Below are 113,795 nucleotides of genomic sequence, written 5' to 3' on the forward strand. Positions count from 1 at the left end.
CCACCACCACGGAGAGGCCGACGACGACCGGGATCGCCACGGGCGTCGGGTCGTATCCGTTCCCCTCGGACATGGTGACCAGACCGATCCCGGAGATCCCGAGGAGGACGAAGGCCCAGAAGCCGTCGACCCATGTCGGGTGTCTGCGGAAGAAGTCATAGAGGCGCTGCACGTAACCCAGCGTAGGCAGCCCCGCGAGCCCCTCGGGTCAACCGGAGGTCCGATCCCTGTCGGGCACATGTACTCCCCAAGGTGGAGGCCCGCTTAGCCTGCGGGCTGTGACGAACGACAACACCGAAGCGGGCACCCGCGCCCCGCGCGGCTGGCGGGAGGCGACGGAGGCCGCCCTGTACGGGCCCGACGGCTTCTACCGCCGCCCCGAAGGGCCCGCCGCCCACTTCCGTACCTCCGTGCACGCCTCGCCCCTGTACGCGGCCGCCGTGGCGCGTCTGCTGTGCCGTCTGGACGCGGCGCTCGGTCACCCGGACGAGCTGGCCTTCGTCGACATGGGGGCGGGCCGCGGCGAGCTGACCTCGGGCGTACTCGCCGCGCTCCCCGCCGAGACGGCGGCACGCGTACGCGCGTACGCGGTGGAGCGCGCCGAGCGTCCGGCCGGCCTCGACCCGCGCATCGAGTGGCGGGCGGCGCCTCCCGTGGGCGTCGCGGGGCTGCTCTTCGCCAACGAGTGGCTGGACAACGTGCCCGTGGACGTCGTCGAGGTGGCGCCCGACGGAACGCCCCACCTGGTGCTCGTGGACGACGCCGGCCAGGAGTCGCCGGGCGGCCGCGTCGAGGGGCCGGACGCCGACTGGCTGGCGCGCTGGTGGCCGCAGGACCCCGAGCCCGGTCTGCGCGCTGAGATCGGCCGCTCCCGGGACGAGGCGTGGGCGGGGGCCGTGAGGGCCCTGGAGCGCGGTCTGGCGGTCGCGGCCGACTACGCCCATGCCCGGGACGCCCGGCCGCCGTTCGGGACGCTGACGGGCTTCAGGGCGGGCCGCGAGACGGCGCCCGTGCCCGACGGCAGCTGTGACATCACCGCCCATGTGGCGTTGGACGCCTGCGCGGGCGACGGCGCGGCGCTGCTCGCCCAGCGGTCGGCCCTCGGCGCCCTCGGCGTGAACGGCGGACGCCCGCCGCTGGCCCTCGCCTCCAGCGACCCGGCGGGCTACGTACGGGCCCTCGCGCGCGCGGGCGAAGCCGCGGAACTCACCGCGCCCGGCGGCCTCGGCGACTTCGGCTGGCTGCTGCAGCCGGTGGGCGTAGCCCTGGAGGCGGTGTTTCCGGAAGCGGCGGACCTACTTGTCGATGTCCCCGACCACGAAGAAGAGTGACCCGAGGATCGCCACCATGTCCGCGACCAGCTGCCCCGGGAGCAGCTCGGCCAGCGCCTGGATGTTGTTGTACGAGGCGGAGCGCAGCTTCAGGCGGTACGGGGTCTTCTCGCCCTTGCTGACGAGGTAGTAGCCGTTGATGCCGAGGGGGTTCTCGGTCCACGCGTAGGTGTGGCCCTCCGGGGCCTTGAGGACCTTGGGCAGGCGCTGGTTGATGGGACCCTGCGGGAGCTCCGCGAGCCGGTCCAGGCAGGCGTCCGCGAGGTCGAGGGCGTTGTGCGTCTGCTCCAGGAGGCACTCGAAACGGGCCAGGCAGTCGCCCTCCTGGCGCGTGACGACCTTCAGGGTGTCCTGCAGCTCCCCGTAGGCGAGGTACGGCTCGTCACGGCGCAGGTCGAAGTCGACTCCGGAGGCGCGGGCGATGGGACCGCTCACTCCGTAGGCGTGCACCGCATCGGCCGTGAGGACGCCGACGCCGCGCGTACGGCCGCGGAAGATCTCGTTGCCGAGCACCAGACGGTCGTACACGTCCATCCGCGAACGCACCGACGCGACCGCCGCACGCGCGCGTGCGGGCCAGCCGGCGGGCAGGTCCTCCTTGAGGCCGCCGACGCGGTTGAACATGTAGTGCATGCGGCCGCCGGAGATCTCCTCCATCACGTTCTGGAGCTCCTCGCGCTCGCGGAACGCGTGGAACACCGGGGTGATGCCGCCCAGTTCGAGCGGGTACGACCCGAGGAACATCAGATGGTTGAGCACACGGTTCAGCTCGGCGAGCAGGGTGCGCATCCAGACGGCCCGCTCGGGCACCTCCATGCCGAGCATCCGCTCCACCCCGAGGACGACGCCCAGCTCGTTCGAGAACGCCGACAGCCAGTCGTGGCGGTTGGCCAGCATCACGATCTGCCGGTAGTCCCGGGCCTCGAAGAGCTTCTCCGCGCCGCGGTGCATGTAGCCGATGACCGGCTCCGCGTGCTGGATGCGCTCGCCGTCCAGGACCAGGCGCAGGCGAAGCACGCCGTGCGTGGACGGGTGCTGGGGGCCGATGTTGAGCACCATGTCGGTGCTCTCGGCCGCCCCGCCGATGCCGAGCGTGGTCTCCGTGGGGGTGTGCGGCGTGGTCTCCGTCGTGGGACTCATGGCGACAGTCTCTCGTACGGGCGGCCGGGCGGAATGGCGTGGGCGCCCGGCTGTCACAGGGCGTACGTACGCTGGGGGCATGGAAACGGGGACGGCGGGGCCCGCAGGACCGGTCGACGACGCGCGGGCGGAGCCGGTGTGGACCGGGCTGCCGCGCGGGCTGCTGCGGTTGCGGCGGCTCCTCCTGGTGGTCTGGCTGGTGCCGCTGGCGGCCGCCGTCGGTGTGCTGCTCGGCCTCTTCGCGGGCCCGGCCTGGGCCGCCTTCGCGCTGGTGCCGCTCGCCGCGGTGCTCTGGGGCTGGCCACTCCTCGGCCGGAACTGGCGCTCGTGGCGGTACGCCGAGCGCGCCGACGACCTGCTCATCAGCCGGGGCGTGCTCTGGCACGAGGAGACGGTGGTGCCCTACGGCCGGATGCAGCTCGTCGAGGTCACGTCGGGCCCGGTGGAGCGGCGCTTCGGCCTGGCCAGCGTCCAGTTGCACACGGCCGCGGCGGCCACCGACGCGTGCATCCCCGGCCTCCTCCCCGAGGAGGCCGAACGCCTCCGCGACCGCCTGACGGAGCTCGGCGAGGCCCGATCGGCGGGGCTGTGAGCGGGGTACGGCAGAACGGTGAGGCCGGGGACCGGGGGGCGGTCGGCGGCGGCGAGGCGGGTGCGGGTGGTACCGCCGAGGCGGACGCGGGCGGCACCGGCACGAGCTCGGGCGGCCCTGCCGAGGCGGGTGCGGGCGGCACCGAGGCTGCCGTGGACGGCACCGGAAGCGGGCCCGGAGGGGAGCGGCGGCTGCACCCCGTCACGCCGCTGCGCCGCGCCTGGGCGCCCTTCGCCATCGTGGTCGGCTGGGCGGTCCACGATCCGAACGGCGCGCAGCAGCGCCTCTCCCAACTGACCGCCACCACCCTGCTCCTGGCCAGCGCCGCCGTCATCGTCGGCGGCGCCCTCTACGGCTTCCTGAGCTGGTGGTTCACCCACTTCTCCGTCACCGACACCGAACTGCGCATCCGCACCGGCCTGTTCTTCCGGCGCACCGCCCACATCCGGCTCGACCGGCTCCAGGCCGTCGACGTGACGCGGCCGCTGCTCGCCCGTATCGCGGGCGTCGCCAAGCTCAAGCTGGACGTCGTCGGCGCGGAGAAGAAGGACGAGCTGGCCTACCTGGGTGAGCGCGAGGCGGCCGAGCTGCGGGCCGAACTCCTCGCGCGGGCGGCCGGTTTCGCCCCCGAGCAGGCGCGCGAGGTCGGCGAGGCGCCCGTACGGGACCTGCTGCACGTGCAGCCGCGCATGCTCGCGGTCTCACTGCTTCTGACCGGCGGCCCGTGGGTGCTGCTGATCGCGGCGCTGGCGGTGCCCACGCTCCTCTGGCTCGCCACGCACAACGTATGGACGGTCCTCGCGACCGCCGTCCCCATGCTGGGCGGCGCGTTCGCGAGCAGCGGCGGCCGCTTCATCAAGGAGTACGACTGGACGGTGGGCGAGTCCCCGGACGGCCTCCGCATCGACTACGGACTGCTCGACAAGGCCCACGAGACGGTGCCGCCGGGCCGCGTGCAGACCGTGCACATCGTGCAGCCGCTGCTGTGGCGGCGGCTCGGCTGGGTGCGGGTCGAGCTGGACGTGGCGGGGTCGGCCAACGGCGTCCTGGTGCCGGTGGCGCCGCGCGCGCAGGCGGCGGCGGTGATCGGCCGGGTGCTGCCGGGCGTGCGGGTGCCGGACGCGGACGAGCTCGTACGGCCGCCCGCGCGCGCGGCGTGGTGCGTGCCGCTCTGGTGGAAGGGGTACGGGCTCGCGATCACCGAAGAGGTCTTCGCGGCACGCCACGGCCTGCTCAAGCGCCGCCTCTCGCTCGTACCGCACGCGAAGGTGCAGAGCGTGCGGCTCTCCCAGGGCCCGTGGGAGCGGTACAAGGACGTGGCGGACGTACGGGTGGACACGGGCGCCAACAAGACGGTGACGGCCCGTCTGCGCCCCACGGAGGAGGCGAGGTCCCTCCTCGACGCCCAGGCGGACCGCTCCCGCACAGGCCGCAAACAGGCCCGCCCGGACCGCTGGATGTCCTGACACCGGCCACTGGCTCAGGGGCGCGGGGAACTGCGCAAACAGAACCGCAGGCTCCCCGCGGAACCGGCCGACAGCGAGCCGGCTGACCTAGGGGCGCGGGGAACTGCGCAAAAAGACCCCAGCCGCCCCGAACCCGCAGCCGACAAAAGACACCAGCCCCCCAGAGACCCGAAGAACCGCCAAACCCAGCGGAGCGCTCACGCTCGGAGAGCCGTCCTCAGCCCCGCCACATCGATCTGTTCCGTCTCGTCATGGGCCGTCAGGTCGATGACCTGACCGATGCCCCGCGCCGCGTCGTCCTCGGGCGCGTTCTTGAACTCGCCCTCAGACTCCGCCTTGTGGACCGCGAGGGCCTCCTCGCCCACCACGTCGGCGAGGTCCGCGTTCTGCACGGACTCCAGCGCCGCCGGCGCCACGTTCTTCGTGCCGAAGAAGTCGAAACCGCCCTGAGGAGCCGGGCGCCGTACCTGCGCGGGCGGCGCGACGGCGACCGCGCGCTCGTGCCCGCCCTGCCCGTCGGCCGCCCCGGGCTTCCCCCGCGACTCGCCCTCCGCCTCGGGCGGTGTCTCGGCCTCCGGCCGGGGGGTCATCCGGTCGAGCGCCGCGTTGGCCCGCAGGAACAGCGAGGGAGTGGGACTCGTACCGGGCCTGTCCGAACGACCGCCGGAAGCGGAAGCCGAAACCGAAGCGGAAGCGGAACGCCCCGCACGCCCCGGTGCCTCACCCTGAACCGGCACCGAACCCTGCACCGGCACCTCCCCCGGCACAGGCTCCCGCACCGGCACCTCACCCCGCGAAGGCGCCCCGCCAGGAACCGCGGGCACCAAGTCCTCGGCACCACTGCCGGAACCGCCCGCAGCCGGCCCCGAGCCCGCCGCAGGCAACGCGGGCGCCGGCGAAGACGCCTCGATGGCGAGCAGCCGCCGCCCCTCCAGGGCGCTGGCCCGCTCCGTCTCGGCGGTGGCGTACCGCCGCAGCAGCGCGGCGTGTTCATTGCGCAGCGCCGCCAGCTCGGACCGCTTGGCGCGCAGCTTCGTCTCCAGGCGAGCCCGCAGCTCGCGGGACTCCTCGAGGTCGGACTCGGCCTCGGCTATCCGTTCCTCGTAACGCCACTCGTCGCTCGCGCGGGCCCGGCCGAGCTCGGCGACGCGCTTGCCGGCCGCCTGGTCCCAACGCCGCATGACGACCGAGCCGACGACGGCAGCGGCGGCCGCGGCCGCGACGAGTCCGCGGAGCACGACCGGTTCCGCGAACATCCAGGCGCTGCCCGCGCTGAGAACAGAGACGCCGGCGATCGTCGACGGAGGAAGCAGCCTGTGCAGGGGTGGGGAATGGCGGTGACGTCCACGTGGCATGGCCAGAAACTTACCGCGCGTAGGCGAAGTCTGGTGCCCCGCCCGGCAAAAAGCAGGCGTCTCATCCATATCTCGCCACAACTCCCCACCCCTCGGCCGCATTGCTTCAGCGGTCAACGTCCGCATCGACCATGCGACTTCTCCGGCATTTCCTTGATCAACTTCGCTTCGGCCCCGCGCACGCACCGGAGAACGGGGCCGAGAACGACTCCAGGAACCCCGGTCCTAGATCAGCCCCTTCGACTTCAGATACTCGTTCGCGACATCCGCTTCCTTCTGCCGCTCCTCGTCGACCTTCCGGTTGAGTTCGATGAGGTCGTCCGTCGTGAGCGTCTTCGTCAGCTTCCCCAGCGCGTCGGCTATCTCCTTGCCGCCCGCCTCCTTCGCGTTCACCACGGGAAGGATGTTGTCCGCGTTCTGCAGCTTCTTGTCGTCCTCGAGGATGACGAGGTCGTAGTTCTTCAGCGTCGCGTCCGTCGTCGTGGTCAGCACCAACTGGTCCGTGCCGTTCTTGACGGCCTGCTTGGACTGCGTGGTGCCGACGCCCTTGGGGTCGATTCCGTCGACGTCGATGCCGTACTTCGACTTCAGGCCCGGCGCGCAGAACGGCCGGGTCTCGCATTCGTCGCCCGCCGCGATCTTGACCTTCTCGCCCGACCTGCCGAGATCCGAGAGGGTCTTGAGCTTGTGCTCCTTCGCGTATTCCGCGGAGACCGCGAACGCGTTCTGGTCGACCGCCTTGCCGGCCGGAAGCACCTTCAGGCCCTGCGGCTTCGCGAGCTTCTCCAGTGCGCTCACCGTGCTGTCCAGATCGCTGGAGGCCACGGTCTTCGCCTTCGGGCCGTTCTTCTCCAGGTTGAGGAATTCCGCGAGCGTCGCCGCGTATTCGGGCGCGACGTCGATGGAGCCCTTCTTCAGTTCGGGCTTGTAGATCTCGCGGTTCTGCACGGTCTTGACCTGCGCGTCATAACCGGCGTGCGACAGGACGCCCGCATAGAGCTCGGCCAGCACCTTCTGCTCGGTGAACCGCGCGGAGCCCACCACGATCGAGCCCTTGCCGCCGTCGCCCGCCTTGTCCGACCCCTTGGCCTCCAGGTCCTCCCCGCCGCACGCGGCGAGTCCCGCGGTCAGCGTCACGACGGCCGCGGCCGCCCCTGCCATCCGTCGCGCGCGACGCGTTGTGCTGTTCATCGGTGAACCACCATTTCGAAAGGGAAGGAAACAAAACTCGCCGTGCCGGCCCGCGTCCTAGCGCCGCACCGCACCGCACCGCGTCCTAGCGCCGCATCGGGTCGAAGAGGCGCCCCGCCGCCACCAGGACACCCTCGACCAGCAGCGCGAGCAGCGCCACGAGGACGGCGCCCGCCACCACTTGGGGCGTGTTCTGCAGGTTGAAGCCGGCCGTGATGATCCGGCCGAGGCCGCCCTCGCCCGCCATCGCGGCGAGCGTGGCCGTGGCGACGACCTGCACGCCGGCGGACCGGACGCCGGTCATGATCAGCGGGTACGCGAGCGGCAGCTCGACCCGCGCGAACAACTGGCCGCCGCTCATGCCCATGCCGCGCGCCGCCTCCACCACCGACCGGTCCACCTCACGCATCCCGAGGTAGGCGTTGGTCAGCAAAGGCGGGACGGCGAACAGCACCAGCGCGATCAGCGTCGGCGCGTCCCCGTGCTCGCCGAGCGGGGTGAGGGTGAGCAGGATCAGCAGCGCCAGCGTGGGCACCGCGCGGCCGACGTTGGAGATGTTGACCGCGAGGGCGCCGCCCCGGCCGATGTGACCGAGGTAGAGCGCGAGCGGCAGCGCGATGGCGCAGGCGACCGCGAGGCAGACCCCGCTGAAGTACAGGTGCTCGGCGAGGCGGTGCCACACCCCCTTCTCGCCCTGCCAGTTGGCGCCCGTGGTCAGCCAGTCGTACGCCCCGGTGATCGCGTTCATGCAGGCTCCGCCACCTTGGCCGTGGCCGCCTTCCGCGCGGCACGGCTCGTCCGTATTCGATGGGGTCTCGTCCAGGGCGTCAGCCACCGCTGGAGCCCGAGGAGCAGCAGGTCGGCGACGACGGCGAGCAGCACGCAGAGCACCGACGCCGTGAGCACCTGGGCCTTGAAGGTCGTGTCGAGGCCGTCCAGGATGAGGGTGCCGAGGCCGCCGTAGTCCACGATGGCGCCGACGGTGGTGAGGGCGACCGTGGAGACCGTGGTGATGCGGATGCCGGCCAGCAGGGCGGGCAGCGCGAGGGGCAGCTCCACCTCCCACAGCAGCCGCAGCGGTCCGTACCCCATCCCCTTGGCGGCGTCCCGGGCCTCGTCCGGGACGGCCTGGAGGCCGGCCAGGATGTTCCGCACGAGGACCGTCAGGGAGTACAGCACGAGGCCCGTGACGACCAGCGAGGCCGAGAGCCCGAAGAAGGGCAGCAGCAGCGAGAACATCGCCAGCGAGGGGATCGAGTACAGCACGGTCGTCACGCCGAGGATCGGTCCCGCGAGGAACCGCAGGCGGCGCGCGAGCAGCGCGAGGGGCAGGGCCACCGCGACGCCGATGGCCACCGACACGACCGTGATCCCCACGTGTTGCAGGGTCGCGTCGATCAACTCCTGGCTGCGGGAGCGGACGTACTCCCCGCAGATCCAGTCGTTCGTCACCAGACAGTTCCGCTCGGCCACGCGCCCCACCTCCCCCGAATCCCCGGACGTATGCCGTACACACGTCCCCCCGTGTCCTGGCGACCCTAACGCGCGGCACCGACAATCGCCGAGACTCCTCGTACGGCCGCTCAGACTCGTTGTACTGCCGCAACATGGCCTTAACGCACAGCCCGCCACCGCCCTCCACAATGGGGAACCATGATCCGGTTCGAGCACGTCACCAAGCGCTACGACGACGGCACCACGGCCGTCGACGACTTGTCCTTCGAGGTCGCCGAGGGCGAACTGGTCACGCTCGTCGGCCCGTCGGGCTGCGGCAAGACGACGACCATGAAGATGGTGAACCGGCTCATCGAGCCGAGCGCCGGACGGATATACGTCGACGGCGACGACATATCCGCGATCGACCCCGTGCAACTCCGACGCCGTATCGGCTATGTGATCCAGCAGGTGGGCCTCTTCCCGCACAAGACGGTGCTGGACAACACGGCGACTGTCCCGCATCTGCTCGGCGTGAAGCGCGGCAAGGCCCGTGAGCGTGCGGCCGAACTCCTCGACCTGGTCGGCCTCGACCCGTCGGTCTTCGGCGACCGCTATCCCGAGCAGCTCTCCGGCGGTCAGCGCCAACGCGTCGGCGTGGCCCGCGCCCTGGCGGCCGACCCGCCGGTGCTCCTGATGGACGAGCCCTTCGGAGCGGTCGACCCGGTGGTGCGCGAGCACCTGCAGAACGAGTTCCTGAGGCTCCAGCAGTCCGTGCGCAAGACGGTCCTCTTCGTCACGCACGACATCGAGGAGGCGGTCCGGCTGGGCGATCGCATCGCCGTCTACGGCGAGGGGCGCATCGAGCAGTTCGACACCCCGTCGACGGTCCTGGGCGCCCCCGCCAACGCGTACGTGGCCGACTTCGTCGGCGCGGACCGGGGCCTGAAGCGGCTCTCCGTAACGCCCATCGAGGAGGGCGACCTGGAGCAGCCCCCCGTGGTGCACCTGGACGACCCGCTGCCCAAGGAGCTCGACGCCCGCTGGGCCGTCGTCCTGGACGGCGAGAACAACCTGCACGGCTGGATCTCCGCCGAGCACGCGCGCGTGGGCAGCGGTTCGGTGCGCGCGCACGCCCGCCGCATGGAGGCCTGGCTTCCGGTCGGCGCGAGCCTGAAGCAGGCGTTCGCGACGATGCTGCAGCACGACGCGGGGTGGATCGCGGTCATCGACAAGGCCAGCGAGGGCCGCTTCCTGGGCGTGCTCACCCCGGCCCGGCTGCACGAGGCGCTGCGCCGCTCGACGGCGGCGGAGGCGCGCGCCATCGCGCGCGCGGAGGTCGAGCTGGAGTCGGTGACGGCCATCGGCACGGACTGAGCCGTCGACCCGGCGCCCCCTCGGCCCGCCGGCGGCCCGGCGGCGTGGGCCGGGCCGTCAGTCGGCGCTGAGCCGGCTGCTCATCCACTCCAGGCTCGCGGGGATCTCCCTGCGCCAGGTGTTGAAGTTGTGCCCGCCGCTGTCGAGCGTGATCGACGACACGCGCGTGGGCGCCTTCACCTTGCCGATGAACCTCTGGGTGTCCTGGTAGTTGTCCTCGCCCTTCTTGCTGCTGGTCACCAGGAGCGACGTCTTGGGCGGCGGCATGTGGTCGAGGTACCACATGAGGTCGGCGCGCTTCTGCAGGTCCTTGTCGCCGTGGAAGAGATCGCCGGTGGTGACGTCGATGGGCGCCTTGTAGTACGCGGAAAGGCCCACCCCCGCGGCGTACGTGCCCGGGTGGTGTATCGCGAGCTTCAGGGCGCAGTAGCCGCCCGTGGAGTCGCCGATGATGCCCCAGTTCTCCGGCTTGATGCCCACCCTGTAGTGGTCGGACACGGCGCGCGGCAGGTCGTCGGCGAAGAACGTCTCGGTCTGCGGGCCGCCGGGGATGTCCACGCACTCGGTGTCGCGCGGCGGCGCCACGGTCGGCCGCATCATGATGACGATCATCGGCTGCATCTTGCCGTCGGCCGCCTGTTTGTGGGCGGTCTGCGGGTAGTGCAGTCCCTTGTAGAGCGCCTCCGCGGTGCCCGGGTAGCCGGTGAGCGCGACGGCCGCGGGGAACTTCCGGTTCTTGTACTGCGGCTGGAAGTACTCGGGCGGCAGGTAGACGTAGGCCGGGCTGGCGATCTTCGACTGGGCGCCGCTGATCTCGATCTTCTGGATCTGGCCCCCGGTGACGGGCCGGCTGCCGCCCGGCACGTTCACGGTCTGGGTGTCGACGACCTTGACGGGGCCGGCTCCTTTGGCCGGATCGTGGTCGACCACCAGACCGGGCGCCGTCTCCTGGCCGAACAGGTCGGCCCACGTGGCGTAGAAGCCGAAGGCCTGGTTGGCGGCCAGGCCCACCGAGGCGAATATCGCGAGCTGGGTGGCGATGAGCAGCCCGACGCGGCCGGTGATCGCCTTCCAGCTGCGGCGGGCGAGCCGTGGCCAGAGCCAGATGGTGCCGACGAAGAGCAGTACGGCCAGCAAGACCGCAAGGCCGAGGATCTTGTTGCTCGTGAGACCCATGGGGTGTTCCTGCCTGCGCTTTCTACCTGTGCCGGGCGCTTGCCCCGGCGTGACCGGACCCGGGCCCGAACCGTGCCGGCGCCTGCCGGGGGGCTTGCCAGAGCTTTTCCATCGGTTTCCGGTCGGGAATGAACCCGGCTCCCGGAAGGACCGTCCTAGAGGGCGCAATGTTGCCGGATGCCGATTTGGCGCCGGAAATCAAGGTCTCTCGCAGAACTACGGGATGCGATGTCTGTCAGGATAGATGGGGAAATGTCGGGCGGGGTTCCGGGCAGTGAGGTGCGCCACCACGACAGCCGACTCCGCCGGCTGCTGCGTGGCCCGCGGCCGGAGGCGGTGCCGGCCCTCGTCGCCAGAGCCTGCGCCCTCGTCGGCCTGCTGAACGTCGCGGCAGGTGTCTTCCCCCGCTTCCGGCACAGCCGCATGCACGCCATCGCCGAGGTGCTGCCCGGCGCGCTCGGCCCGTTCGCGGCCGCCCTCGCGCTCAGCTCCGGCATCCTGCTGCTCCTCCTCGCGCACGGTCTGCGGCGGCACAAGCGGCGGGCCTGGCGGGCCGCCGTGGTGCTGCTGCCCGCGGGTGCCGCGGCGCAGTTCGCGTACCGCCACTCGATCATCGGCGTGGTGATCTCGCTCGCGCTGTTCGCGCTCGTGCTGCGCCATCGGAGTGAGTTCACGGCGCTGCCCGATCCGCGCAGCCGCTGGCGGGCGCTGGCCAACTTCGTCCTCCTCGGAGCCGGTTCGATCCTGCTGGGCCTGGTGATCGTCAGCGTTCACCCGGGCAAGGTCATCGGCGACCCGAGCATCACGGAGCGCCTGGAGCACGTCCTGTACGGCCTCTTCGGCTTCGAGGGGCCGGTCGACTACTACGGACGCACGTCCTGGACCGTCGGTTTCTCCCTCGGCGCCCTCGGCATGCTGACCGCCCTCACCACCATCTACCTGGCCTTCCGCCCCGAGCACCCGGCGGCGCGCCTCACCGAGGACGACGAGAGCAGGCTGCGCGCCCTCCTGGAGCGGCACGGCGGCCGGGACTCGCTCGGCCACTTCGCGCTCCGCCGCGACAAGGGCGTCGTCTTCTCCCCCAGCGGCAAGGCCGCCGTCACCTACCGCGTGGTCTCCGGGGTGATGCTGGCCAGCGGCGACCCGATCGGCGACGTCGAGGCCTGGCCGGGCGCCATCGAGCGCTTCATGGACGAGGCAAAGGCGCACTCCTGGACGCCCGCCGTCATGGGCTGCTCCGAGACCGGCGGCGAGGTCTGGACCCGCGAGACGGGTCTGGACGCCCTGGAGCTCGGCGACGAGGCGGTGGTGGACGTCGCGGATTTCTCCCTTTCCGGGCGTGCGATGCGCAACGTGCGCCAGATGGTCAAGCGAATCGAGCGCAATGGCTACGAGACGCGCGTACGGCGCATCCGTGACCTCGGCGAGCAGGAACTCGCCAGGATCCAGCGCGCGGCCGACGACTGGCGCGGCACCGACACCGAGCGCGGCTTCTCCATGGCCCTCGGCCGGATCGGCGACCCGGGCGACGGCGACTGTCTGATCGCCACCGCCCACAAGGCCGACGAGCAGCCCGGCCCCTACGGCGACCTCAAGGCCGTCCTGCACTTCGTCCCGTGGGGCAAGGACGGCGTCTCCCTGGACCTCATGCGCCGCGACCGCGCGGCCGACCCGGGCATGAACGAGCTGCTCATCGTCGCCGCGCTGCAGGCGGCCCCGAAGCTCGGCATCGCGCGCGTCTCGCTCAACTTCGCGATGTTCCGCGCGGCCCTCGCCCGCGGCGAGAAGATCGGCGCGGGCCCGGTCCTGCGGGCCTGGCGCGGCCTCCTCGTCTTCCTCTCGCGCTGGTTCCAGATCGAGTCCCTGTACAAGTTCAACGCGAAGTTCCGCCCCCGCTGGGAGCCCCGCTTCGTCGTCTACCGCTCCAGCAAGGACCTGCCCCGCATCGGCTTCGCCGCCATGCAGGCCGAGGGCTTCGTGACGCTCGCACTCCCCCGCTTCCTGCGCCGCCGACCCCCGCAGCAGCGCCCCTGCCCGCACCGGGCAACGGAACGGGAGGTCCAGGCGGCCTAGCTCCCGCCTCCACGGGCCTAGGCTGGAGTCATGAGTACGTTGCGCGGGCGGGGATCGGTCCAGGGGCTGCCGGAGTGGGACCGCTGTGCGGTCATGGGCGTGGTGAACGTGACGCCGGACTCCTTCTCCGACGGTGGGCGCTGGTTCGACACGACGGCCGCCGTCAAGCACGGCATCGACCTGGTCGCGCAGGGCGCCGACCTCGTCGACGTCGGCGGCGAGTCCACCCGCCCCGGCGCCACCCGCGTGGACGAGGACGAGGAGCTCAAGCGGGTCGTCCCCGTCGTGCGGGACCTGGCCGCGGAGGGCGTCACGGTCTCCGTGGACACGATGCGCGCCACCGTCGCCGAGCAGGCGCTCGCGGCGGGCGCCGTCCTCGTCAACGACGTCAGCGGCGGCCTCGCCGACCCGCACATGGTGCCCGCGGTCGCCGCCGCGGGCGCCCCCTTCGTCGTCATGCACTGGCGCGGCTTCCTCACCGACCTGCACGCCCGGCCGCACTACGAGGACGTCGTCTCCGAAGTCGTCGACGAGCTGCACGCGCGCGTGGCGGCCGCCATCGAGGGCGGCATCGCCCCCGAGCGCGTCGTCGTCGACCCGGGCCTCGGCTTCTCCAAGGAGGCCGAGCACGACCTGGCGCTCCTCGCCCGCCTCGACCGGCTGCACGACCTGGGCCACCCGATCCTGGTGGCCGCCTCCCGCAAGCGCTTCCTCGGCCGGGTCCTCGCGGGCCCCGAGGGCGCCCCGCCGCCCGCCCGGGAGCGCGACGCCGCCACCGCCGCGGTCTCCGCCATCGCCGCCCACCAGGGCGCCTGGGCGGTCCGCGTGCACGAGGTGCGGGCGACGGCCGACGCGGTCCGTGTCGCCCGCGCCGTGACGGGCGCGGCGGGCGGCGACCGGTGACCGCCGCCAAGACCGACGTCGAGCAGGTCGAGCTCGCCAACACCGCCTTCTACGAAGCGCTGGAGCGCGGCGACTTCGACGCGGTCTCCGACCTGTGGCTCGACTCCGACGCGGAGACCGACGGGACCGCCTCGACCTCCGAGACCGCGGATGAAAACGTCCTCGCCGACTCGGTGGACGGCGGCACGGCGGAGACGACGTCCGGGGACACCGTCTCCTGCGTCCACCCCGGCTGGCCCGTCCTCAGGGGCCGCGGCGAGGTCCTCAGGTCGTACGCGCTGATCATGGCGAACACCGAGTACATCCAGTTCTTCCTCACCGACCTGAAGGTCGGCGTGGCCGGCGACACCGCCCTGGTGACGTGCACCGAGAACATCCTCAGCGGCGGCCCGCCGCCGGAGGCCGGCGGTGAGCTCGGCCCGCTCGTGGGCCAGCTCGTGGTCGCCACCAATCTGTTCCGGCGCACCCCCGACGGCTGGAAACTGTGGTCGCACCACGCGTCACCCGTCCTGGCCGAAACTGACGACGAAGAGGACGACGAGACACCCTCCTGAGTGGGTAGGCGACGAGAAGTGGTTGGGATCACAGGCCGCCGGGTATGGGCGGCTACCAGCCATGAGCCGCGGCCGGAACGCGGCTCGGCCGGCCTGCGCCAGGGCGGTCCGCGGGCCCCGCGGGCAATCGCTGTCGGTGCTCGCAGGTAGATTCGATCGAGGCTGGTGTGCCGACCGCACTCGGTGCAGGCCTGCCGATACCGACGATTGCAGGAGTGATTCGCGTGGATCGTGTCGCGCTGCGCGGCCTCAAGGCCCGCGGGCACCACGGTGTCTATCCGCGGGAGCGCGAAGAGGGCCAGACCTTCATCGTGGACCTGGTGCTTGGTCTGGACACGCGAGCGGCCGCGGCCGACGACGACCTGGCGAAGACCGTGCACTACGGGGTCGTGGCCGAGGAGGTCGTGGCCGTCGTCGAGGGCGAGCCCGTCGACCTCATCGAGACGCTCTCCGAGCGCATCGCCCAGGCGTGTCTCAAGCACGACGGCGTCCTGGAGGTCGAGGTGTGCGTCCACAAGCCGGACGCCCCGATCACCGTGCCGTTCGACGACGTGACCGTCACCATCACCCGGAGCCGAGTATGACTGCGCCCTTCAAAGCGGGTCAGAGCGACCCCACCGTCCAGCCGGTGCCCACCTCCGTGGTCGCGCAGGTGGACGCGGCCGACAGCACCCTGTCCAACCCCCAGCGCGCCGTGATCGCACTCGGCAGCAATCTCGGCAACCGCCTGGAGACGCTGCAGGGCGCCGTCGACGCCCTGGAGGACACCCCCGGCCTGCGGGTCAAGGCGGTCTCCCCGGTCTACGAGACCGCGCCGTGGGGCGTCGACCCCGAGAGCCAGCCCGCATACTTCAACGCGGTCGTCGTGGTGAAGACCACCCTTCCCCCGGCCTCGCTCCTGGAGCGCGCGCACGCGGTCGAGGAGGCCTTCCACCGGGTGCGGGACGAGCGCTGGGGCCCGCGCACGATCGACGTGGACATCGTGGCGTACGCGGACGTCGTCTCCGACGACCCGGTGCTCACGCTGCCCCACCCGCGGGCGCACGAGCGTGCCTTCGTCCTCGCCCCCTGGCACGACGTCGAGCCCGAGGCGCAGCTGCCCGGCCGCGGCCCGGTGGCACAGCTCCTGGAGTCGGTCACCCGCGAGGGCGTCGCCGCCCGCGCCGACCTGGAACTCCGGCTGCCGGAGTAGACGTTGGAGAAGTCGGTCGAGGTAAGCAAGCCGATGAAGGGTCACCCGTGAAGCAACTGCGCATCAGGACGCTGGTCGGCCTCTTCCTCGCGGCCGGCGTGCTGTCCTGGTCGGGCGCCCGGCTGTGGGACTCCGTCGGCACGCTGCCGCGCGTGCCGCTGGCCGCGCCCATCGTGCTCGCGGTCATCGCCGTCGTCCTGCTCGCGACGGCGCTGTCGCTCCGTACCCGCCTGCGCGCCCAGCGGGAGCGCCGCCCCGGCGCGAAGGGCGTGGAGCCGATGATGGCCGCGCGGGCCGTCGTGCTCGCCCAGGCGAGCGCTCTCGTCGCGGCGCCCGTCGCCGGGATGTACGGGGGGACGGGCGCGTTCCTGCTGGAGTTCCTCGACATGCCGGGCCGCCGCGACCAGGCGGTGTACGCCGGGCTCTCGGTCCTGATGGGCATCGCGGTGATAGCGGTCGCCTTCTTCATGGAGCGGGTCTGCCGGCTCCCCGAGGACGACGACGAGGACGGCGGGACGGCGGCCCCGGCGGCGTAGCCACGCCACGCCCCAGGACCCGCCCGTCCGCCCCGGTCCGCGCTCCCGCGCCCGGGTCGCGGTCCCGCACCCGGTCCGCGCCGTCCGCCCCGCAGCGGCCGCTACAGCAGCGTGCCGCCCTCCACCTGTGTCTCGCCCAGGATCCGGTCCAGGCGCGCGAGGACGTCGGCGTCGAGCTTCACGTGCGCCGCCGCGAGGTTCTCCTCGATGTGCTGGGGCGTACGGCTGCCGGGGATCGGCACCACGTTCGGGTCCTGGTGCAGCAGCCAGGCCAGCGCCAGCTGGGCCGGCGTGATGTCCAGCTCCTCGGCGACGCCCCGCACGGGCGCGAAGCGGTCGTTGTTCGCCTTCAGGTTCGCCGCGTCGAAGCGCGGCGCGTTCTGCCGGAAGTCGCCCTCCGCCACCTGTCCGACCGTGCCGGTCAGGAAGCCGGCGCCCAGCGGCGACCACGGCACGAGCCCGACGCCCAACTCGCGCGCCGCCGCGAGCATCTCCGGGTCGGCCGGCTTCCACATCGACCACTCGATCTGGACGGCCGCCACGGGGTGCACGGCGTGCGCGGCGCGCAGCTGGTCGGCCGTCACGTTGGAGAGCCCCAGATGCCGCACGAGGCCCGCCTCGATCAGCTCGGCGACCGCGCCGACGGTCTCCTCGAAGGGCACCTGCGGGTCCGGGAAATGCGGGTAGTAGAGGTCGATGTAATCGGTCTGCAGGCCGCGCAGGCTCGCCTCGGCGTAGCCGCGTACGTGCCGGGGGTCGCCGTTGACCGCCAGCTCCCCGAAGGCGTATCCGATCGGGAAGGGGTGCGGCTCGACGCCCTCCGGCAGCCGGAAGCCGAACTTGGTGGCGATCGCGACCTGGTCGCGGCGCCCCTTCAGGGCCTTGCCGATGAGCTGTTCGTTGTGGCCGTCCGCGCCGTACCCGTCGGAGGTGTCGATGATTCTGGCGCCCGCGTCGACCGCCGCGAGCAGGGCGCGCTCGCCGCGCTCGTCGTCGACCTCGCCGTACACCCCCGGAGAGAGCACCATCGCGCCGTAGCCGAGGGCGGAGACCTCCAGGCCGCCGAGGTTGCGGGTGGGGAGGGAGTGACTGCGTGTATTCGTCATGCACGCAGTCTTTCGGCCATCTCCGGTGTGCGTCCATCGCTTTCCGCCACCAACTCCGGCCCGCCGGAGGCCAGTTGGTGCCAAAACGACCGGAACTGATCCTTCCGCGGTGCGGTCAGCGGGCCATGATCAGACTCATCGCCTCGTTGCGCGTCGCGGGGTCCCGCAGCTGTCCGCGCACGGCGGAGGTGATGGTCTTCGCGCCGGGCTTGCGGATGCCGCGCATCGACATGCACATGTGCTCGCACTCGACGACGACGATGACGCCGCGCGGCTCCAGTATCTCCATGAGCGAGTCCGCGATCTGGGTCGTCATGCGCTCCTGCACCTGCGGGCGGCGCGCGAAGACGTCCACGAGCCGGGCCAGCTTCGACAGGCCGGTGATCTTGCCGGAGGTGGCCGGGATGTAGCCGACGTGCGCCACGCCCCGGAACGGCACCAGGTGGTGCTCGCAGCACGAGGTGACCTCGATGTCCTTCACCAGGACCATCTCGTCGTGCCCGATGTCGAACGTCGTCGTCAGCACGTCCTCCGGCTGCTGCCACAGCCCGGCGAATATCTCCCGGTACGCGCGCGCCACCCGCCCCGGGGTCTCGCGCAGCCCCTCGCGGTCGGGGTCCTCCCCCACCGCGATCAGCAGCTCACGCACGGCATTCTCGGCCCGCTTCTCGTCGAACTCACCGATCGAGCCCTCGCCGTCGAGCGTCACGGGGTCGGTCATCTGTGCCTCGTTCCTGTGCGTTCCCGTGCCTGCCTGCGCGGGTGTGAGCGTGCCGGGTGCGGGCGTACGAAACAAGCCGCGCCCCCCAGGCTAGAACCAGGGGGGCGCGGCATCCATTCCGGGCCTGCTGAGGCAGGCGGGTCAGCTCTCGGGGCGGTCCTCCGGGGCCACCTCGATGGGCTGCTCCGTACCCGCGGTGACCGCGGGGGTGGCGCCGTTCGCACCGTTCGTCAGCGACAGCTCCTTGGGGGAGAGCACCGGCGGGCGGGTCGAGGGCGTGCGCCGCGAGGAACCGGTCCACGCCGGGCGGGCCGGGCGCTTCACGATCGGCGCGAAGACCTCGGCGATCTGCTCCTTGCCGAGGGTCTCCTTCTCGAGAAGCTGCAGGACCAGGTTGTCGAGGACGTCCCGGTTCTCCACGAGGATTTCCCACGCCTCGTTGTGCGCGGTCTCGATGAGCTTCTTGACTTCCTCGTCGACCAGGGCCGCGACCTCTTCCGAGTAGTCCCGCTGGTGCGCCATCTCGCGCCCGAGGAACGGCTCGGTGTTGTCGCCGCCGAACTTGATCGCGCCGAGACGCTCGGTCATGCCGTACTGCGTGACCATCGCGCGAGCGGTGGCCGTGGCCTTCTCGATGTCGTTCGCCGCGCCCGTCGTCGGGTCGTGGAAGACGAGCTCCTCCGCCGCGCGCCCGCCCAGCATGTACGCGAGCTGGTCGAGCATTTCGTTGCGCGTGGTGGAGTACTTGTCCTCTTCGGGCAGGACCATGGTGTAACCCAGGGCCCGGCCGCGGGACAGGATCGTGATCTTGTGGACCGGGTCCGAGTTCGGCGAGGCCGCCGCGACCAGGGCGTGTCCGCCCTCGTGGTACGCGGTGATCTTCTTCTCCTTGTCGGACATGATCCGGGTCCGCTTCTGCGGGCCCGCCACGACGCGGTCGATCGCCTCGTCCAGCATGGAGTTGTCGATCAGCTTCTTGTCGCTGCGCGCGGTGAGCAGGGCGGCCTCGTTGAGGACGTTGCTCAGGTCGGCGCCGGTGAAGCCCGGCGTGCGCCGCGCGACCGCGGAGAGGTCGACGTCCGGGGCGACCGGCTTGCCCTTCTGGTGGACCTTGAGGATCTCCAGACGGCCCTGCATGTCCGGGCGGTCGACGGCGATCTGCCGGTCGAAGCGGCCGGGGCGCAGCAGCGCCGGGTCGAGGATGTCGGGCCGGTTCGTGGCGGCGATCAGGATGACGCCGCCCTTCACGTCGAAGCCGTCCATCTCGACGAGCAGCTGGTTGAGCGTCTGCTCGCGCTCGTCGTGACCGCCGCCGAGGCCGGCGCCGCGGTGGCGGCCGACCGCGTCGATCTCGTCGACGAAGACGATCGCCGGGGCGTTCGCCTTGGCCTGCTCGAAGAGGTCACGCACACGGGAGGCACCGACACCGACGAACATCTCGACGAAGTCGGAACCGGAGATCGAGTAGAACGGGACCCCGGCCTCACCGGCGACGGCGCGCGCGAGGAGCGTCTTGCCGGTACCGGGCGGGCCGTAGAGGAGCACGCCCTTGGGGATCTTGGCGCCGACGGCCTGGAACTTCGCCGGCTCCTGCAGGAACTCCTTGATCTCGTGGAGCTCCTCGACGGCCTCGTCGGACCCCGCCACATCGGAGAAGGTCGTCTTCGGGGTGTCCTTGGTGATGAGCTTGGCCTTGGACTTCCCGAAGTTCATGACCCGGGAGCCGCCGCCCTGCATCTGGTTCATCAGGAACAGGAAGATGACGACGATGAGGACGAAGGGGAGCAGGGAGAGCAGGATGCCGACGAAGGGGTTCTGCTTCGACGGCGAGACGGTGTAACCGTCCTTGATCTTCTTGTCCTCGAACTTGGCCTGCAAGGTCTTGGCGAGGTCGACGCCCTGGTCGCCGATGTAGCTCGCCTGGATCTTGCTGCTGCCCTTGACCTTCTGGCCATCGACGAGCTCGACCTTGATGATCTGGTCGTCACCGGTGGTGAGCTTTGCGGACTCGACCTTGTTGTCGTTGATCGCCTGGACGACCTGGCCGGTGTCCACCGTCTTGTAGCCGCCGGACGAGCCGACGACCTGCATCAACACGACCACGGCAAGGACGGCCAGCACGATCCACATGACTGGCCCACGGAAGTATCGCTTCACGTCCATCCATACGGAGCGATGACGCCCCGTCCCTCCTGCCATAGTGAGTTTGATAAAGACTGTTCTTCGGACGGTACCCCAGCATTGTGACCCGAAGTCGCTCGGGACTGCTGGCAATACCGCCTTCGCATGCTTCAACGGAGGGAAACGGGTGAGGGTTCCCCGGAGTACCGCCCGTGGTGTTACGGGACGTCAGCCGCCGTAGACGTGCGGGGCGAGCGTCCCGACGAACGGGAGGTTGCGGTACTTCTCCGCGAAGTCGAGGCCGTACCCCACGACGAACTCGTTCGGGATGTCGAAGCCGATCCACTTCACGTCGATCGCGACCTTCGCCGCCTCGGGCTTGCGCAGCAGCGTGCACACCTCCAGGGAGGCGGGCTCGCGCGAGCCGAGGTTCGACAGGAGCCAGGACAGCGTCAGACCGGAGTCGATGATGTCCTCGACGATCAGGACGTGCTTGCCCTTGATGTCGGTGTCCAGGTCCTTGAGGATCCGCACGACGCCGGACGACTGGGTGCCCGCGCCGTACGACGACACGGCCATCCAGTCCATCGTGACGGGGGTGGACAGCGCACGCGCCAGGTCCGCCATGACCATCACCGCGCCCTTGAGGACGCCGACGATCAGCAGGTCCTTGCCCGCGTACTCCGCGTCGACCTTCGCTGCCAGCTCGGCCAGCTTCGCGTCGATCTCTTCCTTGGTGATGAGCACCGACTGAAGGTCGCTGCCCATGTCTTTCGCGTCCACCCGCATCACTTTCGGTCGTCCCACCGGCGACGGGGCCCGCAACGCACACGGGCCTCTCGTCAGCCTTGCCGGATCACCAGTCTGCCACCCTGGCGCTGAGCCACGACTTTGCCCGGGAGATTGATGGCTCCCTGGCCGCGCCAGCCGGTGATCAGGCGGTCGACCTCTTCGATGTGTCGGGCGAACAGCGAACCCGCGGGCGCCCCTGCCTCGATGGCCGCGCGGCGCACGATGCGGCGGCGCACGGCGGGGGGCAGGGCGTAGAGCTTGGCGCACTCCAGGAGGCCGGTCGCGTCGCGCACGCTGGTCTCGGCCTGGGCGGCCCACGCGTCGAGGGCGTCCGCGTCGTCCCGGGAGAGCTGGGCCGTGCGGGCGAGCGCCTCGACGACGCCCTTGCCGAGCGCCTTCTCCAGGGCGGGCAGGCCCTCGTGGCGCAGCCGGGAGCGGGTGTACGCCGGGTCGGCGTTGTGCGGGTCGTCCCAGACGGGCAGCGACTGGACCATGCACGCCTTGCGGGCGGTCTGCCGGTCGATGTGCAGGAAGGGGCGGCGGTAACGGCCGGCGACCCCCGAGGTCTCGGCCATCCCCGAAAGGGAGCGGATCCCGGAGCCGCGGGCGAGGCCGAGCAGCACGGTCTCCGCCTGGTCGTCGCGGGTGTGCCCGAGCAGCACGGCGGCGGCCGCGTGCCGTTCGGCGGCGGCGTCCAGGGCCGCGTAGCGCGCGTCGCGGGCGGCTGCCTCGGGGCCGCCGTCGCGGCCGACGCGCACGGCGACGGACTCGACCGGGGCGAGCCCGAGCGCGGTGAGGCGCACGACGACCTCGGCGGCGCGCAGGTCGGAACCGGGCTGCAGGCCGTGGTCCACCGTGACGCCGCCGGCGCGGATGCCGAGCTTGGGGGCCTCGAAGGCGAGCGCGGAGGCGAGCGCCATGGAGTCGGCGCCGCCGGAGCATGCGACGAGCACGAGCGGCGTCGGGGTCTGCTCGTGCGCGGGGGGTGCGGGGTCGTTCTCGGTGCTGCGCTGTACGTCTGTCAGTACGTCGTGGAGTACGCGGCGGACCGCCAGGCGTATCGCCGCGACCGCAGGATGGGGACCCATGTCCGGTTCCCTTCATGAAGTTCGGGGGTGAGCCTCGGACCAGTCACTCAGGACGCACTCGGGGTGTCCGGGCCCGCTGGGGTCCTTCTCGCCCTCGAGTCCGGTCACTCAGAGTGTGTCGATGGTGACAGAGCCGAGCCGTTCCCCGAGCATTGCACGCCTACCCATCGCCCACGGTCCCTCGGACGGGTGATTACGGAGGCGTTCTCCTGCCATCGGCCGCATCCGGCCTCTCAGTCTCCCTTACGGTGCACCCGCGCGACCCAGTCCGCCGGTTTGGCGATCTCGGCCTTCGTGGGCAGCGTGTTCGGCGAGGTCCACACGCGGTTGAAGCCGTCCATGCCGACCTCGTCGACGACCGCGCGCACGAAGCGCTCGCCGTCGCGGTACTGGCGCAGCTTGGCGTCGAGGCCGAGGAGCTTGCGCAGCGCCTGGTCGAGGCGGCTCGCGCCGCGGGCCCGCCGCTCCTTGAACTTCTCGCGGATCTCGCCGACGGAGGGCACCACGGAGGGGCCGACGCCGTCCATCACGTAGTCCGCGTGGCCCTCCAGGAGGGACATCACGGCGGTCAGCCGGGCGAGGATCTCCCGCTGGGCGGGGGTCTGGACGAGCTCCACGAGGGAGCGGCCGCCGTCGTCGGACTCGGCGTCGTCCTGCTCGCCGCGGCCGCTGCCGAACGACTGGGCGGCCTCCCTGATGCGCTCCAGGAACGTCATCGGGTCGACCTCGGTCTCGCCGAGGAACGACTGGATCTCGCCCTCCAGGTGGTCGCGCAGCCAGGGGACGGCGGTGAACTGGGTGCGGTGCGTCTCCTCGTGGAGGCAGACCCAGAGGCGGAAGTCGTGCGGGTCGACGTCCAGCTCCCGCTCGACGTGCACGATGTTCGGCGCGACCAGGAGGAGTCTGCCGCCGCCGTTCGCCGCGGCGGGGAGGTCGCGGGTGGGCGGGGCGAAGGTCTCGTACTGGCCGAGGACGCGGGAGGCGAGGAAGGACAGGAGCATGCCCAGCTCCACGCCGGTGACCTTGCCGCCGACCGCGCCGAGGACGGCGCCGCCCGCGCCGCTGCCCCGCTTGTCCTGCATCTTGTCGAGGAGGGGCTTGAGGATCTCCCGGAAACCGGCGACGTTCGCCCGGATCCAGCCGGCCCGGTCGACCACCAGGACCGGAGTGTCGTGGGTGTCCTCCGACCCCATCCGCGTGAAGGAACGGACGTGTTCCTCCGAGGACTTGGCGTGCCGACGGAGCTCGGCGACGACGGCACGCGCCTCGTCCCGGCTCACCTCTGGGCCCGGCCGCACGAGTCGGGTCGCGGTCGCCACCGCGAGGTTCCAGTCGACCATCTCCGCACCACCGATGCTCGTCATGCGTCAACGGTACGTGCTTGCTCCCTCTCTTGGAGGGGCTTGCACCCCTGGAATGGCCCGGGGCGGGCCCCTAGGGGGTGGGGGCCGTCGGTTTTTTGGGTGCGGGTGCCTCGTGGCTTGTTGCGCAGTTCCCCGCGCCCCTTGATCGTGGTTGCGGCTCGGGTTTCGGGTGCGGGTGTCTCGTGGCTTGGCGCGCAGTTCCTCGCGCCCCTGGGGCACCTCCGCCGCTGTCGTCGTTACTCGTGCCCCTGGGGGCACCTTCGCCCCCGTCGTCGTTAGCGGCAGCCGCAGTTCGCCACTGTTGAGGCCATCTGGTCCAGGGCTTTTTGGGCCGACAGGGGGTCCGTCGTGCCCGTTGTCATGAAGGCGAAGACCAAGAGGCGGCCGTCCGCGTCGACCACCGTGCCCGCCAGGCTGTTCACGCCCGTCAGCGTGCCCGTCTTGGCGCGGACGACGCCGGTGCCCGGTGAGTCCTGGGGGTAGCGGTCGACGAGCGTGCCGGTGAAGCCCGCCACGGGCAGGCCCGTCACCACGGAGCGCAGGTCCGGGTGGGCCGGGTCGGCCGCGCGGTCCAGGAGCGTGGCCAGCAGTTCCGCGGGGATCCGGTCGGCGCGGTCCAGGCCGCTGCCGTCGGCGAACTTCGTGCCGGAGAGGGGGAGGTCCAGCTTCGCCAGGCGGGCGTGGATCGCGCGGCCCGCGCCGTCGAAGCTCGCCGGTTCCTTCTCCGCGATCGCGGCCTGGCGGGCCAGCGCCTCGGCGATGTCGTTGTCGCTGTGCGTCAGCATCCGCTCGACCAGGGCGGAGAGCGGCGGCGACTCGACCTTGCCGAGGGACGTCGCGCGGTCCGAGGCCTTCGAGGCGCCGGGATCCTTGGCGATCTTGATGCCGCGGTCCTTCAGGAAGCCCGCGAACTTCTTCGCCGCGTCGCCCGCCGGGTCACCCGCGCGCGGGGCGGGCCCGCTGGAGGAGTCGTCGAGCCGGCCCTCGTCCGCCATCAGGGCGCTGACCAGGGTGAGGTTCTCGTTGGGGCCGATGGGGTGCTGTTCGGGCCCGAAGTACAGGGAGGTGTCGTACGAGAGCTTGATCTCGTCGATGTGGCGGCTCTTCAGGGAGCGTGCCGTGTCCTCGGCGAGGGTGCGCAGGCTCGCCGCGGTGTCGGTGTAGCGGCCGTCCTTGCGGGCGGTCAGGGTGGGGTCGCCGCCGCCGACCAGGAGGACGTCGGGCGTCTTGGCGGAGCCGGGTTCGAGCACCGTCTTCGTGGTGATGCGGTGGTCGGGGCCCGCCGCGGACAGCGCCGCGACCGCCGTGGCGATCTTCGTGGTCGACGCGGGCGTCAGCGCGTCGCCCGCGCCCTTGCCGTAGACCCGCTTGCCCGAGGCCGCGTCCAGCACGACGGCCGACCGCTGCGGGCCGAGCGCCGGGTCCTTCAGGAGCGGTTCGAGGACGTCCGCGAGGGCGCGGTCGGTCGGCGCGGGCGCCACCCCCGCGGGCGCGCCGAGCCCGGCGAGCACGGAGGGGGCGCTCGGGGCGGTCTCGGGGACGCCGCCGGGGCCGCGACCGGCGTGATCTGTGCCACCCCCGGCCTCCCGGGAAGCGGCCCTGACCCGCTCCGCCGTACGCTGACCCGAGGAGTCCCAGGGGCCGGCCACGGCCACCGCCCCGGCCGCGATGATCAGGCCGAAGGCGGCGGAACCCGCCGTGAGCTGCAGTGTCGTGAGTTTCCCGGGGAACCCGGCGAGCTTGGCGGCGGCCGGCTCGGACAGCTGTCTCAGAATCTGTCGAGGCCGCTGCCATGGCTTGAGCTCCGGCACGACGACCAGCCCCTTTCGCGATCACACATCTGCGTGAGGGACACTTAATCACCCGAAGTATGTGCTGATCATGGAGGAGCCACCCGTGGAGTTCGACGTCACCATCGAGATTCCGAAGGGTTCGCGGAACAAGTACGAGGTGGACCACGAGACCGGCCGGATCCGTCTGGACCGTCGCCTCTTCACGTCGACCAGCTACCCCGCGGACTACGGCTTCGTCGAGAACACCCTCGGCGAGGACGGTGACCCGCTGGACGCCCTGGTCATCCTGGACGAGCCGACCTTCCCGGGCTGCCTCATCAAGTGCCGCGCGATCGGCATGTTCCGCATGACCGACGAGGCGGGCGGCGACGACAAGCTGCTCTGCGTCCCGGCCTCGGACCCCCGCGTGGAGCACCTGCGGGACATCCACCACGTCTCCGAGTTCGACCGCCTGGAGATCCAGCACTTCTTCGAGGTCTACAAGGACCTGGAGCCCGGCAAGTCCGTCGAGGGCGCCGACTGGGTCGGCCGTACGGACGCCGAGGCCGAGATCGAGCGTTCCTACAAGCGCTTCAAGGACGAGGGCGGCCACTGAGCCACCCCGCCCCGAACGGGCCGTGTGACCCCCGGGGGTCACACGGCCCGTTCGTGTATCTGTGCCCATACTGGCCATACGGAGGGTGCGTACGTGACTTATGAGAAGTGAGGGCATCAGTGGCCGAGCAGGAGGCCGAGGACCGCAAGCCTCAGTCGGACGAGGCCCGCAGTGCCTTCGTGCAGCCCAGCGGTGTGGCGGCGCAGGCGCCGGTGGTCGAGGACGAGTCCCAGACCACGTCCGAGTTCGCCCTTCCCGACGGTCTCGCCACCCCGTCCACCACGACTCAGGAGACCGAGAAGTCGGCGTTCACCACGCCGCACACGTACAGCGCCCGTAACGCCCCGCCGGCCTTCACGCCCGCGCAGGGCATACCTCTGGTGAAGCTCACCAAGGAGGTGCCCTGGCAGGACCAGATGCGCACCATGCTGCGGATGCCGGTCACCGAGCGGCCCGCTCCCGAGGCGGCGCAGAAGCAGGAGGACGACACCGGGCCCGCCGTGCCGCGCGTGCTCGACCTGACGCTGCGTATCGGTGAGCTGCTGCTGGCGGGCGGCGAGGGCGCCGAGGACGTGGAGGCGGCGATGTTCGCCGTCTGCCGCAGTTACGGCCTGGACCGCTGCGAGCCGAACGTGACGTTCACGCTCCTGTCGATCTCGCACCAGCCGTCCCTGGTGGACGACCCCGTCACGGCCTCCAGGACGGTGCGCCGGCGCGGCACCGACTACACCCGGCTCGCGGCCGTCTTCCATCTGGTGGACGACATCAGCGACCCGGACATCGAGGTCTCCCTGGAGGAGGCCTACCGCCGTCTGGCGGGCATCCGGCGTAATCGTCACCCCTATCCCGGGTGGGCGCTCACGGCGGCCAGCGGGCTGCTCGCGGGCTCCGCCTCCGTGCTGGTCGGCGGTGGCGCGCTGGTCTTCCTGGTGGCCGCGGTCGGCGCGATGCTCGGCGACCGGCTCGCGTGGCTGTGTGCCGGGCGCGGGCTGCCGGAGTTCTACCAGTTCGTCGGCGCCGCGATGCCGCCGGCCGGGATGGGCGTGGCGCTCAGCTTCGTGCACACCGAGGCGTCGATGGCCTCGGCGGTCATCACCGGTGGGCTCTTCGCGCTGATCCCGGGGCGGGCCCTGGTGGCGGGCGTGCAGGACGGTCTGACCGGCTACTACATCACCGCGGCGGCGCGGCTCCTTGAGGTCATGTACCTGATCGTGGGCATCGTCTGCGGCGTGCTGATGGTGCTCTCGCTCGGCGTGATGCTCGACGCGACGAACCTGACGCCGGAGACGAAGTTCGGCGTGACCTCGTCGCGCCCGATCATCCAGATCCTGGCGTCCATGGCGCTGAGTCTGGCCTTCGCGATACTGCTGCAGCAGGAACGCAACACCGTGCTGATCGTGACCCTCAACGGCGGCATCGCCTGGGTGATGTTCGGCGCCCTCGCGCAGACCCCGCTGGCGCTCTCGCCGGTCGCCGCGACGGCCGTGGCGGCCGGTCTGGTGGGCCTGTTCGGGCAGCTCTTCTCGCGCTATCGGTTCGCGTCGTCACTGCCGTACGTGACGGCGGCGATCGGGCCGCTGCTGCCCGGTAGCGCGACGTACTTCGGGCTGCTCGCGCTGGCGCAGAACGACCTGAACACCGGCATCAACTCGCTCACCAGGGCCGTCGCGACGGCCCTGGCCATCGCGATCGGCGTGAACCTGGGAAGCGAGGTCTCCCGGCTGATCCTGAAGGTGCCGGGGGCCGCGACGGCGGCGAACCGCCGTGCGGCGAAGCGGACCAGGGGCTTCTAGGGCGTCAGCGCTCGGCCTGGCGCTGCGCCTGGCGTGGCGTCAGCGCTTGGCGTGGCGGCCGCGCTGGGCCGGGGGCGTGCCCGGCGCGTCCTGCCGCGTCGCCGCCTCCTTCTTGGCCTTGCCGCGCGCCCGCAGGAACTCGATGGCGATCGGCACCACCGAGACGAGGACGATCAGGATCAGGATCGCCTCGATGTTCTTGTGGACGAACTCGATGTTGCCGAGCCAGGAGCCGAGCAGGGTGACGCCGGCGCCCCACAGCACGCCGCCGATGATGTTGAACGTGATGAACGAGCGGTACCGCATGCCGGAGACGCCGGCGATGATCGGCGTGAAGGTGCGCACGATCGGCACGAAGCGGGCCAGGACCAGCGACTTCGGCCCGTACTTCTCGAAGAACTCGTGGGCCTTGACCACGTTCTCCTGCTTGAACAGCTTGGAGTCCGGGCGGTTGAAGAGCGACGGGCCGACCTTCTTGCCGAAGAGGTAGCCCGCCTGGTCGCCCAAAACCGCGGCCACGCAGATCAGCAGCACCGCGAGCCAGAGCGGGAAGTCCAGCTTGTTGGTGGTGATCAGCAGGCCGGTGGTGAAGAGCAGCGAGTCGCCCGGCAGGAAGAAGCCGATGAGCAGCCCCGACTCCGCGAAGACGATGAGCAGCAGGCCCCAGATGCCGAACTGGTTCAGCAGATGATCCGGATCCAGCCAGCTTGGTCCGAGCGCAAGCGTCGTCACGGTTCCGGGCTCCTGAGGGTGAGGGGGCGGTGCGGCGGCGGGTGCAGCCGCCCAAAGTTATCAACGCCGGGCGGTGCAACCGGGTTCCACGGTCCCTCTCAGGGTGCATCGTGCGACAACTGGGACAAAGTCCCGTGCGTCAGCCGTTGCGCGCGGCGTTCGCCAGGATCGCATCCCGCAGATAGACGGCGAGACCGGGCCTGATGGCGTCGTAGAAGGCCGTGAAGCGCTCGTCCGACACGTACATCTCGCCGAGGCAGGTGTGCAGCTCGTGCGCGCACGTGTAGTGGTTCGCCGAGATGAAGCGACGATGCTCCTCCGCCGCGTCCATGGCCTCGTCGGAGTCCGCGGGGACGCCGCGCTCCAGCAGCTCCCCCACGCGCGCGTGCACCGCGTTCATCTCGTCGTTGATCCGCTTCCAGTCGTCCTTGGTGTACGTGGCCGACCTGCGCTGCGACTCCCGGTAGGCCTCGGTGTCGCCCCAGCGCTGCTCGACCTCCTCCGCGTACTGCTCGGGGTCGTGGTCCCCGAAGACCTCGAACTTCTCCTCGGGGGTGAGGTTGATGCCCATCTTCTTCGCCTCCATGGCGGTCTCCACGGCGGCGGCCATCTCCTGGAGCTTGTGGATCCGCGCGGTCAGCAGGTCGTGCTGGCGGCGCAGGTGGACCCGGGGATCGGTGTCCGGGTCGTCCAGGAGGGACGCCACCTCGTCGAGGGGGAAGCCGAGCTCCCGGTAGAACAGGATCTGCTGCAGCCGGTCGAGGTCCGTGTCGCTGTAGCGCCGGTGCCCCGCGTGGCTGCGCCCGCCGGGCACCAGCAGGCCGATCTCGTCGTAGTGGTGCAGCGTGCGCACCGTCACTCCGGCGAAACCGGCGACCTGTCCCACGGAGTAGCTCATGGCTTGCCCTTCTTCTTCCGGTACGCGGTTCAGCCTGCGTCCTCACGCCGCGTGAGGTGCAAGCCCGCGTCCGCGGAGACCGCCGTCGGTACGGCGGCGTCCGTACCGCGGGCGGCGTCCGCACCGCGGCGCCGGCTCCGCCCTCTCAGCGGTGGTCGCCCGCGTGCGGCTCGCCCGTCGCGTACGGGTTCTCCTCGTCGTCGGCGAGCACGGCCACGAACCGCTCGCCCTCGCCCGCGAAGGTGTAGGCGCCGCCCTCGATCCGCCCGATCAGCCCGCGCGCCCACTCCAGGCCGCCGTCGGCCATGTGCACCCAGTGGTTCATGATCTCGCCGATGTGGCCCAGCTGCCCGGGGCCGCCCTCAGGCGTGTAGTACTCCGTGACGGACGTGCGCCACGCCTCGATGGCGCGCACCCGCTCGGCGAGCAGCGCGAGCGCCTCCTCGCGCGGCAGGTCGACGATGAAGCCCAGGGCGGCCGTGAGCATGTCCGGGCGCTGGTCGTACGTGGAGAGGGCGCCGCGGAGCAGGGTGAGGTACTCCTCGGTGCCCTGGTCCGTCATCTCGTACTCGGTGCGCGGCGGGCCGCCCGCGGTGGACGGCGCGATCTCGTGCGCGTACAGGAATCCCTGCTTCGCCAGCTGCTTCAGGGCGTGGTAGATCGAACCCGGCTTGGCGTTGGACCACTCGTGGGCGCCCCAGTACTCCAGGTCGTTGCGGACCTGGTAGCCGTGGGCGCGGCCGTGCTGGCGCACGGCTCCGAGAACGAGCAGCCGGATCGCTGACATGTACCGCGCCTTCCCCTCGGGGCGCTCCCCACCGGGCGCCTCAGTCATCAACTTTGACTAGGGTACGGGCCCTCCAGGTCGACGAGCTCGAAGGCGGTCCTGCCGTCCAGGGACTCGCGGACGATGTCGGCGTGGCCCGCGTGGCGGCCGATCTCCTCGACGAGGTGCAGCATCAGCCAGCGCATCGACACCGCGCCGTCCTGCGGGAACCACGGCGCCTCGGGCAGCGGGAAGGTGTCGTCGAGGCTCGGCACGTCGCGGATGAACGCCTCGGTCTCGCGGGCGACCTCCGCCCAGAAGTCGAGGATCTGGGCGAGCGTCTCGCCCTCCACGAGGCGGAAGCTGTCGCCCCAGGTCTCCTGGGTGCGGGCCCGCTCGTTCGGCTTCTGCTGGGCCATGCGCAGCCAGTTCAGCTCGGTCTCCGCGACGTGCTTGACGAGTCCGCCCAGGGTGAGCTCGCTGGCGCTGGGGCGGGCGTTCGCCTGTTCGTCGGTGAGGCCGATGACCGAGCGGCGGATGCCGCCCCGCTGGGCCGCCACGAAGGCGATCAGGGCGCCGCGCTCGTCGCCCCTGGCTTCCGCGCTGACGTGGGTGACCATGGTGTCCGCCTCTCTCCGGCCCGCCGTGCGGGCGCTCCGGCCGGCGTTTCACCGCCGGCCTTTCGACACCACAGACGCTACGGAGCCTTGCGGTCAGGTGCTGTCCGCAAGGCTCCGGGAGGCGCGTTCGCTTGGAACTCCGCAGAATTGACTCAGAACGGGAAACGCGACCTTCCGTGCTGCACGGAGATCCACTTCATGGTGGTGAAGGCGTCCACCGTGGAGTCGCCGTTCAGCCGGCCGACGCCCGAGTGCTTCTCGCCGCCGAACGGGACGATCGGCTCGTCGTGCACGGTTCCGTCGTTGATGTGGATCATGCCGGTGTCGATGCGCTTGGCGAGCCGTACGCCGCGCTCGATGTCGCCGGTGTGCAGGGCGCCGCTCAGGCCGTACCGGGAGGAGTTGGCGATGCGTACCGCCTCGTCCTCGCCGTCGAAGGGCACGACGAGCGCGACCGGGCCGAAGATCTCCTGGTCGAGCACCGGGGAGTCGGCGGGCAGGTCCGTCAGGACGGAGGGGGCGACCAGGTTCCCCTCGGTGCGCCCGTGGAGCAGTGCCGTCGCGCCCGCGGTGACCGTCTGCTCGACGAGCGTCGAAACGGCCTCCGCCTGCGTGGAGTTGATGAGCGGGCCGATGTGCGTCGCCGGGTCGGACGGGTCGCCCACCTTCAGCGTGGCGACCTTCGCGACGAACTTCTCGGTGAACTCGGCCTGTACGGAACGGTCCACGAGGATGCGGTTGGCGGCCATGCAGACCTGGCCCTGGTGCACGAAGCGGCTGAAGACCGCGGCGTCGACGGCGTAGTCGATGTCGGCGTCGTCCAGGACGATCAGGGCGCTGTTGCCGCCCAGTTCGAGGACGGAGCGCTTGAAGTGCGCGGCGCAGACCGTGGCGACGTGCCGACCGACCGCGTCCGAGCCGGTGAAGGAGATGACGCGCGGCACCGGGTGCTCGATGAGCGCGTCGCCTATCTCGGCTATGTCGGTGATGACGACGTTGAGCAGCCCGGCCGGGAGTCCGGCGTCCTCGAAGACCTTGGCCACCAGGCTGCCGCCGAGGACGGGGGCGTTCTGGTGCGGCTTGAGGACGACGCCGTTGCCCAGGGCGAGCGCCGGGGCGACCGACTTGATCGACAGCAGGAAGGGGAAGTTGAAGGGGCTGATGACGCCGACCACGCCCACCGGGACGCGGTACAGGCGGTTCTCCTTGCCGTCGTCCGGCGAGGGCAGGATGCGCCCCTCGGCGCTCAGCGCGAGGTGCACGGCCTCGCGGAGGAACTCCTTGGTGAGGTGGATCTCGAAGGCCGCCTTGAGCCGGGTGCCGCCCAGCTCGGCGATGATCGCCTCGGTGATCTCTTCCTCGCGGTCCTCGACGATCCGCAGGGCCCGCTCGAACACGGCGCGCCGGGCGTAGGGGTTGGTCGCCGCCCAGTCCTTCTGCGCGCGCTCGGCGGCGCGGTAGGCCTGGTCGATCTCGTCCGCCGTGGCGACCGTGATGGAGGCCAGCTTCTCCCCGTCGTACGGATTGAAGTCGATGATGTCCCAGGAACCCGACCCGGCCTTCCACTCCCCGTCGATGTACTGATGAGCCAGGTCAGTGAAGAAGGACATGAGACGGACCCCTTGCCGCGGCAGCAGACGGACGCAAACGGAAGCGAATACCTGATCTCACGTCATAGTACTTATGTTTCAGGTGAGTTGAAGCAGCCCACGGAGAAGATCTCGGCTGCCCACCGGGTCGGGGCTGTCCTGGTGCAGCTGGGCCACCACCCGCTCGTACTGGGCGACTTCCTCGGCCTTGTCGAGGTAGAGGGCGCCGGTGAGCTGCTCCACGTACACGACGTCGGAGAGGTCGGACTCCGGGAAGCTCAGCATGGTGAAGGCGCCGCTCTCGCCGGCGTGCCCGCCGAAGCTGAAAGGCATCACCTGGAGGGTGACGTTGGGGCGCTCGGAGATCTCGATGAGGTGCTGGAGCTGCCCGCGCATCACTTCCCGGTCGCCGTACGGGCGGCGCAGCGCGGCCTCGTCCAGGACGCAGTGGAAGCGGGGGGCGTGCTCGGAGATGAGGAGCTTCTGCCGCTCCAGGCGCAGCGCCACGCGCCGCTCGATCTCCGCCTTGCTCGCGCCCTTCATGCCGCGCGCGACGACCGCGTGCGCGTACGCCTCGGTCTGCAACAGGCCGTTGACGAACTGGACTTCATAGACACGAATGAGCGAGGCGGCGCCCTCCAGACCGATGTACGTCTGGAACCAGCCGGGCAGGACGTCGGAGTAACTGTGCCACCAGCCGGTGAGGTTGGCCTCTTTGGCGAGGGAGAGGAGCGCGCCGCGCTCGGCCTCGTCGGTGACGCCGTAGAGCGTCAGCAGGTCCTCGACATCCCTGGACTTGAAGCTCACCCGTCCCAACTCCATGCGGCTGATCTTCGATTCGGAGGCACGGATCGAGTACCCGGCCGCTTCACGGGTGATGCCGCGCGACTCCCTGAGCCGCCTCAGCTGTGAGCCCAGCAGGATGCGCCGTACCACCGAGCCACTCGACTCCCCTGCGGTCACTTCGCTCAATCCTCCCCATCGACTGGAAGCCAGCAGTCTGCCATTAAACGCTCCGGGCCGTACACGTCCGGTTACAGAAAGGAAAAGCCTCCGAAAGGCCTCCACAAGAAGTCGTGGGAAGAAATGGGCGGGAACTGGCACGGTAGCGACCAAGTCCGGCGCGTGCACGTGCATCTGCCCTTGCATCTGCTGTACGCATTCGGAACCATGGTCCGCGCGCCACCGTTGTACCGACCGCACCATCGGCGACCGACCGCGCCAACGCACCACCGCTCCATCGCTACGTACCGCGAAACCGGGGAGTGCCTCGCATGGGGACGAATGGATCGACCATGCTCGAGCCGTTACGGCAGGGGCTACCTCCGATCGACCCATCGGCCGTCTCCGACGCGGCTTCCGTCGCCCTCCCGGCCCGCTACGAAGCGGTGGGCAGCGCACGGCAGTTCACCCGTACGACGCTCGGCCAGTGGGACCTCGACGAGAGGTTCGACGACATCGCGCTCGTGGTCTCCGAACTCGTCACCAACGCGCTGCGCCACGCGCTGCCGGCGGACACCCCGCGCGATCACCGGGAGCCGCCCGTGCGGCTGCACCTGATGCACTGGGCGTCGCGTCTGGTGTGCGCGGTGCGCGATCCCAGCGACGACAGCCCGGTGACGCGCGACGTCGAGGACGACGACGACTGCTCGGCGGAGTCGGGCCGGGGCCTGTTCCTGGTGGACTCCTTCAGCGACAGCTGGGGCTGGCACCCGCTCGCGGGCGCGCTGCGCGGCAAGGTGGTCTGGGCGCTGTTCCGGCTGAGGTGAAGTCGGGGGCGGCTCACGCCAGTTGCCCCGCTCGTGCCCGTCGCCCCCGGGGGTTCAGCCGGTTCAGCCACCTATCAGGTGGTCGAACTCCCCGTCCTTCATGCCCAGCAGCATGGCCTCGATCTCGGCGCGCGTATAGACGAGCGCCGGGCCGTCGGGGAACCGCGAGTTGCGCACGGCGACATCGCCGCCCGGCAGTTTCGCGAACTCCACGCACGATCCCTGCGAGTTGCTGTGCCTGCTCTTCTGCCAGACGACCCCGTGAAGCTCCGTGGCCGCCATGCCGTTCATCGCGTGGTGCACAGGTCGCTCCCCGGTGGTGCAGTGCCGTCGGTGGCTGTAGATGCAGTGGTCAACTGTTCCGGATCATAGCTGTGTTCATGTGCCGATGCATGGGCAGATGCACGTGCACGCGGGGTGTCCCCTTGGTTACAGGCCTCTCAGCGCCCGCACCGAATCCCTCCCGAATCCCCCACGCCATGCGAACGCCGGTCACCACCCATGAAGTTCCGTACCGTCGATAACGCCGGATAGCCCGGATCGAACCCTTCGCGCACCAAGAAGAGACGCAGCCGGGGCCCTTTCTGTTCCAGAATTCAAACAACTGACGGCGGGCCAAGGTTGGCCGGATCGACTTCCGCACGGCGGATGGTTAGCTTGGCGCGCGATCCGGCCGGTGCCATGAGGGGGACTTCAAGTGCGTACGTACGTCCGTAGTGTCCGTGTGGGTGCCGCGGTGGCCGGGCTGGCCGCCGCGCTCGTCCTGACGGGGTGCAGCAGTGACGGGGGCGGGGGCGGCAAGAAGGACGGTGGTGCGGCCGAGTCGAGCGGTTCCGGGGGCTCCGGGGGCTCCGCGGATTCCGGGAGTGCGGACGAGGACTCGTCCGGTGTCTCCGGCGGCTCGGGCGGCAGCCTGGAGGGGACGTGGATCGCCACGGCCGGCGGCAAGCCGCTCGCCCTCGCCGTCACCGGGAAGTCGGCGACGCTGCTCGGCGAGGACGTGCTGTGCAGCGGCACGGCGGGCGAGAAGGGGGGCTCGCGGGTGATCGACCTGAAGTGCCCCACGGGGAACTCCGACCGCACGACGGGCCGGATCGAGTCCGTGGACGACAAGGCGATGAAGGTCTCCTGGGAGGGGGCCGGCCAGGACGAGTTCCTGAGGACGAAGGGCGGCAAGCTGCCCGCGGGGCTCCCGTCGGGGGGCATGCCGCAGCCCTGAGGGGCCAGACGGGCCTGACGGGCCAGACGGGCCTGACGGGCCGCGCCCTGCGCGTCCGAGCCGTCAACTAGGCCTGTTTCCGTCGGAGTTCGGCGGTTCGGCGCCGTCCGGTGCCGGTGGTTGCCCCTTGGTGGCCGAGCCGTCCACCAGCATGGGCGGGGGTGCGGTGTCCAGGGCGTCGGACAGTTCGTCGAGGGTCTGGAGGAGCAGGCCCGCGCCCCTGCGGACCACGCGGTCGGGGACGCCCTCGCCGTCCCACTCCGCCAGAGCCGTACGGACCGCGTCCCACCGCGGTACGCGGCGTTCGCGCACCGCCTTCGCGCCCTGTTCCGTCGCCTTGCGCAGCGCGTCGGCGAGGCGGGCCGCGGCGGGCACGGGGGTGTCGCCCCGCTCCGGCAGGTGCGCCTCCATCAGCATGGCGACGCGGCCCATCTGGGCGAGTGCCTCCTCCGCGTCGGCGGCCACGGCGCGGGAGAGGCCGCGGTGGCGGACCGGTTCGTTCTTGGCCCGGTTCCCCGCCTCCTGCCAGGCGATGCGGGCGTCACGGGCGGCGAGCAGGGCCTCCCGTACGTCGGGGCACGCCTTGCCGGCCGGGTGGGCGTAGTGGTCGACGACCGCGGCGGCGTAACGCCCGTACGCGATCAGCCAGTCGGCGAGGCGGGTGCGGAGTCTCGGGGTTTCCCAGGCGGGGTAGACCGCGTACGCGATCATCGCGAGGATGCCGCCCATCAGGGTCAGGACGACCCGCTCCGGCACGGTCTGCGTCCACTGCTGGCCGCCCATGCCGAGCAGGAACACGACGTACGCGGTGACGCAGGCCTGCGCGGCGACCTGGCCGGTGCGCATCAGCAGGTACATCATCCCGGCGCAGAACACGGCGAGCGCTGCGGACAACCCCGTGCCGGGGTGGGCCAGTTGGACGAGCCCGGTGGCGAGGGCGACCCCGATGAGGGTGCCGCCGAAGCGGGCGACGGCGCGGGAGTACGTCTGCGAGAAGTCCGGCCGCATCACCATGACCGAGGCCATGGGCGCCCAGTACCCGTGCCCGAACGGCAGCCAGGTGCCGAGCAGATACCCCGCGGCGGCGACGGCGGTGACCCGGATCGCGTGCCGGGTGACGGGCGAGTCATGCCGGAAGTCGGCCCGAACGGCCCGCACGGCGGCGGGCAACAACGCGAAGAGGCTGGGACGGAGGAGGGGGGCGGGCGGCGGCTGGGTCTCCGGGGGCGGCGGGGCGGCGGGTGGCTTCGAAGGCGTCGGGACGGCGGTCGGCTTCGGAGGCGTCGGGACGGCGGTCGGCTTCGGAGGCGTCGGGACGGCGGTCGGCTTCGGAGGCGTCGGGGCCTTGGCGGGGGGCGTGTGGGGGTGCGTGTCGGGGTGCGTGTCGGGGTGCGCGGTCGTGGGGGACGTCGGGTCGGGGGGTGGTGGTGTCGGGCGCGGCGGCGTGGGGGGCGCCGGGTCGGGGGGCGGCGTGGGCGCCGGGTCGGGGGGCGGCGTGGGCGCCGGGTCGGGGCGTGGTGGGGGGTTCTGCGTGTTGCCCGCTGTCTCCAGTACGTCCCGTAGGAGCGCGCCCAGGCGGGTCGCCGCGCGGTAGGCCGGGCCCGTGAGGATCGCCCCCGTGTCCGGGGTCTTCAGCGCGGCCATCGCCGCCGGCGGGACCCTGACGGGGTCGCCGTGGCGAATCGCGCGGGCCGCGGCGTCCAGGACCGAACCCGCCGCGGCGAGGAGTTCGCGGACCCGGTCCCGCTCCCTGCCCTCCTCCGGAACGCCGACCGCCGGGTCCGCGAGGGAGGCCAGGACCGGGCGGATGCGTTCGGCGAGGCCCCGCGCGCCGTGCAGTTCCGCGGGGCGGGTGCGGGCCTGGCGCGGGGTGATCGTCGCCGCGTCGCGCGCCGCCATCAGGGGTTCGGGGTCGAACGGGGCCACCGGATCGTGCCGGAGCCGGCGCGCGTAGTCCGCCTCGGCCGCCAACGCGTCGGCCAGGGCGTCGCGGTGGGCGCCCCATCTGCGGACCGGAAAGAGGATCACCAGGGCCGCCTGCACACAGCCCCCGACGATCATCATCGCCGCGTGTCCCGCGGCCGCCGCGACCGAGGTCGGCAGGGTGACCGTCACCAGCATGATCGCGACGTTGGACGACGCGATGATGCCGACCGTCGGGCCCGCCGCCCAGCTCAGGCCCGCGAGGAAGGTCCAGAGGCAGAGGAGGGCGAGGAAGAGGAGCAGGTGGGAGCCGGTGAGGTAGCCGAGGAAGGTGGAGACGGCGAGGCTCGTGCCGGAGGCGAGGGCGAGCTCCGGACGCGGGCGCCAGCTGCGTTGGAACGTGGCGATCGCCGCCTGGAAGGCCCCGAACGCCGAGCTCGCGGCGACCGCCGGGCCGAACAGGGTGAGGCTGACGCCGATGATGATCGCGAGGCCGGCCGCGCCCCGCAGGGCGACCAGGGGTTCCAGGCGTTTGCGCTCGACGGTCAGACCCGAGCGAGCTGTCTCTTTCAGCGCGCGAAGCCAGGTCACCCTGTGATGATACGGGGCATATCGGGCAGAGGGCGGCGACGGCCGGCCTCCTGGCGCCGTGGGGGGCGCGCCCCAGGGGACGGCCTCGTGAGGGTCGCGGCCCAGGGCCCGGCCCGTGGGGGTCGCGCCGCAGGGGACGGCCTCGCGGGGGTCGCGCCCCAGGGGACGGCCCGTGGGGGTCGCGCCCCAGGGGACGGCCTCGCGGGGGTCGCACCCCAGGGCCCCGCCCCGTGAGGGTCGCACCCCAGGGGACGGCCCGTGAGGGTCACACCCCAGGGCCCCGCCCCGTGGGGGTCGCACCCCAGAGCCACCCGAGCCCCCGGCGCCCCCGGGCGGGCCGCCCCGCCCCCGGAACCCCGTCCCCGACATCGGCTCAGGGCAGCGCCCGGCCCCGCTGCCCGCGTCCCCGTCCGACCTCCGCTTGGTCCGCCGCCGCCGTGCCGTGGGCCCAGCCCTCGCCGTCCGTCACGCCCCGCACCCGGGTCGTGGTCGTCTCCGGGAACATCCGCTCGGCGCGGTCGGTGACGGCGACGTCGCGGGCTGCAAGGACCGGGAGCAGGTCGGGCGGCGGGCCGGCCGCGCCCCGCGCATCTTGCGCCGCCTCCCGCGCAGCCTCCGTCACCGCGTGCTCGCCGGCCTCGGCGAGGCGGGCGCCGATGCGGTGCGCGTACGCCACCAGGAAGGACTGCCGGAACGTCTTCGTGCGCTTGCGGCCAGCCGCGCGCTGCCCCGCCTCCGCCTTGGTCATCGCCGTCGTGCCCTGCACCAGGAGGGAGGTGTGGAGCAGTTCGACCGCCTCCAGGTCGGACTCGAAACCGACGACGGCCGAGAAGCCGAACGCCTCGTTCCACACCGCGCGGCAGTGGTTCGCGGCGGCGACGGCGTCCAGGAGCATCGCCTTCGCCGTCTCGTACGGGGCGTCCACACCGATCCGGCACGCCCCGGGGACGTCCTTGGCGTGCGTACGGGCGGCGAGCAGCGCCTCGTCGAGGGAGTGCCGGGCCATCAGTTCCTGGGCCTTGGCGGTGAGCGCCTCGGCCTCCTCCGGATAACCGGTGGCCTCGGCCTTGGCGAGGAGGGCGCGGATACGGGTGAGGGTGCGGGACTCGCCCTCGACGGGGCCGGGGACGGATTCGCCCGGGGGCGGCCCCACCGGTTCGAGCGGGGGCAGGCGCAGGAGCAGGCGGTAGAGCTGGAGGTGGGTGGTGGCCCGGGTGAAACGGTCGGGCCGGGCCGCGGGGTGCGCGGTGGGGGCCATCTCGGTCAGCTGGGCGGCCCAGCGGGGCGGCAGGTGGGCGTACCGGGCGGTCTCCGCGTGGATCAGGGTCGCGGCCAGCCGGACGTGCGGGTCGTCCAGGTCGCGGCGGACCATGCGGAGCACGTCGGCGGGCTGCCAGCCGTGCCGCCAGGCGCGGGTCAGGTACTCCTCGCCGCGGCGCCGCAGCTCGTCGTCCGACGCGGGGGACGCGGCGAGCAGGGAGGCGCCGGTGTCCAGCCCCTCGTCGCCGTCGCCGTACAGCGCCGCCGCGAACGCCCTGTCGATCACCGAATCCATGAGGTCAAGGGTAGGCACGGTGCGGCACCCCGAATTCGCCTAGGTTCCCTAGGCCCCGTGGGGGACGTGGGGGGACGTGGGGGGGGACGTGGGGGACGTAGGGACACCCATGGGAGCCGTAGGTGCCTAGGGGCCGTAGGGGCCGTAGGGAACTCTGGGAGCCGTAGGGGCCGTAGGGAACCTCTGGTACCGGGGGGACGTGTGGGTCGTAAGGGGCCCCGGATCCCTTAAGGCCCGTACGGAACCCCAGGCCCCCTAGGGCCCGCACGACCCGTAGGGACCCCTAGGGCCCGTACGACCCGTAGGGACCCCTAGGGCCCGTACGGACCCCCAGGACCCGTAGGACCCGTAGGACCCGTACGACCCGTACGACCCGTACGACCCGTACGACCCGTACGACCCGTAGGGACCCCCAACCCCCGTACGGACCCCCAGGCCCCGTACGGACCCCCGGGCCCCGTAGACCCCGTAGACACCCCGAGCCCCCGCAGGGGTATGGCAGGCCCTACCCCCCACACACCCCCCAGTGGTCGTGTGCCGGGCGGCGGCGGGCGGTTGGCTCGACGCATGAGTGAAGACGTCGTACGCAACGAGGGGGGCCGCCGCCTCCGCCGGGCCGAGCGGATCGCGGGCGTGGAGGTGACGGGGCGATGAAGCGGGTTCTTTTTGCCTCCCTGCGCCGGCGGTGGAGCAGTCTGCTCGGGGCCTTCGTGGCCGTCGTCCTCGGCGTGGGGCTCGTCGCCGCCATGGGGCTCGGGCTCGACGCGAGCCTGACGGCGCCGGACCGGGCGCCCGTGCGGTTCGCCGGGTCGCCGGTCGTGGTCATGGGGCAGGACCGGGTCACGGTGCGGGTCGAGCGCGGGCCGGCGACCGGCCTCGTATCGAAGCCGCTCGCTCATCCACAGCCTGTGGACATCGAACTTCTGCGCGAGCTGCGGCGGCTCGGCCCCGTACGGCTCGACGGGGCCGCGCGGGACGCCGTCGGCGTCGACGCCCCCGCACGGGAGGTGCGCGAGGTCGTCGGCGGCCGTGCCCTCGTCCTCACCGGCGGCGAGCGGCGCCGCGCCGACCCCGGCACCGCGCGGGACGCCGCGGCGCTGGTGGCCGTCAACTCGTTCCTCGGGACGGCGGGCGGGGTGGCCGCGTTCGTGTCGGTGTTCGTCACGGCGTCGACGTTCGGGTTCGTGGTGGCGTTGCGGCGGCGGGAGTTCGGGCTGCTGCGGATGGCCGGGGCGACGCCCGGCCAGGTGCGCGGGCTGCTCCTCGGCGAGGCGCTCGCGGTGGGCGTCCTGGCGTCCGCGGCGGGGTGCGTGCTCGGGGCGTGGGGCGGGCCGTTGCTCGCGCGGCAGTTGGTGGAGGCGGGGATCGCGCCGTCCTGGTTCCGGGTGCCGGCGCAGCTGCCGGGTGCGCTGCCGGGTACGGCCTGGCTGACCCAGCCCCTCGGCCTCTCCTCCGCCTCGTCCGCCCCCACGGCCTCCTCCGCCTTCTCAGCCTTCTCAGCCTCCTCCGTCTCCCCCGCCTCCTCCGCCTTGTCCGTCTCGTCCGGCGGCTCGCCCTCGTGGCCGTTCCACCTCGCCTTCTGGACCGGGCTCGTGGTGGCCGTCTCGGGTGCGTGGGTCGCCGCGCGGCGGGCCGGGCGCATCGCGCCGGCCGAGGCGATGCGCGACGCGTCCGTGGACACCGGCGTGCTGCCGCTCGGCCGGCGGATCGCCGGCGCGGTGCTCCTCGCCTGCGGGATCGGACTCCTCGTACGGGCCCTGGGCACGGACCCCTCCGCGCTCCTGAAGCGGAAGACGTACACGACCCAACCCATGATCCTGATCACCGCGGCAGCCGCGCTCGCGCCGCTGCTCGTGCCGCCCGTCGCCCGCGCCTTCCGGCTGCCCGGCGCCGTCGGCCGTCTCGTCCGCGCCAACTCCGCCGCCGCCGTGCGCCGCACCGCCGCCGTCGCGGCGCCGGTCCTCGTGACCGTCGCCCTCGCGGGCAGCCTGCTCGGCTCGGCGCAGACGGTGGGGGGCGCGAAGGCGGCGGAGGCCAGGGAGCAGCTCCGGGCCGACCTCGTCGTCACGGGCGAGAAGCTGCGGCACGTGGGGGTCCGGGACGTGCCGGGGGCCGCGGCGGTCTCGCCGTCCGCGTCCACCGCCGTGTTCGTACGGGAGGGGGGCAGCGCCCTCGTCCGCTCCGAGGCCCGCGCGGTGAGCGATCCCGCGGCGCTGGCGGCGACGACCCGGCTCCCGGTCGTCGCGGGGGACGTCCGGGACCTGGACGACCGGTCCATCGTCGTCAACGAGGAGTGGGAGCGGCACGAGGTCGGCGAGCGCGTCGCCGTCCGGCTCGGCGGCGGGCGGCCCGCCGAACTGCGGATCGCGGCGGTGCTGGCGCGCGGGACGGGGGACAACGGCGCGTACGTGACGGCGTCGAACGCGCAGGGGGCGACGGTGGACCGTATCGACGTACGCCTGAAGCGGAGTCCGGCCGCCGAGGGCGCCCAGCCCTCCACGGCGACGGGCGCGCGCGGCGCGACCGCAGCGACGGGCACGCGCGGCGCGTCCGCGGCGACCGGCGCGCACGGTGTGACTGCCGCGTCCACCGTCCCCTCCGCGCCCGGCGCGACTGCCTCGCCCACCGCCCCCGCCAAGCCCGCCCTGTCCACCGCCCCCGCCGAGCCCACCGCCTCCACCCTGTCCACCGCCTCCGCCGCGCTCGCCGCCCGGAGCGGGGGCGAGGTGCGCACGGCCGACGCATGGCTGGCCGCGACGCACCCGCGGATCAAGCCCCAGACGCGCCTCGGCCTGCTGATGATCCTCGGCATCTGCCTTGTCTACGCGGGCATTTCGCTCGCGAGCACCTTGCTGATGGCCACCCCGGTGCGCCGCACCGAACTGCGCTCCCTGCGCCTCGCGGGCGCCACGCGCGGGCAGGTACGGCTGGTGGTGGCCGGCGAGGCCCTGGCCGCCGTGGCGGTGGGCACGCTGCTCGGCCTCGCCGTCACGGCGCTCAACCTGGGCGGTCTCTCCGCCGGCCTGTCCCGCCTCTCGGCCCCGGTGGCGGTGACGGTCCCGTGGGACGCGCTCGGGGTGAGCGTGGGCGTGTGCGCGCTGGTGGCCGTGGCGGCGGCGGTGGCGGGGACGGCCGGGCTCCTGCGGGTGGCGGGAGGGGGGCGGCAGGACTGAACGGACCTCCCCCACCCCGCCCCCCGTCAACCAGCGCTCTCGCAGGGCTAGTTGGGGAACGTGACGGTCTGCAGCCAGGCGGTCCTGTGACCGTTGTTCGACTCGTAGCCGCGCAGCTTGATCTGGCGGTTCTCCTTCAGGTTGAAGTAGCAGGTCTTGTAGCGGTCGCCGGCGCCGTTGCTGTCCTTGCAGTAGCGGTACGTGCCGCTGCCGTCGGAGATCCGGACGCCCAGCGAACGCCCGTCGAGGTCGATGTCGTTGACGATGACCTTGTCCTTGGAGTCGCAGAAGGTCACCTTGCCGACGATGTAGGTCTGGCCGTTCTCCTTCTGCGTGAACTGCGTCCCGTGGCAGTCGGCCTTCGCCTGGACGGACTGAGCCGCCAGGGCGGACGGGGCGGCCACGGCGGGCGACGCGGCCGCCGCGGCGAAGGCGGCGCCGGTGGCGGCGAGGGCGACGGCGGCCATGCGGATCGTGTGCTTCATGGGGTGCGGCATCCTTCGTCGGGCGTCATCGGTACGGGTGGGTGCTGCGTCGGGACGGCGTTCGAACTGCCCGCTGTCCGCGACCTGAACGACGCTAGGGGCGCCTGCCAACAGAGCCCCAACATCCCGCTGCCGTGGGCGTACCGGCACTCCCCTGACCCCCTGGGTCAGCTGTCGCCGCCCTCGTCGATCAGCCGGCGCACCTCGCGCTCGACCAGGCCCAGGCGGGCCTCCGCCACCAGAGGCACCGCGCGGCGCGCGCGGCGGGCCTCGTGGACGTCGATGTCGACGGTCACCAGGCCCGGCTCCCACTTCGGTGCCTGCGCGACGACCGTGCCGCGCGGGTCGACGACGCGGGAGCCGCCCCAGAACGAGGCGCCGTTCTCGTTCCCGACCCGGTTCACGAAGACGACCCAGCACTGCAGCATGCGGGCGGTGTTGGAGAGCAGCGTGTCCCAGTACAGGCCGGTGTCCATCGCCTCGGGATCCAGGCTCGCCGCGCTGTTCGTCGGCACGACGATGACCTCGGCGCCGTCCTGCACGGCGAGCCACGGCAGCACCGGCTGCCAGGCGTCGTTGCAGATGAGGGTGGCGGCGCGGCCGTGCCCGCCGGGCAGGTCGTACGCGCGCAGGTGCTGGCCGGGGCTGACGTGCTTGCGCTCCTCCCAGGCCAGGTAGTTCGGCAGGTACAGCTTGCGGTGGACGTGCAGGGGGCGGCCGCCCGAGAAGTACGCGGAGGTGTTGTACGCGCGCAGCGCGGTGTGCTCGTGGAGGCCGACCAGGACGTCCGGGCCGCCGGGTTCCGTCAGGGCGAGCAGGCGCGGGTCGTCGACGGTGATCGACGTGTCCTTCGCCAGGCCGCCCAGGTGGTAGCCGTGCAGACTCAACTCCGGGAAGACGACCAGGTCCGCGCCCTGTGTCGCCGCCAGGGCGAGCTGCTCCCGCGCGGTCCGCAGGTTCTCTTCGACCTCGCCCAGGGCGCAGTCGGTCTGTGCCAGCGCCACTCGCATGGGGCGAGCCTCGCAGCGCGGGGCGGGAGGTGCACGCGGGGACGGCCGTACGTGGCACGCGCGGTGAGCCGCGCGCGGGACGGCCGTACGGGGGCGACCGTAAGGGGACGGCCGTAGGGGGCGGGTCCCGGGCGGGGCGGGCCCGTGTGCGGTCGCGATGTCAGTGGTGGGTGCGAGACTCCGGCGTATGGAGCACGAACGGTGGGTCATCGCCTCCGGTGCGGGACGTGGCGCGGAGCTCGTCCCCGTCGGCGCCGACGGGCTGCCCGTCGGCGACGTGGTCCGCGTACCCGACCTCGTCGAGGCCGTCCGCGCCCGCCCGGGTGCCGGCCGGTGGATCTGGCGGTCGACGGCCGGTGTCTACCCGCGCCTGCTCGCCGCCGGCGTCCGCGTGGAGCGGTGCTACGACATCGAGGCCGCCGAGCTCCTCCTCCTCGGTCACGAGGGCCGCCTCGGCGAGCCCCGATCCGCGGCCGCCGCCCTCGCCCGCCTCCGCGGCGCCCCCGTACCGCCCGATCCGCCGCCGCGCGCCGCCGAGCGCGGGGCCCGCGCGCAGGACTCGCTCTTCGAGCCCGGCCCCGTGGGCGTCGAGCTGTCCCTCGCGGACCTCGTGCGGGTCCACGCCGAGCAGCAGCGGCGGCACGACGCCACCGCCCACCCGGGCCGCATGCGCCTGCTCACCGCATCCGAGTCCGCGGGCATGCTGGTGGCCGCGGAGATGAACGCCGCGGGGCTGCCCTGGCGCGCCGACGTCCACCGCGAGCTCCTGCACGAACTGCTCGGCGAGCGGTACGCGGGAGGCGGCGAGCCCCGCCGCCTCGCCGAGCTGGCCGACGAGGTGTCGACGGCGTTCGGCCGCCGCGTCCGGCCGGACCTGGCCGCCGACGTCGTCAAGGCGTTCGCGCAGGCCGGCATCAGGGTGAAGTCGACGCGGCGCTGGGAGCTCGAAGAGATCGACCACCCCGCGGTGCAGCCCCTCATCGAGTACAAGAAGCTGTACCGGATCTGGACGGCGCACGGCTGGAGCTGGCTGCAGGACTGGGTGCACGAGGGCCGTTTCCGCCCCGAGTACACCCCGGGCGGCTCGGTCAGCGGCCGCTGGACGACCAACGGCGGCGGCGCGCTGCAGATCCCCAAGGTGATCCGCAGGGCCGTCGTCGCCGACCCCGGCTGGCGGCTCGTCGTCGCCGACGCCGACCAGATGGAGCCGCGGGTGCTCGCCGCGATCTCCCGCGACCGGGGCCTGATGGAGGTGGCGGGCAGCGAGGAGGACCTCTACACCCGCCTTTCGGACCGCGTGTTCTCCGGCGACCGCGACCACGCGAAGATCGCGCTGCTCGGCGCGGTGTACGGCCAGACGTCGGGCGACGGCCTGAAGAACCTGGCCGCGCTGCGGCGCCGCTTCCCGCTGGCGGTCGCGTACGTGGACGACGCGGCGAAGGCGGGCGAGGAGGGCCGGCTCGTACGGACCTGGCTGGGCCGTACGAGTCCGCCTGCGGCGGGGGCCGGGGAGCACGAGGAGGCGGGCATCCCGCAGGAGCCGCCCATCGGCGCCGAACTCCCCGTTGCCGAAGGGGAGTTCACGCCCGGGTACGCCTCGTCCAACACCCGCGCGCGAGGCCGCTTCACGCGCAACTTCGTCGTGCAGGGCAGCGCGGCGGACTGGGCGCTGCTGATGCTGGCCGCCCTGCGGCGGACGATCGCGGAGGGTGGGCTCCGCGCCGAGCTCGTGTTCTTCCAGCACGACGAGGTCATCGTGCACTGCCCCGCCGCCGAGGCCGAGACGGTGGCGCTCGCCATCCGCGACGCGGGAAACCTCGCGGGCCACATCGCCTTCGGCGAGACCCCGGTCCGCTTCCCGTTCACCACGGCGATCGTGGAGTGTTACGCGGACGCGAAGTAGGGGGGAGGGCGGGGGGCTCGGGGGGCCGGTGGGTCGGGTGGACTCGGTGGACCCGGTGGACCCGGTGGGTTCAGTGGGCCCGGTGGGTTCGGCTAGACCTGTTGCTAGGCCCCCCGACCCGGGGGTCCTACCCGCGCTCCGCCAGCAGGGTTCGCAGTTCGGCCGTCACCTTGCTGTCCCTGCCGTTCAGGGCTCGAAGCGCCGTCGCCCACTGCTCGTACGCCTCCTCCTCGTCTCCCGACGCGTGCAGCAGGAGGCCGTGCTGGTGGCGGGCCAAGCCCGACATGTGGGTGTCGCCGCGGTGTTCGCCACCCCGCCGTTTCAGCGCCTCTACCTCTGCACGTCGCCCTCGCCCTCGCCGTCACGCCTCCGGCAGCCGCACCGTGAACAGCGAGCCCTTGCCCGGCACGCTCTGCGCCGTCACGGTGCCCTCGTGCGCCTCCACCAACTTCCGCACGATGGACAGGCCGAGGCCGCTGCCGCCCGTCGCGCGGGTCCGCGACTTGTCGGCGCGCCAGAACCGGTCGAACACGTACGGCAGGTCGGCGGCGTCGATGCCGGTGCCGGTGTCGGCGACCTCGATCAGCACGCCGTCGGCCGTGGTGCGGCAGCTGATGCGGACGCTGCCGCCGCGAGGGGTGTGGCGGACGGCGTTGGAGACGAGGTTGCCGATCGCCTGGCGCAGCCGCAGCGGGTCGGCCGACACCAGCGGATCCCCGTACGCGGTGGCGCGCAGCCGTACGCCCGCGGAGTCCGCCCGCGCCTGGTGTGCCGCGGCGACCTGTTCGGCGATGTCGGCGGCGTGCACGGGCTCGCGGTGCAGCCGGAGCGTGCCGGCGTCGGCGGCCGCCAGATCCTGGAGGTCGTCGACGATGTGCTGGAGCAGCAGCGCCTCTTCGAGGAGCGAGGTGACCAGCTCCGGATCGGTCTCGACGACGCCGTCCTCCGCGGCCTCCAGCCAGCCGCGGATGTTGGACAGCGGGGTGCGCAGCTCGTGCGCGACGTCGCTGACCATCGCCTTGCGCTGTTCCTCCAGGGCCTTGCGGTGGGCCGCCATGTCGTTGAAGGCGGCGGCAAGTTGGCTGATCTCGCCCGCGGAGCGGGTGGCCCGTTCGGGGACCGGGGCGCTCGCCTCGCCCGTCTTCATGCGCCACGTCGCGGCGGTGAGCGCGCGCAGCGGCCGGGTGAGCCGGGTCGCGGCCAGCGCGGTGACGGCGACGGTGACGGCCAGCACGGCCGCGGCGAGCCCGGCCAGGCGCACGGTGTTGTCCCGCGAGAGGCTGAAGCCGGGCGTGCTCCGGGTGCCGTCGGACGCGGTGATGAAGAGCAGGGCGGGCGCGGAGACGTACGGGCCGAGCTGCTCGCGGCGCGCGGTGTCGACGCAGGACGCGGCGGCGGTGGCGGCGGCGGTCGTCGCGGCCGGGGCGGAACCTCGCGTCCTGGTGGCGCGGGACGCGGGGCGGTCGCCGGGGGAGGTGAGGCCGGGTGAGGTGCGGGGTGCGCGCTCGGCGGGGCCCTGCGCGGGGGCGGCCGGGGGGTCGGGGTCAGGGTCAGGGTCAGGGTCGGACGTGGGGTCCGCGTAGGGCGCCATGGCTCCGGCCCCGGCCCCGGTCGTCGGTACGACGGTGCCGACCGGGCGCGGCCCGCTCCGCCCGCTCAGGTCGAGGCCCACGGGGACGGCGGGGAGTCCGTGCCGCTTCATGCACGCGTCGGAGAGGGAGTTGAGCTTCTTGAGCGCCTTCTGCTCGGTCGCGGTGGGGAGGTCGAGCGGCGGCATACGGCAGCTGGCCTTGAGGTAGTCGCCGAGGTCGTGTTCCACCTGGACGGTGGGGCGGCCGCTCGGGCCGACGACGACCTCGGGGGCCGCGCCCAGCTCGGACAGGCAGGCCGCGCTCCGGTCGGCGGCCTGCCGGAGCCGGGTGCGTTCCGCCGTGGTGAGGCGGTAGGGGCCGACCGCGCGCGGGTCGATGCGGTCGGCGGCGGTGGCGTCCTGGCCCGCGCCACCGTCCGTACGTCCGGGGGCCAGCATCGAGTCGACGGCGAGCGGGTCGAGGACGGCGGAGGGGGTCGGGGGGAGGGAGGTGCGCGGGGTGCCCTTTTTCGGGGCGGGTGCGTACGCCTTGCCGGGGCGGTCCGCCGTACTGGTGCCGTTCGACTTGGCGGTGCCGTTCGCCTTGCCGGCGTTCGACTTGCTCGTACCGCTCGACTTGTTCGGGCCGTCCGACTTGCTCGTGCCGTCTGCCTTGCTGGTGTGGTTCGCCTTGCCGGTGCCGTTCGCCTTGCTGGCGCCGTCCGCCTTGCCGGTGTCGTACGACTCGCTGGTGCCGTCCGACTTGGCGGTGTCGTACGACTCGCTGGTGCCGTCCGACTTGGTGGTGCCGTTCGACTTGCCGGCGCCCGACTTGCCCGTACCGTCCGCCGTGTTCGTACCGCTCGACTTGTCCGTACCGTCCGACGTACTCGGGCCGTCCGCCTTGCCGGTGCCGCCCTTCCCCGGAGTGTCCTTGTCGGAGCCGCCCCCGCCTTCCCCACCTTCCCCGCCCTTCCCGTCAGGGGCAGCCGTCAGTGATCCCGGGCGGCGGGGCGCCGCCGAGTCCGCGATGACCCTGCGGTCCTGGGTGGTGAGGGCGATGCGGCGGCCGGTACGCCGGGACAGTTCGCGGACGGCCTCGTCGGCGCCCCGCCACTCCGGGGCGCTCGCGCCGATGCCGATGAGCTTGTCGTAGATGCGGGCGTCGTCGGCGAGGACCTGGCCCTGCTCCTGGCGCAGGGCGCCGGACGTCGTCTGCGCCGCGAGCCACGCCGTCGCGGCGATCGAGCCGACGGAGACCAGGACGGAGACGGCGAGCAGCCGGGCGAGCAGAGACTTGCGGAGCGGGATGTCACGCGCCACGTCGCGCCGCCGCCCCGCCCGCGGGACCCGCGGGAACGGTACGCGCGACGGGTGCGCCCGCACCCTTCAGGTCACCCCGTTGTGGGTCACCCCTGCGCAGGTCACCCCGGGCCCGATCGTCCAGACCCTGGTCACCCCGGCCCCCCGAGCCCCACGCCCCGCTCACCACCTTGTACCCCACTCCGAAAACCGTCACGAGGCGGTCCGGGCGGCGCGGGTCGGCCTCGATCTTCTTGCGGAGGTTCAGGACGTGCACGTCGACCGTGCGCGCGGATATGTAGCCGGACGAACCGTGGATCCGGTCGAGGAGCTGCGGGCGCGTGAAGACCCGGTCCGGCTCCGCCGCGAGCACGCTCAGCAGATCGAACTCCCCCGGCGTGCACTCCACGTGCCGCCCGTCCACCGTCACCTCGTGCCGCACCGGGTCGACGACGAGACCCGCGACGCGCAGGATCCGCCGGTCGGCGTCGGGCAGCGGCGGATGGACGCCGCCCGCACGGCGCAGCAGCGTCCGCACCCGGGCCATCAGCTCGCGCGGACTGTACGGCTTGGTGAGGTAGTCGTCGGCGCCGAGGTCGAGGCCGAGGAGCAGGTCGTCCTCGGTGGTGCGGGCGGTGAGCATCAGGATCGGCAACCGGGTCAGCTCGGGCGGCCCGTCCGCGTTCCGCAGGAACCGGGTGACCTCCAGGCCGTCCGTGCCGGGCATCATCACGTCGAGGATCAGCAGATCCGGCGGTCTGCGCCGCACCGCGTCGAGCGCGGCGGAACCGTCGTGGACGACGGCGACCGCGTGGCCGTCGCGCTCCAGATAGCGGCGGACCAGCTCGGCCTGCTTCTCGTCGTCCTCCGCGACCAGGACAAAAGCGCACATGGCGTTGAGGATAGGCCTGGGCGTGCCTGGTTCAGGAGGGACGAAAGGGATCCGCACGCGGGCCTGACAGGATCCTCATAAGTGCCCGGTGGACCCGACCGCCTCAGGAGCCCCCCGACCCGCCCGAGGCCCCGCCCCGGGTCCCGTCCCCGGCCCCGCTCCCAGCCCCGCCCGGGGACGCGCCCCCGCCACCCTTCGCCTCGGCCTCCCCGGCGCCCGGGGATACCTCCCCGTTGGTCCAGGCGTAGACCGTGTCGCCGTCGACCGCCACCCGGTACGTGTGCAGGTCGCCGCAGTCCCTACGGGAGCGCGACGGCGTGCGGTCCGGCCACCAGGACGCGTCGAGGTCCGGCCCGCCGACCCGGGGCGCGTCCGCACCGCACTCCGCGCCCCGCTCCGTACGCCCGTCGCGGTCCCGCCCGACGAGCGTGTAGCGGATCAGCTTCGCCCCGCCGGTCGTCTTCACCTTGACCTTGACGTTCCGGGCGTCGTCCGGGATCCACGCGGGCAGGACGAACGCCAGGTCGCCCTTGGTCGGCGCGGCGGACGCCGTGGCGAAGGACTTCGTCTTCTCCTTGAAGACGTGCTCACTGACGGCGTCCGGCATCACCGCGCTGTTCTTCAGCGCGGGCCCCGCGACGGCGACGGCCCCCGCGACGACCAGACATCCGGCCACGGTGAAGACGACGACGCCGGCCTTCCTGCTGTCGGCACCGGCCGCATCGGCCTTCTTCTTGTTCAGAGGCATGGCACCAGTCTTCGGCCTTCCGCGCCGGATTACGTACGGCCGCAGAACGAAACCCCCCGTACGCCTGGAGACAGAAGTCGTACCCCGCGTCCCCCTCAAGACGGACACTCAAGCCGGACGCGCCCCCGAAACCCCACCCGCCCGACACGCCCGCGAGATCTCCGCCAGCACCCCCAACGCCCCGGCCAGCACCTCCGGCGGCGGCGACGCGAGGCCGATCCGCACGGCGCCCGGCGCGGAGTGGCCGGCCACCGGTGCCGAGCGGCCGGGCACCGGCACCCCGTGCCCGGTCACGGCGAAGGCCGAGCCGGGCGTGACGGCGATGCCCCGTTCCGCCGCCGCCCCGACGAACGTCTCCGCACGCCAGGGCGCCGGCAGCTCCCACCAGCAGTAATAGGCCCGAGGGTCGGTCCGGAACCGTCCCCGTGCCCCCGCGTCGATCAGCCGCTCCCGGACGATCCCGTGCCGCAGGGCCGCGTCGGCGCGCTTGGCCGAGGCCAGCGTCTCCACCGTCCCGTCCCCCGCCCACCGCACCAGCGCCGCCAGATGGAACGCCCCCGCCGTCCACGCCCCCGACCGCAGAGCCCGCGCGAGGGCGTCCAGGTGGCCGGGCGGGGCGGCGAGCATGCCGACGGTGAGGCCGGGCGCGAGCCGCTTGGAGAGGCTGTCGACGAAGACGACGCGGTCCGGCAGCCGCGCGGCAAGTGGCGCCGGCGCGTCCGGCGCCAGGAACCCCCACGTCCCGTCCTCGACGACGGCAAGCCCCAACTCCTCGACCACATCGACGAGTTGCTGCCGCCGCTCCTCCCCCGCCGTCACCGACAGCGGATTCTGCAGGGTCGGCTGTACGTAGACACAGCTGAGGGACGCCTTCCGGTGGGCGTCGGCGAGCGCGCCGGGCAGCATGCCCTGCTCGTCCATGGCGACCGGCACGAGCCGCAGCCCGAGCTGCGCCGCCACCGCCTTGACCAGCGGATACGTCACCTCCTCGACGCCGACGCGGTCGCCGGGGCGGGCCAGCGAGGAGAGCGCGGCGGCGATGGCCTGCCGGCTGTTCCCCGCGAACAGCACGCGTTCGGGCTCCGGCCGCCAGCCGCCGCGCGCGAGCACGGAGACGGCGGCGTCCCGCGCCTGCGGCGTGCCGTCGGGCGCGGCGGTCCGGGTCGCCTCCAGCAACACGTCGGGCCGCAGCAGCGGCGCGAGCGACCGGCTCATGAGCACCGACTGGCCTGCCACGAGCGGGTAGTTGAGTTCGAGGTTGACGGCGGGAGGAGCGGGCGGTCCCGCGGCCGGCCCCTCGGTCAGGGCGGCGCCACCGGGGTGCGGAGCGGCGGCCCGTACGAAGGTGCCGCGGCCGACCTCGCCGACGACGAGGCCGCGCCGCGCGAGCTCGCCGTACACGCGGATGGCCGTGGAGTTGGCGATCCGGCGGCGCCGGGCGAAGAGCCGCTGCGGAGGCAGCTGGTCCCCGGGACGCAACGTCCCCGCCTCGATCTCCCTGGCCACGTCGTCGGCGACGCGCCGGTAGTCGTCCCGCCGGGCCATGCCCACCCCATCTCGCCCACACCGCGCGCCCGCACCCTCACCGCCCCGCGCACATTGCACCGAGAGCAAAGATCTTATTGCACCGCGGAGTTGACCCCACCTAGCCTCCCCTCATGGCAACCGCGCAGCTCAACGGCATCACCATCGGCTATGACGACGAGAACACCCCGGTCACCCCGGCCCCCGCGCCCACTCCCCTCGTTCTCCTCCACGGCCACCCCTTCGACCGCTCCATGTGGGCCCCGCAGCGTGCCGCCCTCGCCGCCACGCACCGCGTCATCACCCCCGACCTGCGCGGCTACGGCGAGTCCGGCGTCGTGCCCGGCACCACCGCGTTCGCCCGCTTCGCCGAGGACGTCGCCGCGCTCCTGGACCACCTGGGCGTACGGGAGTTCGCGCTCGGCGGCCTCTCCATGGGCGGCCAGATCGCGATGGAGTGCTACCGCCTCTTCCCCGAGCGCATCACGGGCCTGCTCCTCGCGGACACCTTCCCCGCGGCCGAGACACCGCAGGGCAAGGCCGCCCGCCACGCCCTCGCCGACCGGCTCCTCGCCGAGGGCATGAAGGGGTACGCGGACGAGGTGCGGGACAAGATGGTGGCCCCGTACAACACGGAGGCGTCCGCGTACGTCCACCGCATGATGCTGGCCGCACCGCCGGAGGGCGCGGCGGCGGCCCTGCGCGGGCGGGCCGAACGCCCCGACTACCAGGCCCTGTTGACCCGCGTCGACGTGCCGTCCCTGGTCGTCGTGGGCCGCGACGACACGTACACGCCGGTCTCCGACGCCGAGGCCATGCACGCCGCGCTCCCCGACTCCGTACTGCACATCGTGGAAGCGGCGGCCCACCTGCCCAACCTGGAACGCCCCGACGAGTTCAACGCGGCCCTGCGCACCTGGCTCGCCCGCCTCAGCTGAGCGTGGGCCGGCCAGGTCTGCGACGGGTGGCGAGCAAACACGCCCTACCAGGTCGGCCGCGCCCCCACCCCGCCGTCCACCACCAGGTCCGTGCCCGTGATCCACGACGCCGCGTCCGAGGCCAGGAACACGCAGGCGCTGCCGATGTCCTCGGGGCGGCCAAGCCGGCCGAGCGGCGCCGCCCGGCCCCACCGCTCCACCCCCTCGGGCCAGTCCTCGGCGAGTCCCGGCCGGTCGATCAGGCCCGGCGAGACGCTGTTGACGCGGATGCCGCGCGGCCCGTACTCCAGGGCCGCCGAGCGGGCGAACATGATCAGGGCCGCCTTCGACGCGCTGTAGTGCGCATGGCCCGGCGAGGGGTGCGAGCCCTCGATGGACGCGATGTGCGTGACCGTACCGCCGCCGTCCTGACCTGCCATCCGCTCCACCGCGGCCTGCGTGCAGCAGAACGCACTCGTCACGTTCGCCTCCGACAGCTCCCGCCACTGGGCGGCCGTCATGCCGGCCAGCTCCCGCACCGGCTGGATCCCCGCGGCGTTGACCAGCGCGTCCAGCCGCCCCCGCCAGGAGTACGCCGTCTCGACGAGGCGCCGGCACTCGTCCTCGCGGGTCAGGTCCGCCGGTACGGCGACGGCGTCACCGCCCGCCGCGACGATCCGTCCGGCCAGCTCCTCGGCGCGCCGTCCGCCGGTGCGGTAGTGGACGACGACGGCCGCGCCCGCCTGAGCGAACCGCAGGGCGACCCCGGCACCGATGCCGCCGCTCGCCCCGGTGACCAGGGCGACCCGCCCGGGCAACCCCGGCAGCGTCACGTCACGCATCGGGGAGGTCGGCTCGTCACGCATCGGGGAGGTCGGCTCGTCACGCATCGGAGGCGTCCTCCTCGGAGGGCATCCGCAGCGGCGCCCCGGAGCGGCACAACTCCCCGATGGTCTCGGCGCGTTCGGGGTAGCGCGCGCTCAACTCCTCGGCGTCGCCGCCCTCGTAGTCCTCGGGGACGAACCCCGGAGCCATGGTCGTCCCGAACAGCGTCCACCCGTACCGTCCGCCGGACCTGACCCGCGCCCCCATCCACGTCCTGGCCGGCACCACCAGCTGCACCTGTCCCCCGGCGCCCAGGACGGCCGTGCGGTCGGTGCCGTCCGGCGCGAGGAGCAGCAGCTCCAGCGCGTCGCCCTCGTAGAAGTGCCAGACCTCGTCGATGGGCAGCCGGTGCAGGGCGGAGAAGTCGCCGGGGGTGGTGGTCAGGAGCACGATGATCGCCGATCCGGCGGGACGGCCGTCGGCGTCCAGTGGCCCGGTCCAGGTGCGGCGGTACAGCCCGCCCTCGACGGGGAGGGGTTCGAGCCCGTGCCGGGCGGCGACCGCTTCGGGGGACGCGGGTTCTCCGGCTACAGCCGTTGCGGGGAGCGCGGCTGACGCCGCTGATTCGACCATGTCCGATCGCTCCCCGGCCGGGACGCCTCGTAACCACAGGGCGGCAGGAGGGGGCCACGTCACGCGAGTACGGCGTGACGTGGCCCCCTCCTGCCGTCTGCTTGCTGCTTGCTGCTTGCTGCCTACGCCGTCGGGGTCGCCTCGTACCCGAAGCGCGCCGCCGTCGCCGTGAGGGCCGGGTGCGCGAAGCGTTCGGCCAGGTCGCCCTCGCCGATCCACTCGCGCCACTCGCCCACCTGGCCGCGCCGCATGATGCGGGCGTTCTTCGTGGTCTCGCCCTCATCCGCGGACGCCGCGTCCTCGCGGGCGCGCATCGCCTTGAAGGAGCTGCGCTCGGCCGCCCGCGCGACCACCTCCGGCGGCACCGCGAGCCCGAGCGCGGCGAGCATCGCCGTGATCGCGCCGACCGGGTGCGACTTCAGGTCCTCGAACCGCACCACCGCGAACTTCGAGAACTCCGGCGCCGCCTCCAGCCAACTCCGGTAGAACCGCGCCCAGCCGGGGATCGACGGCTCGCCGTCACCGAGCCTGACCCGGTCGAGGAAGTCGGGGTAGGTGAGTTTCCCGATCATGTCGGCGGCGTCCGGTATCCACGAGCCGCCGAAGGAGGAGAACCACTTGTACGACGAGTAGATCGTGTCGCGGGGGTCCCGCACCACGAGGATCGCGCTGTTCACCGCGGAGTCGGCGAACACCTCGGGGTAGAAGTGGGTCTTGATGAACCGCTTCGCGTCGGGACCGCCCGCGTCCGTGCCACTCGCGTGCTCGCGCTCGGACGTCGCCGCCAACCGCTTGCGGTAGTACTCCAGTTGGGCCTCTATGGCCTGCGCGGCGCCGTCCCGCTCGTCGGGCGACTCGACGTACGGGTCGAGGTACTCGAAGCCGAGTTCGTGCACGATGTTGGCCACGAGCGCCTGCCCGGACCCCGGGTCCCCGGCCACGACGATGTCGCGCTCACCGAGCAGACGCGCACTGCGCCGGGCCAGCTCGTCCGGACGGAGTTTTTCCCGGACGGAGTCCTCGGTCATGACACACATCCTGTCTCTCCCCGCGACCGGGGACGTCGGAGCGAAGGCGATGGGGAAGGGGAAGGGGGTGGAGATGGAAGTGAAGGTGGGGCAGGCGGAGGCGAGGACTGGCCGCGCTCACTTCTTGGCGCGCGCCGCGACCGCCCTGGTCAGATAGGTGACCTCCAGCTTGTCCAGGCCCGCGATGCGCTCCCGGATGAAGTCGAGGAACTTCTCGAACCCGGCGTCGCCGAGCTGGACCCGCACGTCGTTCACCGACTGCCACAGGCCGATGTAGTGGTCGACGGTCTGCTCGACGGAGTGCCGGCCCTCCAGGACGACGACGTCGTCGAAGAGCGGGCTCGCGTTGAACTTGTCCGACAGTTCCTTGATCATCTGGGGGTGGGCGGAGGTGATCCGCTTGCGCTCCCCCATGAGGCGCTTGAGCTCGTTCTCGATGTCCACGAGGATCGGGTTCACCTCGATCAGCCGCGGGTTGTAGAGCGCGACGAACCAGCCGCCCGGGCGCAGCACCCGGCAGAACTCCGCGGTGCCCACCTCGAAGTCGACCCAGTGGAACGACGACGCCATGCTGATCAGGTCGGCCGACCCGTCCGGCAGGCCGGTCTTCTCGCCCTGTCCTGCCCGCCAGGAGATCGAGTAGCCCTCGGAGTCCGAGATGCCCTCGGCCCGCATGTTGTCGTTCGGCTCGACCGCGGTGACCGAGCGGAAGCCGCCGTCCGCCACGATGCGGGTCCACAGGCCCGTGCCGGCGCCGACGTCCACCGCGTCCAGCTCGGCGGCGGGCCGGCCCACCAGGCCGATCAGCGCGTCCCGCACCGAGGTCGCGTACCCCTCGCGGTATTTCGAGTAGTCCTTCGCCAGGTCGGTGAAATCTCCGTGCTTGAGCTTCGTCGACGTCGTCATGCGGGTACGGCTCCTTTTATGCCTCACTGAAACACTGAAAGAACTGAATCGGAAAAGCCTTTACCGGAAGCTCACGCCACGGCCGAAGGCATACGCTGCTCGTGCGCCAGTCGAATCATGGTCGCGGCGGCCTTCGGGTCGACGTCCCCGTAGTTGGTGACGACGAGATCGGGTGCCGTCGGGAACTCCGCGGACTGCCCGATTCCGACGATGTCCTTGTCGTCGTTCCCGCTGTAGACGCCCTTGCTGTCGCGGCGTTTGAGTTCCTCGACCGGCACGTCGAGGAGCACCTCGAAGTAGTCGGGCTGGTTCTCCCTGTTCCACCGCTGCACCTCGTGGAACAGCGAGATCGTGGCGACCACGACGACGTGCCCCTGCTCCGCGAGCAGCCGCGAGAGCCGGCCGTACGTCATGGACGCCTTGATCCGGCTCTCGCGGTCGAACCCGTGGGTCATGCCGAGCGCGGTCCGCACCTGGTTCCCGTCGAGGAGGATGGGCTGCTGCCCGCGCTGGAGCAGCTGGCGGACGAGTTCGCGCGCGACCGTCGTCTTGCCGGCCTCGGCAAGCCCGGTCACCCAGATGACCGTGCCGCCGGAATCGACGCCTCCAACTCCGGTGGTTCCCATGGCTGACTCCCCTCAGTGGTCGTACGACGGCCGAACTCTTCACAGCGCGACGGCACTGCTGTAAAGTTCCTCAGAAAATTTTTGGCAGGAAAAATCAGGCGGCACGATTCCATACGCCAGGCAGCGAAATGCAATACGCGGCGCTCGGGAATTTCCGAGCGAGCCATGAAAGAGATCCCTGAAGGGATCTCAGGAAATGGGCCACCGACCGACCCCGTCAGTATTGTCCCGGCGTTTACCGGGCGTCCAATATCTGTTCGTACTGAAGCCTAGATCGGTCAGTTATGGAGATACGTCAACTCGAGTACTTCGTCGCCGTCGTCGAGGACGGCAACTTCACCAGAGCGGCGGCCCGGGTCCACGTCACCCAGCCGGGCGTGAGCGCCCAGATCCGCCGCCTGGAGCGAGAACTCGGTTACGAACTGCTCGACCGGTCAGGACGCACGGTCCGCCCCACCGCCGTGGGCGAGGCCCTGCTCCCGCACGCAAAGGCCGCGCTGGACGCGGTGCGCAACGCCCGGCTCGCCGTCGACCAGGTGGCGGGGCTGCTGCGGGGCAGGGTGAACGTCGGCATGGTGACGGTGGTGGCCTCGATCGACGTGCCCGGCATGCTCGCCGAGTTCCAGGCGGACCACCCGGCCGTGGAGATCGCGCTGCGCCAGGGCGGCACCGACGACCTCGTCGACGCGCTCAAGGACGGCGAACTCGACCTGGCGTTCCTCGGCATGGCCGGGGAACCCCCGAGCTTCCTGCGCACCGAGGTCATCCGCGCCGACCCGCTCGTCGCGGTGCTGCGCGCGGACGACGAACTCGCCGGGCGCGACGCCCTGTTCCTGAAGGAGCTCGCGGGCCGTCACCTGGTCTCGCTGCCGACCGACAGCGGCACCCGGCACCGCCTCGACACCTCGCTCGCCACGGCCGACATCGACGCGCCCGTCGCCTTCTCGGCCAGCGATCCGCAGGTGCTCGTGGACATGGCGGCGCGCGGTTCAGGGGTGGCGATCCTGCCGCGGGGCGCCGTCCGGTCGGCCGGCGACGACCTGCGGCTGATCCCGTTCCGCGACCCCGAGCTGCACGGGCGGTTGTATCTGGCGTGGCCGGACGACCGGACGATCGACCCGGCGGCGCAGGCGGTCATCCAGCACGCACTCGACCGCATCCAGGACCGGAGCGGTACGTAGTCGTCGTACCGAACCTGCCGTACTCGTACGGGTCTTGATGTCCCGTCACTTCACCGGCTGCGGTTCGCCGGCCTCGACGTCCGCGTCCCGGGGCGGCGGCGGCTTGGCGGCCAGGAAGTCCTTGGCGCGGATGAGGAAGAAGGCGAACACCGCGCCGACCAGGGCGACCACACCCGTGATGACCAGCAGGTCGTTCAGCGCGCTCGCGTACCCGGAGTGCAGCGCGGTGGCCACCTCGTCCCGCATACCCGGCGGCACGCTGTCGCCGAGACCGGAGACGTCACCGTGCTCGACGGCGGCGGCGACGCCCGGGGCGCTGCCCGCGAGGTCGGGTACGGCCGCCAGATTGCGTACGACGTCGTCGTGCAGCGTCGCCGTGAAGATGGAGCCCAGGACGGGGATGCTCGCGGCCATGCCCACCTGGCGGAAGGTGATGTTCATGCCCGACGCGGCGCCCGACCGGTCCGGGGTGACGACGCCGACGGCGGTGGAGGCGAGCGGCGGGTTCACCACACCGCTGCCGAGGCCCGCCACGACGAAGCCGGGGATCAGGTGCGTCCAGCTGCTCGACGCGTCGTTGCCCGACATGAGGAGCAGGCCGACGCCGACCAGGAGGAGGCCGGGTCCGATGAGCCACTTCACCGGCAGCCGGCTGCTCAGCCGTCCGGCGACGGTCGACGCCACCAGGGCGCACATGCTGATCACCAGCAGCCGCACGCTGGACTCCAGGACGGAGTAGCCGAGGCCGTTCTGCAGATAGAGCACGAGGTAGAGCAGCATCGCGAACAGCGAGCCGTTCATCGTGAACGCGGCGATCGAACCGCCGACGAAGGTCGGCGTCCGGAACAGCGACAGGTCGAACAGCGGGTGGGGCGAGCGGAGTTCGACGATCAGGAAGGCGACGAGGAGCACGGCGGCCGCGCACAGCCAGACCACGACGTCGGTGTTGCCCCACTCGGTCTCGCCGGCCCGGATCAGACCGTAGATCAGGGCGACGAGTCCGCTCGTGAAGAGGACGAAGCCCGGCCAGTCGAGGCGGAGCCGGCCGCGCACCGGCGCCTCGTCGACCTTCCGCAGCGTCACCAGGATCGCGAGGAGACCGATGGGGACGTTGACGAGGAAGATGCCGCGCCAGCTGATGTTGCTGGCGATCAGCCCGCCGAAGACGGGCCCGAGCCCGGTCGCGATGCCTGTCACCGCGCCCCAGATGCCGAAGGCGACGCCCCGTTCCTTGCCCGTGAAGTTCCGGGCGAGCAGGGCGAGGGACGTGGCGTACATGACGGAGCCGCCGATGCCCTGCGCGGCGCGGGAGAGGATCAGCATCAGCGGTGTGGAGGAGACGCCGCAGAGCAGCGAGCTGACGGTGAAGACGCCGAGGCCCACCAGGAACAGCTTGCGGTAGCCGAAGCGGTCGGCCAGCGAACCACCGACCAGCAGCATCGCGGCGAGCGTCAGCGAGTAGGCGTCGACCACCCACTGCGCGTCCGCGAAGCTGGTGTCGAGCCCGCTCTGGATCTGCGGCAGCACGACCGTGACGATGGTGGCGTCGAGCAGGATCATGAAGGTCGCCGCGGAGACGACCACCAACGTCCACCATCGCTTGGCCATGACTGCTCTCCCCCACACGTTTCGGGCCTACTGGGCTTGGACCGGGCCTGCTTGAGGTGGGCCCGGCCCAAGTGGACCGGGTCCAGGCCTACTTGGGCTGGACGAATTCGGGCTGGTCGATGATGCGCAGCCACGAGCCGTCGGGCTGGCGGCGCACGACCTGGGCGCGGGCGCCCGTGCCGTCCTTGGGCGGGGTGGAGGTGAGCGCGATGTCGCCGTTGATCAGCGTGGGCAGCGGCTCCTCCGGCTCGAAGTGGGGGTTCCGCGTCATCGCCATCTCCCAGATCTTGCGGATGGCTTCGCGGCCCTGGGTGATCTGCCCGGGCGGGAAGGCGACGACCGCGTCCTCCGCGTAGAGCTCCGCGACGCCGGCCGCGTCACCCTTGTTGGCGCGCTCGACGAACAGACGCGTAATGTCTTCCGGCTGGTAAGCCTTCTCGTATTCGGACACAGGGGGCCTCTCGTTCAGAGCTGATTTCCAGCACCGTCAAGCTTGGCCGCGCACAAGTGGCAAGTCCAACTCCCTTTGGTTCTGGCAACCAGAAGCAATGGATCTGGCTCGCGGCCGTGGTTGACTCGACGCGGTCGACTTCGACCGCCTGCCTGCTCCGGGGCCGTCGACTGAGGAATTCCTCGGTCGACATCCATTCCCCCGGCTCGGCCGGACCTTGTCGTACGGAGTGCCGCCTAGCACTGCCCGAAGTCGCCCGGAAGATCGCTTCAGGACAGAACACATCGCCTTTTCGCCGGGCCCGCCGTACGCTCACATCCCCCTTCTTCCTCTTCTTCCTCCGCACCGCAGACCCGAAGCAGGAGGCCCCCATGAGCCATGACGGAACGTCCTTGCGCGCGCTCTTCCGGCGAGTGTCCCCATGAGGGTCGACGTCGCCTGGTGGCACCTGGACGGGACCCCGCAGACCATCGATTCGATGCGCGCCCACCTGCGGGAGAACACCCTGGACCACTGGACGAAGGTGCCCGGACTGCGGCTGAAGATCTACTTCGCCGACCGCGAGCAGAACCGCTGGGGCGCGATGATGCTCTGGGAGCACGAGCGGCCCCCGCTCGACGAGATGCCCCCGAACGCCGCCCTGGCCCTCATCGGCCGGCCCCCCGACGTGCGCGCCACCTTCGAGGCCGAGGGCACGGTGGAGGGGCAGTACGAACTCGCCGCGCTCCAGGCGCTTGGCCCCGCCTTCGCCGCCGTACAGGCCGTACCGACCGCACAGACCGTCGGTCGACAGAAGTCATGAAGTTCCTTTGCGCCCGTACCCAGGAATGCGCCCGCGCCCAGGAAATGGGCGACAGCGCCGGGCGGGCGACGACACCGTGAAGAGGACGACGACACCATGAAGTCGAACACCTGGGAGATCCTCGACCTCCCGCCCGGCACGAGCCCCGACCCGGACGCCTATCTGCGGGCCGCGATGGAATGGCACTTCGGCCCCGACACCGGCTCGCCCTACTGGCTGGAGCGCGCGAAGTCCCTCGACTTCGACCCGCGCACCGATATCGCCACCCACGCCGATCTCGTACGGTTCCCCAATGTCGCCGCCGAACTGCGCGCCGTCCCCGCCGAGGACCTGATCCCGCGCGGATACGGCGAGAACCCCGACGTGCGGGGCGTCTTCGAGAGCGGCGGCACCACCGGCGCCCCCAAACGCGTCGTGCTGCTCGGCGACTGGCGCCGCCGGCTGCTGGCGTGGACCAGCGACCAACTCGACGCCCACGGCTTCCCCCGGGGCGCAAACTGGCTGGGAATCGTCCCCAGCGGCCCGCACATCGTCGGCGAGTTCTTCCGCGGCTCGGCGACCACGCACGGCACCCACGGATTCACCCTCGACCTCGACCCGCGCTGGGTGAAGCGGCTGATCTCCGCGGGCCGCGGCGGCGAGGCCGACGACTACGCCGAGCACGTCGTCGACCAGGCGGCGGAGGTGCTGCGCTCGCAGAACATCGGCGTCCTCACCGTCACACCCCCGGTCCTGGAGCGGATCGCGCGCCGCGACGAGCTGGTGGAACTGATCAACGAGAAGGTACGGGCGATCCGTTGGGGCGGCACCCAGCTCGACCCCGACTCCCGCCACGTGTACCGCACGGAGATCTTCCCCGACACCGTCTTCTCCGGTAACTACGGCAGCACGATGATCCTGGGCTTCGCCGGCGAGCGACCAGGCCTCGGCGACGACGACCCCTGCGTCTTCGACACCCTGAGCCCGTACGTCACCTTCTCGGTCGTCGACCCCGAGACGCTCCGGCCCGTCCCGTACGGGGAGCGCGGCCGGGTCGTCGCCAGCCACGTCAGCAAGTCGTTCCTGCTGCCCAACAACCTCGAACGCGACCTCGCCACCCGCGTCGAGCCGCTCGACGGCGGCCCCGGCGACGCGGTGGCCGACATCGCGCCCGTCAGCAGGTTCGAGAACGAGGACGTGGTGGAGGGGGTCTACTGATGCCGCCGGTCAGCGAGCCCGTAGGGCCCGTAGGGGAGGGGGGCGAGCCCGTGGGGCGGACGGGGGGTGATCCCGTAGGGCCCGTAGGGCAGCGGGGTGATCCCGTAGGGCGGACGGGAGGCGATCCCGTACGGCCGCGAGGTGGTCCTGCCGCCCCCTCCGCCACCGAACCGGTCCAGCTCGACGCCCTCGGCCCCCGCGGCGCGTTCCGTGCCAGGAACCGCCTCCAGGTCACCGACGTCACCGGCCGGGTCGCCGCCGAACTCAGCCTCGTACCACCGCCGTTCGTGAGCCGCACCCTCTCCACGATGCGCCGCGCGCACCCCGCGCCGCCCGCCGAACGGCTGCGGCGGATCGCCGCCGCGGCCGACCTGTTCGCCACCGGCACCGTCGCGGGCCTGACCGTGCCGGACTACTGCCACCTGGTCAGCCGCGTCGGCGGCGTGCCGATCACCGAGGTCTCCTCGGCCGTCGAGCGCATCGCCGAACGCCTCCGCTCCCTCGCCGCCGGCCTCGACCAGGCGCGCCCCGCGGGCGCGGTCACCGACTGGCGCGACCCGCTGACCCGCGGCGCGGGACGGGCCGTGCACACCCGGCGCGGCGACGTGTTCGCCGTGCACGCGGCCGGCAACCACCCCGGCACCCACAGCCTGTGGCCCGAGGCGCTGGCGCTCGGCTTCCGCGTCGCGGTGCGGCCCTCCCGGCGCGAGCCGTTCACCCCGCACCGGCTCGTCACGGCGCTGCGCACGGCGGGCTTCGGGAACGACGAGATCACGCTGCTTCCCACCGACCACGCGGGCGCGGACAACGTCCTGCGCGGCGCCGACCTCGGCCTGGTCTACGGCGGCGAGGACGTCGTACGGAAGTACGGCGCCGACCCCACCGTCCTGCTCCAAGGGCCGGGCCGCTCCAAGATCCTGGTGACGGCCGACGTCGACTGGCGCGACCACCTCGACACCCTCGTGGACTCGGTCGCCGGGCGCGGCGGCACGGGCTGCGTGAACACGACGGCGATCCTGGTGGAAGGCGACCCGACGCCCCTGTGCGAGGCGCTGGCCGAACGGTTCGCGGCCCTGCCGAGCCTCCCGCCGGACCACCCGAAGGCCGTCCTGCCCGTACAGCCGGCCGCCGGCGCGCGGGCCGTCGCCGACTACGTGTCCCGCCGCGCCGCCGGCACCCGCGCCTGGCTGGGCGCGGACACGGTCGCCGACGAACTGGGCGACGGCAGCGCGGTGTTGCGCCCGTCCGTCCACCAACTCGACCGCGCCGACGCCCCGCAGCTGGGCGCCGAACTCCCCTTCCCCTGCGTATGGGTGGCGCCCTGGCGCCCGGAGGAGGGCCTCGCCCCGCTCCGGGACACCCTGGTCCTCACGGCGCTGACCACCCAAGGCCCCCTACTGGACGCCCTTTTGGCCGACCCGACCATCGCCAACCTGTACGTGGGCGACCGCCCGACGCACTGGATGCGCCCGGGCCTGCCGCACGACGGGTACCTCTCCGACTTCCTGATGCGGACGAAGACGGTGGTACGGGACTGAGGACCCCGGGCGCGCCCGTGAGCGCACACGCACTGCGGAAGGAACACTTGCGGCGGACCGAACACTTACGGCGGACCGGACACATGCGGCGGACCGGACACTCACTGCAGTGAGGCGCGGCTGTCGACCTCCTGCGCGACGTTGAACCAGACCTCACCGCAGGCGCGGGCCACGTTGGCCACCATGTCGACGCAGTGGGCCGGAACGCTCTCGATGAGCCGGTTCCACTCGTCCGGCGGGAGGGTCGCCGCGTCGAGCAGCCGCAGCAGCAGCCGCCCGGACTCGGTGAAGCGGATCGAGGGGTCACGCTTCAGGATCGGGATCAGCTCGGCGGCCATCGGCGCGACGGCTCCCGCGGCCGCCGACGGCATGGGCGTCTTCTCGGCGGCGGGGTCGGGTGCGACCCGCGCCGACACGGCCGCCGAGGTGGCGGGGTCGGTGGCCACCCGCGCCGGTACGGCCGACGTCGGCGCGGGGCCGGCGGCCGCCCGGTCGAGATCACCCCGCTCCATCCTCCTGCGCACGTCACGGGCGGTGGAACGGGAGACTCCGGTGGCCCCGGCGATCTGCCGCAGCGTCGCGTCCGGATGGCTCCGGATGAAGTCGCCGGCCGTGGCGCGCGCCCCGGCGCCGTCGACGGGCCGGGCCCGTCCGTCGCGGCCGATCCGTACGGGCGCGGCGGGCAGATCGTCGCCGAGGCGCCGCCGCAGGCTCCCCACGGTCTTGGGCGAGAGCCCGGCGAACGAGGCGATCATGCGGTCGGACCAGTGCGGGTGGGAGTGGATGATGCGGGTCGCCGCGGCGTTGCGGTCGGCCCGGGTCAGCGGCAGACCGTGGGTGGTGTTGGCCCGCACGGCGACGACGAAGACGTCCGACGCGTATCCGTCGAGGAACCGGACGGCGATCTCCCGCTCCCCGCGCAGCGCGGTCGCCCGCAGCCGGTGCATGCCGTCGATGACCCGCATCGTCGCCCGGTGGACCAGGATGGGCGGCAGGTCGGCCCCGGACTCGGCGAGGACCCGGACGTGGTCGAGGTTCTCGCCGACGAGGCGGGGCGAGTCGGCCGACCAGAGCAGGTGGACGGGGACGCGTTCGACGGGCAGATCGTGCGCGCGGATGTCCCAGGGTTTGGGCGCGGAGTCCCCGCCCTGACCGGTCGCCCCGCTTGTAACGGCTTCCGGTATAGCGGCTTCCGGTATAGCGGCTTCCGCTGTAACGGAATCCGTTGTAACGGCTTCCGTGACGTCTCTCGAGTCGCTCGCATGCATGAACCCGTCGCCCCCCGATCAGAGTCGCCCGTCCGCTCGACGCGCGCCGCCGTTCCAACGAAACTGGAATCGCTGATTCCCACAGGTTGTTTCAGCCACAAAACGATATGAATTAGTTGTTCACTCAAATTACCGCCCCCGTACGCGCGGAAGCCATCGTTCCCGGTGTCACGGAAGAACCGACCATCCGGTTTCCCGCCATTTTCGGCAAGGAGCTTGACAGCGCCGGAGGCGCCCTCTAGCGCCCCTGCGCAGGGGCGAACAAAACAAGAACTCCGACAACTGCCTCCCCCGATTACTAGAATCACGGGACATGGAACTCAGGCAGCTCGAATACTTCGTCGCGGTGGCCGAAGAGGAGAACTTCACCCGGGCCGCCGAGCGCGTGCACATCAGCCAGTCCGGGGTGAGCGCCCAGGTCAGGCAGTTGGAGCATGACCTGGGGACGTCGCTGTTCGACCGCTCGGGCCGTAGCGTCAGGCTCACGCCCGCCGGATCGGCGGCCCTGCGGCACGCGCGGGCGGCCCTCGCCGCCGCCGACGCCGTCCGCCAGGCGGTGGACGAGGTGAACGGCCTCATCCGGGGCCGGCTCGTGGTCGGCATGGTGACGGCATGCACGGTCACGCCGCTCTTCGACGCCCTGTCCGCGTTCCATCACAGCCACCCCGGCGTGGAGATCGTCCTCCTTGAGGACACCTCGGACCGCCTCGTCGAACGCCTGCGCGCAGGCACCGCCGACCTCGCCCTGGTCAGCACGCCGGGGACGCCGCCGCCGGGCCTGGAGGCGTACGAGATCATCCGCGAGCCCCTGGTCGCGGCCATGCCGGCCGGCCACCCGCTCGCCGAGGAACCCCGCGTGACGCTCCAAGCTCTGGCACACCACTCGGTGGTGAGCCTGCCGCCGGGCACGGGGGTGCGGAAGGTGTTCGACGATGCGTGCGCGGCGGCGGGGGTGCACATGGAGATCGCGTTCCAGGCGGGCGCGCCCAGCGCCATCGCCGACCTGGCGATCCGCGGGCTGGGGGTCGCGATCCTCTCCGAGTCGCTCGTCGCCCAGCACCGCCACCGGCTCACGACCCGCCCCATCGAGGACATCCACACGGAGCCCGTGCTGTCGCTTGCCTGGTCGTCCACGGACAACCCGGCGCTGCGGCAGCTGGTCCACCACTGCCGCCAGTCCTTCTCCCGCCCGTCCCCGTTGACGGCCCCCGCGGCCCCTGCGGTCCCTGCGGTCCCCTCGGTCCCCCCGCCCGCCAGGACCGGGCCCCCGACCGCCACGCTGCCCGCACTCCGCCCCGCGGACCTACCATGAGGACATGGCCCTCGACCTCTTCGCAGGCATCCCGGTGAACGACTTCGCGGCGGCGCTGGCCTGGTACGAACGGCTCCTCGGCACGCCACCCGCCTTTGTCGCCGACGACAAGGAGGCGGTCTGGGAACTCGCGAAACACAGATCCCTGTTCATCGAACACCGCCCCGAACACGCGGGCCACGCCCTGCACACGGTCTTCATCGACGACCTGGACGCGATGGTCACCGCGGCGACGGCCCGAGGCGTGCACCCGAGAGCCCGGGAGACCTACGCGAACGGCGTCCGCAAGGCCACGTACGAGGACCCGGAGGGCAACGAACTGAGCTTCGGGAGTGCCCCGCTCTGATCGGAGGTGCCCCGCTCTGAGGGCGCGGGACGTCTCGCGACCGAGCGGGTCGATGCTCGGGGCGCGGTGGCTGGCGCTCAGGGCTGGGGTGGCGTTCAGGACGGGGGGCGTTCAGGGCTGAGGTGGGCCCGATGTCGGCGCGCTCAGCAGTTCCTGGGCCACCGACACGAAGACCGACTTCGCCCGGTCGAGGTCGTCCGGCGCCTCGTGGCGGCGCAAGGAGTCGACGAGGTGCCGAGCCGCGGTGGCGGCCTCGGGCGGACCTTCCAGGACCACCGCGCCGAGCGCCCGCCGGAGAAGGGCCTCGTCGTCGGGGCTGCCCCTGCCCGTACGCTCGGTGAGGGCTCGGGCCTCCGCGGCGCCGAGGAACTCCCCGTAGATCTGGCGCCGTTGGGCGAGCGCGCGCTGCACCTGTTCCGACTGGATCGTGAGCCGGACGGACTCCAGCAGCGCGTCGGCCTGCCGGTCCCCCGCGTGCCGCGCCGCCTCAGCCTGCCTGAGTCCCGCGCTGCGGCCGTACCAACCGGTGACGATGCTGCCGCCGATCGCCGATCCCGCGGCGATCAGCGCGACTCCCCATTCGCTCATGCCGCCATCCTCTCGGTCCTCGGGGGCGGCAATCAACGCGCGGTACGATCGGCTCATGTCGCCGGAGGACTCCGAGGAAACCCCCTCTACCTGCGAAAACACCACATCTCACCCACCGCTCGACGCTAGAATGGATGATTGCGGGCGACGGGCGACGGGCGACGGGCGACGGGCGACGGGCGACGGGCGACGGGCGACGGGCGACGGGCGACGGGCGACGGGCGACGGGTCGTGCTTCTTGCCGCTCGGTCCGCGGTGGCCCTGTACCGGCTGCTCGACGTGGCCCCGGTCTTCGCCGGTGACGACCGGATCACCCGCCTTTTCACGCTGATTCCGGGCTCCGACTTCGGCGTCGACGTGCTGTCCGCCATCGAAACGATCGGCGGCCGTACGCTGCCGTGGAGCGAAGCGTGCGACCGCTCGTACGACCTGGTGCTCACCGCGAGCCCCAAGGGCGACCTGAGTCTGCTGCGAGGACCGCACGTCCTGCTGCCGCACGGCGCGGGCTTCAACAAGGCGCTCCCGGACGAGGGTTCGGCCGATTCGGCGTCCGGACTCGACCCGGCGTACCTGCTGCGCGCGGACACCGCCACACCGCCCATGCCGCCCGCGCCGACCACACCGCCCACGCCGACCGCCCCGACCGCCCCGCCCACGCAGACCGCGCTGCACGCGCTGGCGCACCCCGACCAGCTCGCCCGCCTGTCCTCCGTGGCTCCGTGGGCCACCCGAACGGCGAAGGTGATCGGGGACCCCACGCTGGACCGAATCCTCGCCTCACTCCCGCTCCGGGACCGCTACCGCGCCGCGCTCGGCACCGGCGACCGCAAGCTGCTCGCGCTCGTCTCGACCTGGGGGCAGGAGTCTCTCCTGCGGAGACGCCCGGATCTGCCCGCCCGACTCGCCGCCCAACTACCGTATGACGAATACCAGTTGGCGCTCATCGTCCACCCCAACGAGCGAAGCCTGCTGGGCCGTTACGAGTTGGCCGAGCTGCTCGCCCCGGCGCTCGACGCGGGGATGATCCTCGCGGGCGCGCACGAGGAGTGGGCCTCCGTCCTGATCGCCGCCGACGCCCTGGTCACCGACCACGGTTCCGCCGCCCTCTATTTCGCCGCCGCACAGGACCGGCCCATCGTCGGCGTCGGACGGGGCGGGCCGGAACTCATCCCGGGCAGCCCGATGGACGTACTCCTGCGCCGGATACCGCAGTTGGGCCCCAGCGACTCCGGTGATTCCGGCGCCTCCGGCGACGCCGACGCGCTGGCGGAGGCGCTGACGGAGACGCTGACGGAAGCACTCAAGGCGTACCGGCCGGGAACCGGTCACGCCGCCGCCCAGGCGGCGTTCGCCCACCAGGGCGGGGCCCTGAGTCGGCTGCGCACCGAACTGTACGCACTCCTCGGGCTGCCCCCTCCGCCCTTCGCCACCCCTGCCCGGCCGCTGCCTCCACCCGCCCCGGCCACCCGCGCACCCGCGGCGTTCGACGTCGACGTCGAGATCACCCCCGAAGGGATCCGCATCGCGCGTCGCCCGTGCGGCACCGGGACACCCGGACACCACCTGGCCGCGGAACACGGCGCGGCGAGCGAGGCGCTCACCCGCTCCGCGGGCGTGCTCTACCGCCGCCCCGCCCCGTCCTCAGCGTCCTCCGCGTCCCCTGCTTCCCCCGTACCGACCGCACCGACCGGCCTGCTGTGGTCGGCGGGCGGCTGGACCGGGCACACCCTGTCCGAGTACCCGGGCTGCCGCGTGGCCGCGATCGTGCGCCCGTCCGGACCGTGCCTGCTCACCGTCCGCGGCCACGCGCAGTCGTACGTACTCCAGGTCGAGCCGCGCCGCGAAGACGGCCGGATCGCCCATCTCGACCCGGCCGTCGCGGTATCGGCCGTGCACGCCTGGCTGACCGCCCACCGAGCGAGGCCCACCGCCCCAACCGGCTTGACCTGCCTGGTCGGTGACCGCTCCTTCGCGGTACGCCTCCGCCCCGCGACGAACGAGGAGACCGAGCAGCCGACATAGGCCCGCTCACGACAGGACGGCTAACGACAGGACCGCTCACGCCAGACCGTTGCGCCGCCGGATGTCATGGGCGGCCGCACGGTGTTCCGCGGCCTGAGTGCCCCGCCCCGCCGCATCCTCCAACCGCCCCAAGGCGTCATGGACCCGCGCCTGATCGAAGTCGGAACGCCGCTCGCGCGCCGCCGCCAACGACTGTTCGTACAGCCGTCGCGCCTCGCCCGTCCGCCCGAGGCGGGTCAGAACTCCGGCGAGTGCGAAGCCCGTACGCCGGCTCATCCGCTCGCGCCGCTGCGTCACCGCCTCCGCGTGCGCATCCGCCAGGAGCAGGTGCGCCGCCTCCAACTCGCCCAGTTCCAGCCGGGCTTCGCCCATGCGGTAGGTCTGCAGCATGGCCCCGTAGGGATTGGCGATCGCGAGGTGTACGTCGCGGGACCGGGCGAAGTCCGCCACGGCGGCGACCCACTCCCCTCGCGCGCCGTTCAGCATGCCCCGGAACTCCAGCACCGAGGCCCGCAGCTTGTGATCCCGTACGTCGTCACCCAGCAGCCCTACGGCGGCCTCGGCGGCGTCGAGTTCACGACCCGCCTCGCCGAGCTCCCCCGACTCCCAAAGGGGTCGGGCCAGTTGACATCGCGTGCGCACCAGCCACGCCGCGTTCTGCCCGTGCCGTACCGCGGCGGCCACTGCGAGCCGGAAGACCTGCACGGCGTCGGCGTGACGGGGATGATCGAGTGCGTACGTCCACACGGGCTCGGACAGCGCCACGACCTCCGCGTCGAGCCCGCGGTCGTAGGCCGCACGGGCGCAGGCGAACAGCGCGTGCCGTTCCTCGTGGAGCCAGCGGGCGGCGCGTGCGGCCCGCGCGGCCCGGTCCGCGTCGTCCGTGGCCTCCTCCGGATCGGCCAGGGCGGCGTCGGGCGCGCCGGGCACCGGGGCGAGGGCATCCGCGACGACGAGCCGCCGACCGGCGGCGAACCGGTCCGCGCGCTGGGCCTGCCGGACGTACCAGCGCAGCACCCGCGTCCGCGCCGCGGACACCTCTTCTTCCTCGGCACCGCCACGGGACTGGGACTGGGACTCGGACTGGGACGAGGCCCGGGACCGCCGTAAAGCGTGCGCACGCAGCGGCCCCGGCAGCCGCAGCCGACCGTCCTCCGCACCCCCTGACTCCCCCGGCACCGCACTCATGTCCAGCAGCCCGGCCCTGTCGAGCTCTTCGAGGGCGGCCTCGCAGGACTCCGGCCCCGACCCGAGCAGCGCGGTGGCGGACTCCACGGTGAACGTCGCCCCGGGATGATGCGCCAGCAGCCGGTAGAGCAGCGCGGCCAGCCCCGACAGACGCTCATAGGCGGCGTCCCAGACCCGCTCGACACCGGACACCCCTTTGTCCGTCAACTCACCTTGCAACTCCGGGATCAGCCGGGACAACGGCCGCAGCCGATGGGCGCGCACCCACCGCCCCGCGACATGCAGCGCCGCGGGCAGCCCGTCACACAGCCGCACCAACGCCCTTACGGCTTCCGGGTCTTCGGCGAGCCGCTGGTCCCTGACGATCAGCCCGAGCAGTTCCGCGGCGGCCTGTTCCGCCAGCGGGGGCAGCGGAAGGTCGACGGCGGTGCCGTCCTCCAGGTCGTGGAGGAGACCGTGACTCGCGACGATCACCAGACTCCCGCCCGACGCCGGAAGAAGCGGGACGACCTCCGAGGCGTATCGGGCATTGTCCAGAATGAGGGCGAGCCGGGCCTGAGAGGTCTTGTTCCAGTACTGCCTGCACCGCGCCTTGAACTGCGCCTCCACCAGAGCCGGCTCCACATCGAGGGAGCACAGGAGCTGCGCCAGCACGTCACCCGGGTCCAGCACGCCGTCCAGCCGGAAGTCGTCGAGGTCCACGGAAAGAACCCCATCGGGGTAGCGATCGAGCGAGGTCCTGGCGATCAGCCGGGCCAGTTCCGTCTTCCCCAGCCCCGCGGGCCCTCGCAACGACAACACCAACGGCCGCGCCCGCCCCCGCCACTCCTCCACGGCACGCACCGCCCGCCGCCTCTCGTCGTCACGATTGACGAAGTGCACGGGTTCCGGCGGAAGCTCAATCCTCATACGACCCCTCTCAGACACCGCCCAACGACCCACTCTAGAGCGGTCGTTCGCGCGGCTTCCCGGTACGGCGACGCGAGCCGATGCGTGGGCGCCTGGGCATGGGTGGGGGGCATGGGTGGCTGCGCGCGGCGACGCGACGCGAACGGGCGGGACACCCGCCGACCTGGACACCGGGCCACCCGGTGCGAGAACGAAGAAACCCCAGGTCAGATTGGTCTGACCTGGGGTTCCAGTGGAGCCGCCTTCGGGATTCGAACCCGAGACCTACGCATTACGAGTGCGTTGCTCTGGCCATCTGAGCTAAGGCGGCACGCCGTCCGCACCATCGTGCGATCAGCAACGCGGCCAAGTCTACACAGTTTTCCGGGGTGCTCCGCACACCCCCTCTCCGAGGCCCGGAGAGGGCTATGAGCAGCGCTTTCCGTCCTTCGGGACCCTGCCCTTCAGGAGGTACGCGTTGATCGTCGCGTCGACGCACTCGCTGCCCCGGCCGTACGCCGTGTGGCCGTCGCCCTCGTAGGTGAGGAGGTGACCGGAGGAGAGCTGGGAGGACAGGGCCTTCGCCCAGCGGTAGGGGGTCGCCGGGTCGCGGGTCGTGCCGGCGACCACGATCGGGGCCGCGCCCTTCGCCTCGATGCGATGGGCCGTGCCCGTGGCCTTCACCGGCCAGTACGTGCAGTTCAGCGACGTCCAGGCGAGGCCCTCGCCGAAGACCGGGGAGGCCTTCTCGAAGGCCGGGAGCGCCTTCTCGACGTCGTCCGGCGAGGTGAAGGCGGGCGGCAGGTCCAGGCAGTTCACGGCCGCGTTGGCGAACATCAGGTTCGCGTACTTTCCGTTGCTGTCCCGCTCGTAGTAGCCGTCGGACAGCACGAGCAGGCCCGAGCCGTCGCGGTTCTTCATCGCCGAGGTGAGCGCGTCCCGCAGCTGCGGCCAGCCCGCCTCGTCGTACATCGCGGCGATCACGCCCGTCGTGGCGAGCGCCTCGCCGAGCCTGCGGCCGCCGCTGCCGCTCGTGGGGAGCGGCTTCCCGTCCAGCTCGCCCAGGAAGGCCTTCAGCCGCCTGCCCGCGTCCGCCGGGCTCTTGTCGCCCAGCGGGCAGTCCGCGCCCCGCGAGACGCAGTCCTTCGCGAAGGACCGGAACGCCGTCTCGAAGCCGGCGGTCTGCTCCTCGTTCATGCGGCGCGCGGACAGCGAGGGGTCCATCGCGCCGTCCAGGACCAGGCGGCCCACCCGCTCGGGGTAGAGCTCCGCGTACGTCGCGCCGAGGAACGTCCCGTACGACGCGCCCACGTACGACAGCTTGTCGTCGCCCAGCGCCGCGCGCAGGACGTCCATGTCGCGGGCCGCCTCGACCGTGGACACGTGCGGCAGGATGCCGGCCGACCGCTCCTCGCACCCCGTCGCGAACGTCTCGTACGCGGAGCGCAGCGCCTGCGTCTCGCGCCGGTCGTCGGGCGTGACGTCGGTCTGCGTGTACAGGTCCATGCGCGCGCCGTCGAGGCACGTGACCGGCTCGCTGCGGGCCACCCCGCGCGGGTCGACGGCGACCATGTCGTAGTGGGCGCGGACCTCGGAGGGGTAGCCGAGCCCCGCGTACGACTGGAGGTAGCCGATCGCCGAGCCGCCGGGGCCGCCGGGGTTGACCAGGAGCGAACCGAGGCGGCCGCTCTTCTTGGTGGCCTGCTTGCGGGCGACGGCCAGCTTGATGTCGCCCGCCGCGGGCTTGTCGTAGTCGAGCGGCGCCTTCATCGTGGAGCACTCGAAGCCGGGGACACCGCACTCGTGCCACTTCAGCTGCTGCCCGTAGTACGGCGCGAGCTCGGCCGGCGTCGCGCGGGACAGCGACGCCAGGGAGGCCTCCGTCGTCGAACTCCCCGCCGAGCAGCCGGAGACGAGCAGCCCTGCGGTGACCAGCAGAGTGCCGCACGTACGGAGGGAGAGGAGACGGCTGCGACGGCCGCGACGACTGAGGTCCATCACGCGAGGGTAGCTCTCCGCGTGCTCATCGTTACTCAGCGCGCCCGTACGAGTGACCCCGTCAACGGCCGTGACTCCGTCAACGGGCGGCCCGGCGGCTGATCCCGGCCGTTCCGCTCGCGCCCGCAGCGCCCGTCACCCGGTTCCGCTCACGCCCGCAGGACCCGTCACCCCGCCCGCAGCGCCACCGTCATCGCCTCCACCGCGAGCAGCGGCGCGACATTGCGGTCCAGCGCGGTGCGGCAGGCGCCGATCGCCTCGATGCGGCGCAGCGTGGACTCCGGCGACGAGCCGAGCGCCAGCCGCTGCAGCATGTCCTGCACCTCCGTGTTGGCGATCGCCACCCGCGAGCCCAGCTGCAGCGCAAGCACGTCTCGGTAGAGCGCGGTCAGCTCGGTGAGGGCGAGATCGAGGCTGTCCCGCTGCGTACGCGTCCTGCGGCGCTTCTGGCGGTCCTCCAGCTCCTTCATCACGCCGGCCGTGCCGCGCGGCATCCGGCCACCCTGGCCCGCGCCCAGCGCCGCCTTCAGCTCGTCGGTCTCCTTGGTGTCGACCTCTTCGGCGACCTGCTTGGCGTCGTCGGTCGCCGTGTCGATCAGCTCCTGCGCCGCCTTCAGGCAGCCGCCGATCTCCGTGACCCGCATCGGCAGCTTCAGGACGGCGGCCCTGCGCTCCCGCGCGCGCGGGTCGGTGGCCAGGCGCCGGGCGCGGCCGATGTGGCCCTGGGTCGCGCGCGCGGCGGCCGCGGCGACGCCGGGCTCGATGCCGTCCCTGCGTACGAGCACGTCGGCGACCGCGTCCACCGGAGGCGTACGCAACGTCAGGTGCCGGCAGCGGGAGCGGATGGTCGGCAGCACGTCCTCCAGGGACGGCGCGCAGAGCAGCCACACGGTGCGGGGGGCGGGCTCCTCCACGGCCTTCAGGAGGACGTTCCCCGCTCCTTCGGTGAGGCGGTCGGCGTCCTCCAGGACGATGACCTGCCAGCGTCCGACGGCGGGTGAGAGCTGGGCCCGGCGGACGAGGTCGCGGGTCTCCTTCACGCCGATGGACAGCAGGTCCGTACGCACCACTTCGACGTCCGCGTGGGTGCCGATCAGGCTCGTGTGACAGCCGTCGCAGAAGCCGCAGCCGGGGGCGCCGCCCAGGGCACGGTCGGGGCTGGTGCACTGCAGGGCGGCGGCGAACGCGCGCGCGGCGGTGGACCGGCCGGAGCCGGGCGGGCCCGTGAACAGCCAGGCGTGCGTCATCTTCGACGCCTCCGGCTGCGGGGTGTGGGCGGCGACGGCCGTCACCAGCGCGTCGGCGTCCCGCGCGGCGGCGCCCAGCTGCTCGCTCACCCGCTCCTGCCCCACCAGGTCGTCCCACACGCTCATGGGGTCACCGCCTTACGCTGCGCTCTGCCATCGGCCACCGGACTGCCCATTGTGGGGGACGCCACTGACAATCCCGGGCCCGGTGGCCTCAGCCCCTCCGGGCCCGGTGGTTCGGCGGCCCTTCCGGGCCCGGTGGCTCAGCGCCTCCCGGGCCCGGTGGCTCAGCGGCCCTTCCGGCCGCGCCGGCCCCGGCCGCCCTTGCCCTCGTCCCCGCCCGCGTCGTCGTTCCGGGCGTCGTGCCCGGTCTCGTCGTCCTCGTGCGAGCCGAGCAGTTCGTCCGCCAGCGACGGCAGGTCGTCGAGCGGCGTCTCCTCCGCCCACTCGGGGCGCGGACGCCGGGGCACGCCCAGCTCGTCGACCTGGGGCAGCTCCCGGGTGCGTTCGTTCTCCCCGTCGGGGGTCGCCTCCCGCGCGGACCGCCCGGCCCCCGCGTCCCGCTCGTCCCTGAAGTAACCCGGCGGCACCTTGTCCTCGGTGACCGCGGGCAGGACGGCCGTCTCGTCGGCGGCCCCTTCGGGTACGGGCGGCTGCGGCAGCACCTCGGTGTCGTCGGCGCCGGAACCGACGGTCGGCAGCACGGCCGTCTCGTCGGCCGCCCCGGACGGCGGCTTCACCACAGGTGTGGGAACGGTGGTCTCGTTGTCCGGCACGGCATCCTCGGCCACCGCGGAGGACGCGGCCTTCGAAGGCCGCGTCTTCGGAGACCCGGCCTTCGAAGACGCGGCCTTCGAAGGCGCCGAAGAGGAGGACCCCGCAACCGCAGACGAAGCCGCGGACGGAGACGCAGCCGCAGACCGCGCGGACGCCGCCTTCGCCGCAGCCGCGGCCGCCGCCGTCGACGCCGCCGCAGCGGAAGCCGCCGCGAGCCGCCGCGCCTCCTCCGCGCGCAGCAGCGCCTCCTCGGCCTTGCGCTGCTTCTCGAGCCGCCGCTCCTCCGCCTCGGCCCGCAGCCGCGCCTCTTCCTCGGCCTCGCGGCGCCTGCGCTCCTCCTCGGCCGCCCGCGCCTTCTCCTCGGCGAGCAGCCTCGCCTGCTCCTCCTCGGCCTTGCGGCGGGCCTCCTCGGCGCGCTTCTTGGCCTCCTCGGCCTGGCGCTCCGCCTCGCGGCGCTGCGCCTCCTCCAGCTCGCGCCGCTTGCGCGCCTCCTCCTCGGCGCGGAGCTTGGCGAGCTGCTCCTGGCGCTCGCGCTCCAAGCGCTCCTCCTCGGCCTTGCGCGCGGCCTCTTCCTCGGCCTTGCGGCGCGCCTCTTCCTCGGCGGCCTTGCGGGCCTCCTCGCGCGCCGTGATCTCCGCCTCGGAGAGCGGAAGCACGACGTCGAGCCGGTGCCGGATGACGGTGGTGACCGCCTCCGGCTCCTGGGAGGCGTCGACGATCAGGTACCGCCCCGGGTCGGCGGCGGCGAGCGTGAGGAAACCGGAGCGCACGCGCGCGTGGAACTCGGCCGGCTCCGACTCGAGGCGGTCGGGCGCCTCCGTGAACCGCTCGCGGGCGGCCTCCGGGGACACGTCGAGCAGGCAGGTCAGATGCGGTACGAGACCGCCGGTGGCCCAGCGGTTGATGCGGGCGATCTCGGTCGGCGACAGGTCGCGCCCGGCGCCCTGGTAGGCGACGGACGAGTCGATGTAGCGGTCGGAGATGACCACGGCGCCGCGCTCCAGGGCGGGGCGCACGACGGTGTCGACGTGCTCCGCGCGGTCGGCGGCGTACAGCAGTGCCTCGGAGCGGTGCGAGAGGCCGGCCGACGAGACGTCGAGCAGGATCGACCGCAGCCGCTTGCCGACGGGCGTCGCACCCGGCTCGCGCGTGACGACGACCTCGTGGCCCTTGGCGCGGATCCACTCGGCGAGCGCCTCCGCCTGCGTCGACTTGCCCGCGCCGTCGCCGCCCTCCAGGGCGATGAAGAAGCCGGTGGCGCAGGTCGCCTGCGCCGGGTCGTCGCCGCCGCGCAGCGCGTCGAGCAGGTCGTGCCGCAGCGGGACGCCCTGCCGGTCGTCGGCCTTGGCGAGGACCAGCGCCGCTACCGGCAGCAGCAGCGCGCCGACCAGCATCAGCGTGAAGGCGGCGCCCCCGTGGTCGAAGACGAACTTGCCGTTGACCATGCGGTGCGGCCCGATCAGGGCGGCGACCACCGGGGCCACCAGCGCGCCGAGCGCGAGGAACAGCCGTACGACCGCGTGCAGGTGTTCGGTGGTGCGGGCCCTGCGGTGGTCCTCGACCTCCTGGTCGAGCAGCGCGTGCCCGGTGTTCGCGGCGACGCCCGCGGCGACCCCCACGAGGACGAGGAGCAGCAGCACGGTCGTCACGTCGGGCACGAGGCCCGCGGCGAGCAGCGCGACACCAGTCAGCGCGATGGCGAGCGCGAACAGCCTGCGGCGCGAGAGGGACGGCAGCAGGGACGGGGCGGTGCGGATGCCGATGGCGGTGCCGCCGGTCAGGGCGAGGACGATCAGGCCGTACGCGACGGGCCCGCCGCCGAGGTCCTTGGCCTGCAGGACGGCGACGGCGACGGCCGCCGCGACGGCGGCCGCGACGGCGGTGCAGGCCGCGACGAGGAGCGGGATCGCGCCGGTGCGGCCCTTGTCGGGGCCGCTGCCGGTGCCGGTGCGCGGCCTGCGCAGCCCTTCGAGGGGGCTGCGCGCGCGGGGCGTCTGCGTACCGGGAAGTTCGAGGAGGTAGACGATCGAGAGCGACGCGGCGAAGAGCCCGGCCGCCACGAACGAGGCGAGCCCGGCCTGGTGCAGCTCGAACCATTCGAGGCCGGCGCCCAGGAGATTGCCGATGAGGGTGATGACGACGAGGATCGTGGCCGCGATCGGCACCGCGAGGAATCCGGTGCGCAGGGACAGCCGCCGCAGCGCGTCCATGTGGTCCGGCAACGGCCTTATCGTCGCGCCCTCCAGGGGCGGCGCGGGCAGCAGCGCGGGCGCCGCGCTCTCCTTGGCGACCGTCCAGAAGCGCTCGGCGACCCCGATGACGAACGCCGTCACCAGGATCATCGCGAGCGCGTTGTCCGGGGTCCAGTCGATCCACAGGGGCGCGACGATCAGCAGTGCGGCCCGCACGCCGTCGGCACCGACCATCGTCCAGCGGCGGTCGAGGGGTCCTTCCGGCGACGTGAGCGACGTGAGCGGCCCCAGAAGCACCGCTCCGAAGAGCAGCGTCGCGAGAACGCGCGCTCCGAAGACCGCGGTCACGGCGAGCGCCGCGCCCCGGTAACCGCCTCCGAAGGCGGCCTCGGAGATGCTCGACTGGAGCGCGAGGATCACCAGGACGAGCAGCGCGAGCGCGTCGCCGACACTGTCGACGAGATGGGCGCTCCACAACCTCTTCAGCTGCGGTACGCGCAGCAAGGCGCGGACGGCACGCTCTCGGGAATCTGCGACCAGGGCGTCGTCGGGGGCCGGGATTCCGGCCGTTGGCTGCTCGGCACGCGTCATCCGTCCAGCCTATCTGGACGGACCGCGGTCCCGTGGAGCCACCCGAACAAACGACCGTCTGGTCCCCTTGCAGGCGGAACGTGCCGTTTCAGAGCGCCACATCAGTGCACGGAAACGCCTTGTGCCGGGCGCCTCGACGAGGCACCCGGCACAGAGGAGGCGAAGACGCTCAGTCCTCCGAAGCCGCCGGGGACGAGGCAACCGAGGACGAGGCCGCCGTCTTCTTGGCGGTCGTCTTCTTCGCGGTGGTCTTCTTCGCCGCGGTGGTCGTCTTCTTGGCCGCCGTCTTCTTGGCGGCGGTCTTCTTCGCGGGCGCCTTCTTGGCCGGTGCCTTCTTGGCGGCCTTCTTCGCCGTCTTCTTGGCCGGCCCCTTCGCCCGCTTCTCCGCGAGGAGTTCGTAACCCCGCTCTGGAGTGATGTCCTCGACGGAGTCCGCCGCGCGCAGGGTCGCGTTCGTCTCGCCGTCGGTGACGTACGCGCCGAAGCGGCCGTCCTTGACGACGACCGGCTTTCCGCTGACCGGGTCCTCGCCGAGCTCCTTCAGCGGCGGCTTCGCCGCGGCGCGGCCACGCTGCTTCGGCTTGGAGTAGATCTCCAGAGCCTCCTCCAGCGTGATCGTGAAGAGCTGCTCCTCGGTGTCGATCGACCGGGAGTCCGTGCCCTTCTTCAGGTACGGGCCGTACCGGCCGTTCTGCGCGGTGATCTCGACGCCCTCGGCGTCGGTGCCGACCACGCGCGGCAGGGACATCAGCTTGAGGGCGTCCGCGAGGGTGACCGTGTCGAGCGACATGGACTTGAAGAGCGAGGCGGTGCGCGGCTTGACCGCGTTCTTGCCGGTCTTCGGGGTGCCCTCGGGCAGGATCTCCGTCACGTACGGGCCGTAGCGGCCGTCCTTGGCGACGATCTGGCGGCCCGTCTCCGGGTCCGCGCCCAGCTCGAAGTCGCCGCTCGGCTTGGCGAGCAGCTCCTCCGCGTACTCGACGGTCAGCTCGTCGGGCGCGAGGTCGTCGGGGACGTCGGCGCGCTGGTGGTTCTCGGAGTCGCGCTCGCCCCGCTCGATGTACGGGCCGTAGCGGCCGACGCGCAGCACCACGTCGTTGCCGACCGGGAAGGACGACACCTCGCGGGCGTCGATCGCGCCGAGGTCGGTGACGAGCTCCTTGAGGCCGCCGAGGTGGTCGCCGTCGCCGTTGCCCGCCTCCGCCGCGCCGCCGGAAGCCTCGCCCTCGCCGAAGTAGAAGCGCCGCAGCCACGGCACGGCCTGCGCCTCGCCGCGGGCGATGCGGTCGAGGTCGTCCTCCATCTTGGCGGTGAAGTCGTAGTCGACGAGCCGCCCGAAGTGCTTCTCCAGGAGGTTGACGACGGCGAAGCTCAGGAAGGAGGGGACGAGCGCCGTCCCCTTCTTGAAGACGTAGCCGCGGTCGAGGATCGTGCCGATGATCGACGCGTACGTCGACGGGCGGCCGATCTCGCGCTCTTCGAGCTCCTTGACGAGGCTGGCCTCGGTGTAGCGGGCCGGCGGCTTGGTCGCGTGGCCGTCGACGGAGATCTCGTCGGCGGAGAGCGCGTCGCCCTCGTTGACCTGCGGGAGCCTGCGCTCGCGGTCGTCCAGCTCGGCGTTCGGGTCGTCGGCGCCCTCGACGTACGCCTTGAGGAAGCCGTGGAAGGTGATGGTCTTGCCGGACGCGCTGAACTCGGCGTCGCGGCCGTCGGCGGCGCGGCCGCCGATCTTCACCGTGACGGAGTTGCCGGTCGCGTCCTTCATCTGGGAGGCGACGGTCCGCTTCCAGATCAGCTCGTAGAGCCGGAACTGGTCGCCGGTGAGGCCGGTCTCGGCGGGCGTGCGGAAACGATCACCCGACGGGCGGATCGCCTCGTGCGCCTCCTGCGCGTTCTTGACCTTGCCGGCGTACGTGCGCGGCTTGTCCGGCAGGTAGTCGCTGCCGTAGAGCTGCGTGACCTGCGCGCGGGCGGCGCTGACCGCCGTGTCGGACAGGGTCGTGGAGTCCGTACGCATGTAGGTGATGAAGCCGTTCTCGTACAGCTTCTGGGCCACCTGCATGGTCGCCTTGGCGCCGAAGCCGAGCTTGCGGCTCGCCTCCTGCTGCATCGTCGTCGTACGGAACGGCGCGTACGGCGAGCGGCGGTACGGCTTGGACTCGACCGACCGTACGGAGAAGTTCGTGTCCTGCAGGGCGGCGGCCAGCGAGCGGGCGTTGGCCTCGTCCAGGTGCAGCGTGCCGGTGCTGTTGGCCTTCAGCTGCCCGACCGAGTTGAAGTCGCGGCCCTGGGCGACGCGCTTGCCGTCGACCGTGGTGAGGCGGGCGACGAGCTGCGAGGGGTCGGAGGCGTCACCGGCGCGGCCGGTGCCGAAGGTGCCCGTCAGGTCCCAGTACTCGGCGGAGCGGAAGGCGATGCGCTCGCGCTCCCGCTCGACGACGAGGCGGGTGGCGACGGACTGGACGCGGCCCGCCGACAGGCGCGGCATGACCTTCTTCCACAGGACCGGCGAGACCTCGTAGCCGTAGAGGCGGTCGAGGATGCGGCGGGTCTCCTGGGCGTCGACCATGCGCTTGTTGAGCTCGCGCGGGTTGGCGACGGCGCTGCGGATCGCGTCCTTGGTGATCTCGTGGAAGACCATCCGGTGGACGGGGACCTTGGGCTTCAGGACCTCCAGGAGGTGCCACGCGATGGCTTCGCCCTCGCGGTCCTCATCGGTGGCGAGGAAGAGTTCGTCGGAGTCCTTGAGTAGATCCTTGAGCTTCTTGACCTGCGCCTTTTTGTCGGCGTTGACGACATAGATGGGCTGGAAGTCGTGCTCGACGTCCACGCCGAGGCGGCGCACCTCGCCGGTGTACTTCTCGGGCACCTCCGCGGCGCCGTTGGGGAGGTCGCGGATGTGCCCGACGCTGGCCTCGACTACGTAGCCGGGGCCGAGGTAGCTCTTGATCGTCTTCGCCTTGGCAGGCGACTCGACGATGACGAGTCGGCGGCCGCCCTGTGCGGTCTCGCTGGTCGGGGACAACTTCGCTCTTCTCTCCGGTCGACGCTCGGTGGCACTGCTCGGTGGCACTGCACGGTGACGTTGCTCGTGGCAGTACGGGGGCAGTGCCCGCATGGCTGGCAGTGCCCGCATGGCTTGCGTTGCGCTGTCGCTGCGGAGTGTGACGGTACATCCCGCCCCCGTGTCAAACGGGGAAAGCCCGCAACGGCCACTCGAACGGTAACCCGACTACCGCCATTCCTGCCGCCCGGAGTGACGACCTGCTGTCCCGGGGCCCGGCCGGGCGCCGGCCGGGGCCGCACCTGCGTGATCGCTGGGGAGCCGGGGTCCGGAGGGTCGGAAGGGGAGCGTCCGCGGGGCGGGCCGAGGGGGCGCGGCGGGCCTGGAGGGAAGCCGTCACCGGGCGGGAAAGAAGAGCGTCGGGCCTGCGGGGCACGGTCGCCGACGGTCTCGACGACCCGCCGCCCGGACAACCGGAATGACTAGGTCCGGCCGACTGCCGGGCCCACGTCACAGCCGTGTGAAGCACCAGACGCCGAGGAGCACGGCGGCCGATCCGGCGAGCGTGGCGACGGTCGCCGATGCGACGGGGCTCACACCCTGGGCGACCGGGGCGCGGTGCGCGACACGCGCACCGGTCCACAGCAGCAGCCCGGCGCCGAACAGCGCGAACACCGTCCCCGCGAAGATCGCCGGCCCGCTCTCCATGGTCCTGCCTCCCCGTGCCGAATGCCTCTGCCGGGAGGCTGACACACACGGGAATCGGACATACGAAATCGGGGTGAACGACGGATTGTCGTCCGGTTTCCGGCACCCTGCGGCGTACACCCGGCCCCTCGGCCGCGTACTCCCGGCTCCTCGGCCGCGCACTCCCCGGTCTCCTCCGCTCCCTACTCTCCCACCGGCAGCAGGAACCCCTGCCGCACGAGGAGCCTGATCTGCTCGGGCGTCCGATCGCGCAGCAACACCGGGTCCTCCCCGACCAGTTGGGCGATGGCGTCCAGGATCCGTCCCGCGCTCAGCGAGCCGTCGCACACGCCCGCGAACCCGGCGCCCACCGTGTCCACCTTGGTGGCCCGCCGCATCCCGCGGTGCTGGCGCAGCACGACGTGCTCCGGGTCCTCGGCGCCCGGCAGCCCGACCTGCTCCTGCACGACCTCGTCGGCGAGCTTGAAGTGCGCGGCGAGCAGCGCGGCGTCGTCGTGCGTGCGCAGGTACTCCTGCCGTTCGAAGAACTCCCGCACCGTCTCGCCCAGCGGCTGCTCGACGGGGTGCGGCCACTCCTCCACGGTGACGGTCGGCTCGGCGGCCGCGGTCTTGCGCAGCGTGATCCAGCCGAACCCGACGGCCCGCGTGCCCCGCGCCTCGAACTCGTCCAGCCACGCGTCGTACCGCGCGGCGTACTGCCCCGGGTCCGTGTGGTGGTCCCCCGCGTCCCGCAGCCACAGCTCGGCGTACTGCGTGATGTCCTGCACCTCGCGCTGCACGATCCAGGCGTCGCAGTCGCGCGGCACCCAGGAGCGCAGGCGGTCCTGCCACTCCTCACCGTCCACGTGCTGCCAGTTGGCCAGGAAGTGCGCGTACCCCCCTTCGTTCAGGTACTCCCCCGCCTCCTGAACGAGCGACCGGCACAGATCGTCCCCGCCCATCCCGCCGTCCCGGTAGGTGAGCCGGGCGCCGGGCGAGATCACGAACGGCGGATTCGAGACGATCAGGTCGTACGTCTCGTCGGCCACCGGCCCGTACAGCGAGCCCTCCCGCAGGTCCGCCTGCGGGGCCCCGGAGAGCGCCAGGGTGAGCCGGGTGAACCGCAGCGCACGGGGGTTCAGGTCGGTCGCCGTCACGCGCGTGGCGTGCTGTGCGGCGTGCAGCGCCTGGATGCCGGAACCCGTGCCGAGGTCGAGGGCGCTGGCGACGGGCGTGCGCACCGTGATCCCCGCGAGGGTCGTGGACGCGCCGCCGACCCCGAGGACGACGCCCTCCTCGTGCTTGCCGATGCCGCCCGCGCCGCCGACCGCGCAGCCCAGGTCGGAGACGATGAACCAGTCCTCACCGCTCGGTCCGCCGTACGGACGGACGTCCACCGTCGCCCACAGCGCGCCCTCCCGCTCCGTCAGCCAGCCGCTCTCCAGGAGCGCGTCGACGGGCAGAACGTCGGCCACGCGCGCGCGTGCCACCGATTCCTGCAGCAGGAAGAGGCGTACGAGCGCCGCGAGCGTCCCGTCCCCGCGCGTGGCGCGCAGCGCGGGCACCGTCTCGCTGCGGGCGAGCGCGGTGTACGCGGGCGCCCCGAGCAGCTCGAGCAGCCCGTCGGCGGTGAAGTCGGCGCCGAGCAGCGCCTCGCGCAGGGAGGCGGCCACGTCGGCGTTGTCGGACGAGGGCAGGGGAAGGCTGGCATTACTCACCCGCCCATTGTGGCCCGGCCGGTGCGCCGACGCCCTCGGCGCCGCGAGGGGTGCCGAGGGCGTCGGGCACGTACGACGACAAGAAGCGCGCGACGGTAGGGCGCGCGGGTGTCGGGGCTAGCTCTTGGCGGACGGCGTGGCGGACGCGCTCTTGCAGCTGTCCTGCTTGCCCATCGCCTTGCCGACCTCCCCCTCCTGCAGCTTCTCCAGCGCTTCGTTGCCGCTCTTGCTCAGCTTGTCGAGCTCGCCCGCGACGTCCTTGAGGCCGTCCGCGAAGTCCGCCTGGTTCTTGGTGTCGAGGCCGTCGACCTGCTTCTTGAGGTCGCCGTACGACTTGGAGATGCCGTTGAGTTCCTTGACGGCGTCGTCCGTCTTCTTCTTGCCGTCGTCGACCGGCGGGGCGCCCGCGCTCTTCACGGCGTTGCCCATCGACTTGTAGGCATCCGACATGTCCTGGAACGCCTTGGAGTCGGTCTTCTGGACGTCGCCCGGGGAGCTGTTGTCGGAGGTCTCCTTCTGGATCGCGGCGTTGGCGTCCGCGATCTTCTTCGACTGCGGCTGTACGGAGTCACAGACCTTCTTGGCCCAGTTGTCGAGCTTCTCGTTGCCGTCGTCGCTGCTGCACCCTGACAGAGCGAGTACCAGCACCGCACCGCCGGACAGTGCGGCTGCAAGCTTCTTGTTCACCGGATTGGTCCCTTCCATGGCTCTCGGCCCCGGAACTTACACGCCAACTGGGCGACAACCGCATGTCGGGGGCTCGGTACCACCCCTATTGCAGCCATTTGCACCAAGCGGCGTCAGGCTACGGAGCGCGAGAGAAGCCTCACGGCTCCGCCCGGGCACGCGGACGGGCGGACGGCGCCTCAAAAAGCGCCGCCCGCCCGTGTGTTGGGCCCGTTGCCGGGCCGGGGTCAGGAGACCACGGCCGGGTCCGTCGGCTTGGCCACCCGCTCGGCGTTGTTCTCGTCCCCGACGGCGATGCCGCGCCGCTTGGAGACGTAGACCGCGCCGATGATGATCGCGATGGAGAGCACCGCGATCAGCACCCGCATCCCGACGCTGGCGTCGTCCCCGTAGCTGAACTTGATGACCGCCGGCGCGATGAGCAGCGCCACCAGGTTCATCACCTTCAGCAGGGGGTTGATCGCCGGACCCGCGGTGTCCTTGAACGGGTCGCCGACCGTGTCACCGATGACGGTCGCGGCGTGCGCCTCGCTTCCCTTGCCGCCGTGGTGGCCGTCCTCGACGAGCTTCTTGGCGTTGTCCCAGGCACCACCGGAGTTGGCCAGGAAGACCGCCATGAGGGTGCCCGTGCCGATCGCGCCGGCCAGGAACGAGCCGAGCGCGCCGACACCGAGCGAGAAGCCGACCGCGATCGGCGTGAGCACGGCGAGCAGACCCGGCGTGGCCAGCTCGCGCAGCGCGTCCTTGGTGCAGATGTCGACGACGCGCCCGTACTCGGGCTCCTCGGTGTAGTCCATGATCCCGGGGTGCTCGCGGAACTGCCGCCGCACCTCGTAGACCACGGCGCCCGCCGACCGCGACACCGCGTTGATCGCGAGCCCCGAGAAGAGGAAGACGACCGCGGCGCCGAGGATTAGCCCCACCAGGTTGTTGGGCTGTGAGATGTCCATCACGAGGTTCATCGGGGCGCCGTCGCCGAGCTTCTCGCCGACGTCCTTGGCGGCTTCCGCGATGGCGTCGCGGTAGGAGCCGAAGAGCGCCGAGGCCGCGAGGACCGCGGTCGCGATGGCGATGCCCTTGGTGATGGCCTTGGTGGTGTTGCCGACGGCGTCCAGGTCGGTGAGCACCTGCGCGCCCGCGCCCTCGACGTCACCGGACATCTCGGCGATGCCCTGCGCGTTGTCGGAGACGGGACCGAAGGTGTCCATGGCGACGATGACGCCGACCGTGGTCAGCAGCCCCGTACCGGCGAGCGCGACCGCGAAGAGCGCCAGCATGATCGACGTGCCGCCGAGCAGGAACGCCCCGTACACGCCGAGCCCGATCAGCAGCGCGGTGTAGACGGCCGATTCCAGACCGAGCGAGATGCCGGCGAGGACCACGGTGGCCGGGCCGGTCAGCGAGGTCTTCCCGATGTCCTGGACGGGACGCCGGTTGGTCTCGGTGAAGTAGCCGGTCAGCTGCTGGATCAGCGCGGCCATCACGATGCCGATGGCCACGGCGACGAGCGCGAGGATCCGCGGATCGCCGTCGTGGCCCTTGATCGCCGCGTCGGTGACCCCGTCCAGGTCGGTGTACGAGGACGGGAGGTACGCGTAGACGGCTCCGGCCACGAGCGCCAGCGAGATGAACGCGGAGATGAAGAACCCGCGGTTGATCGCGCTCATGCCGCTGCGGTCGGAGCGCCGGGGCGCCACCGCGAAGATGCCGATCATCGCCGTCACGACGCCGATGGCCGGGACGATCAGCGGGAAGGCGAGGCCGGAGTCACCGAACGCCACCTTCCCGAGGATCAGCGCGGCGACCAGCGTCACGGCGTACGACTCGAAGAGGTCGGCGGCCATACCGGCACAGTCGCCGACGTTGTCGCCCACGTTGTCGGCGATGGTCGCGGCATTGCGCGGATCGTCCTCCGGAATGCCCTGCTCGACCTTGCCGACCAGGTCGGCGCCGACGTCGGCGGCCTTGGTGAAGATGCCGCCGCCGACACGCATGAACATCGCGATCAGCGCGGCGCCGAGGCCGAAGCCTTCGAGCACCTTCGGCGCGTCGGCCGCGTAGACGAGCACCACACAGGAGGCGCCCAGAAGACCGAGCCCCACCGTGAACATGCCGACGACGCCGCCCGTGCGGAAAGCGATCTTCATGGCCTTGTGCGAGACGGCGGTGAGATCCTTTTCGGGTTCACCTTCCGAGGGAGTGGCCTCTCGGGCGGCGGCCGCGACGCGCACATTGCTGCGCACGGCGAGCCACATACCGATATAGCCGGTGGTGGCCGAGAACGCCGCACCGATCAAGAAGAAGATCGATCGCCCGGCACGCTGATTCCAGTCGTCCGCGGGCAGCAGCATGAGCAGGAAGAACACCACGACGGCGAATACGCCGAGAGTGCGCAGCTGTCGGCCCAGATAGGCATTCGCGCCCTCCTGGACCGCTGCCGCGATCTTCTTCATGCTGTCGGTGCCCTCGCCCGCCGCGAGCACCTGGCGGACCAGGACTCCCGCGACGACGAGCGCCGCGAGTGCGACGGCCGCGACGACGATCACGACGATCCGATTGTCGTCCGTAAGGACTGCGGCTGCGAAGGTTGAGGGGTGGTCAAACTGATGAGGGGTAGAAAGCCCCGCCATTCGTCCTCCTTGACGCTTGGGCTGAGCTCAAGATGTGGACGGATTGTAGGGAGCGGAACCTGATCAAAACAGAGCGCCACAAACGGAATTGACCTGAGATTGCTTCTCAGCAAATGATCGCGCACGGGGATTGACCCCAAAAGCGGTAATGCCTCAAAACCGTTGACGCCGCCGCTTTACCGGTTCACCGATCAAGGTCAATCAGTGATCCGATAATGATCAGAAATGGAAAAGCCCTGTTCACCGTGGTGGCGGCAGAGCTTCGGGCGGGGCGCCGACAAGGCTTCGGGTGGGGTGACGGGAGGGGGCCGATGCGGCGCGGAGGGGGTACGGGGGCGGCGCCCGCCGTGTTCAGGGGGAGGTCGAACCCTGGGAGGTCCCCGGAGCGGCGCGCCCGCACCCGGACGGATCAGGCCCCGCATCCCACGATTCAGGCCGGATCGGACCGGCGTCGGGGGGAGGAGCGGGGCCCGGGGGGCGGGGCCGGAGAGGAGCGGCGTCAGGGGAGGAGCGGGTCCGGAGGGACCGGCGCTTGAGGAGGAGCGGCGTCAGGGGAGCCGCGTCACGGAGGAGCGGCGTCAGGGAACCAGCCGCGTCAGGGGACGAGCGGTGCCGGGGTCGTCGGCCAGCTCATGCGGATGAGGCCGCCGGACTCGCCGGCCGTGACCTCCACGTCGTCCACGAGGCCGCTGATGACCGCGAGGCCCATCTCGTCCTCGCCCTCGGCCTCCAGGTCGTCGCCCGCGCCGAGCCCCGAGCCGGGCGCGCGGTCACCGGGCGCCGCGCGCGGCGCCTCGTCACCGACCTCGATGGAGAACTGCTTCTCGTCCTCGATCAGCGCCACCCGCACCGGCGCCGTCACCCCGCTGCTCTGATGCAGCCCGACGGCGCGCGTGCAGGCCTCACCGACCGCGAGCCTGACCTCGTCGAGAACGGCCTCGTCCACTCCGGCCCTGCGCGCCACCGCGGCCGCCACGAGACGGGCGGTCCTGACGTGCTCGGGCAGCGCGCTGAAGCGGAGTTCAACGGTGGCCATGCATCCCCCTCGACATACGGGCGTGCTGTCAGGGGGCCGGGCCGCAGGCCCGGTCCCCTGCTGTACTGCCGGCCCGGGCCCACGGGCCCGGGAACTCCGGCTTCCGGTCGACCGCTACGCGGACGCCACCCGGTCGGCGGCAGCCACTCGGTCGGCCGCCCGGCCCGTGGTGGCACCGAGCGGAGTCGCGACGCTGAGCGAATGGTGGCCGCTCAGCCTGTGGTGGCCGCTCCGTCAGCGGTCACTCAGTCGGTGGCCGCGACCGCTTCCTCGACCGAGGTGTGAATGGGGAACACCTTGGTCAGACCGGTGATACGGAAGATCTTGAGAATGCGCTCCTGGTTGCAGACCAGGCGCAGCGAGCCCTCATGGGCACGCACCCGCTTCAGGCCGCCGACCAGCACGCCGAGCCCGGTGGAGTCGAGGAAGTCCACGCCCTCCATGTCGACGACCAGATGAAAACTGCCGTCGTTCACCAGCTCGACCAACTGCTCGCGCAGCTTGGGCGCGGTATATACATCGATTTCGCCACCGACCTCGACGACCGTACGATCGCCGACGGTACGGGTCGACAGGGACAGGTCCACGGATCCTCCAGCACCTTGCTATCGAGCGGTCATCCCTCGGGACACCTCGGCAGAGCCCCCAGGACGGATCGCCGGCCGCGATGGCATTCAATCACTTACCGGCGGGCGTGCACGACGCCTTGAGACCATTGTCCATCCCGCCAGTGACACACTCGATGCCGATGGCCAAAATTTCTCCGGCCGGAGGACCCTCCTCGGGCGCCCCGGCACGCACGTCCCCGCGGACCGTCCTTGACCGGCTCACCGCGGGTCCGAGCCGTGCATCGCGCGTCACTCATACGGAGCACTTGCCCCCACGTGAGGCCCGGTATGCAGTCTGGCCCGACCGCATCCGTCCCGAGGTCATATCCGCCGTCCGCGCCGCCGGGATCGAGCATCCCTGGGCCCACCAGGCAGCCGCCGCCGAGCACGCCCTGGACGGCGAATCCGTGGTCGTCGCCACCGGCACCGCGTCCGGCAAGTCGCTCGCCTACCTCACCCCCGTCCTCTCCGCCCTCCTCGACGGCTCCGAGGCCCCCAACGGTCGCGGCACCACCGCCCTGTACCTCGCCCCGACCAAGGCCCTCGCCGCCGACCAGCGCCGCGCCGTCCGCGCCCTTGCCGACCCCCTCGGCAACGCGGTGCGCCCCGCCGTGTACGACGGGGACACCCCCTTCGAGGAACGCGAGTGGGTCCGGCAGTACGCCAATTACGTCCTGACCAACCCGGACATGCTGCACCGCGGCATCCTCCCCGCCCACCCCCGCTGGTCCTCCTTCCTGCGCGCCCTGCGCTACGTCGTCGTCGACGAGTGCCACACCTACCGCGGCGTCTTCGGCTCCCACGTCGCCCAGGTCCTGCGCCGGCTGCGCCGCCTCTGCGCCCGCTACGGCTCCGAGCCCGTCTTCCTCCTCGCCTCCGCCACCTCCGCCGACCCCGCGGTCTCCGCGGAGCGCCTCATCGGACTTCCCGTTCGCGAAGTCGCCGACGACGCCTCACCCCGCGGCGACCTCGTCTTCGCCCTCTGGGAACCTCCGCTCACCGAGCTGCACGGCGAAAAGGGCGCGCCCGTCCGCCGCACGGCCACCGCCGAGACGGCGGACCTCCTCACCGACCTCACCGTCCAGGGCGTCCGCTCCGTCGCCTTCGTGCGGTCCCGGCGCGGCGCCGAGCTGATCGCGGTCATCGCCCAGGAACGCCTCGCCGAGGTCGACCGCTCGCTGCCCCGGCGTGTCGCCGCCTACCGAGGCGGCTACCTCCCCGAGGAGCGCCGCGCCCTCGAACGCGCCCTGCACTCCGGCGAGCTCCTCGGCCTCGCCGCCACCACCGCCCTCGAACTCGGCGTCGACGTCTCGGGGCTGGACGCCGTCGTCATCGCCGGCTACCCGGGCACCCGCGCCTCCCTCTGGCAGCAGGCCGGGCGCGCCGGGCGGTCGGGGCAGGGCGCCCTGGCCGTCCTCGTGGCCCGCGACGACCCCCTGGACACGTATCTCGTCCACCACCCCGAAGCGCTGTTCCAACAGCCCGTGGAGGCCACGGTCCTCGACCCGGACAACCCCTACGTCCTCGCTCCGCACCTGTGCGCCGCCGCCTCCGAACTCCCGCTCGTCGACGAGGACATGGCCCTCTTCGGGCCCGCCGCCGCAGAGCTCCTCCCCCAGCTGGAGGCCGCGAAGCTGCTGCGGCGCCGGGCCAGGGCCTGGCACTGGACCCGCCGGGAGCGGGCCGCCGACCTCACCGACATCCGCGGCGAGGGCGGCAAACCCGTCCAGATCGTGGAGGAGGGCACGGGGCGGCTGCTCGGCACGGTCGACGCGTCCGCCGCGCACACCACCGTCCACGAGGGGGCGGTCCACCTTCACCAGGGGCTCACGTATCTCGTGCGCCGGCTCGATCTGGAGGACTCGGTGGCGTTGGTGGAGGAGGCGGTGCCGCCCTACTCCACGACCGCGCGCGACACGACCGCGATCTCCATCCTGGAGACGGAGACCGAGGTCCCGTGGGGCGCGGGACGCCTCTGCTATGGCTCCGTCGAGGTCACCAACCAGGTCGTCTCCTTCCTGCGTCGCAAACTCATCACCGGCGAGGTGCTCGGTGAGACCAAACTGGATCTTCCTCCTCGTACGCTGCGCACGCGGGCGGTGTGGTGGACGGTGACCGAGGACCAACTCGACGCCGCCCGCGTCAATCCCGAGATCCTCGGTGGTGCGCTGCACGCCGCCGAGCACGCCTCCATCGGCATGTTGCCGCTGTTCGCCACGTGTGACCGGTGGGACATCGGGGGCGTCTCCGTGCCGCTGCATCCGGACACGCTCCTTCCCACGGTCTTCGTGTACGACGGTCACCCGGGCGGGGCGGGGTTCGCCGAGCGGGCCTTCCACACGGCGCGGGAGTGGCTGACGGCCACGCGGCAGGCGATCGCGTCCTGCGAGTGCGAGGCGGGGTGCCCTTCGTGCATCCAGTCCCCCAAGTGCGGCAACGGCAACGATCCGTTGCACAAGCGGGGGGCGGTGCGGCTTCTTTCGGTGTTGTTGCGGGAGGGGGCGGGGGTGACGGAGGGGTAGGGGGTGCGGGCACGCGGGGGCCGGGGTCCGCGCCTGCTGTCCGTTTGTGGGTGCGGGGCCGCGGGGGTATGTGCGTACTCGCCATCCACTGTTCGCCACGCCTCGCGGACAACATTGCTACAGCGCGCTCGGTGCTCCGTGCGCACATACCCCCACGTCCCCTCCCGAGCGTTTGCGGCCGACGGTCCGGTGGGGCACTCGTGCGGCCGGGGTGGGGCACTCGTGCGGCTGCGGCCGGGTGGGGCACTCGCGTGCGCCTGCGGACGGGTGGGGCGTTCGCGTGCGCCTGCGGCCCGGCGGGCGGCCGAGCCACACGTCACGGGGCACACCCACCCACCCCGACTTCCCGCCACGCGTCACGGGGCAACCCAACAACCCCGACTCCCCGCCACACGTCACGGGGCAACCCACCCACCCCGACTCAACTTCCCGCCACACGACGCGGGGTACACCCGCCCACCCGCCCCTACTCCGACCCGGCGTCGCGGGGCAAACGGGTGGGTGGGTGGGAAACATCCGCCGCGAAGCGGCGGGCCTGTTTGCACCCGCAGAGGGGGACCCGGGACCCCGCCCCCACCCCAGCCGCACGCCGCGGGGCAAGCCCACCCTCCCCTGCTCCCGCGGGATGTCGCGGGGTGGACGGGTGGGTGGGTGGGAGGCTATCCGTCGCGGAGCGGCGGGTTAGGGGGCTCCCAGGGGTCAGGAACCCCGGGGCCGGAGGAGGGACCCGCCGGGCCCGCGCGGGAGTTGACCGTTGCGGAGAAGGGGCCAGCCGAAGACGAGGCCGTCACCTCGGAGATCTGGCCGTGCAACACGCACCGCACCACTTTCGCGCCCTGCGCCCCCGCCACCCGCACCGCCCCCTCGCACGCCCGCGCGGGACCGTCCGCCCACCGGTCCGCCGCCGCCAGTGCCGCCAGATCCGCCGCGCCGCCCGCGCGGTGCCGGGCCACCACGGCCTGGGACATAGCAAGCACCGCACCGCAGACGACGCCCAGCACGGCCATCACCACGACCACCCACACGGTCGCCGCCCCTCGGTCCCGGTCGGCCCCACACCACCGTCCGGCCCTCATACGTCCACCCCCACCGTCTCCTCCGCCAACGCCACCGCCTCGGAGCGCAGGCGCACCCCCAAGCCCAGCACCGAAGGCCCCGGCGGTTCCGCCGTCACCTGGACCCGCACCAGGTCGCCCTCACGCCGGACGGCGACGCTCGCCCCACGCGGGGCCGCCTGTCGCGCCGCCGCCGCGGCCACCTCGTCGGGGTCCTGGCGGGCCGCCGCCCGAGCTCCGGCCCTGGCGGCGTCCACACACTGGATCTGCGCGGACACCGCCAGCAGCGTCCAGACCAGCGCCATGGTGAACAACACCAGAGTCGGCAGCACCACCGCCGCCTCCGCGGTCACGAACCCCCGGTCCGAGGAGCGCCTGCCCCGGCTGGCCCGGGGCTGACCGCTCCGCCAATTCCGCTCCACCTCAGAACGGGACATCGAGCGCCTTCTCCACGACCGCCTGCAGCGCCGCCTTCACCTGCCCGCTCGTCACCACCTTGTAGAGCAACCCCGCGAAGCCCACCGCCGCGATCAAACCCATCGCGTACTCGGACGTGACCATCCCCGTGTCCGCGCCCCTCGCACGAACCCGCCACCTCAGCCCTCGGCGTGTCCCCGCCCTCATCGGACCCCGTTGCCACCAGCGCCGACCCGACGGTTCCTGTCGGCGTCCCACCGTCTCATTCATCACATTCCCCCGCATTTCAACCTCCGTTGGCATCCTTCGAGTTCTGCTGGTTCTGCTGGTCCTGGCGATCTCTGTTTGCTTTGTTTGCTCTGCTTGTTCGCTTGTTCTGATTTCGTCGTCGGCGCGCGCGCCGTCGTTCTCACCCCGCTCTCAGCAGCCCCTCCGCCATCCCAATCACCACCGGCAACACCCCGATCGCCACGAACGCCGGCAAGAAGCACAGGCCCACCGGTGCCGTCATCAGGACGCCCGCCCTGCGTGCCGCTGCCGTTGCCGTGCGGCCGCGTTCCGCTCTCGCGTCCGCGGCCAGGCGAGTGACCGGGGCCGCCGTCGGGGTTCCGGAATCTCCCGTCCTTTCCATGAGGCGGGCCAGCGGTGCCGCCGCCGGTAGCTCGGCCAACTGGCGCCAGGCGTCCGAGGGTTCGCCGCCCAGGCGTACCTCTGCCGCCCCGCGTGCCAGTCGTGCGCCGACCGGACCCTGCAGGGACTCCCCGACTGCCTCGGCAGCCGCCACTGGGCTCGCCCCTGCGGTTACGCACGCGGCCAGGAGGTCTGCCGCGAGGGGGAGTTGGCGTGCCGCCTCCGTCTGCGTCGACTTTTCGGTCGGGGCATTCGGGGACGCGCGGCTCCGGTCGACGCGCCGCCACGTGCCGTACGCCACCGCCGCGCCCGCCAGCAGGCCCGGGATCCCGCCCACCAGCGCGTAGGCAGCGCTCGATGTGCCGGCCACCACGAGCCACTTTCGCGTTGCTCCCCCAGGGAGCGGGCGTAGGGTGCGGCGTCGTGCCCGGGGGCGTTGTCTGTGGAGTGCTGCGTCCGCGCGTCGGCGTAGGGTCCGCTCGCGTCGTGCGGCCAGCACCGTCAGCGTCAGCCAGAGCACGGCTCCGGCGTCCCACAGGAATACCCCCAGCCTGTGGACAACGTTCATCACTCCTCCGCCCCTCGTACGATCCGCAGCGCCCACCACGCCCCGGCTGCCTCCAGCGCTCCCCCGACCGCCAGGCACACCAGGCCCGGCCCCGTGTGGAACAGGACCCGCAGCGGTTCCGCCCCCAGTGCTCCGCCCATCAGCAGGCCCAGGACGGGCAGGCCCGCGAGCATCACGGCCGTTGAACGGGAGCCCGCCAACTGGGCCCGCAAGTCGGCGCGTTGGTCGCGCTCCGCGCGCAGTGCCCCCTCCAGCCGTTCCAGGCCCGCAGCGAGCCCCGCACCGCGGTCCACCGCCACCCGCCAGCACGCCGCCAGGCCCAGGAGTCCTTCGGCACCCGGCGTCCGGGCCGCCTCCCGCAGCGACCCCGGCACATCCCCGCCGAACCGCGCCGCCGCCACCACCGTGCTCCGTGCCTCACCGACACCGCCCGCGTCGCCCTCCTCCAGGGCCAGACGCAGAGCCTCTCCGGGTTGTCGGCCTGCCCGCACCTCTCCCGCGAGCTCCCCACAGAGTGCGATCACCGCGTCGCCGCGCCGCTCCCGTTCCTTGCGCGCCTCCCGGGCCCGCCGCACACGCGCCGCCACCGGCACCCCTGCCGCGCCCACGACCAGCGGCACCACGGACGCGGCCGGCAGAGCGACCGCCGAACCCGCCGCCAGGCACCACCATTCCTGCCGCATCCGTCCCCGTGCGAACGCCAGCGCCCCTCTCCAAGGCCGCACTTTGGGTTTCAGTGCGGCCTCCGCTCCGAACAGCGCCGCCCATCGGTGCTCCTCTGTCCGTCGGGCCGCCAGCCAAGCCGCCGTTCCCGCGCACAGCGTCGCCATCCACAGCGTCGCGCTCACGACCCATCACCCCAAGAACCGCTCCTGAGCAGGGAGTTCAGGCGCTCCCAACCCGGCTCCCGGGTGAAGGCCGTCTCGCCCCAGCGCAGCGCCGGCACCGTCGCCACCAAGCCGGACTCGCCACGCTCCAGGACATGCACCTCGGCGATGCGGCGGCGGCCCACCCTGTCGCGTACGAGATGGATCACCACCGACAGCGCCGCCGCCAACTGGCTGTGCAGGGCCGCCCTGTCGAGGCCTGCCGCCGTCCCCAGGGCCTCCAGGCGGGCCGGCACGTCCCCCGCGGCGTTGGCATGGACCGTGCCGCAGCCCCCCTCATGTCCGGTGTTCAGCGCGGCGAGCAGATGCACCACCTCCGCGCCGCGCACCTCGCCGACGACCAGCCGGTCGGGGCGCATCCGCAGGGCCTGGCGCACCAGGTCGTCCAAGCCGACGAGGCCTGCCCCCTCCTGGTTCGCGGGGCGGGACTCCAGGCGCACCACATGTGGGTGCCCGGGGCGGAGCTCCGCGGAGTCCTCGGCGAGCACGATGCGCTCCTTGGGGCCGACCAGACCCAGCAGAGCGCTCAGGAGTGTCGTCTTGCCGCTGCCGGTGCCGCCGCTGATCAGGAACGACAGCCGGGCGTCGAGGAGGGCGCGCAGGAAGCGGTCGCCGCCGGGCGGCACCGTGCCCGCCGCGACCAGCTCCGCGAGGGTGAAGGCGCGGGGGCGCACCACCCGCAGGGAGAGGCAGGTCGAGCCCACCGCCACCGGTGGCAGCACCGCGTGCAGTCGCGTGCCGTCCGGAAGGCGGGCGTCCACCCAGGGCCTGGCGTCATCGAGGCGCCGGCCCGCCACGGCCGCGAGGCGCTGCGCGAGCCGCCGCACCGCGGCCGCGTCCCGGAAGGTGACGCCCGTCAGCTCCAGGCCGCCGCCCCGGTCCACCCAGACGCGGTCGGGCGCGGAGACCAGGACGTCGGTCACCGTGTCGTCCGCGAGCAGCGGCTCCAGGGGACCCGCCCCGATCAGTTCCGAGCGCAGCTGTTCCGCCGCGCCGAGGATCTCGGTGTCTCCGAGCACCCTGCCCTGGGCCCGCAGCGCCTCGGCGACCCGGGCGGGCGTCGGCTCCGTGCCGTTCTCCGCCAGCCACTGGCGCACGCCGTCCAGCATCCGGGCGCCGATCACCGAGCTCATACGACCGCTCCCGTCGCCTCGACCGGCAGCCGCTCCCAGAAGGAGCTGCAGAACCGTGCCAGCGGTCCCCGGGCGACGCCTCCAGGTGGTGTCCCCGCGGCCTGGGCGCCGAGCAGTCCGGCCTCCCAGGGGACTTCGCCGGCCAGCGGCAGATCGAGCAGGCCCGCGATCTCCTCGGGGCCCAGGCCACCGGCGTCCCCCGGCCCCGCGCCCGCGGAGACGAGCACCCGCAGATCCCGCAGCGCCATCCCCGCGACCGACGCCACCCGCCGCGCCCCCGCCACCGCCCGCAGCTCGGCGGGCACCACCAGGAGCCCGAGGTCCACCTGCGCGAGCGCCTCGGCCGCCGCCTCGTCCACCCGGCGGGGCAGATCCAGGACCACCACACCGCCGCGCCTGCGGGCCGCCGCGACGACCGCCCGCACGGCCTCCGGGGCGACCGCGACCGCGTCTCCCCGGTCCCAGCTCAGGACCCGCAGCGCGTGCAGCTCCGGCAGCGACTCCTCCAGCGCCCCGCCGCCGACCCTGCCCCGCGAGGCGGCGAACGCCGGCCAGCGGAGCCCGTCGGCGCTCTCGCCGCCGAGGAGGACGTCCAGGCCGCCGCCCAGCGGGTCGGCGTCGACGAGCATCGTGCGCCGGCCATCCCGCGCCGCCGTGACCGCGAGCGCGCAGGCCAGCGTGGAGGCTCCGGCGCCGCCCCGGCCACCGATGACGCCGACGGTGAGCGCGGGCCGGCCCACCCCCTCCGCCACATCGGCGATGCGGTCCACCAGCCACTGTTCGCCGTCCGGCAGGACCAGCACATGGTCGGCGCCGATCTCCACCGCCCGCCGCCAGACGCCGGAGTCGTCCTGATCCCGCCCGACCAGCACCACACCCCGCCGGCGCGCGGCCCCGCGCACCCGGTCCGCGGCGTCGTCCCCGACCAGCACGAGCGGGGCGGCCTCCCACCCCTGCCTGCTCGACGGGCCGCCGTGCTGCACCTCGGGCAGCGCTCCCGCGGCGGCACACAGCCGCAGCAGGTCATCCAGCAGCTCCACGTCCTCCGTGACGATCAGCGGGCCGCCCTGCCGTCCGTCGGCCTGCGCGCTCCTGTCACGTGAAATGACTCCACCCACGATCTCCATCCCCTTCACACCGCGACACCCTTGTGAATGCCGCGCCCCGCTTGCGCGAAGAGAGCCGGACAAAGCAATCCGGCCATGAACTTCACGAGCGGAGCGGGCGGAATCAGCGTGCGGCGCTGCCGGAAATCGTGTGGATCTTGGTCAATAACTGTGGACAAGGCGATGCCTGTGAATATCTCCGTCACCCATACCGGTGACATCGCACGGCCTTCGCGATGACTTCCACAGCGCAGCGTCACGACTACGCTCCGTGACGAATCTTGGGCAGCCCGCAGGAGGGTCGAGAAGACCATGAGGGCCACTTGAGGGCCGGAAGAGGATCGACGGAGGGTTCAAAAACCCATCCGGACATGCGACGACCCCCGCCGGGGGGGAGAGCGGGGGTCGTCCCCACGGTCCGACTCGGGGGGGGAGGAGCCAGACCGGGTTAGCACGGTCGCGAACGATCCGTGACTTCCATGGTGTACCCGAGAGCCTTCTCAGGCAAACCCACGCGCCTCAGCTTACGCCGAATGGTGGGCGCCTATGCTCGGGCTCGTGGAAAACCACTCCTTGCCTCGCACTGCCGCCTTCTTTGACCTGGACAAGACGGTCATTGCGAAGTCGAGCACGCTCACCTTCAGCAAGTCGTTCTACCAAGGCGGCCTGATCAACCGCAGAGCGGTACTGCGCACCGCGTACTCACAGTTCATCTTCCTCGCGGGCGGCGCCGACCACGACCAGATGGAGCGGATGCGCGAGTACCTGTCCGCGCTGTGCCGCGGCTGGAACGTCCAGCAGGTCAAGGAGATCGTCGCCGAGACCCTGCACGACCTGATCGACCCGATCATCTACGACGAGGCCGCGTCCCTCATCGAGGAGCACCACACCGCCGGCCGCGACGTCGTCATCGTCTCCACCTCGGGCGCCGAGGTCGTCGAGCCCATCGGCGAACTGCTCGGCGCGGACCGGGTGGTGGCGACCCGCATGGTGGTCGGGGACGACGGATGCTTCACCGGCGAGGTGGAGTACTACGCGTACGGACCCACCAAGGCGGAGGCGGTCAAGGAGCTCGCCCGGACGGAGGGGTACGACCTGGACCGCTGCTACGCGTACAGCGACTCGGCGACCGATCTGCCGATGCTGGAGTCGGTCGGGCACCCGCACGCGGTCAATCCGGACCGCGCGCTGCGCAAGGAGGCCCTCACGCGCGCGTGGCCGATCCTCGACTTCCACCGGCCGGTCCGCCTGAAGCAGCGGCTGCCCACGCCACCCCGGCCCGCCGTCGTGGCGGCCGCCGCGGTCGGTGCCGCCGCGGCCACGGCGGGCCTCGTCTGGTTCGCGAGCCGGCGCCGCACGGCCGCGTCCTGAGCCCGGGCTCGAGACCGGACTCAAGACCGGGCTCCGGCCCAACGCCGCCAGCGCTTCCCCGCACCTTCGATCAGGCGCCCGATTTACACCTGTTTGAAGCTAAAAGTAAAGAAGTGCGGCCAGGACTTCCGCTTATCCCAGGAGGGGAGTACAAAGGAGTCAACGGCCCGCGAGACCAAGGACATCCGAGAGGATCACCTTCAAACGCAGTAAGGCCCCACGGACCGAAGCATGAACACCGAGCACCCACGCGACGTCGACCCGTCGATTACGGGCCAGCCGCACCAGGTGACGGGCAACGTCCCGACCTGATGGGCAACACATCGAGGACGCTTGGTAACACGGTGGACATGCCAGCGGCGGTACGGATTCCGTACCGCCGCAACCCTTTTGGGGCACCCGCCCCCGTCGACGCTCTAGGCCGCGCCGCGCTGCAGCGCCTCGCAGACGGCCGTCGACTCCCTGGCGCCGAGTTCCACCGCCTTGCCGCAGTGGGCGATCCAGGCCGCCATACCCTCCGGCCTGCCCGACGCGTAGCCGTCCAGGGCCGCCACGTAGGCCGCACGGCCCAGCTCCCCGTACCCTGCCTCCGCCGGACACACCGACTTCGGGTCGAGGCCGCTGCCCACCAGGACGATGCGCTCCGCGGCCCGCGCGACCAGGCCGTTGTGCGAGCCGAACGGGCGCAGGCTGAGCAGCTCGCCGTGGACCACCGCCGCCGTCACCAGTGCCGGCGCCGCACTGCCCGCGATGATCAGCCGGGACAGGCCCTCCAGCCGGCCCGCCACCTCGTCCGCGTCCGGCACGGGCAGCTCGACCAGCGGCTCGTCCACGGGTTCGCCCGCCAGTCGCGGCCGGCCCGCGCCCTCGGCGGAGTCGGCGGCGGCGACCAGGTGCAGGCGCGCGAGCACGCGCAGCGGCGACTGCCGCCAGATCGACAGGAGCTGACCGGCCTCGGCGGTCAGCCGCAGGGCCGCACCGAGCGTGCGGGCCTCGCCGTCACCGCTGAAGTCGCTGCGTCGACGCACCTCTTCGAGCGCCCAGTCGGCGCCAGAGAGCGCCGCGGAACCGCGGGCGCCGCGCAGCGCGGCCTCGGAGGTGATCTCGTTGCTGCGGCGCCGCATGATCCGGTGCCCGTAGACCCGGTCGACGGCCTTGCGCACGGAGTCCACGGAGTCGGTCACCCCGGGGAGATCCCCGAGGGCCGCGAGCGGATCAACTGTCGTACTCATGAGTACGACCCTACGTACTTCCGGGCTCGCCGCCACGAAGGAGTGGTCTTCTTCACGCACATCGGGCACTCGGCGTACCCAACCGGCTACCCTTCGTGGTCATGAAAATCGCTTTCGTAGGGAAGGGCGGCAGCGGCAAGACGACGCTGTCCTCGCTCTTCGTCCGCCACCTCGCCGCGACCGGGGCGCCCGTCATCGCGGTGGACGCCGACATCAATCAGCACCTCGGCCCGGCCCTCGGCCTCGACGAGACGGAAGCCGCCGAGCTGCCCGCCCTCGGCGCGCGGCTGCCCCTCATCAAGGACTACTTGCGGGGCTCCAACCCGCGGATCCTCTCCGCGGACACCATGATCAAGACCACACCCCCCGGCGAGGGCTCGCGCCTGCTGCGGGTGCGCGAGGACAACCCCGTGTACGAGGCGTGCGCGCGGCCCGTGGAACTCGACGACGCCACCGTGCGTTTGATGGTCACCGGGCCGTTCACCGAAGCCGACCTCGGTGTCGCCTGCTACCACTCCAAGACGGGGGCGGTGGAGCTCTGCCTGAACCACCTGGTCGACGGCCGCGACGAGTACGCGGTCGTGGACATGACCGCCGGTTCGGACTCCTTCGCCTCCGGCATGTTCACCCGCTTCGACATGACGTTCCTGGTGGCCGAGCCGACGAAGAAGGGCGTCTCCGTCTACCGCCAGTACAAGGAGTACGCGCGGGACTTCGGTGTCAGCCTCGCGGTCGTCGGCAACAAGGTGCAGGGCCAGGACGACGTCGACTTCCTGCGCGAGCAGGTCGGCGACGACCTGTTGGTGACGGTCGGGCACTCGGACTGGGTGCGCGCCATGGAGAAGGGGCGCCCGCCGCGCTTCGCGCTCCTGGAAGAGGACAACCGCCGTTCCCTGCAGACGCTTCAGGACGCCGTCGACGCCGCGTACGACCGGCGCGACTGGGAGCGCTACACCCGCCAGATGGTCCACTTCCACCTGAAGAACGCGCAGAGCTGGGGCAACGAACGGACCGGGGCCGACCTGGCTGCCCAGGTCGACCCCGACTTCGTGCTGCGCGAGCGCATGACCGCCACGGCCTGAACGGCCCGCGGGAGTGCTACTCCTTGACCGCGGGAGCGCCGGGGACGCCCTTGGGGGCGGGTGCGGGCTGGGCGGAGAGGAACGACGCCCAGCCTTCCTTCGGCTCCTTGCCGACCCGCAGGTGGGTCAGCTTCTCCAGCGTCTTCGGGTCCTGCGCGTCCAGCCAGTCCGCAAGCTGGCGGAAGGAGACGCACCGCACGTCGGGCTTGTTGCAGACCCGCTCGACGGTCTCCTCGATGGCCCGCATGTACGTGCCGCCGTTCCAGGATTCGAAGTGGTTGCCGATGATCAGCGGGGCGCGGTTGCCCTTGTAGGCGCGGGAGAAGCCCTGGAGCAGGCCGTCACGCATCTGGTCGCCCCAGTACTCGTGCTTGGACGGGTCGCCCTGCGAGGTCGAACCGGACTGGTTGACCATGAAGTTGTAGTCCATGGTCAGCGTCTCGAACTGGCGGCCGGGGACGGGGACGAGCTGCATCGACAGGTCCCACAGCCCCTCCTTCTTCTTGGGCCAGACCTGGTTGTTGACGCCGCTGGTGTCGTAGCGGAAGCCCATCTCGCGGGCGGCCCGCATGAAGTTCTTCTGGCCCTCCAGGCAGGGGGTCCGGGCGCCGATCAGTTCCTTGTCGTAGTCGAAGGGCAGGGGCTTGGCCTTCTTGAGGCCGGAGTGGGACTTCCAGGCCTTCACGAAGGACTTGGCCTGCTCGATCTCGCTCTTCCAGTCCTTGACGGACCACTCCCCCACTCCGCCGCCCGCGCCGCAGAAGTGACCGTTGAAGTGCGTGCCGACCTCGTTGCCCTCGAGCCAGGCGCCGCGGAGCTGGTCCACGGTGTCCCTGATTCCCTTGCGGTCGTTGAAGCCGATGTCCGAGCTTCCCGCCATGTGCTGCGGCGGCTTGTAGAGCTTGCGCTTGCCCTCGGGAAGCATGTAGACGCCGCTGAGGAAGTAGGTCATCGTCGCGTTGTTCCGCTTGGCGACCTTGCGGAAGTGCGAGAAGAGCTTCTGGCTGTCCTCGCCCGCGCCGTCCCAGGAGAAGACGACGAACTGCGGCGGCTTCTGACCCGGCTTCAGGCGGGTGGGCCGGGGCAGGTGCGGCTGCTTCCCGGTGAACGACGTGGAGCCGTCGCCGATCATGCGGACGGGACTCTTGGGGGCCGGGGCTCCGGCGCCCTTCTTGGCGCCCTCGGCGCCCTTCCTGGCGCCGGTGCCGCTGTCGGCGCAGCCGGCCAAGGCCACTGCGCAGGCCACGAGGGCGGTGAGGCTCGCGGCGGTCCTCCGGGTGGCGGCCATCTTCCGCCCACCTTCTTCCGTGCAAGTAGGGACAGATCGCACCGAACTTCGCACGGACCCTTTAATCACACTTTCCGACAAGCCGATCATTTTTCGCATTCACTCATCCGAGTGAGGTATTGACCTATTTGCACGGAAAAGCCTTGGAGTTCCTTTACTCTGCATTACGATTCGTTTACCGAGAGTTGAGCAATCCCGCCGCTGCACGCCGTGACCCACGGCCGCGACCCGCCCCTCCGGAGACCTCCGGAGGACCCCTCGTTCCGCGACCGCGCTGCCCCGGAGGAGACGGGAAACATGTCTGCTTGCGTCCCCACTCGCACCACCGACTCGGCTCACACGCCCCGCGCCAACAAGCCCCACGCCCCGCCGCCCGGAAAGCGGTTCCGCATCGCGGGCGCCGACCTCTCCGCGTCGGTCGCCGTCTTCCTGATCGCCCTGCCGCTGTCGCTCGGCATCGCCCTCGCCACCGGAGCCCCGCTCCAGGCGGGCCTCGTCGCAGCGGCCGTCGGCGGCATCCTGGTCGGCCTGCTCGGCGGCTCGCCCCTCCAGGTGAGCGGCCCGGCCGCCGGTCTGACCGTCGTCACCGCCGACCTCATCCAGCAGTACGGCTGGCGGACCACCTGCGCCATCACCGTCTGCGCCGGCCTCGCCCAACTCGGCCTCGGCTGCCTGCGCGTGGCCCGCACCGCGCTCGCCGTCAGCCCCGCCGTCGTGCACGGCATGCTGGCCGGCATCGGCGTCACCATCGCCGTCGCCCAGCTCCACATCGTGCTCGGCGGCACCCCGCAGAGCTCCGTGCTCGCCAACGTCCGTGCGCTCCCCGCTCAGTTGGCCGACCTGCATCCCGCGGCCCTGACGATCAGCGTGCTGACCCTGGCGATCCTGCTGCTGTGGCCGCGGATCCCCGGTCGGGTCGGGCGCGTCGTCCGGGTCCTGCCCGCCGCCCTCGTCTCCGTGGCCGCCGCGACCGCCGTCGCCGCCGCGACCGGCCTCGGCGTCGACAAGGTCGATCTGCCGTCCTGGCGCAGTCACGCACTGGCCGGGCTCCCGGACGGACCCGTGCTCGGGCTCATCGCCGCCGTGCTCACCACCACCCTGGTGTGCAGCGTGCAGTCACTGCTCGGCGCCGTCGCCGTCGACAAGGTCGTCGCCGGGCAACACGACCTGCACGCGCGCGTGCGCCGCTCCGACCTCGACCGCGAACTGCTCGGCCAGGGCACGGCGAACATCGTGTCCGGAACGCTCGGCGGACTCCCCGTCGCGGGCGTCGCCGTGCGCAGCATGGCCAATGTGCGCGCGGGCGCCGTCAGCAGGAACTCCACGATGCTGCACGGCGTTTGGGTGGTAGTGGCCGCGCTGCTCCTGGTGCCCGTCCTGGAGCTGATCCCCCTCGCGGCGCTCGCCGCCCTCGTCATGTCCGTCGGCATCCAGATGGTCAACCTCCACCACATCCGGACCGTCACCCGCCACCGCGAGATCCTCGTCTACGCCGTCACCACCCTCGGTGTGGTCCTCTTCGGGGTCCTCGAGGGTGTGGCCCTCGGCGTCGCCGTGGCCGTGGCCGTCTCGCTGCACCGGCTCGCCCGGACCCGGATCACCCACTGCGAGGTGGACGGGGTCCACCACGTCCGCGTGCGCGGACAGCTGACGTTCCTCGCGGTGCCGCGGCTCAGCCGCGCCCTGCACCTCATCCCCCATGACGCCGACGTGATCGTCGAGTTGGACGGCTCCTTCATGGACCACGCCGCGTACGAATCGCTGCAATGCTGGCAGGACGCCCACATCGCGCACGGTGGCAGCGTCGAGATCACCGGCCGCTCCGGGACCCGTATCGCCGAGCCCGCGAGCTCCGCGCACTCCTGCTGCAGGCCCTGGACGCCGTGGCGCAACCACCACTGCGACCGGCCGCAGGAGGAGCAGCGGGAGGGCCGGCCCAGCAACCATCAACTGGCCAGCGGAATCAGCGCGTTCCAGCGGAACACGGCGCCGCACGTGCGCGGTGAGCTCGCCCGGCTCGCGCGGGAGGGGCAACAGCCCGCCCAGCTCTTCCTGACCTGCGCGGACTCCAGGGTCGTCACCTCGATGATCACGTCGAGCGGCCCCGGCGACCTCTTCGTCGTACGCAATGTGGGCAACCTCGTGCCGCTGCCGGGGGCCGAGAGCGGGGACGACTCGGTGGGCGCCGCCATCGAGTACGCGGTCGACGTGCTCAAGGTCCGCTCCATCACCGTGTGCGGGCACTCCGGGTGCGGTGCCATGCAGGCGCTGCTCACCACCCCGCCGGGCGGCCCGCAGACGCCGCTGAAGCGGTGGCTGCGGCACGGGCTGCCGAGCCTGGAGCGGATGGGCGCGCAGGACAAGGCGTGGGCGCGCCTCGCCGGACGCGCGCCCGCCGACGCCGTCGAGCAGCTCTGTCTCACCAATGTGGTCCAGCAACTGGAGCACTTGAAGGCGCACGAGTCGGTCGCGCGCCGACTTGCCGAAAACGATCTTGAGCTGCACGGTATGTACTTCCACGTCGGAGAGGCGCAGGCCTATCTGCTGACGGAGGGCGGCGCCACCGAGCAACTCCCCGACGAGGTCTTCGACCAGGTGGCGCCCACAGCGCAGATCAAGGTCTAGCTTCCGCTCCGGGAGGACCGGCCAGGTAAAGGTCTAAACCAATTTTCGGCAGGCCCTTGTCACCACGGGTTGTGTCTGATGAGCTGTGGCTTCGGACACAACGGGCGCCCCCGGCAAAGCAGCGCAAGGGAGATGTCGTGAGCAATGAAAGCCTGGCCAACCTCTTGAAGGAGGAGCGTCGCTTCGCGCCGCCGGCGGAGCTGGCAGCCGCCGCCAACGTCACGGCGGAGGCGTACGAGCAGGCCAAGGCTGACCGGCTCGGCTTCTGGGCCGAGCAGGCACGCCGGCTGACCTGGGCCACGGAGCCGACCGAGACGCTCGACTGGTCGAACCCGCCGTTCGCCAAGTGGTTCGCCGACGGAAAGCTCAACGTCGCCTACAACTGCGTCGACCGCCACGTGGAGGCCGGCAACGGCGACCGCGTCGCGATCCACTTCGAGGGTGAGCCCGGCGACAGCCGGGCCATCACCTACGCCGAGCTCAAGGACGAGGTCAGCCGCGCCGCGCACGCGCTGACCGAGCTGGGCGTGCGCACGGGCGACCGGGTCGCGGTCTACCTCCCGATGATCCCCGAGGCGGTCGTCGCGATGCTGGCCTGCGCCCGCATCGGCGCCGCCCACTCCGTGGTCTTCGGCGGCTTCTCCGCGGACGCCATCGCCAAGCGCATCGAGGACGCCGACGCCAAGGTCGTCATCACCTCCGACGGCGGCTACCGCCGGGGCAAGCCCTCCGCGCTCAAGCCCGCCGTCGACGAGGCCCTCACGCGCGTATCCGTGGAGAAGGTCCTCGTCGTGCGCCGCACCGGCCAGGACGTGGCCTGGACCGAGGGCCGCGACGTGTGGTGGCACGAGATCGTCGCCGAGCAGTCCACGGAGCACACCCCCGAGGCCTTCGACGCGGAGCACCCGCTCTTCATCCTCTACACCTCGGGCACCACGGGTAAGCCGAAGGGCATCCTGCACACCTCCGGCGGCTACCTCACCCAGGCGGCCTACACCCACCACGCCGTCTTCGACCTCAAGCCTTCGAGCGACGTCTACTGGTGCACGGCCGACATCGGCTGGGTCACCGGCCACTCGTACATCACGTACGGCCCGCTGGCCAACGGCGCGACGCAGGTCATGTACGAGGGCACGCCCGACACCCCGCACCAGGGCCGCTTCTGGGAGATCGTCCAGAAGTACAAGGTCAGCATCCTCTACACCGCGCCCACCGCGATCCGCACGTTCATGAAGTGGGGCGACGACATCCCCGCGAAGTTCGACCTCAGCAGTCTGCGGGTGCTCGGCTCGGTCGGTGAGCCGATCAACCCCGAGGCGTGGATGTGGTACCGCAAGAACATCGGCGGCGACGCCTGCCCGATCGTGGACACCTGGTGGCAGACCGAGACCGGCGCGATGATGATCTCGCCGCTGCCGGGCGTGACCGAGACCAAGCCGGGCTCCGCCCAGCGCGCCCTGCCCGGCATCAGCGCCACGGTCGTCGACGACGAGGCGAACGAGGTGCCCGACGGCGGCGGCGGTTACCTGGTCCTGACCGAGCCGTGGCCCTCCATGCTGCGCACCATCTGGGGCGACGACCAGCGCTTCATCGACACGTACTGGTCGCGTTTCGAGGGCAAGTACTTCGCCGGTGACGGGGCCAAGAAGGACCAGGACGGCGACATCTGGCTGCTCGGCCGGGTCGACGACGTCATGCTCGTCTCCGGGCACAACATCTCCACCACCGAGGTCGAGTCCGCGCTCGTCTCGCACCCGGCCGTCGCCGAGGCCGCCGTCGTGGGCGCCGCGGACGAGACGACCGGCCAGGCCATCGTCGCCTTCGTGATCCTGCGCGGCACGGCGAACGCCGACGACGAGGGGCTCGTGGCCGAGCTGCGCAACCACGTCGGCGCCACGCTCGGCCCGATCGCCAAGCCCAAGCGGGTCCTCCCGGTGGCCGAGCTGCCCAAGACCCGCTCCGGCAAGATCATGCGCCGCCTCCTGCGCGACGTCGCGGAGAACCGCGAGCTCGGTGACATCACCACCCTCACCGACTCCTCCGTCATGGACCTCATCCAGACGCGGCTCCCGGCCGCGCCCAGCGAGGACTGAGCGGGCAGCGGGGCAGCAGGGCATCCACGTACGCCCTAGGGGCATTCACGTACGCCCGAGGACATGCACGTACGTTCAAAGGGGCCGTCCGGCAGCGCGCCGGGCGGCCCCTTTGTGCTTAAGGTGAAGATCACCGGATACGTCCGGGCGTACGTTAGGTAAGCTAAGGATCGCGTCAACAACGCGTCATCGACATGACGAGCTGGCGCGACGAGAAGAACGAGGTGCGCCGGGAAGTCTGGTCGGCATGTGCTCAGCCCTGCCTACCCGACCGGAGGTCGACTCTCGTGACCGCGCCCGCCCCCAGCAGCAACCGCAAGGTCCTCGGCCGTCTGTCGCTCCCCGAGCGCACCTTCATCGCGAACGCGCTGCGCGCCGAGACCGTCGGCGGAGTGCTGCTGCTCGCCGCCGCGGTCGCCGCGCTGATCTGGGCCAACACGGCGGGCGGCTCGTACGACGCGGTCCGCGGCTTCCATCTCGGGCCCGGCTCGCTCGGCCTGAACCTCTCCATCCAGCACTGGGCGGCCGACGGGCTCCTCGCCGTCTTCTTCTTCGTGGCCGGCATCGAACTCAAGCGCGAGCTGGTCGCGGGTGATCTGCGCGACCCGAAGGCCGCCGCGCTGCCCGTCATCGCCGCGCTCTGCGGCATGGCCGTACCGGCGCTGGTGTACCTCCTGACCAACACCGTGGGCGGCGGCTCGCTGGACGGCTGGGCCGTGCCGACCGCCACCGACATCGCCTTCGCGCTCGCCGTCCTCGCGGTCATCGGCACCTCGCTGCCGTCCGCGCTGCGCGCCTTCCTGCTCACCCTCGCCGTCGTCGACGACCTCTTCGCGATCCTGATCATCGCGGTCTTCTTCACGAGTGACCTGAACTTCGCCGCGCTCGGCGGTGCCGTCGTGGGCCTCGCGGTCTTCTGGCTGCTGCTCAGGAAGCGGGTGCGCGGCTGGTACGTCTACGTGCCGCTGGCGCTCGTCATCTGGGGCCTGATGTACAACAGCGGCATCCACGCCACCATCGCGGGCGTCGCCATGGGCCTGATGCTGCGCTGCCACAAGGAGGGCGAGGGCGCCGAGAGCGAGGAGCACTCCCCCGGCGAGCACATCGAACATCTCGTACGACCTGTCTCCGCGGGCCTCGCCGTGCCGCTGTTCGCCCTGTTCAGCGCGGGTGTGGTCGTCTCCGGCGGCGCGCTCGGCGACGTCTTCACGCAGCCCGAGACGCTCGGCGTGGTGCTCGGTCTCGTGGTCGGCAAGGCGGTCGGCATCTTCGGCGGCACCTGGCTCGCGGCCCGCTTCACCAAGGCCGAGCTGAATGACGACCTGGCCTGGCCCGACGTGTTCGCGGTCGCCTCGCTGGCCGGCATCGGTTTCACCGTGTCGCTGCTCATCGGCGAACTCGCCTTCACCGAGGACCCGCTGCTCACCGACGAGATCAAGGCGGCCGTCCTGATGGGCTCGCTGATCGCGGCGGTGCTCTCCGGGATCCTGCTGAAGGTGCGCAACGCCAAGTACCGCGCGATGTGCGAGGACGAGGAGCGCGACGACGACCTCGACGGCATCCCCGACATCTACGAGATGGACAAGCCGGATTACCACCTGCGGATGGCCGCCATCCATGAGAAGAAGGCCGCGGAGCATCGCAGGCTTGCCGAAGTCGCGGGTGGGGAACGCAAGGACGGCAACGGTCCGGCATGATCTGAGCAGACATATCTCAGAAGAGATCAGAAGAGATAAAGGGGAGAACGCGATGAGCTCACCCGACGGCCCCGTCGGCGCCGAGCGCAGCCTCGGCCAACTGGTCGCCTCGGCGACCGGCGAGATGTCCGCGCTGGTGCACGACGAAATCGCGCTGGCCAAGGCCCAGCTGCGGCAGGACGTCAAGCGCGGCGCGGTCGGTGGCGGCGCGTTCGCCGCGGCCGGCACGGTCCTCATCTTCTCGTTGCCGATGCTGAGCTTCGCGCTCGCCTACGGCATCCGCACCTGGAGCCACTGGAACCTCGCGATCTGCTTCCTGCTGTCCTTCGCCGCCAACCTGGTGGTGGCCGGGCTGCTCGCGCTGATCGGCGTCGTCTTCGCGAAGAAGGCCAAGCAGGGCAAGGGACCGCAGAAGGTCGCCGCTTCGGCCAAGGAGACGGCGGCCGTACTGGGGAACGTCAAGCCGCATCCCCGCTCGGCGAGCCCCGCGAGTGTCGTCGAGGTCCGAGTCGGTGAGACGGGGGCGACTGTGGCACGCTCGTCCTCATGACGGACCCCGCCACTCCATCGGCCCAGCCCTCCGCCTCTGCCGTACGCATCGAGGGGCCCTGGACCCACCGGGACGTGGCCGCCAACGGGGCGCGCTTCCACATCGCCGAAATGGGTGACGGACCGCTGGTCCTGCTCCTGCACGGCTTCCCGCAGTTCTGGTGGTCGTGGCGGCACCAGATGGTGGCGCTCGCCGACGCGGGCTTCCGGGCCGTCGCGATGGACCTGCGGGGCGTGGGCGGCAGCGACCGCACCCCCCGCGGCTACGACCCGGCGAACCTCGCGCTCGACATCACGGGCGTCGTGCGCTCCCTCGGCGAGCCGGACGCCGCGCTCGTCGGGCACGACCTGGGCGGGTACCTGGCGTGGACGGCGGCCGTGATGCGGCCCAAGCTGGTGCGCCGCCTCGCCGTCTCCTCGATGCCGCATCCGCGGCGCTGGCGCTCGGCGATGCTGTCGGACCGCAGGCAGACGGCCGCGGCCTCGTACGTGTGGGGTTTCCAGCGGCCCTGGGTGCCGGAGCGTCAACTGGTCGCGGACGAGGGCGCCCTGGTGGGCCGTCTGGTGCGGGACTGGTCCGGGCCCCGGCTGCCGGACGACGAGGCGGTGGAGACGTACCGGCGGGCCATGTGCATCCCCTCGACGGCGCACTGCTCGGTCGAGCCGTACCGCTGGATGGTGCGGTCGATGGCGCGTCCCGACGGCATCCAGTTCAACCGCCGCATGAAGCGGCCGGTGCGCGTGCCGACGCTGCATCTGCACGGCTCCCTCGACCCCGTGATGCGGACCAGGAGCGCGGCGGGCTCCGGCGAGTACGTCGAAGCCCCGTACCGCTGGCGGCTGTTCGACGGGCTCGGGCACTTCCCGCACGAGGAGGATCCGGCGGCGTTCTCGACCGAGCTGGTGAACTGGCTGAAGGACCCGGAACCGGATCGGTGACGTTCCGGGGGCCCTCGGGCGAACATATGTCCTACGAACGCCAATTGCCTCCCGCATAGGCCAATTGGGGCCCCTGGGTGCGGTTACCGACCATGAGGCCCGGGCACACGTCGGGGTATGGGCTGGACGCACGACTACAGTGACGTAGCACGCAATCGCCGCTCGGCCACAGCGCTGAACAGCCACGAGAGGGGCGGGCCACGGGATCAGGGCCGTTACGGCCCCCCTCAGGCGATGGGCATTCCGCGCATTCTCCGCCGCAGGGCCCGCTGGGTCTCCGCGCGGCTCCGCCATACCCGCGACTGATCCCGCTCGCCGGGCTCCCCGGCCACCCCCGCTCTAGAGCGCGCAGCCCTGGCTGTCGACCTCCTGGTCGGCGGTGCGGCCGCGCTTGATGTCCTCGCGCACCTCGTCCGCCGTCAGCGCATAGCCGGTGTCCGGGTCGTCGAGCGACTTCGCGAACACCACGCCGTAGACCTTGCCGTCGGGCGTGAGCAGCGGGCCGCCGGAGTTGCCCTGACGGACCGTCGCGTAGAGCGAGTACACGTCGCGGTGCACGGTGCCCCGGTGGTAGATGTCCGGGCCGTTGGCCGTGATGCGACCGCGTACGCGCGCGGGGCGGACGTCGTACGGCCCGTCCTCGGGGTAGCCCGCGACGATGGCGCTGGCGCCGCTGGGCGCGTCCTTCGAGGTGAACTGCAGGGCCGGCGCCTTCAGGGTGGGCACGTCCAGTACGGCGATGTCGCGCTCCCAGTCGTAGAGCACGACCTTCGCGTCGTACGTCTGGTGGTTGTCGCCTATCTGGATCGTCGGCTCGTCCACGCCGCCGACCACGTGCGCGTTCGTCATCACGCGGCGGTCCGCGAAGACGAAGCCGGTGCCTTCGAGCACCTTGCCGCAACCGCGGGCCTCACCGCGGACCTTCACGATGGAGCGCTTGGCCTTGGTGGCGACCTGGCTCTTGGCGAGCTTCGGGTCCGGGGGCTGCACTTCCTTGATGGGCTCGTTCGAGAACGGGCTGAAGACCTGCGGGAGGCCGTTGCGCGCGAGGACCGAACGGAAGTCGGTGAACCAGGTGTCGGCCTGGCCCGGCAGGGCGCGGTCCACACCGAGCAGCACCTTGGAGCTGCGGAGCTCCTTGCCGAGCGTCGGCAGCGTCGCGCCCGCGAGCAGCGAGCCGAGCAGCCAGGCGACGAGGAGCATCGCCACCACGTTCACCAGGGCGCCGCCCGTCGCGTCCAGGGCGCGGGCGGGCTGCCAGGTGATGTACCGGCGCAGCTTGTTGCCGAGGTGGGTGGTGAAGGCCTGGCCGATCGAGGCACAGACGATCACGATGACGACGGCCACCACCGACGCCGTCGTACCCACCGCGGCCGCGTCATCGTCCGTGAGCGCGTCCCAGACGATCGGGAGCAGATAGACGGCGACGAGACCGCCGCCCAGGAAACCGATCACCGACAGGATGCCGACCACGAAGCCCTGGCGGTACCCGACGACCGCGAACCACACGGCGGCGAGCAGCAACAGGATGTCCAGCACGTTCACCGATTCAATCCTCGCCTCGCATCGCGGTCGCCGTTCCCCGCAACCTTGTCATGCGCGCCAGTCGAGCGGGACCTGCCTCGTGCGGTCCCAGGGGCGCTCCCAGCCCGCGAAGTGCAGGATCCTGTCGATCACTCCGGCCGTAAAACCCCAGACCAGAGCGGATTCGACGAGGAAAGCCGGGCCGTGGTGGCCGCTGGGGTGCACCGCCGTCGCGCGGTTCGCGGGGTCCGTGAGATCGGCCACGGGAACCGTGAAGACGCGGGCCGTCTCGTTCGGATCGACGACACCGACCGGGGTCGGGGTGCGCCACCAGCCGAGCACGGGCGTCACGACGAAGTCGCTCACCGGGATGAAGAGGCGCGGCAGCTCGGCGAAGAGCTGGACGCCGCGGGGGTCGAGGCCGGTCTCCTCCTCCGCCTCGCGCAGGGCGGCGCGCAGCGGCCCCTCTCCCTGTGGGTCGCCGTCCTCGGGGTCGAGGGCGCCGCCGGGGAAGGAGGGCTGGCCCGCGTGCGAGCGGAGCGAGCCGGCGCGCTCCATCAGGAGCAGCTCGGGGCCCTTCTCGCCCTCTCCGAAGAGGATGAGTACGGCGGACTGGCGTCCGGCGCCGCTCTCCGGGGGCAGGAAGCGGCTCAGCTGGAGCGGCTCGACGGTCCGCGCGGCGTGCACGACCGGGTCGAGCCAGGAGGGGAGGCCGGTGGTGGAGAGGAGGGGGTGGGGGTGGGCGTTCTGGGGGGTGCTTCCGTTGTCTTCTGCGCTCGCCGTGTTCGGGGCGCTCGTGCTGTTCGCCGTTTTCGTCGCCTTCGTCGTCTTCGCCGTGCTCGTGGTGTTCGTGGCGTCCGCCGTCTTCGTGGTGTCCGTCGTGTTCGTCGTGTCGCTCGCGTGCGTCATCGGTACCCCCGTCCGCCTCTGGACAACGCTCTTTCCCCTCGGGTTCGTTCCGCCTGCCGTCGTCGTCACCCCGCGGCGAGCGGAGGCGCGGGCTTGCCCGGGTAGTCGGCCGGCGGCTTGAGGCGCTGGCCGGGGAAGCCGCCCATCTCGTACTTCAGCAGCTTCTTGGCCTTCTCCGGGTCGGTCTCCCCCTCCCCGTATGACGGGCAGAGCGGGGCGATCGGGCAGGCGCCGCAGGCGGGCTTGCGGGAGTGGCAGATGCGGCGGCCGTGGAAGATCACGCGGTGCGAGAGCATCGTCCACTCGCTCTTCGGGAAGAGCGCGCCGACGGCCGCCTCGACCTTGTCCGGGTCGGTCTGGTCGGTCCACTTCCAGCGGCGGACAAGGCGCCCGAAATGGGTGTCAACCGTCAAACCAGGCACACCGAAAGCGTTGCCCAAGACCACGAAGGCGGTCTTGCGGCCCACGCCGGGCAGCTTCACCAGGTCCTCCAGGCGCCCCGGAACCTCGCCCCCGAAGTCGTCGCGCAGCGCCTTGGCCAGGCCCATGATCGACTTCGTCTTCGCCCGGAAGAAGCCGGTCGGCCTGATGAGCTCCTCGACCTCCTCGGGGACGGCGGCGGCCAGCTCCTCCGGGGTCGGGTACGCGGCGAAGAGGCGCGGGGTCGTCTGGTTCACCCGCAGGTCGGTGGTCTGCGCGGAGAGCACCGTGGCGACCAGCAGCTCGAACGGGTTCTCGAAGTCCAGCTCGGGGTGGGCGTACGAATACACCTCGGCGAGCTCGCGGTTGATGCGGCGGGCGCGACGGACGAGGGCCGTGTGGGACTCGGTCCGGGGGTCGGTGGTCCGCGCGGGAGTGGCCTTCGAGGGGGGCGTCTTCTTGGCAGCGGCCTTCTTGGCAGGCGCCTTCTTGGCGGGCGCCTTCTCGCTGGCGACCTTCTTGACCGGGACCTTCTTGGCGGAGGCCTTCTTGGCGGAGGCCTTCTTGGCGGAGGACGTGGCCGTTTCGGCCGTCTTCTTCTTCGTCGCCGCCGTCTTCTTCGCGGGCGCCGCCGGCGTCGTCTTCTTTGCGTTCACAGGGTCGACCTCTTCACCGGGGACACCAGGGGAGCTGTCCAATTTGTCGCTTTCTCGGGGGAGCCGGACGCATGTTCGCCCACAGCGGAATCACGGGGTGCGGCCACCTGCTCAGCCCCCTCGGCCTGCGCTCTCACCGGCTTTTTGGACACCCGGCCAGCCTAGAGCCCGTCACTGACATCCGTCCCTGACCCCATGGATCGGCCCCCAATTGGCCCCCTCCCGCACAGCTTCCGACGCCGGTGCGGCAGACTTGTGACTGATCACACTGTTTGGACCGTCCGGCAAAATGGGGAACACGGACCCCTGATATGCGGGGGAAACAAGATCCCCTGAGCAGGTCGACAAGGAGAGAACTCGTGGACGACGTTCTGCGGCGCGCCCCGCTCTTCGCGGCGCTCGATGACGAGCAGGCCGCGGAGCTCCGCGCCTCCATGAGTGAGGTGACGCTCGCGCGGGGGGATGCGCTCTTCCATGAGGGTGACCCCGGAGACCGGCTGTACGTGGTCACCGAAGGCAAGGTGAAGCTCCACCGCACCTCGCCCGACGGCCGCGAGAACATGCTTGCGGTGCTCGGCCCCGGCGAGCTGATCGGTGAGCTGTCGCTCTTCGACCCGGGCCCGCGGACCGC

General features: G+C 71.9%; 96 protein-coding genes, 1 tRNA gene and 1 pseudogene (2 of these 98 cut by a window edge). 34 read left to right on the forward strand and 64 right to left on the reverse strand.

Annotated elements, in window-relative coordinates:
- On the reverse strand, window positions 1–172 hold the 5' end (the start) of the coding sequence (locus ACZ6CV_RS09775; protein ID WP_469250356.1) for a sensor histidine kinase. It extends 1,031 nt beyond the left edge of the window; 172 of the gene's 1,203 nt are visible here — the first part of the coding sequence; its start codon is at window positions 170–172; its stop codon lies off the left edge, out of view.
- Window positions 173–278: 106 nt separating this feature from the next.
- Here ACZ6CV_RS09775 and ACZ6CV_RS09780 point away from each other — a divergent pair, with 106 nt between their 5' ends.
- Window positions 279–1,331 carry an SAM-dependent methyltransferase gene (locus tag ACZ6CV_RS09780; protein ID WP_469250357.1) on the forward strand — a complete coding sequence of 351 codons (1,053 nt, stop codon included), beginning with the start codon at window positions 279–281 and terminating at the stop codon, window positions 1,329–1,331.
- Here ACZ6CV_RS09780 and ACZ6CV_RS09785 read toward each other — a convergent pair.
- Entirely contained in the window at window positions 1,296–2,471 is a 1,176-nt protein-coding gene (locus tag ACZ6CV_RS09785) for an NADH-quinone oxidoreductase subunit D (protein WP_469250358.1), read from the reverse strand. The two genes, ACZ6CV_RS09780 and ACZ6CV_RS09785, sit on opposite strands and share 36 nt — an antisense overlap.
- A gap of 79 nt (window positions 2,472–2,550) precedes the next feature.
- On the opposite strand from ACZ6CV_RS09785, the gene ACZ6CV_RS09790 reads away from it, so the two are divergent.
- Together ACZ6CV_RS09790 and ACZ6CV_RS09795 are read left to right on the forward strand one after the other, a co-directional pair.
- The gene (locus ACZ6CV_RS09790; protein ID WP_469250359.1) at window positions 2,551–3,063 is read left to right on the forward strand and encodes a PH domain-containing protein; all 513 of its coding nucleotides are present in this window, start codon (window positions 2,551–2,553) and stop codon (window positions 3,061–3,063) included.
- 152 nt (window positions 3,064–3,215) lie between these two features.
- On the forward strand, window positions 3,216–4,529 hold the full coding sequence (locus ACZ6CV_RS09795; RefSeq protein ID WP_469250880.1) for a PH domain-containing protein: 1,314 nt from the start codon (window positions 3,216–3,218) through the stop codon (window positions 4,527–4,529).
- A 197-nt stretch (window positions 4,530–4,726) separates the two neighbouring features.
- Here ACZ6CV_RS09795 and ACZ6CV_RS09800 read toward each other — a convergent pair whose 3' ends face one another.
- From ACZ6CV_RS09800 to ACZ6CV_RS09815, 4 genes are all read right to left on the reverse strand, one after another.
- Entirely contained in the window at window positions 4,727–5,884 is a 1,158-nt protein-coding gene (locus tag ACZ6CV_RS09800) for a hypothetical protein (RefSeq protein WP_469250360.1), read from the reverse strand.
- A 225-nt stretch (window positions 5,885–6,109) separates the two neighbouring features.
- Complete coding sequence (locus ACZ6CV_RS09805) at window positions 6,110–7,075, reverse strand: ABC transporter substrate-binding protein (RefSeq protein ID WP_362374787.1); 966 nt, start codon at window positions 7,073–7,075, stop codon at window positions 6,110–6,112.
- Window positions 7,076–7,160: 85 nt separating this feature from the next.
- Window positions 7,161–7,823 carry an ABC transporter permease gene (locus ACZ6CV_RS09810; protein WP_362374785.1) on the reverse strand — a complete coding sequence of 221 codons (663 nt, stop codon included), beginning with the start codon at window positions 7,821–7,823 and terminating at the stop codon, window positions 7,161–7,163.
- A complete protein-coding gene (locus ACZ6CV_RS09815) occupies window positions 7,820–8,548 on the reverse strand; it encodes an ABC transporter permease (protein WP_362374784.1) in 729 nt (242 codons plus the stop codon). Before ACZ6CV_RS09815 ends, ACZ6CV_RS09810 begins: the two co-directional genes overlap by 4 nt.
- 180 nt (window positions 8,549–8,728) lie before the next feature.
- Between ACZ6CV_RS09815 and ACZ6CV_RS09820 the strand changes: the two genes are divergently transcribed.
- Entirely contained in the window at window positions 8,729–9,886 is a 1,158-nt protein-coding gene (locus ACZ6CV_RS09820; protein WP_469250361.1) for an ABC transporter ATP-binding protein, read from the forward strand.
- A gap of 57 nt (window positions 9,887–9,943) precedes the next feature.
- Here ACZ6CV_RS09820 and ACZ6CV_RS09825 read toward each other — a convergent pair whose 3' ends face one another.
- Window positions 9,944–11,062 (reverse strand): alpha/beta hydrolase, encoded by a 1,119-nt coding sequence (locus tag ACZ6CV_RS09825; RefSeq protein ID WP_469250362.1) that lies wholly within the window; start codon window positions 11,060–11,062, stop codon window positions 9,944–9,946.
- 252 nt (window positions 11,063–11,314) lie between these two features.
- On the opposite strand from ACZ6CV_RS09825, the gene ACZ6CV_RS09830 reads away from it, so the two are divergent.
- The 6 genes from ACZ6CV_RS09830 (at window position 11,315) to ACZ6CV_RS09855 (ending at window position 16,320) form a co-directional block, all read left to right on the forward strand.
- On the forward strand, window positions 11,315–13,135 hold the full coding sequence (locus ACZ6CV_RS09830) for a phosphatidylglycerol lysyltransferase domain-containing protein (protein ID WP_469250363.1): 1,821 nt from the start codon (window positions 11,315–11,317) through the stop codon (window positions 13,133–13,135).
- A 30-nt stretch (window positions 13,136–13,165) separates the two neighbouring features.
- Window positions 13,166–14,038, forward strand: coding sequence for a dihydropteroate synthase (folP, locus tag ACZ6CV_RS09835; protein ID WP_469250364.1), 873 nt, complete (start codon window positions 13,166–13,168; stop codon window positions 14,036–14,038).
- Window positions 14,035–14,592, forward strand: a complete 558-nt coding sequence (locus tag ACZ6CV_RS09840) for a nuclear transport factor 2 family protein (RefSeq protein WP_469250365.1) — start codon at window positions 14,035–14,037, stop codon at window positions 14,590–14,592. The genes folP and ACZ6CV_RS09840 overlap by 4 nt, the downstream gene beginning before the upstream one ends.
- Window positions 14,593–14,816: 224 nt before the next feature.
- Complete coding sequence (folB, locus tag ACZ6CV_RS09845) at window positions 14,817–15,176, forward strand: dihydroneopterin aldolase (protein ID WP_150217102.1); 360 nt, start codon at window positions 14,817–14,819, stop codon at window positions 15,174–15,176.
- Complete coding sequence (gene folK, locus ACZ6CV_RS09850) at window positions 15,173–15,784, forward strand: 2-amino-4-hydroxy-6-hydroxymethyldihydropteridine diphosphokinase (RefSeq protein WP_469250366.1); 612 nt, start codon at window positions 15,173–15,175, stop codon at window positions 15,782–15,784. The genes folB and folK overlap by 4 nt, the downstream gene beginning before the upstream one ends.
- Window positions 15,785–15,831: 47 nt before the next feature.
- Entirely contained in the window at window positions 15,832–16,320 is a 489-nt protein-coding gene (locus ACZ6CV_RS09855) for a DUF3180 domain-containing protein (protein WP_362374768.1), read from the forward strand.
- Window positions 16,321–16,421: 101 nt separating this feature from the next.
- Here the strand turns inward: ACZ6CV_RS09855 and ACZ6CV_RS09860 are convergent, their stop codons facing one another.
- The 7 genes from ACZ6CV_RS09860 to dacB all read right to left on the reverse strand — a co-directional run bounded on the left by ACZ6CV_RS09860 (window position 16,422) and on the right by dacB (window position 25,323).
- The gene (locus tag ACZ6CV_RS09860) at window positions 16,422–17,426 is read right to left on the reverse strand and encodes an aldo/keto reductase (RefSeq protein WP_469250367.1); all 1,005 of its coding nucleotides are present in this window, start codon (window positions 17,424–17,426) and stop codon (window positions 16,422–16,424) included.
- A gap of 115 nt (window positions 17,427–17,541) precedes the next feature.
- Window positions 17,542–18,147: a GTP cyclohydrolase I FolE gene (gene folE, locus ACZ6CV_RS09865; protein ID WP_469250368.1), complete on the reverse strand. Its 606-nt coding sequence runs from the start codon at window positions 18,145–18,147 to the stop codon at window positions 17,542–17,544.
- 141 nt (window positions 18,148–18,288) lie between these two features.
- The gene (ftsH, locus tag ACZ6CV_RS09870; protein WP_469250369.1) at window positions 18,289–20,310 is read right to left on the reverse strand and encodes an ATP-dependent zinc metalloprotease FtsH; all 2,022 of its coding nucleotides are present in this window, start codon (window positions 20,308–20,310) and stop codon (window positions 18,289–18,291) included.
- Between the two features lie 186 nt (window positions 20,311–20,496).
- Window positions 20,497–21,057 (reverse strand): hypoxanthine phosphoribosyltransferase, encoded by a 561-nt coding sequence (gene hpt / locus ACZ6CV_RS09875; protein ID WP_355811404.1) that lies wholly within the window; start codon window positions 21,055–21,057, stop codon window positions 20,497–20,499.
- 53 nt (window positions 21,058–21,110) lie between these two features.
- Entirely contained in the window at window positions 21,111–22,148 is a 1,038-nt protein-coding gene (gene tilS, locus ACZ6CV_RS09880; RefSeq protein ID WP_469250370.1) for a tRNA lysidine(34) synthetase TilS, read from the reverse strand.
- A 233-nt stretch (window positions 22,149–22,381) separates the two neighbouring features.
- Window positions 22,382–23,512 (reverse strand): zinc-dependent metalloprotease, encoded by a 1,131-nt coding sequence (locus ACZ6CV_RS09885; RefSeq protein ID WP_469250371.1) that lies wholly within the window; start codon window positions 23,510–23,512, stop codon window positions 22,382–22,384.
- Window positions 23,513–23,787: 275 nt separating this feature from the next.
- Window positions 23,788–25,323: a D-alanyl-D-alanine carboxypeptidase/D-alanyl-D-alanine endopeptidase gene (gene dacB, locus ACZ6CV_RS09890; RefSeq protein ID WP_469250372.1), complete on the reverse strand. Its 1,536-nt coding sequence runs from the start codon at window positions 25,321–25,323 to the stop codon at window positions 23,788–23,790.
- 85 nt (window positions 25,324–25,408) lie between these two features.
- On the opposite strand from dacB, the gene ACZ6CV_RS09895 reads away from it, so the two are divergent.
- Both ACZ6CV_RS09895 and ACZ6CV_RS09900 read left to right on the forward strand, forming a co-directional pair.
- Window positions 25,409–25,900, forward strand: a complete 492-nt coding sequence (locus tag ACZ6CV_RS09895; RefSeq protein WP_055568469.1) for an inorganic diphosphatase — start codon at window positions 25,409–25,411, stop codon at window positions 25,898–25,900.
- A 119-nt stretch (window positions 25,901–26,019) separates the two neighbouring features.
- On the forward strand, window positions 26,020–27,693 hold the full coding sequence (locus ACZ6CV_RS09900) for a threonine/serine exporter family protein (protein WP_355811087.1): 1,674 nt from the start codon (window positions 26,020–26,022) through the stop codon (window positions 27,691–27,693).
- Window positions 27,694–27,732: 39 nt separating this feature from the next.
- Here ACZ6CV_RS09900 and ACZ6CV_RS09905 read toward each other — a convergent pair whose 3' ends face one another.
- From ACZ6CV_RS09905 to ACZ6CV_RS09930, 6 genes are all read right to left on the reverse strand, one after another.
- Entirely contained in the window at window positions 27,733–28,425 is a 693-nt protein-coding gene (locus ACZ6CV_RS09905; RefSeq protein WP_362374753.1) for a DedA family protein, read from the reverse strand.
- 139 nt (window positions 28,426–28,564) lie between these two features.
- Window positions 28,565–29,323, reverse strand: coding sequence for a MerR family transcriptional regulator (locus ACZ6CV_RS09910; protein WP_469250373.1), 759 nt, complete (start codon window positions 29,321–29,323; stop codon window positions 28,565–28,567).
- Window positions 29,324–29,468: 145 nt separating this feature from the next.
- Window positions 29,469–30,110, reverse strand: a complete 642-nt coding sequence (locus ACZ6CV_RS09915; RefSeq protein ID WP_469250374.1) for a PadR family transcriptional regulator — start codon at window positions 30,108–30,110, stop codon at window positions 29,469–29,471.
- 47 nt (window positions 30,111–30,157) lie between these two features.
- Window positions 30,158–30,709 (reverse strand): DinB family protein, encoded by a 552-nt coding sequence (locus ACZ6CV_RS09920; protein WP_469250375.1) that lies wholly within the window; start codon window positions 30,707–30,709, stop codon window positions 30,158–30,160.
- Window positions 30,710–30,861: 152 nt separating this feature from the next.
- Complete coding sequence (locus tag ACZ6CV_RS09925; RefSeq protein WP_469250376.1) at window positions 30,862–32,319, reverse strand: aldehyde dehydrogenase family protein; 1,458 nt, start codon at window positions 32,317–32,319, stop codon at window positions 30,862–30,864.
- Between the two features lie 78 nt (window positions 32,320–32,397).
- The gene (locus tag ACZ6CV_RS09930; RefSeq protein ID WP_469250377.1) at window positions 32,398–33,261 is read right to left on the reverse strand and encodes a helix-turn-helix domain-containing protein; all 864 of its coding nucleotides are present in this window, start codon (window positions 33,259–33,261) and stop codon (window positions 32,398–32,400) included.
- A 311-nt stretch (window positions 33,262–33,572) separates the two neighbouring features.
- On the opposite strand from ACZ6CV_RS09930, the gene ACZ6CV_RS09935 reads away from it, so the two are divergent.
- Window positions 33,573–34,067, forward strand: a complete 495-nt coding sequence (locus tag ACZ6CV_RS09935; protein ID WP_469250378.1) for an ATP-binding protein — start codon at window positions 33,573–33,575, stop codon at window positions 34,065–34,067.
- A 63-nt stretch (window positions 34,068–34,130) separates the two neighbouring features.
- Here ACZ6CV_RS09935 and ACZ6CV_RS09940 read toward each other — a convergent pair whose 3' ends face one another.
- Window positions 34,131–34,370 carry a DUF397 domain-containing protein gene (locus ACZ6CV_RS09940; protein WP_208609624.1) on the reverse strand — a complete coding sequence of 80 codons (240 nt, stop codon included), beginning with the start codon at window positions 34,368–34,370 and terminating at the stop codon, window positions 34,131–34,133.
- 421 nt (window positions 34,371–34,791) lie between these two features.
- Here ACZ6CV_RS09940 and ACZ6CV_RS09945 point away from each other — a divergent pair, with 421 nt between their 5' ends.
- Window positions 34,792–35,286, forward strand: a complete 495-nt coding sequence (locus ACZ6CV_RS09945) for a hypothetical protein (RefSeq protein WP_469250379.1) — start codon at window positions 34,792–34,794, stop codon at window positions 35,284–35,286.
- Between the two features lie 63 nt (window positions 35,287–35,349).
- Here ACZ6CV_RS09945 and ACZ6CV_RS09950 read toward each other — a convergent pair whose 3' ends face one another.
- Window positions 35,350–37,800, reverse strand: coding sequence for an FUSC family protein (locus tag ACZ6CV_RS09950; protein WP_469250380.1), 2,451 nt, complete (start codon window positions 37,798–37,800; stop codon window positions 35,350–35,352).
- A 373-nt stretch (window positions 37,801–38,173) separates the two neighbouring features.
- The gene (locus tag ACZ6CV_RS09955) at window positions 38,174–39,355 is read right to left on the reverse strand and encodes a DUF2786 domain-containing protein (protein ID WP_469250381.1); all 1,182 of its coding nucleotides are present in this window, start codon (window positions 39,353–39,355) and stop codon (window positions 38,174–38,176) included.
- Between the two features lie 650 nt (window positions 39,356–40,005).
- Between ACZ6CV_RS09955 and ACZ6CV_RS09960 the strand changes: the two genes are divergently transcribed.
- On the forward strand, window positions 40,006–42,528 hold the full coding sequence (locus tag ACZ6CV_RS09960) for an FtsX-like permease family protein (RefSeq protein ID WP_469250382.1): 2,523 nt from the start codon (window positions 40,006–40,008) through the stop codon (window positions 42,526–42,528).
- 47 nt (window positions 42,529–42,575) lie between these two features.
- Here the strand turns inward: ACZ6CV_RS09960 and ACZ6CV_RS09965 are convergent, their stop codons facing one another.
- Both ACZ6CV_RS09965 and ACZ6CV_RS09970 read right to left on the reverse strand, forming a co-directional pair.
- Entirely contained in the window at window positions 42,576–43,013 is a 438-nt protein-coding gene (locus tag ACZ6CV_RS09965) for a hypothetical protein (protein ID WP_469250383.1), read from the reverse strand.
- A gap of 167 nt (window positions 43,014–43,180) precedes the next feature.
- Window positions 43,181–44,023 (reverse strand): nitrilase-related carbon-nitrogen hydrolase, encoded by an 843-nt coding sequence (locus ACZ6CV_RS09970; RefSeq protein WP_469250384.1) that lies wholly within the window; start codon window positions 44,021–44,023, stop codon window positions 43,181–43,183.
- Window positions 44,024–44,210: 187 nt separating this feature from the next.
- On the opposite strand from ACZ6CV_RS09970, the gene ACZ6CV_RS09975 reads away from it, so the two are divergent.
- Entirely contained in the window at window positions 44,211–45,926 is a 1,716-nt protein-coding gene (locus ACZ6CV_RS09975) for a bifunctional 3'-5' exonuclease/DNA polymerase (protein ID WP_469250385.1), read from the forward strand.
- Window positions 45,927–46,053: 127 nt separating this feature from the next.
- Here the strand turns inward: ACZ6CV_RS09975 and ACZ6CV_RS09980 are convergent, their stop codons facing one another.
- The 5 genes and pseudogenes from ACZ6CV_RS09980 to ACZ6CV_RS10000 all read right to left on the reverse strand — a co-directional run bounded on the left by ACZ6CV_RS09980 (window position 46,054) and on the right by ACZ6CV_RS10000 (window position 51,983).
- Complete coding sequence (locus ACZ6CV_RS09980; protein WP_469250386.1) at window positions 46,054–46,212, reverse strand: hypothetical protein; 159 nt, start codon at window positions 46,210–46,212, stop codon at window positions 46,054–46,056.
- Window positions 46,213–46,287: 75 nt separating this feature from the next.
- Complete coding sequence (locus ACZ6CV_RS09985) at window positions 46,288–48,819, reverse strand: sensor histidine kinase (protein ID WP_469250387.1); 2,532 nt, start codon at window positions 48,817–48,819, stop codon at window positions 46,288–46,290.
- A gap of 154 nt (window positions 48,820–48,973) precedes the next feature.
- Window positions 48,974–49,690, reverse strand: a pseudogene (locus ACZ6CV_RS09990) (response regulator transcription factor); the annotation flags it as partial.
- 103 nt (window positions 49,691–49,793) lie between these two features.
- Window positions 49,794–50,438: a hypothetical protein gene (locus ACZ6CV_RS09995; protein ID WP_469250388.1), complete on the reverse strand. Its 645-nt coding sequence runs from the start codon at window positions 50,436–50,438 to the stop codon at window positions 49,794–49,796.
- Between the two features lie 108 nt (window positions 50,439–50,546).
- Window positions 50,547–51,983 carry an aminotransferase-like domain-containing protein gene (locus ACZ6CV_RS10000; RefSeq protein ID WP_469250389.1) on the reverse strand — a complete coding sequence of 479 codons (1,437 nt, stop codon included), beginning with the start codon at window positions 51,981–51,983 and terminating at the stop codon, window positions 50,547–50,549.
- A 113-nt stretch (window positions 51,984–52,096) separates the two neighbouring features.
- On the opposite strand from ACZ6CV_RS10000, the gene ACZ6CV_RS10005 reads away from it, so the two are divergent.
- Window positions 52,097–52,900: an alpha/beta fold hydrolase gene (locus tag ACZ6CV_RS10005; protein ID WP_469250390.1), complete on the forward strand. Its 804-nt coding sequence runs from the start codon at window positions 52,097–52,099 to the stop codon at window positions 52,898–52,900.
- 44 nt (window positions 52,901–52,944) lie between these two features.
- Here the strand turns inward: ACZ6CV_RS10005 and ACZ6CV_RS10010 are convergent, their stop codons facing one another.
- The 5 genes from ACZ6CV_RS10010 to ACZ6CV_RS10030 form a co-directional block, all read right to left on the reverse strand.
- Window positions 52,945–53,721: an SDR family NAD(P)-dependent oxidoreductase gene (locus tag ACZ6CV_RS10010; RefSeq protein ID WP_469250881.1), complete on the reverse strand. Its 777-nt coding sequence runs from the start codon at window positions 53,719–53,721 to the stop codon at window positions 52,945–52,947.
- A gap of 40 nt (window positions 53,722–53,761) precedes the next feature.
- Window positions 53,762–54,337: a cupin domain-containing protein gene (locus ACZ6CV_RS10015; protein WP_469250391.1), complete on the reverse strand. Its 576-nt coding sequence runs from the start codon at window positions 54,335–54,337 to the stop codon at window positions 53,762–53,764.
- Window positions 54,338–54,459: 122 nt separating this feature from the next.
- A complete protein-coding gene (locus ACZ6CV_RS10020; RefSeq protein ID WP_469250392.1) occupies window positions 54,460–55,365 on the reverse strand; it encodes a sulfotransferase domain-containing protein in 906 nt (301 codons plus the stop codon).
- Window positions 55,366–55,482: 117 nt separating this feature from the next.
- The gene (locus ACZ6CV_RS10025; protein WP_469250393.1) at window positions 55,483–56,271 is read right to left on the reverse strand and encodes a class I SAM-dependent methyltransferase; all 789 of its coding nucleotides are present in this window, start codon (window positions 56,269–56,271) and stop codon (window positions 55,483–55,485) included.
- Window positions 56,272–56,342: 71 nt separating this feature from the next.
- A complete protein-coding gene (locus ACZ6CV_RS10030) occupies window positions 56,343–56,897 on the reverse strand; it encodes an adenylyl-sulfate kinase (RefSeq protein WP_362374664.1) in 555 nt (184 codons plus the stop codon).
- Window positions 56,898–57,181: 284 nt separating this feature from the next.
- On the opposite strand from ACZ6CV_RS10030, the gene ACZ6CV_RS10035 reads away from it, so the two are divergent.
- A complete protein-coding gene (locus tag ACZ6CV_RS10035) occupies window positions 57,182–58,078 on the forward strand; it encodes a LysR family transcriptional regulator (protein ID WP_469250394.1) in 897 nt (298 codons plus the stop codon).
- Between the two features lie 45 nt (window positions 58,079–58,123).
- Here the strand turns inward: ACZ6CV_RS10035 and ACZ6CV_RS10040 are convergent, their stop codons facing one another.
- Window positions 58,124–59,686, reverse strand: a complete 1,563-nt coding sequence (locus ACZ6CV_RS10040) for an MFS transporter (RefSeq protein WP_469250395.1) — start codon at window positions 59,684–59,686, stop codon at window positions 58,124–58,126.
- A gap of 88 nt (window positions 59,687–59,774) precedes the next feature.
- On the reverse strand, window positions 59,775–60,137 hold the full coding sequence (locus tag ACZ6CV_RS10045; RefSeq protein ID WP_362374658.1) for a YybH family protein: 363 nt from the start codon (window positions 60,135–60,137) through the stop codon (window positions 59,775–59,777).
- 421 nt (window positions 60,138–60,558) lie between these two features.
- Between ACZ6CV_RS10045 and ACZ6CV_RS10050 the strand changes: the two genes are divergently transcribed.
- The 3 genes from ACZ6CV_RS10050 (at window position 60,559) to ACZ6CV_RS10060 (ending at window position 63,674) form a co-directional block, all read left to right on the forward strand.
- A complete protein-coding gene (locus ACZ6CV_RS10050; protein ID WP_469250396.1) occupies window positions 60,559–60,939 on the forward strand; it encodes a hypothetical protein in 381 nt (126 codons plus the stop codon).
- A gap of 96 nt (window positions 60,940–61,035) precedes the next feature.
- Window positions 61,036–62,136, forward strand: a complete 1,101-nt coding sequence (locus ACZ6CV_RS10055) for a phenazine antibiotic biosynthesis protein (protein WP_469250397.1) — start codon at window positions 61,036–61,038, stop codon at window positions 62,134–62,136.
- A gap of 287 nt (window positions 62,137–62,423) precedes the next feature.
- The gene (locus ACZ6CV_RS10060; protein WP_469250398.1) at window positions 62,424–63,674 is read left to right on the forward strand and encodes an aldehyde dehydrogenase family protein; all 1,251 of its coding nucleotides are present in this window, start codon (window positions 62,424–62,426) and stop codon (window positions 63,672–63,674) included.
- 101 nt (window positions 63,675–63,775) lie between these two features.
- Here ACZ6CV_RS10060 and ACZ6CV_RS10065 read toward each other — a convergent pair whose 3' ends face one another.
- Window positions 63,776–64,942 (reverse strand): ParB/RepB/Spo0J family partition protein, encoded by a 1,167-nt coding sequence (locus ACZ6CV_RS10065; protein ID WP_469250399.1) that lies wholly within the window; start codon window positions 64,940–64,942, stop codon window positions 63,776–63,778.
- A gap of 313 nt (window positions 64,943–65,255) precedes the next feature.
- Here ACZ6CV_RS10065 and ACZ6CV_RS10070 point away from each other — a divergent pair, with 313 nt between their 5' ends.
- Window positions 65,256–66,254 carry a LysR family transcriptional regulator gene (locus ACZ6CV_RS10070; protein WP_469250401.1) on the forward strand — a complete coding sequence of 333 codons (999 nt, stop codon included), beginning with the start codon at window positions 65,256–65,258 and terminating at the stop codon, window positions 66,252–66,254.
- 4 nt (window positions 66,255–66,258) lie between these two features.
- Window positions 66,259–66,600, forward strand: a complete 342-nt coding sequence (locus ACZ6CV_RS10075; RefSeq protein ID WP_469250402.1) for a VOC family protein — start codon at window positions 66,259–66,261, stop codon at window positions 66,598–66,600.
- Between the two features lie 111 nt (window positions 66,601–66,711).
- Here the strand turns inward: ACZ6CV_RS10075 and ACZ6CV_RS10080 are convergent, their stop codons facing one another.
- Entirely contained in the window at window positions 66,712–67,188 is a 477-nt protein-coding gene (locus ACZ6CV_RS10080; RefSeq protein ID WP_469250403.1) for a hypothetical protein, read from the reverse strand.
- Between the two features lie 231 nt (window positions 67,189–67,419).
- Here ACZ6CV_RS10080 and ACZ6CV_RS10085 point away from each other — a divergent pair, with 231 nt between their 5' ends.
- Window positions 67,420–69,210: a translation initiation factor 2 gene (locus tag ACZ6CV_RS10085; protein ID WP_469250404.1), complete on the forward strand. Its 1,791-nt coding sequence runs from the start codon at window positions 67,420–67,422 to the stop codon at window positions 69,208–69,210.
- A 36-nt stretch (window positions 69,211–69,246) separates the two neighbouring features.
- On the opposite strand, the gene ACZ6CV_RS10090 is transcribed toward ACZ6CV_RS10085, so the two are convergent.
- From ACZ6CV_RS10090 to bldG, 12 genes are all read right to left on the reverse strand, one after another.
- Window positions 69,247–71,307, reverse strand: a complete 2,061-nt coding sequence (locus tag ACZ6CV_RS10090; RefSeq protein ID WP_469250405.1) for a hypothetical protein — start codon at window positions 71,305–71,307, stop codon at window positions 69,247–69,249.
- A gap of 233 nt (window positions 71,308–71,540) precedes the next feature.
- Window positions 71,541–71,617: transfer RNA gene (locus ACZ6CV_RS10095), tRNA-Thr, on the reverse strand.
- A gap of 95 nt (window positions 71,618–71,712) precedes the next feature.
- On the reverse strand, window positions 71,713–73,284 hold the full coding sequence (locus ACZ6CV_RS10100) for an alpha/beta hydrolase (RefSeq protein WP_469250406.1): 1,572 nt from the start codon (window positions 73,282–73,284) through the stop codon (window positions 71,713–71,715).
- A 167-nt stretch (window positions 73,285–73,451) separates the two neighbouring features.
- A complete protein-coding gene (locus ACZ6CV_RS10105) occupies window positions 73,452–74,657 on the reverse strand; it encodes a DNA polymerase III subunit delta' (RefSeq protein WP_469250407.1) in 1,206 nt (401 codons plus the stop codon).
- A 161-nt stretch (window positions 74,658–74,818) separates the two neighbouring features.
- Window positions 74,819–78,091, reverse strand: a complete 3,273-nt coding sequence (gene tmk, locus ACZ6CV_RS10110; RefSeq protein ID WP_469250408.1) for a dTMP kinase — start codon at window positions 78,089–78,091, stop codon at window positions 74,819–74,821.
- 169 nt (window positions 78,092–78,260) lie between these two features.
- A complete protein-coding gene (gene topA / locus ACZ6CV_RS10115) occupies window positions 78,261–81,116 on the reverse strand; it encodes a type I DNA topoisomerase (protein WP_469250409.1) in 2,856 nt (951 codons plus the stop codon).
- A gap of 489 nt (window positions 81,117–81,605) precedes the next feature.
- Window positions 81,606–81,803, reverse strand: coding sequence for a hypothetical protein (locus tag ACZ6CV_RS10120; RefSeq protein WP_362374625.1), 198 nt, complete (start codon window positions 81,801–81,803; stop codon window positions 81,606–81,608).
- A 182-nt stretch (window positions 81,804–81,985) separates the two neighbouring features.
- A complete protein-coding gene (locus tag ACZ6CV_RS10125) occupies window positions 81,986–83,500 on the reverse strand; it encodes a DUF7059 domain-containing protein (protein ID WP_469250411.1) in 1,515 nt (504 codons plus the stop codon).
- Between the two features lie 117 nt (window positions 83,501–83,617).
- Window positions 83,618–84,205: a small secreted protein gene (locus ACZ6CV_RS10130; protein ID WP_355810979.1), complete on the reverse strand. Its 588-nt coding sequence runs from the start codon at window positions 84,203–84,205 to the stop codon at window positions 83,618–83,620.
- 209 nt (window positions 84,206–84,414) lie between these two features.
- Window positions 84,415–86,817 carry a sodium-translocating pyrophosphatase gene (locus tag ACZ6CV_RS10135; protein ID WP_469250413.1) on the reverse strand — a complete coding sequence of 801 codons (2,403 nt, stop codon included), beginning with the start codon at window positions 86,815–86,817 and terminating at the stop codon, window positions 84,415–84,417.
- A 595-nt stretch (window positions 86,818–87,412) separates the two neighbouring features.
- Window positions 87,413–87,853, reverse strand: a complete 441-nt coding sequence (locus ACZ6CV_RS10140) for an ATP-binding protein (protein ID WP_355810974.1) — start codon at window positions 87,851–87,853, stop codon at window positions 87,413–87,415.
- 245 nt (window positions 87,854–88,098) lie between these two features.
- On the reverse strand, window positions 88,099–88,440 hold the full coding sequence (bldG, locus tag ACZ6CV_RS10145) for an anti-sigma factor antagonist BldG (protein WP_003975386.1): 342 nt from the start codon (window positions 88,438–88,440) through the stop codon (window positions 88,099–88,101).
- 80 nt (window positions 88,441–88,520) lie between these two features.
- Here bldG and ACZ6CV_RS10150 point away from each other — a divergent pair, with 80 nt between their 5' ends.
- Window positions 88,521–90,983: a DEAD/DEAH box helicase gene (locus ACZ6CV_RS10150; RefSeq protein WP_469250414.1), complete on the forward strand. Its 2,463-nt coding sequence runs from the start codon at window positions 88,521–88,523 to the stop codon at window positions 90,981–90,983.
- Between the two features lie 659 nt (window positions 90,984–91,642).
- Here the strand turns inward: ACZ6CV_RS10150 and ACZ6CV_RS10155 are convergent.
- The 8 genes from ACZ6CV_RS10155 to ACZ6CV_RS10190 all read right to left on the reverse strand — a co-directional run bounded on the left by ACZ6CV_RS10155 (window position 91,643) and on the right by ACZ6CV_RS10190 (window position 97,093).
- Window positions 91,643–92,059, reverse strand: a complete 417-nt coding sequence (locus tag ACZ6CV_RS10155) for an Rv3654c family TadE-like protein (protein ID WP_469250416.1) — start codon at window positions 92,057–92,059, stop codon at window positions 91,643–91,645.
- Window positions 92,056–92,475: a TadE family type IV pilus minor pilin gene (locus ACZ6CV_RS10160; RefSeq protein ID WP_469250417.1), complete on the reverse strand. Its 420-nt coding sequence runs from the start codon at window positions 92,473–92,475 to the stop codon at window positions 92,056–92,058. The genes ACZ6CV_RS10155 and ACZ6CV_RS10160 overlap by 4 nt, the downstream gene beginning before the upstream one ends.
- Window positions 92,462–92,599 carry a DUF4244 domain-containing protein gene (locus ACZ6CV_RS10165; protein WP_355810965.1) on the reverse strand — a complete coding sequence of 46 codons (138 nt, stop codon included), beginning with the start codon at window positions 92,597–92,599 and terminating at the stop codon, window positions 92,462–92,464. Before ACZ6CV_RS10165 ends, ACZ6CV_RS10160 begins: the two co-directional genes overlap by 14 nt.
- 265 nt (window positions 92,600–92,864) lie before the next feature.
- Window positions 92,865–93,653 carry a type II secretion system F family protein gene (locus ACZ6CV_RS10170; RefSeq protein ID WP_469250418.1) on the reverse strand — a complete coding sequence of 263 codons (789 nt, stop codon included), beginning with the start codon at window positions 93,651–93,653 and terminating at the stop codon, window positions 92,865–92,867.
- Window positions 93,653–94,483, reverse strand: a complete 831-nt coding sequence (locus ACZ6CV_RS10175) for a type II secretion system F family protein (protein ID WP_469250882.1) — start codon at window positions 94,481–94,483, stop codon at window positions 93,653–93,655. Before ACZ6CV_RS10175 ends, ACZ6CV_RS10170 begins: the two co-directional genes overlap by 1 nt.
- Before the next feature lie 14 nt (window positions 94,484–94,497).
- Entirely contained in the window at window positions 94,498–95,673 is a 1,176-nt protein-coding gene (locus tag ACZ6CV_RS10180; RefSeq protein ID WP_358777297.1) for a TadA family conjugal transfer-associated ATPase, read from the reverse strand.
- Window positions 95,670–96,800: a septum site-determining protein Ssd gene (gene ssd / locus ACZ6CV_RS10185; protein WP_469250419.1), complete on the reverse strand. Its 1,131-nt coding sequence runs from the start codon at window positions 96,798–96,800 to the stop codon at window positions 95,670–95,672. Before ssd ends, ACZ6CV_RS10180 begins: the two co-directional genes overlap by 4 nt.
- Window positions 96,801–96,805: 5 nt before the next feature.
- On the reverse strand, window positions 96,806–97,093 hold the full coding sequence (locus ACZ6CV_RS10190; RefSeq protein WP_469250420.1) for a hypothetical protein: 288 nt from the start codon (window positions 97,091–97,093) through the stop codon (window positions 96,806–96,808).
- Window positions 97,094–97,325: 232 nt separating this feature from the next.
- Here ACZ6CV_RS10190 and ACZ6CV_RS10195 point away from each other — a divergent pair, with 232 nt between their 5' ends.
- Complete coding sequence (locus ACZ6CV_RS10195; RefSeq protein ID WP_469250421.1) at window positions 97,326–98,150, forward strand: HAD family hydrolase; 825 nt, start codon at window positions 97,326–97,328, stop codon at window positions 98,148–98,150.
- A gap of 416 nt (window positions 98,151–98,566) precedes the next feature.
- Here ACZ6CV_RS10195 and ACZ6CV_RS10200 read toward each other — a convergent pair whose 3' ends face one another.
- Window positions 98,567–99,382, reverse strand: coding sequence for a Fic family protein (locus tag ACZ6CV_RS10200; protein ID WP_469250422.1), 816 nt, complete (start codon window positions 99,380–99,382; stop codon window positions 98,567–98,569).
- A gap of 101 nt (window positions 99,383–99,483) precedes the next feature.
- Between ACZ6CV_RS10200 and ACZ6CV_RS10205 the strand changes: the two genes are divergently transcribed.
- The gene (locus tag ACZ6CV_RS10205) at window positions 99,484–100,464 is read left to right on the forward strand and encodes an ATP-binding protein (protein ID WP_469250423.1); all 981 of its coding nucleotides are present in this window, start codon (window positions 99,484–99,486) and stop codon (window positions 100,462–100,464) included.
- A 16-nt stretch (window positions 100,465–100,480) separates the two neighbouring features.
- On the opposite strand, the gene ACZ6CV_RS10210 is transcribed toward ACZ6CV_RS10205, so the two are convergent.
- Window positions 100,481–101,752, reverse strand: coding sequence for a polysaccharide deacetylase family protein (locus ACZ6CV_RS10210; RefSeq protein ID WP_469250424.1), 1,272 nt, complete (start codon window positions 101,750–101,752; stop codon window positions 100,481–100,483).
- Window positions 101,753–102,049: 297 nt separating this feature from the next.
- Between ACZ6CV_RS10210 and ACZ6CV_RS10215 the strand changes: the two genes are divergently transcribed.
- From ACZ6CV_RS10215 to ACZ6CV_RS10240, 6 genes are all read left to right on the forward strand, one after another.
- On the forward strand, window positions 102,050–104,377 hold the full coding sequence (locus ACZ6CV_RS10215; RefSeq protein WP_469250425.1) for a bifunctional SulP family inorganic anion transporter/carbonic anhydrase: 2,328 nt from the start codon (window positions 102,050–102,052) through the stop codon (window positions 104,375–104,377).
- Between the two features lie 137 nt (window positions 104,378–104,514).
- On the forward strand, window positions 104,515–106,470 hold the full coding sequence (gene acs, locus ACZ6CV_RS10220; RefSeq protein WP_469250426.1) for an acetate--CoA ligase: 1,956 nt from the start codon (window positions 104,515–104,517) through the stop codon (window positions 106,468–106,470).
- Between the two features lie 287 nt (window positions 106,471–106,757).
- The gene (nhaA, locus tag ACZ6CV_RS10225) at window positions 106,758–108,167 is read left to right on the forward strand and encodes a Na+/H+ antiporter NhaA (RefSeq protein ID WP_469250427.1); all 1,410 of its coding nucleotides are present in this window, start codon (window positions 106,758–106,760) and stop codon (window positions 108,165–108,167) included.
- 52 nt (window positions 108,168–108,219) lie between these two features.
- Window positions 108,220–108,717: a phage holin family protein gene (locus ACZ6CV_RS10230; RefSeq protein WP_469250428.1), complete on the forward strand. Its 498-nt coding sequence runs from the start codon at window positions 108,220–108,222 to the stop codon at window positions 108,715–108,717.
- Window positions 108,714–109,655: an alpha/beta fold hydrolase gene (locus ACZ6CV_RS10235; RefSeq protein WP_355810928.1), complete on the forward strand. Its 942-nt coding sequence runs from the start codon at window positions 108,714–108,716 to the stop codon at window positions 109,653–109,655. The genes ACZ6CV_RS10230 and ACZ6CV_RS10235 overlap by 4 nt, the downstream gene beginning before the upstream one ends.
- 117 nt (window positions 109,656–109,772) lie before the next feature.
- The gene (locus ACZ6CV_RS10240) at window positions 109,773–109,961 is read left to right on the forward strand and encodes a hypothetical protein (protein WP_362374572.1); all 189 of its coding nucleotides are present in this window, start codon (window positions 109,773–109,775) and stop codon (window positions 109,959–109,961) included.
- 33 nt (window positions 109,962–109,994) lie between these two features.
- On the opposite strand, the gene ACZ6CV_RS10245 is transcribed toward ACZ6CV_RS10240, so the two are convergent.
- The 3 genes from ACZ6CV_RS10245 to nth form a co-directional block, all read right to left on the reverse strand.
- Entirely contained in the window at window positions 109,995–111,200 is a 1,206-nt protein-coding gene (locus ACZ6CV_RS10245; protein WP_469250429.1) for a MarP family serine protease, read from the reverse strand.
- 48 nt (window positions 111,201–111,248) lie between these two features.
- Window positions 111,249–112,088 carry an NUDIX hydrolase gene (locus ACZ6CV_RS10250; RefSeq protein WP_469250430.1) on the reverse strand — a complete coding sequence of 280 codons (840 nt, stop codon included), beginning with the start codon at window positions 112,086–112,088 and terminating at the stop codon, window positions 111,249–111,251.
- A gap of 65 nt (window positions 112,089–112,153) precedes the next feature.
- Window positions 112,154–113,164 (reverse strand): endonuclease III, encoded by a 1,011-nt coding sequence (gene nth, locus ACZ6CV_RS10255; protein ID WP_469250431.1) that lies wholly within the window; start codon window positions 113,162–113,164, stop codon window positions 112,154–112,156.
- 359 nt (window positions 113,165–113,523) lie between these two features.
- Between nth and ACZ6CV_RS10260 the strand changes: the two genes are divergently transcribed.
- On the forward strand, window positions 113,524–113,795 hold the 5' end (the start) of the coding sequence (locus ACZ6CV_RS10260) for a Crp/Fnr family transcriptional regulator (RefSeq protein ID WP_016642758.1). 403 nt of this gene lie beyond the right edge of the window; only the first 272 of its 675 coding nucleotides appear in the window; it begins with the start codon at window positions 113,524–113,526; its stop codon lies off the right edge, out of view.

The sequence above is a fragment of the Streptomyces sp. NPDC041713 genome, from assembly GCF_055591085.1.

Excerpts from the sequence above, each read along its gene's own strand:
- ACZ6CV_RS10165 (WP_355810965.1), bottom strand. The coding sequence starts at position 92,599 with ATGGTCACGTCCGAGTACGCGATGGGTTTGATCGCGGCGGTGGGCTTC.
- ACZ6CV_RS10010 (WP_469250881.1), bottom strand. The coding sequence starts at position 53,721 with ATGCGTGACGTGACGCTGCCGGGGTTGCCCGGGCGGGTCGCCCTGGTC.
- ACZ6CV_RS09825 (WP_469250362.1), bottom strand. The coding sequence starts at position 11,062 with ATGGGTCTCACGAGCAACAAGATCCTCGGCCTTGCGGTCTTGCTGGCC.
- ACZ6CV_RS10070 (WP_469250401.1), top strand. The coding sequence starts at position 65,256 with ATGGAACTCAGGCAGCTCGAATACTTCGTCGCGGTGGCCGAAGAGGAG.
- ACZ6CV_RS10025 (WP_469250393.1), bottom strand. The coding sequence starts at position 56,271 with ATGACGACGTCGACGAAGCTCAAGCACGGAGATTTCACCGACCTGGCG.
- tilS (WP_469250370.1), bottom strand. The coding sequence starts at position 22,148 with ATGGGTCCCCATCCTGCGGTCGCGGCGATACGCCTGGCGGTCCGCCGC.
- ACZ6CV_RS09790 (WP_469250359.1), top strand. The coding sequence starts at position 2,551 with ATGGAAACGGGGACGGCGGGGCCCGCAGGACCGGTCGACGACGCGCGG.
- ACZ6CV_RS09965 (WP_469250383.1), bottom strand. The coding sequence starts at position 43,013 with ATGAAGCACACGATCCGCATGGCCGCCGTCGCCCTCGCCGCCACCGGC.
- ACZ6CV_RS10205 (WP_469250423.1), top strand. The coding sequence starts at position 99,484 with ATGAAAATCGCTTTCGTAGGGAAGGGCGGCAGCGGCAAGACGACGCTG.
- ACZ6CV_RS10170 (WP_469250418.1), bottom strand. The coding sequence starts at position 93,653 with ATGAACGTTGTCCACAGGCTGGGGGTATTCCTGTGGGACGCCGGAGCC.
- ACZ6CV_RS09915 (WP_469250374.1), bottom strand. The coding sequence starts at position 30,110 with ATGTCAGCGATCCGGCTGCTCGTTCTCGGAGCCGTGCGCCAGCACGGC.
- tmk (WP_469250408.1), bottom strand. The coding sequence starts at position 78,091 with ATGACGCGTGCCGAGCAGCCAACGGCCGGAATCCCGGCCCCCGACGAC.
- ACZ6CV_RS10105 (WP_469250407.1), bottom strand. The coding sequence starts at position 74,657 with ATGAGCGTGTGGGACGACCTGGTGGGGCAGGAGCGGGTGAGCGAGCAG.
- ssd (WP_469250419.1), bottom strand. The coding sequence starts at position 96,800 with ATGGAGATCGTGGGTGGAGTCATTTCACGTGACAGGAGCGCGCAGGCC.
- ACZ6CV_RS10075 (WP_469250402.1), top strand. The coding sequence starts at position 66,259 with ATGGCCCTCGACCTCTTCGCAGGCATCCCGGTGAACGACTTCGCGGCG.
- ACZ6CV_RS09970 (WP_469250384.1), bottom strand. The coding sequence starts at position 44,023 with ATGCGAGTGGCGCTGGCACAGACCGACTGCGCCCTGGGCGAGGTCGAA.
- ACZ6CV_RS10040 (WP_469250395.1), bottom strand. The coding sequence starts at position 59,686 with ATGGCCAAGCGATGGTGGACGTTGGTGGTCGTCTCCGCGGCGACCTTC.
- ACZ6CV_RS10135 (WP_469250413.1), bottom strand. The coding sequence starts at position 86,817 with ATGGCGGGGCTTTCTACCCCTCATCAGTTTGACCACCCCTCAACCTTC.
- ACZ6CV_RS10235 (WP_355810928.1), top strand. The coding sequence starts at position 108,714 with ATGACGGACCCCGCCACTCCATCGGCCCAGCCCTCCGCCTCTGCCGTA.
- ACZ6CV_RS09980 (WP_469250386.1), bottom strand. The coding sequence starts at position 46,212 with ATGTCGGGCTTGGCCCGCCACCAGCACGGCCTCCTGCTGCACGCGTCG.
- ACZ6CV_RS09960 (WP_469250382.1), top strand. The coding sequence starts at position 40,006 with ATGAAGCGGGTTCTTTTTGCCTCCCTGCGCCGGCGGTGGAGCAGTCTG.
- ACZ6CV_RS10050 (WP_469250396.1), top strand. The coding sequence starts at position 60,559 with ATGAGGGTCGACGTCGCCTGGTGGCACCTGGACGGGACCCCGCAGACC.
- folP (WP_469250364.1), top strand. The coding sequence starts at position 13,166 with ATGAGTACGTTGCGCGGGCGGGGATCGGTCCAGGGGCTGCCGGAGTGG.
- ACZ6CV_RS10020 (WP_469250392.1), bottom strand. The coding sequence starts at position 55,365 with ATGACCGAGGACTCCGTCCGGGAAAAACTCCGTCCGGACGAGCTGGCC.
- ACZ6CV_RS10210 (WP_469250424.1), bottom strand. The coding sequence starts at position 101,752 with ATGGCCGCCACCCGGAGGACCGCCGCGAGCCTCACCGCCCTCGTGGCC.
- ACZ6CV_RS09800 (WP_469250360.1), bottom strand. The coding sequence starts at position 5,884 with ATGCCACGTGGACGTCACCGCCATTCCCCACCCCTGCACAGGCTGCTT.
- ACZ6CV_RS10140 (WP_355810974.1), bottom strand. The coding sequence starts at position 87,853 with ATGGCCACCGTTGAACTCCGCTTCAGCGCGCTGCCCGAGCACGTCAGG.
- ACZ6CV_RS09925 (WP_469250376.1), bottom strand. The coding sequence starts at position 32,319 with ATGTCCTTCTTCACTGACCTGGCTCATCAGTACATCGACGGGGAGTGG.
- ACZ6CV_RS10180 (WP_358777297.1), bottom strand. The coding sequence starts at position 95,673 with ATGAGCTCGGTGATCGGCGCCCGGATGCTGGACGGCGTGCGCCAGTGG.
- folE (WP_469250368.1), bottom strand. The coding sequence starts at position 18,147 with ATGACCGACCCCGTGACGCTCGACGGCGAGGGCTCGATCGGTGAGTTC.
- ACZ6CV_RS09810 (WP_362374785.1), bottom strand. The coding sequence starts at position 7,823 with ATGAACGCGATCACCGGGGCGTACGACTGGCTGACCACGGGCGCCAAC.
- ACZ6CV_RS10150 (WP_469250414.1), top strand. The coding sequence starts at position 88,521 with ATGGCATTCAATCACTTACCGGCGGGCGTGCACGACGCCTTGAGACCA.
- ACZ6CV_RS10195 (WP_469250421.1), top strand. The coding sequence starts at position 97,326 with ATGCTCGGGCTCGTGGAAAACCACTCCTTGCCTCGCACTGCCGCCTTC.
- folK (WP_469250366.1), top strand. The coding sequence starts at position 15,173 with ATGACTGCGCCCTTCAAAGCGGGTCAGAGCGACCCCACCGTCCAGCCG.
- ACZ6CV_RS09830 (WP_469250363.1), top strand. The coding sequence starts at position 11,315 with ATGTCGGGCGGGGTTCCGGGCAGTGAGGTGCGCCACCACGACAGCCGA.
- ACZ6CV_RS09805 (WP_362374787.1), bottom strand. The coding sequence starts at position 7,075 with ATGAACAGCACAACGCGTCGCGCGCGACGGATGGCAGGGGCGGCCGCG.
- ACZ6CV_RS10160 (WP_469250417.1), bottom strand. The coding sequence starts at position 92,475 with ATGTCCCGTTCTGAGGTGGAGCGGAATTGGCGGAGCGGTCAGCCCCGG.
- ACZ6CV_RS09975 (WP_469250385.1), top strand. The coding sequence starts at position 44,211 with ATGGAGCACGAACGGTGGGTCATCGCCTCCGGTGCGGGACGTGGCGCG.
- ACZ6CV_RS09920 (WP_469250375.1), bottom strand. The coding sequence starts at position 30,709 with ATGGTCACCCACGTCAGCGCGGAAGCCAGGGGCGACGAGCGCGGCGCC.
- ACZ6CV_RS09910 (WP_469250373.1), bottom strand. The coding sequence starts at position 29,323 with ATGAGCTACTCCGTGGGACAGGTCGCCGGTTTCGCCGGAGTGACGGTG.
- ACZ6CV_RS10240 (WP_362374572.1), top strand. The coding sequence starts at position 109,773 with ATGGGCTGGACGCACGACTACAGTGACGTAGCACGCAATCGCCGCTCG.
- ACZ6CV_RS10030 (WP_362374664.1), bottom strand. The coding sequence starts at position 56,897 with ATGGGAACCACCGGAGTTGGAGGCGTCGATTCCGGCGGCACGGTCATC.
- ACZ6CV_RS09955 (WP_469250381.1), bottom strand. The coding sequence starts at position 39,355 with ATGGATTCGGTGATCGACAGGGCGTTCGCGGCGGCGCTGTACGGCGAC.
- ACZ6CV_RS10000 (WP_469250389.1), bottom strand. The coding sequence starts at position 51,983 with ATGGCCCGGCGGGACGACTACCGGCGCGTCGCCGACGACGTGGCCAGG.
- ACZ6CV_RS10035 (WP_469250394.1), top strand. The coding sequence starts at position 57,182 with ATGGAGATACGTCAACTCGAGTACTTCGTCGCCGTCGTCGAGGACGGC.
- ACZ6CV_RS09995 (WP_469250388.1), bottom strand. The coding sequence starts at position 50,438 with ATGCCTCTGAACAAGAAGAAGGCCGATGCGGCCGGTGCCGACAGCAGG.
- ACZ6CV_RS10120 (WP_362374625.1), bottom strand. The coding sequence starts at position 81,803 with ATGGAGAGCGGGCCGGCGATCTTCGCGGGGACGGTGTTCGCGCTGTTC.
- ACZ6CV_RS09785 (WP_469250358.1), bottom strand. The coding sequence starts at position 2,471 with ATGAGTCCCACGACGGAGACCACGCCGCACACCCCCACGGAGACCACG.
- ACZ6CV_RS10200 (WP_469250422.1), bottom strand. The coding sequence starts at position 99,382 with ATGAGTACGACAGTTGATCCGCTCGCGGCCCTCGGGGATCTCCCCGGG.
- ACZ6CV_RS10130 (WP_355810979.1), bottom strand. The coding sequence starts at position 84,205 with ATGGAAGGGACCAATCCGGTGAACAAGAAGCTTGCAGCCGCACTGTCC.
- ACZ6CV_RS10175 (WP_469250882.1), bottom strand. The coding sequence starts at position 94,483 with ATGGCGACGCTGTGCGCGGGAACGGCGGCTTGGCTGGCGGCCCGACGG.
- ACZ6CV_RS10015 (WP_469250391.1), bottom strand. The coding sequence starts at position 54,337 with ATGGTCGAATCAGCGGCGTCAGCCGCGCTCCCCGCAACGGCTGTAGCC.
- ACZ6CV_RS10100 (WP_469250406.1), bottom strand. The coding sequence starts at position 73,284 with ATGGACCTCAGTCGTCGCGGCCGTCGCAGCCGTCTCCTCTCCCTCCGT.
- ACZ6CV_RS10055 (WP_469250397.1), top strand. The coding sequence starts at position 61,036 with ATGAAGTCGAACACCTGGGAGATCCTCGACCTCCCGCCCGGCACGAGC.
- ACZ6CV_RS09935 (WP_469250378.1), top strand. The coding sequence starts at position 33,573 with ATGGGGACGAATGGATCGACCATGCTCGAGCCGTTACGGCAGGGGCTA.
- hpt (WP_355811404.1), bottom strand. The coding sequence starts at position 21,057 with ATGCGGGTGGACGCGAAAGACATGGGCAGCGACCTTCAGTCGGTGCTC.
- ACZ6CV_RS10155 (WP_469250416.1), bottom strand. The coding sequence starts at position 92,059 with ATGAGGGCCGGACGGTGGTGTGGGGCCGACCGGGACCGAGGGGCGGCG.
- ACZ6CV_RS10215 (WP_469250425.1), top strand. The coding sequence starts at position 102,050 with ATGTCTGCTTGCGTCCCCACTCGCACCACCGACTCGGCTCACACGCCC.
- ACZ6CV_RS10230 (WP_469250428.1), top strand. The coding sequence starts at position 108,220 with ATGAGCTCACCCGACGGCCCCGTCGGCGCCGAGCGCAGCCTCGGCCAA.
- ftsH (WP_469250369.1), bottom strand. The coding sequence starts at position 20,310 with ATGGACGTGAAGCGATACTTCCGTGGGCCAGTCATGTGGATCGTGCTG.
- ACZ6CV_RS10090 (WP_469250405.1), bottom strand. The coding sequence starts at position 71,307 with ATGAGGATTGAGCTTCCGCCGGAACCCGTGCACTTCGTCAATCGTGAC.
- ACZ6CV_RS10065 (WP_469250399.1), bottom strand. The coding sequence starts at position 64,942 with ATGCATGCGAGCGACTCGAGAGACGTCACGGAAGCCGTTACAACGGAT.
- ACZ6CV_RS09860 (WP_469250367.1), bottom strand. The coding sequence starts at position 17,426 with ATGACGAATACACGCAGTCACTCCCTCCCCACCCGCAACCTCGGCGGC.
- ACZ6CV_RS09885 (WP_469250371.1), bottom strand. The coding sequence starts at position 23,512 with ATGACGAGCATCGGTGGTGCGGAGATGGTCGACTGGAACCTCGCGGTG.
- ACZ6CV_RS09820 (WP_469250361.1), top strand. The coding sequence starts at position 8,729 with ATGATCCGGTTCGAGCACGTCACCAAGCGCTACGACGACGGCACCACG.
- ACZ6CV_RS10250 (WP_469250430.1), bottom strand. The coding sequence starts at position 112,088 with ATGACGCACGCGAGCGACACGACGAACACGACGGACACCACGAAGACG.
- ACZ6CV_RS10005 (WP_469250390.1), top strand. The coding sequence starts at position 52,097 with ATGGCAACCGCGCAGCTCAACGGCATCACCATCGGCTATGACGACGAG.
- ACZ6CV_RS10080 (WP_469250403.1), bottom strand. The coding sequence starts at position 67,188 with ATGAGCGAATGGGGAGTCGCGCTGATCGCCGCGGGATCGGCGATCGGC.
- ACZ6CV_RS10190 (WP_469250420.1), bottom strand. The coding sequence starts at position 97,093 with ATGGTCTTCTCGACCCTCCTGCGGGCTGCCCAAGATTCGTCACGGAGC.